Annotated in this window: 114 protein-coding genes (1 of these 114 cut by a window edge); 37 read left to right on the forward strand and 77 right to left on the reverse strand. The window is 63.7% G+C overall.

Translation table 11 applies throughout. From position 1 onward, the window contains the following. From CFR78_RS04205 to CFR78_RS04430, 46 genes are all read right to left on the reverse strand, one after another. The coding region (locus CFR78_RS04205; protein ID WP_456305881.1) for a glycine-rich domain-containing protein at positions 1–903 on the reverse strand (903 nt) is incomplete at its 3' end. Continuing rightward, positions 903–1,448, reverse strand: a complete 546-nt coding sequence (locus tag CFR78_RS04210) for a putative phage tail protein (RefSeq protein ID WP_051672117.1) — start codon at positions 1,446–1,448, stop codon at positions 903–905. The genes CFR78_RS04205 and CFR78_RS04210, both read right to left, overlap by 1 nt. Continuing rightward, positions 1,445–2,527 carry a baseplate J/gp47 family protein gene (locus CFR78_RS04215; RefSeq protein WP_034932049.1) on the reverse strand — a complete coding sequence of 361 codons (1,083 nt, stop codon included), beginning with the start codon at positions 2,525–2,527 and terminating at the stop codon, positions 1,445–1,447. The genes CFR78_RS04210 and CFR78_RS04215 overlap by 4 nt, the downstream gene beginning before the upstream one ends. Then, complete coding sequence (locus CFR78_RS04220; RefSeq protein ID WP_084149739.1) at positions 2,527–3,012, reverse strand: phage GP46 family protein; 486 nt, start codon at positions 3,010–3,012, stop codon at positions 2,527–2,529. Before CFR78_RS04220 ends, CFR78_RS04215 begins: the two co-directional genes overlap by 1 nt. A gap of 63 nt (positions 3,013–3,075) precedes the next feature. Beyond that, a complete protein-coding gene (locus CFR78_RS04225; RefSeq protein ID WP_051672119.1) occupies positions 3,076–3,639 on the reverse strand; it encodes a phage baseplate assembly protein domain-containing protein in 564 nt (187 codons plus the stop codon). Then, a complete protein-coding gene (locus CFR78_RS04230) occupies positions 3,636–5,000 on the reverse strand; it encodes a phage baseplate assembly protein (RefSeq protein WP_034932051.1) in 1,365 nt (454 codons plus the stop codon). Before CFR78_RS04230 ends, CFR78_RS04225 begins: the two co-directional genes overlap by 4 nt. Then, positions 4,997–6,376, reverse strand: a complete 1,380-nt coding sequence (locus CFR78_RS04235; protein WP_051672120.1) for a DNA circularization N-terminal domain-containing protein — start codon at positions 6,374–6,376, stop codon at positions 4,997–4,999. The genes CFR78_RS04230 and CFR78_RS04235 overlap by 4 nt, the downstream gene beginning before the upstream one ends. Continuing rightward, positions 6,373–8,634 (reverse strand): phage tail tape measure protein, encoded by a 2,262-nt coding sequence (locus CFR78_RS04240; protein WP_034932053.1) that lies wholly within the window; start codon positions 8,632–8,634, stop codon positions 6,373–6,375. Before CFR78_RS04240 ends, CFR78_RS04235 begins: the two co-directional genes overlap by 4 nt. Positions 8,635–8,793: 159 nt before the next feature. Then, positions 8,794–9,213 carry a hypothetical protein gene (locus CFR78_RS04245; protein ID WP_034932055.1) on the reverse strand — a complete coding sequence of 140 codons (420 nt, stop codon included), beginning with the start codon at positions 9,211–9,213 and terminating at the stop codon, positions 8,794–8,796. Further along, complete coding sequence (locus tag CFR78_RS04250; RefSeq protein ID WP_034932057.1) at positions 9,210–9,572, reverse strand: phage tail tube protein; 363 nt, start codon at positions 9,570–9,572, stop codon at positions 9,210–9,212. The genes CFR78_RS04245 and CFR78_RS04250 overlap by 4 nt, the downstream gene beginning before the upstream one ends. Before the next feature lie 6 nt (positions 9,573–9,578). After that, positions 9,579–11,063: a phage tail sheath subtilisin-like domain-containing protein gene (locus CFR78_RS04255; protein WP_051672122.1), complete on the reverse strand. Its 1,485-nt coding sequence runs from the start codon at positions 11,061–11,063 to the stop codon at positions 9,579–9,581. Further along, positions 11,060–11,317: a hypothetical protein gene (locus CFR78_RS04260; RefSeq protein WP_034932059.1), complete on the reverse strand. Its 258-nt coding sequence runs from the start codon at positions 11,315–11,317 to the stop codon at positions 11,060–11,062. The genes CFR78_RS04255 and CFR78_RS04260 overlap by 4 nt, the downstream gene beginning before the upstream one ends. Beyond that, positions 11,314–11,931, reverse strand: coding sequence for a hypothetical protein (locus tag CFR78_RS04265; RefSeq protein ID WP_034932061.1), 618 nt, complete (start codon positions 11,929–11,931; stop codon positions 11,314–11,316). The genes CFR78_RS04260 and CFR78_RS04265 overlap by 4 nt, the downstream gene beginning before the upstream one ends. Then, on the reverse strand, positions 11,931–12,353 hold the full coding sequence (locus CFR78_RS04270) for a DUF1320 domain-containing protein (protein WP_051672123.1): 423 nt from the start codon (positions 12,351–12,353) through the stop codon (positions 11,931–11,933). The genes CFR78_RS04265 and CFR78_RS04270 overlap by 1 nt, the downstream gene beginning before the upstream one ends. Then, complete coding sequence (locus tag CFR78_RS04275; protein WP_034932063.1) at positions 12,353–12,652, reverse strand: hypothetical protein; 300 nt, start codon at positions 12,650–12,652, stop codon at positions 12,353–12,355. Before CFR78_RS04275 ends, CFR78_RS04270 begins: the two co-directional genes overlap by 1 nt. A 3-nt stretch (positions 12,653–12,655) precedes the next feature. After that, the gene (locus tag CFR78_RS04280) at positions 12,656–13,606 is read right to left on the reverse strand and encodes a Mu-like prophage major head subunit gpT family protein (protein ID WP_034932066.1); all 951 of its coding nucleotides are present in this window, start codon (positions 13,604–13,606) and stop codon (positions 12,656–12,658) included. 9 nt (positions 13,607–13,615) lie between these two features. Further along, complete coding sequence (locus CFR78_RS04285; protein ID WP_034932068.1) at positions 13,616–14,071, reverse strand: hypothetical protein; 456 nt, start codon at positions 14,069–14,071, stop codon at positions 13,616–13,618. Next, positions 14,058–15,062, reverse strand: a complete 1,005-nt coding sequence (locus CFR78_RS04290; RefSeq protein WP_051672124.1) for a phage protease — start codon at positions 15,060–15,062, stop codon at positions 14,058–14,060. The genes CFR78_RS04285 and CFR78_RS04290 overlap by 14 nt, the downstream gene beginning before the upstream one ends. A gap of 206 nt (positions 15,063–15,268) precedes the next feature. Further along, on the reverse strand, positions 15,269–15,778 hold the full coding sequence (locus CFR78_RS04295; protein WP_034932070.1) for a phage virion morphogenesis protein: 510 nt from the start codon (positions 15,776–15,778) through the stop codon (positions 15,269–15,271). A 96-nt stretch (positions 15,779–15,874) separates the two neighbouring features. After that, positions 15,875–17,197, reverse strand: coding sequence for a phage head morphogenesis protein (locus CFR78_RS04300; RefSeq protein WP_034932071.1), 1,323 nt, complete (start codon positions 17,195–17,197; stop codon positions 15,875–15,877). Next, positions 17,190–18,890: a DUF935 domain-containing protein gene (locus CFR78_RS04305; RefSeq protein WP_034932072.1), complete on the reverse strand. Its 1,701-nt coding sequence runs from the start codon at positions 18,888–18,890 to the stop codon at positions 17,190–17,192. The genes CFR78_RS04300 and CFR78_RS04305 overlap by 8 nt, the downstream gene beginning before the upstream one ends. Beyond that, positions 18,874–19,131: an acyl carrier protein gene (locus tag CFR78_RS04310; RefSeq protein WP_034932073.1), complete on the reverse strand. Its 258-nt coding sequence runs from the start codon at positions 19,129–19,131 to the stop codon at positions 18,874–18,876. Before CFR78_RS04310 ends, CFR78_RS04305 begins: the two co-directional genes overlap by 17 nt. Continuing rightward, positions 19,128–19,481 carry a hypothetical protein gene (locus tag CFR78_RS15990; protein ID WP_146221265.1) on the reverse strand — a complete coding sequence of 118 codons (354 nt, stop codon included), beginning with the start codon at positions 19,479–19,481 and terminating at the stop codon, positions 19,128–19,130. Before CFR78_RS15990 ends, CFR78_RS04310 begins: the two co-directional genes overlap by 4 nt. Continuing rightward, positions 19,478–19,708: a hypothetical protein gene (locus CFR78_RS04320; RefSeq protein ID WP_034932075.1), complete on the reverse strand. Its 231-nt coding sequence runs from the start codon at positions 19,706–19,708 to the stop codon at positions 19,478–19,480. The genes CFR78_RS15990 and CFR78_RS04320 overlap by 4 nt, the downstream gene beginning before the upstream one ends. After that, positions 19,705–21,279, reverse strand: a complete 1,575-nt coding sequence (locus tag CFR78_RS04325; protein ID WP_034932077.1) for a hypothetical protein — start codon at positions 21,277–21,279, stop codon at positions 19,705–19,707. The genes CFR78_RS04320 and CFR78_RS04325 overlap by 4 nt, the downstream gene beginning before the upstream one ends. Next, positions 21,276–21,839 carry a DUF3486 family protein gene (locus tag CFR78_RS04330; RefSeq protein ID WP_034932079.1) on the reverse strand — a complete coding sequence of 188 codons (564 nt, stop codon included), beginning with the start codon at positions 21,837–21,839 and terminating at the stop codon, positions 21,276–21,278. Before CFR78_RS04330 ends, CFR78_RS04325 begins: the two co-directional genes overlap by 4 nt. Before the next feature lie 3 nt (positions 21,840–21,842). Then, positions 21,843–22,148, reverse strand: coding sequence for a VpaChn25_0724 family phage protein (locus tag CFR78_RS04335; protein WP_034932084.1), 306 nt, complete (start codon positions 22,146–22,148; stop codon positions 21,843–21,845). After that, a complete protein-coding gene (locus tag CFR78_RS04340; protein ID WP_146221266.1) occupies positions 22,145–22,426 on the reverse strand; it encodes a hypothetical protein in 282 nt (93 codons plus the stop codon). The genes CFR78_RS04335 and CFR78_RS04340 overlap by 4 nt, the downstream gene beginning before the upstream one ends. A gap of 9 nt (positions 22,427–22,435) precedes the next feature. Beyond that, complete coding sequence (locus CFR78_RS04345; protein ID WP_034932088.1) at positions 22,436–22,816, reverse strand: hypothetical protein; 381 nt, start codon at positions 22,814–22,816, stop codon at positions 22,436–22,438. A 74-nt stretch (positions 22,817–22,890) separates the two neighbouring features. After that, entirely contained in the window at positions 22,891–23,493 is a 603-nt protein-coding gene (locus tag CFR78_RS04350) for a glycosyl hydrolase 108 family protein (protein WP_051672125.1), read from the reverse strand. 63 nt (positions 23,494–23,556) lie between these two features. Continuing rightward, positions 23,557–23,940: a hypothetical protein gene (locus CFR78_RS04355; RefSeq protein ID WP_034932090.1), complete on the reverse strand. Its 384-nt coding sequence runs from the start codon at positions 23,938–23,940 to the stop codon at positions 23,557–23,559. Further along, complete coding sequence (locus tag CFR78_RS04360) at positions 23,937–24,137, reverse strand: hypothetical protein (RefSeq protein ID WP_034932092.1); 201 nt, start codon at positions 24,135–24,137, stop codon at positions 23,937–23,939. Before CFR78_RS04360 ends, CFR78_RS04355 begins: the two co-directional genes overlap by 4 nt. 258 nt (positions 24,138–24,395) lie before the next feature. Beyond that, a complete protein-coding gene (locus CFR78_RS04365; protein ID WP_051672126.1) occupies positions 24,396–24,839 on the reverse strand; it encodes a regulatory protein GemA in 444 nt (147 codons plus the stop codon). Continuing rightward, the gene (locus CFR78_RS04370; RefSeq protein WP_146221267.1) at positions 24,840–25,055 is read right to left on the reverse strand and encodes a hypothetical protein; all 216 of its coding nucleotides are present in this window, start codon (positions 25,053–25,055) and stop codon (positions 24,840–24,842) included. It abuts the gene before it with no gap. 19 nt (positions 25,056–25,074) lie between these two features. Further along, positions 25,075–25,719 carry a DUF3164 family protein gene (locus tag CFR78_RS04375; RefSeq protein WP_034932096.1) on the reverse strand — a complete coding sequence of 215 codons (645 nt, stop codon included), beginning with the start codon at positions 25,717–25,719 and terminating at the stop codon, positions 25,075–25,077. Further along, positions 25,716–26,015: a hypothetical protein gene (locus tag CFR78_RS04380; RefSeq protein WP_034932098.1), complete on the reverse strand. Its 300-nt coding sequence runs from the start codon at positions 26,013–26,015 to the stop codon at positions 25,716–25,718. Before CFR78_RS04380 ends, CFR78_RS04375 begins: the two co-directional genes overlap by 4 nt. A 1-nt stretch (position 26,016) precedes the next feature. Then, entirely contained in the window at positions 26,017–26,277 is a 261-nt protein-coding gene (locus CFR78_RS04385; RefSeq protein WP_034932100.1) for a hypothetical protein, read from the reverse strand. A gap of 14 nt (positions 26,278–26,291) precedes the next feature. Continuing rightward, on the reverse strand, positions 26,292–26,540 hold the full coding sequence (locus CFR78_RS04390; protein WP_034932102.1) for a hypothetical protein: 249 nt from the start codon (positions 26,538–26,540) through the stop codon (positions 26,292–26,294). Further along, positions 26,541–26,864: a hypothetical protein gene (locus tag CFR78_RS04395; protein WP_034932104.1), complete on the reverse strand. Its 324-nt coding sequence runs from the start codon at positions 26,862–26,864 to the stop codon at positions 26,541–26,543. Beyond that, on the reverse strand, positions 26,861–27,079 hold the full coding sequence (locus CFR78_RS04400) for a hypothetical protein (protein ID WP_034932106.1): 219 nt from the start codon (positions 27,077–27,079) through the stop codon (positions 26,861–26,863). The genes CFR78_RS04395 and CFR78_RS04400 overlap by 4 nt, the downstream gene beginning before the upstream one ends. Then, positions 27,079–27,573 carry a hypothetical protein gene (locus tag CFR78_RS04405; RefSeq protein ID WP_034932108.1) on the reverse strand — a complete coding sequence of 165 codons (495 nt, stop codon included), beginning with the start codon at positions 27,571–27,573 and terminating at the stop codon, positions 27,079–27,081. The genes CFR78_RS04400 and CFR78_RS04405 overlap by 1 nt, the downstream gene beginning before the upstream one ends. A gap of 2 nt (positions 27,574–27,575) precedes the next feature. Further along, complete coding sequence (locus CFR78_RS04410; RefSeq protein ID WP_034932110.1) at positions 27,576–28,526, reverse strand: AAA family ATPase; 951 nt, start codon at positions 28,524–28,526, stop codon at positions 27,576–27,578. Positions 28,527–28,605: 79 nt separating this feature from the next. Then, positions 28,606–30,588 carry a transposase domain-containing protein gene (locus CFR78_RS04415; protein ID WP_084149743.1) on the reverse strand — a complete coding sequence of 661 codons (1,983 nt, stop codon included), beginning with the start codon at positions 30,586–30,588 and terminating at the stop codon, positions 28,606–28,608. Continuing rightward, positions 30,588–31,046, reverse strand: a complete 459-nt coding sequence (locus CFR78_RS04420) for a hypothetical protein (protein WP_034932112.1) — start codon at positions 31,044–31,046, stop codon at positions 30,588–30,590. The genes CFR78_RS04415 and CFR78_RS04420 overlap by 1 nt, the downstream gene beginning before the upstream one ends. After that, on the reverse strand, positions 31,043–31,849 hold the full coding sequence (locus CFR78_RS04425) for a ParB N-terminal domain-containing protein (protein WP_051672128.1): 807 nt from the start codon (positions 31,847–31,849) through the stop codon (positions 31,043–31,045). The genes CFR78_RS04420 and CFR78_RS04425 overlap by 4 nt, the downstream gene beginning before the upstream one ends. After that, positions 31,846–32,151 (reverse strand): helix-turn-helix domain-containing protein, encoded by a 306-nt coding sequence (locus tag CFR78_RS04430; protein ID WP_034932114.1) that lies wholly within the window; start codon positions 32,149–32,151, stop codon positions 31,846–31,848. The genes CFR78_RS04425 and CFR78_RS04430 overlap by 4 nt, the downstream gene beginning before the upstream one ends. 196 nt (positions 32,152–32,347) lie before the next feature. On the opposite strand from CFR78_RS04430, the gene CFR78_RS04435 reads away from it, so the two are divergent. Together CFR78_RS04435 and CFR78_RS15995 are read left to right on the forward strand one after the other, a co-directional pair. After that, positions 32,348–33,112 carry a S24 family peptidase gene (locus CFR78_RS04435; RefSeq protein ID WP_084149745.1) on the forward strand — a complete coding sequence of 255 codons (765 nt, stop codon included), beginning with the start codon at positions 32,348–32,350 and terminating at the stop codon, positions 33,110–33,112. Between the two features lie 28 nt (positions 33,113–33,140). Then, entirely contained in the window at positions 33,141–33,725 is a 585-nt protein-coding gene (locus CFR78_RS15995) for a hypothetical protein (RefSeq protein ID WP_146221268.1), read from the forward strand. 254 nt (positions 33,726–33,979) lie between these two features. Here CFR78_RS15995 and CFR78_RS04440 read toward each other — a convergent pair whose 3' ends face one another. Further along, a complete protein-coding gene (locus CFR78_RS04440; RefSeq protein WP_110581000.1) occupies positions 33,980–35,146 on the reverse strand; it encodes a DUF3500 domain-containing protein in 1,167 nt (388 codons plus the stop codon). A 172-nt stretch (positions 35,147–35,318) separates the two neighbouring features. Between CFR78_RS04440 and CFR78_RS04445 the strand changes: the two genes are divergently transcribed. Further along, positions 35,319–36,956, forward strand: a complete 1,638-nt coding sequence (locus CFR78_RS04445) for a tannase/feruloyl esterase family alpha/beta hydrolase (protein WP_110581001.1) — start codon at positions 35,319–35,321, stop codon at positions 36,954–36,956. Positions 36,957–37,127: 171 nt separating this feature from the next. Here the strand turns inward: CFR78_RS04445 and CFR78_RS04450 are convergent, their stop codons facing one another. The 12 genes from CFR78_RS04450 to CFR78_RS04505 all read right to left on the reverse strand — a co-directional run bounded on the left by CFR78_RS04450 (position 37,128) and on the right by CFR78_RS04505 (position 50,733). Then, positions 37,128–38,138: a glycosyltransferase family 32 protein gene (locus CFR78_RS04450; RefSeq protein WP_258365925.1), complete on the reverse strand. Its 1,011-nt coding sequence runs from the start codon at positions 38,136–38,138 to the stop codon at positions 37,128–37,130. An 85-nt stretch (positions 38,139–38,223) separates the two neighbouring features. Beyond that, a complete protein-coding gene (locus tag CFR78_RS04455) occupies positions 38,224–39,702 on the reverse strand; it encodes an MDR family MFS transporter (protein ID WP_181417496.1) in 1,479 nt (492 codons plus the stop codon). A 205-nt stretch (positions 39,703–39,907) separates the two neighbouring features. Continuing rightward, a complete protein-coding gene (locus tag CFR78_RS04460) occupies positions 39,908–40,684 on the reverse strand; it encodes a siderophore-interacting protein (RefSeq protein WP_007398349.1) in 777 nt (258 codons plus the stop codon). Between the two features lie 31 nt (positions 40,685–40,715). After that, the gene (locus tag CFR78_RS04465) at positions 40,716–41,330 is read right to left on the reverse strand and encodes an O-methyltransferase (protein ID WP_034927709.1); all 615 of its coding nucleotides are present in this window, start codon (positions 41,328–41,330) and stop codon (positions 40,716–40,718) included. A 28-nt stretch (positions 41,331–41,358) separates the two neighbouring features. Beyond that, the gene (locus CFR78_RS04470) at positions 41,359–41,943 is read right to left on the reverse strand and encodes a PadR family transcriptional regulator (RefSeq protein WP_034927872.1); all 585 of its coding nucleotides are present in this window, start codon (positions 41,941–41,943) and stop codon (positions 41,359–41,361) included. A gap of 204 nt (positions 41,944–42,147) precedes the next feature. Further along, on the reverse strand, positions 42,148–42,876 hold the full coding sequence (locus CFR78_RS04475) for a pirin family protein (RefSeq protein WP_034927712.1): 729 nt from the start codon (positions 42,874–42,876) through the stop codon (positions 42,148–42,150). Positions 42,877–42,885: 9 nt separating this feature from the next. Continuing rightward, complete coding sequence (locus CFR78_RS04480) at positions 42,886–44,424, reverse strand: efflux transporter outer membrane subunit (RefSeq protein ID WP_371440404.1); 1,539 nt, start codon at positions 44,422–44,424, stop codon at positions 42,886–42,888. Then, on the reverse strand, positions 44,411–45,487 hold the full coding sequence (locus CFR78_RS04485) for an HlyD family secretion protein (protein ID WP_034927715.1): 1,077 nt from the start codon (positions 45,485–45,487) through the stop codon (positions 44,411–44,413). Before CFR78_RS04485 ends, CFR78_RS04480 begins: the two co-directional genes overlap by 14 nt. Positions 45,488–45,503: 16 nt before the next feature. Further along, positions 45,504–47,141, reverse strand: a complete 1,638-nt coding sequence (locus CFR78_RS04490; RefSeq protein WP_034927717.1) for an MFS transporter — start codon at positions 47,139–47,141, stop codon at positions 45,504–45,506. 138 nt (positions 47,142–47,279) lie between these two features. Beyond that, positions 47,280–49,373, reverse strand: a complete 2,094-nt coding sequence (gene shc / locus CFR78_RS04495; RefSeq protein ID WP_051671995.1) for a squalene--hopene cyclase — start codon at positions 49,371–49,373, stop codon at positions 47,280–47,282. 74 nt (positions 49,374–49,447) lie between these two features. After that, positions 49,448–49,984 (reverse strand): TetR/AcrR family transcriptional regulator, encoded by a 537-nt coding sequence (locus CFR78_RS04500; protein ID WP_034927878.1) that lies wholly within the window; start codon positions 49,982–49,984, stop codon positions 49,448–49,450. 131 nt (positions 49,985–50,115) lie between these two features. After that, positions 50,116–50,733 (reverse strand): GrpB family protein, encoded by a 618-nt coding sequence (locus CFR78_RS04505; protein WP_034927722.1) that lies wholly within the window; start codon positions 50,731–50,733, stop codon positions 50,116–50,118. 191 nt (positions 50,734–50,924) lie between these two features. On the opposite strand from CFR78_RS04505, the gene CFR78_RS04510 reads away from it, so the two are divergent. Beyond that, positions 50,925–52,160 carry a NupC/NupG family nucleoside CNT transporter gene (locus CFR78_RS04510; protein ID WP_034927725.1) on the forward strand — a complete coding sequence of 412 codons (1,236 nt, stop codon included), beginning with the start codon at positions 50,925–50,927 and terminating at the stop codon, positions 52,158–52,160. 17 nt (positions 52,161–52,177) lie between these two features. On the opposite strand, the gene CFR78_RS04515 is transcribed toward CFR78_RS04510, so the two are convergent. The 6 genes from CFR78_RS04515 to CFR78_RS04540 form a co-directional block, all read right to left on the reverse strand. Continuing rightward, on the reverse strand, positions 52,178–52,924 hold the full coding sequence (locus CFR78_RS04515; RefSeq protein ID WP_034927727.1) for a DUF72 domain-containing protein: 747 nt from the start codon (positions 52,922–52,924) through the stop codon (positions 52,178–52,180). Positions 52,925–53,161: 237 nt separating this feature from the next. Beyond that, positions 53,162–54,433: a M20 family metallo-hydrolase gene (locus CFR78_RS04520; RefSeq protein WP_034927882.1), complete on the reverse strand. Its 1,272-nt coding sequence runs from the start codon at positions 54,431–54,433 to the stop codon at positions 53,162–53,164. A 41-nt stretch (positions 54,434–54,474) separates the two neighbouring features. Further along, the gene (gene preA / locus CFR78_RS04525) at positions 54,475–55,749 is read right to left on the reverse strand and encodes an NAD-dependent dihydropyrimidine dehydrogenase subunit PreA (protein ID WP_007398335.1); all 1,275 of its coding nucleotides are present in this window, start codon (positions 55,747–55,749) and stop codon (positions 54,475–54,477) included. Positions 55,750–55,760: 11 nt separating this feature from the next. Next, positions 55,761–57,113, reverse strand: coding sequence for an NAD(P)-dependent oxidoreductase (locus tag CFR78_RS04530; RefSeq protein ID WP_039998771.1), 1,353 nt, complete (start codon positions 57,111–57,113; stop codon positions 55,761–55,763). 216 nt (positions 57,114–57,329) lie between these two features. Beyond that, a complete protein-coding gene (locus tag CFR78_RS04535; RefSeq protein ID WP_034927734.1) occupies positions 57,330–57,743 on the reverse strand; it encodes a tautomerase family protein in 414 nt (137 codons plus the stop codon). A gap of 46 nt (positions 57,744–57,789) precedes the next feature. After that, positions 57,790–59,139 (reverse strand): aspartate aminotransferase family protein, encoded by a 1,350-nt coding sequence (locus tag CFR78_RS04540; RefSeq protein WP_034927885.1) that lies wholly within the window; start codon positions 59,137–59,139, stop codon positions 57,790–57,792. 141 nt (positions 59,140–59,280) lie between these two features. Here CFR78_RS04540 and CFR78_RS04545 point away from each other — a divergent pair, with 141 nt between their 5' ends. From CFR78_RS04545 to CFR78_RS04565, 5 genes are all read left to right on the forward strand, one after another. Next, positions 59,281–60,681, forward strand: coding sequence for an aminotransferase-like domain-containing protein (locus CFR78_RS04545; RefSeq protein WP_034927736.1), 1,401 nt, complete (start codon positions 59,281–59,283; stop codon positions 60,679–60,681). 79 nt (positions 60,682–60,760) lie between these two features. After that, entirely contained in the window at positions 60,761–61,444 is a 684-nt protein-coding gene (locus CFR78_RS04550) for a TetR/AcrR family transcriptional regulator (protein ID WP_034927739.1), read from the forward strand. Positions 61,445–61,577: 133 nt separating this feature from the next. Next, positions 61,578–62,717 carry a carbohydrate kinase gene (locus tag CFR78_RS04555; RefSeq protein ID WP_007398328.1) on the forward strand — a complete coding sequence of 380 codons (1,140 nt, stop codon included), beginning with the start codon at positions 61,578–61,580 and terminating at the stop codon, positions 62,715–62,717. A 2-nt stretch (positions 62,718–62,719) separates the two neighbouring features. Then, entirely contained in the window at positions 62,720–63,637 is a 918-nt protein-coding gene (locus CFR78_RS04560; RefSeq protein ID WP_034927888.1) for a pseudouridine-5'-phosphate glycosidase, read from the forward strand. Positions 63,638–63,671: 34 nt separating this feature from the next. Continuing rightward, the gene (locus CFR78_RS04565) at positions 63,672–64,919 is read left to right on the forward strand and encodes a NupC/NupG family nucleoside CNT transporter (protein WP_007398326.1); all 1,248 of its coding nucleotides are present in this window, start codon (positions 63,672–63,674) and stop codon (positions 64,917–64,919) included. 544 nt (positions 64,920–65,463) lie between these two features. On the opposite strand, the gene CFR78_RS04570 is transcribed toward CFR78_RS04565, so the two are convergent. Next, a complete protein-coding gene (locus CFR78_RS04570) occupies positions 65,464–67,815 on the reverse strand; it encodes a TonB-dependent receptor (RefSeq protein ID WP_034927742.1) in 2,352 nt (783 codons plus the stop codon). A gap of 552 nt (positions 67,816–68,367) precedes the next feature. Between CFR78_RS04570 and CFR78_RS04575 the strand changes: the two genes are divergently transcribed. Continuing rightward, the gene (locus CFR78_RS04575; RefSeq protein ID WP_166498189.1) at positions 68,368–69,345 is read left to right on the forward strand and encodes a nucleoside hydrolase; all 978 of its coding nucleotides are present in this window, start codon (positions 68,368–68,370) and stop codon (positions 69,343–69,345) included. Between the two features lie 102 nt (positions 69,346–69,447). After that, complete coding sequence (locus tag CFR78_RS04580; RefSeq protein ID WP_007398319.1) at positions 69,448–70,671, forward strand: MFS transporter; 1,224 nt, start codon at positions 69,448–69,450, stop codon at positions 70,669–70,671. A 31-nt stretch (positions 70,672–70,702) separates the two neighbouring features. Here CFR78_RS04580 and CFR78_RS04585 read toward each other — a convergent pair whose 3' ends face one another. Next, complete coding sequence (locus CFR78_RS04585) at positions 70,703–72,205, reverse strand: NCS1 family nucleobase:cation symporter-1 (protein ID WP_050800660.1); 1,503 nt, start codon at positions 72,203–72,205, stop codon at positions 70,703–70,705. A 133-nt stretch (positions 72,206–72,338) separates the two neighbouring features. Here CFR78_RS04585 and hydA point away from each other — a divergent pair, with 133 nt between their 5' ends. After that, on the forward strand, positions 72,339–73,736 hold the full coding sequence (hydA, locus tag CFR78_RS04590) for a dihydropyrimidinase (RefSeq protein WP_034927745.1): 1,398 nt from the start codon (positions 72,339–72,341) through the stop codon (positions 73,734–73,736). Positions 73,737–73,779: 43 nt separating this feature from the next. Here the strand turns inward: hydA and CFR78_RS04595 are convergent, their stop codons facing one another. Next, a complete protein-coding gene (locus tag CFR78_RS04595) occupies positions 73,780–74,709 on the reverse strand; it encodes a nucleoside hydrolase (protein WP_034927748.1) in 930 nt (309 codons plus the stop codon). Positions 74,710–74,851: 142 nt separating this feature from the next. On the opposite strand from CFR78_RS04595, the gene CFR78_RS04600 reads away from it, so the two are divergent. The 3 genes from CFR78_RS04600 (at position 74,852) to CFR78_RS04610 (ending at position 78,452) form a co-directional block, all read left to right on the forward strand. Then, complete coding sequence (locus tag CFR78_RS04600; protein ID WP_051671996.1) at positions 74,852–75,466, forward strand: nucleoside 2-deoxyribosyltransferase; 615 nt, start codon at positions 74,852–74,854, stop codon at positions 75,464–75,466. Between the two features lie 30 nt (positions 75,467–75,496). Then, entirely contained in the window at positions 75,497–77,254 is a 1,758-nt protein-coding gene (locus tag CFR78_RS04605; protein WP_034927750.1) for an alpha-glucosidase, read from the forward strand. A 64-nt stretch (positions 77,255–77,318) separates the two neighbouring features. Then, positions 77,319–78,452: a glycosyltransferase gene (locus CFR78_RS04610; protein ID WP_034927753.1), complete on the forward strand. Its 1,134-nt coding sequence runs from the start codon at positions 77,319–77,321 to the stop codon at positions 78,450–78,452. A 148-nt stretch (positions 78,453–78,600) separates the two neighbouring features. On the opposite strand, the gene CFR78_RS04615 is transcribed toward CFR78_RS04610, so the two are convergent. From CFR78_RS04615 to CFR78_RS04630, 4 genes are read right to left on the reverse strand one after another with little or no spacing between them, the layout of a single operon-like run. Continuing rightward, positions 78,601–79,221, reverse strand: a complete 621-nt coding sequence (locus CFR78_RS04615) for an SAM-dependent methyltransferase (RefSeq protein ID WP_034927755.1) — start codon at positions 79,219–79,221, stop codon at positions 78,601–78,603. Continuing rightward, complete coding sequence (locus CFR78_RS04620) at positions 79,218–79,946, reverse strand: PIG-L deacetylase family protein (RefSeq protein WP_034927900.1); 729 nt, start codon at positions 79,944–79,946, stop codon at positions 79,218–79,220. Before CFR78_RS04620 ends, CFR78_RS04615 begins: the two co-directional genes overlap by 4 nt. Then, a complete protein-coding gene (locus CFR78_RS04625; protein ID WP_110581026.1) occupies positions 79,946–81,052 on the reverse strand; it encodes an acyl-CoA dehydrogenase family protein in 1,107 nt (368 codons plus the stop codon). The genes CFR78_RS04620 and CFR78_RS04625 overlap by 1 nt, the downstream gene beginning before the upstream one ends. 34 nt (positions 81,053–81,086) lie before the next feature. Then, the gene (locus tag CFR78_RS04630) at positions 81,087–82,208 is read right to left on the reverse strand and encodes a Gfo/Idh/MocA family protein (RefSeq protein WP_034927758.1); all 1,122 of its coding nucleotides are present in this window, start codon (positions 82,206–82,208) and stop codon (positions 81,087–81,089) included. Positions 82,209–82,511: 303 nt separating this feature from the next. Between CFR78_RS04630 and CFR78_RS04635 the strand changes: the two genes are divergently transcribed. Beyond that, entirely contained in the window at positions 82,512–85,754 is a 3,243-nt protein-coding gene (locus CFR78_RS04635) for an alpha-1,4-glucan--maltose-1-phosphate maltosyltransferase (protein ID WP_034927760.1), read from the forward strand. Then, positions 85,751–89,053, forward strand: a complete 3,303-nt coding sequence (treS, locus tag CFR78_RS04640) for a maltose alpha-D-glucosyltransferase (RefSeq protein ID WP_034927767.1) — start codon at positions 85,751–85,753, stop codon at positions 89,051–89,053. The genes CFR78_RS04635 and treS overlap by 4 nt, the downstream gene beginning before the upstream one ends. 53 nt (positions 89,054–89,106) lie before the next feature. Here the strand turns inward: treS and glgX are convergent, their stop codons facing one another. Continuing rightward, complete coding sequence (glgX, locus tag CFR78_RS04645) at positions 89,107–91,260, reverse strand: glycogen debranching protein GlgX (protein WP_034927772.1); 2,154 nt, start codon at positions 91,258–91,260, stop codon at positions 89,107–89,109. 169 nt (positions 91,261–91,429) lie between these two features. Here glgX and CFR78_RS16210 point away from each other — a divergent pair, with 169 nt between their 5' ends. Beyond that, on the forward strand, positions 91,430–91,642 hold the full coding sequence (locus CFR78_RS16210) for a hypothetical protein (RefSeq protein WP_034927775.1): 213 nt from the start codon (positions 91,430–91,432) through the stop codon (positions 91,640–91,642). A gap of 149 nt (positions 91,643–91,791) precedes the next feature. On the opposite strand, the gene CFR78_RS04655 is transcribed toward CFR78_RS16210, so the two are convergent. Continuing rightward, on the reverse strand, positions 91,792–93,207 hold the full coding sequence (locus tag CFR78_RS04655; protein WP_034927904.1) for a DUF2252 domain-containing protein: 1,416 nt from the start codon (positions 93,205–93,207) through the stop codon (positions 91,792–91,794). Positions 93,208–93,377: 170 nt separating this feature from the next. Here CFR78_RS04655 and CFR78_RS04660 point away from each other — a divergent pair, with 170 nt between their 5' ends. Together CFR78_RS04660 and CFR78_RS04665 are read left to right on the forward strand one after the other, a co-directional pair. Then, a complete protein-coding gene (locus tag CFR78_RS04660) occupies positions 93,378–93,572 on the forward strand; it encodes a hypothetical protein (RefSeq protein ID WP_034927778.1) in 195 nt (64 codons plus the stop codon). Between the two features lie 319 nt (positions 93,573–93,891). After that, the gene (locus CFR78_RS04665) at positions 93,892–94,587 is read left to right on the forward strand and encodes a TetR/AcrR family transcriptional regulator (protein ID WP_051671997.1); all 696 of its coding nucleotides are present in this window, start codon (positions 93,892–93,894) and stop codon (positions 94,585–94,587) included. Here CFR78_RS04665 and CFR78_RS04670 read toward each other — a convergent pair. Further along, entirely contained in the window at positions 94,584–95,297 is a 714-nt protein-coding gene (locus CFR78_RS04670) for an aspartyl/asparaginyl beta-hydroxylase domain-containing protein (RefSeq protein WP_007398299.1), read from the reverse strand. The genes CFR78_RS04665 and CFR78_RS04670 overlap by 4 nt on opposite strands. Before the next feature lie 247 nt (positions 95,298–95,544). Continuing rightward, on the reverse strand, positions 95,545–96,450 hold the full coding sequence (locus CFR78_RS04675; protein ID WP_240471322.1) for an AraC family transcriptional regulator: 906 nt from the start codon (positions 96,448–96,450) through the stop codon (positions 95,545–95,547). Between the two features lie 188 nt (positions 96,451–96,638). Here CFR78_RS04675 and CFR78_RS04680 point away from each other — a divergent pair, with 188 nt between their 5' ends. The 10 genes from CFR78_RS04680 to wrbA all read left to right on the forward strand — a co-directional run bounded on the left by CFR78_RS04680 (position 96,639) and on the right by wrbA (position 107,767). Further along, positions 96,639–97,694, forward strand: a complete 1,056-nt coding sequence (locus CFR78_RS04680) for an aldo/keto reductase (RefSeq protein WP_034927781.1) — start codon at positions 96,639–96,641, stop codon at positions 97,692–97,694. A gap of 25 nt (positions 97,695–97,719) precedes the next feature. Next, positions 97,720–98,775 (forward strand): NAD(P)-dependent alcohol dehydrogenase, encoded by a 1,056-nt coding sequence (locus CFR78_RS04685; RefSeq protein ID WP_034927784.1) that lies wholly within the window; start codon positions 97,720–97,722, stop codon positions 98,773–98,775. A 96-nt stretch (positions 98,776–98,871) separates the two neighbouring features. Then, a complete protein-coding gene (locus CFR78_RS04690; protein WP_034927787.1) occupies positions 98,872–99,786 on the forward strand; it encodes an NAD(P)-dependent oxidoreductase in 915 nt (304 codons plus the stop codon). Between the two features lie 427 nt (positions 99,787–100,213). After that, positions 100,214–101,671: a phosphomannomutase gene (locus CFR78_RS04695; RefSeq protein ID WP_181417497.1), complete on the forward strand. Its 1,458-nt coding sequence runs from the start codon at positions 100,214–100,216 to the stop codon at positions 101,669–101,671. Positions 101,672–101,760: 89 nt separating this feature from the next. Beyond that, on the forward strand, positions 101,761–102,246 hold the full coding sequence (locus CFR78_RS04700) for a DUF523 domain-containing protein (protein ID WP_034927792.1): 486 nt from the start codon (positions 101,761–101,763) through the stop codon (positions 102,244–102,246). 576 nt (positions 102,247–102,822) lie between these two features. Then, a complete protein-coding gene (locus CFR78_RS04705) occupies positions 102,823–105,135 on the forward strand; it encodes a TonB-dependent receptor (protein WP_034927795.1) in 2,313 nt (770 codons plus the stop codon). Then, positions 105,116–105,826: a tetratricopeptide repeat protein gene (locus tag CFR78_RS04710; RefSeq protein WP_034927798.1), complete on the forward strand. Its 711-nt coding sequence runs from the start codon at positions 105,116–105,118 to the stop codon at positions 105,824–105,826. The genes CFR78_RS04705 and CFR78_RS04710 overlap by 20 nt, the downstream gene beginning before the upstream one ends. Before the next feature lie 16 nt (positions 105,827–105,842). Beyond that, positions 105,843–106,349 carry a hypothetical protein gene (locus tag CFR78_RS04715; RefSeq protein WP_007398285.1) on the forward strand — a complete coding sequence of 169 codons (507 nt, stop codon included), beginning with the start codon at positions 105,843–105,845 and terminating at the stop codon, positions 106,347–106,349. A 5-nt stretch (positions 106,350–106,354) separates the two neighbouring features. After that, complete coding sequence (locus CFR78_RS04720; protein WP_007398284.1) at positions 106,355–107,038, forward strand: Fe2+-dependent dioxygenase; 684 nt, start codon at positions 106,355–106,357, stop codon at positions 107,036–107,038. Positions 107,039–107,170: 132 nt separating this feature from the next. Beyond that, positions 107,171–107,767, forward strand: a complete 597-nt coding sequence (gene wrbA, locus CFR78_RS04725) for an NAD(P)H:quinone oxidoreductase (RefSeq protein WP_034927802.1) — start codon at positions 107,171–107,173, stop codon at positions 107,765–107,767. Between the two features lie 57 nt (positions 107,768–107,824). On the opposite strand, the gene CFR78_RS04730 is transcribed toward wrbA, so the two are convergent. Then, positions 107,825–108,766, reverse strand: coding sequence for a LysR family transcriptional regulator (locus tag CFR78_RS04730; RefSeq protein ID WP_034927912.1), 942 nt, complete (start codon positions 108,764–108,766; stop codon positions 107,825–107,827). A gap of 321 nt (positions 108,767–109,087) precedes the next feature. Between CFR78_RS04730 and CFR78_RS04735 the strand changes: the two genes are divergently transcribed. The 7 genes from CFR78_RS04735 to CFR78_RS04765 all read left to right on the forward strand — a co-directional run. Continuing rightward, the gene (locus CFR78_RS04735) at positions 109,088–109,789 is read left to right on the forward strand and encodes a pirin family protein (protein WP_034927805.1); all 702 of its coding nucleotides are present in this window, start codon (positions 109,088–109,090) and stop codon (positions 109,787–109,789) included. Positions 109,790–109,871: 82 nt separating this feature from the next. Beyond that, positions 109,872–110,054: a hypothetical protein gene (locus CFR78_RS04740; protein WP_034927807.1), complete on the forward strand. Its 183-nt coding sequence runs from the start codon at positions 109,872–109,874 to the stop codon at positions 110,052–110,054. Between the two features lie 105 nt (positions 110,055–110,159). Next, a complete protein-coding gene (locus CFR78_RS04745; protein WP_034927810.1) occupies positions 110,160–110,492 on the forward strand; it encodes a hypothetical protein in 333 nt (110 codons plus the stop codon). 269 nt (positions 110,493–110,761) lie between these two features. Beyond that, complete coding sequence (locus tag CFR78_RS04750; RefSeq protein WP_007398277.1) at positions 110,762–111,142, forward strand: hypothetical protein; 381 nt, start codon at positions 110,762–110,764, stop codon at positions 111,140–111,142. Positions 111,143–111,282: 140 nt separating this feature from the next. Next, positions 111,283–112,305, forward strand: a complete 1,023-nt coding sequence (locus CFR78_RS04755) for an MYG1 family protein (protein WP_034927813.1) — start codon at positions 111,283–111,285, stop codon at positions 112,303–112,305. A 509-nt stretch (positions 112,306–112,814) separates the two neighbouring features. After that, entirely contained in the window at positions 112,815–113,675 is an 861-nt protein-coding gene (locus CFR78_RS04760) for a glucose 1-dehydrogenase (RefSeq protein WP_034927816.1), read from the forward strand. Next, positions 113,668–113,737: the 5' end (the start) of an AGE family epimerase/isomerase gene (locus tag CFR78_RS04765; protein WP_034927819.1), read on the forward strand. The gene runs 1,199 nt beyond the window's last position; only the first 70 of its 1,269 coding nucleotides appear in the window; its start codon is at positions 113,668–113,670; its stop codon lies off the right edge, out of view. Before CFR78_RS04760 ends, CFR78_RS04765 begins: the two co-directional genes overlap by 8 nt.

A 113,737-nucleotide genomic window follows, 5' to 3' on the forward strand; every position in this document is an offset into this window, starting at 1 on the left:
ATTGCCTGGTAACGCCCCTTCTCCCCCGCCGCCTCCGGCACCGATGGTGATGCCCAGCGTGTCGCCACCCGCCACCGGATAGATCGCCTTTATGTAGCCACCAGATGCCCCGCCTCCGCCGGATACGGTTTCCGCCGTGCTGGAACCCTGGCAACCACCACCACCCCCTCCCGCCCCCACGGCTTCGATTTCCACGCTGGTTGCCCATGCGGGAACGGCAATATTGTCGGAGGCAAGGACATAGCCCCATGCGGTGGTCAACTCGCCTATCGTGGCCTGCACCGCCTCAACATCGGAATAGTTGGCTATTACCTTCCACACCGCCTCCACCGGGTCATAGGCGCGGACCCGATAGTCCGATGTATTCACCCCCAGCCGTGTGACCGGGTTTGTCGCACTGTCGGACTGCTGGAGGACGCAGCCGTCTATCCGGGCGGAAAGAGTCGTGTCCGCATTGGCGCGCGCGGCCTGTTCAGTCGCAAGGTCAGACTGGACAGCCGTGACATCCGAATAGTTGGCAATCGGTCCAATGTCGGTCGCGTCAATCTGGTAGCGCAGGCGGCCTGTGGAAGTGCCGTTTACGATCTCCCACCCAATATTGACCTTGTTGCTTCCCTGATCCGCTCCGCCACCCTGCTGGACCGGGGTAAAATCCAGCGATCCACCAACCCCGATCAGCGCAGCCTTGATCATTGCCTCAATCGCCGCCCAGACCTGACTGTCATCGCTCGGATTGGGGATGATCTGGACCATCTGGATCAGATACATCAGCGAATTCATGATGGCGTTGCGATCTGCCTTGACCAGGGACGTCCCTTTGACGCCGTTCAGCAGATCGCGGTCCTGATACTGCCTGCGGCCCTGCGCATCAGTGACGTAACCGGGGGCGCTTGTGTAATCCATCAGGCAGCATCCTTGTAATTGAAGACCAGCGCCGTATCCGGCGGACAGAACCGCTGGATCGGGCATTCAAGGCCGGTGTTCTTGTTGGGCAGGTTGATGATCCAGATCAGGCGGTCGGTGTCCTGGCTGCACACATCCACACCGCACACCGCTTCACCGCAGATCGCGGGTTCGGGGTAGTCGATGGTGATGGTCACCCCGGCCGCCTGGGCAAGGTCGATGAAAAACTGCTCGGACTGACCACCGCCGCCAACCCAGCGCGAATTCAGCAGTGCCTGCATCTCGGCCGTGGTCAGGTCCGCAAGGTCACGCCCGCATGGGTCAGGCCCCAGCACTTGTGCGTAATCCGCCAGAAGCAGAGTCGATTTCGCCGGGCTGATCTCGTTGCGCAGAGCGTCGATATCGGCCTCGAACCGCGCGCCCATAATGGCGAAGGGGGTCAGCAAGGCTGCCAGATTGCTCTGTGTGCTTTTTGGCCACGCCCAGCCGGACGGCATCAGTTGCCCCAGCAGTTCGTCGCGTATCTCGGCGGCCGTGCGGCTCATGACGACGCCTGCCATGTGATGGTGCCCAGCGTCGCAATCTGGTTATCAGCCAACTGCACATCCGCTGTGGGCACCGACAGGATATAGCTGGTCACGGACGTGACCGACGCGATGGCGGCGTCAATCCGCGCTACCAGCAGCTTCGCCGCAATGTCCGTGGTCGCATAATAGGCCGCAATCGCGGTCTGCACCTGATTACGGTTCTGCTGGGTGTCTGGCGTGATCGAAAGCGTCAGGTTCTGTGGCGCAAGCTGTGCGGGCACCACATAGGCATTCGCCCGCACGGGCCTGCGGGTCGGATCGTCAATATAGGACTGGATGGCCGCGACCTCGGCCGATGTCGGCACCGTGGGGCCAGCCATGGCCACGATGATGCCCACGGTGCCAAGACCGACCCATCGCGGCACGACGTTGACGTAAGCGGCCCCCGCGTCTTCGGCCCATCCTTCGTAGTCGGTCACGCTGCCGCCTGCGGGCGGATTGCGGATTTTCTCAATGATACGCGCGCGCCAGCTTTCCTGCCCCTCAATGGCAGCGCCACCGGCCAGCCCGTCGCTGTCGGTCACAACGGATGTGACGCCTGCAATGGGCGATACCAGCGTCAGCGTGATGCCACCGCCCACATTGCCCGTGGTACCGGTCGCGGTCGCCTGCACGGGAATGGAGCCGGACGCACCGGCGGCGATACTACCCTCGGCCGTGGTTGCCCACTGGATGGACCCGTCCACCGTCAGCAGCGTGCCAATGGGAATGACCTCGGCCTGCGAACAGGTCACCACCACATTGCCGATAGCGGACGTAGCCGGGTTGCGCGGCACACCCCATTGCACACCATGGTTGGGCAGCAGGCCGTCCACCGTGGCCGTATCGACCATTATTTCCAGTAGCCAGTCGCGCATGTAGCGATACTGTTCGGCACCCATTATCCCCACCACGACGGACAGAACCTGTTCCAGGCTGCCCGGCGCATTGGCGTCCAGCACCACCTGCGTCCCATCGCTGGCGGTAAAGCTGACTGTCGCCAGACCGGACGCGAAACGCTGGGCAAGCTGTTCCGGTGTTGGAATTGCCGCTGGCATCAGTTCCCCACCACGGTGGCGACTGATGTGGCGCTTTCCTGCGCGGTGATCTGGATGGTGTCACCCGTCAGCCACGCCGCCCCGGTGGCAATGTCCGTGCCGTGGTAATCGGCAATCGGCTCCACGCTTTCCGCCGTGTATCCAGCCAGACGGGCGCGGGTTTCTTCCGTGGCCTTGCCGCGCGATTCCAGCCACGCCCGCGTGCCCAGCCGCTGGCCTTCAGGCAGGCAGATGTCACCCACCCAGCCACGCATCGCCAGCAGCCCGGCCGACTGTGCGGGCAGGCCCGTCACATCATCGGGCAGCGTGTCATCAGCTTCCGCGCGCCGGTCGGTGCCCAGTGCGATCAGCAGCGCCGTGGCGGCCGTTGCATCAATGGCAATGCGGCCGCGCCCGTTGCCGGTGGGCTGGATTACCAGATCGCAGGCCATGGCGCGGGGTGACCAGGCCATGGCCATCTGGAAAAAAGGAACGGATGCCGTCATGCGCGCAGTATCCGCGCGCAGGCGACATCCATTCAGGGGGAGGTTCTTCCCCTGTTATCAGATTTACTGGGGCCTGCCGGTCGTGCCCGGCGCATCCGTCACCGGGTGGGTGTGGTTGGTCAGGCTGATACCGCCCGCCTTCACATCGCCCTGGGCTGCGATGTCTTCTGTGGCGGTAATGCCGCCCTTGACCGCCAGCGGCACATTCAGCGTGGCCTGCTTTGCCGTCAGGTCAAGGATCGGGCTGCCGCCTATTGTCACCAGCATTTCCGATGTGCAGTCAAGCCGCACGATCTTCCCGTTCTGGATATAGATGCGCTGGCCACAGGCGTCATACAGCACGCTGTCGCCTTCACCCAGCTTACCAAACCGCGCCTTGGACGGATTGGCGGGCGGCAGCGCCATCAGGTCAGCATGGTCGCCGCCCACGGCCACAATGGGAGCCACGGCCCCGTCCAATGGCGCATGGGATGCAAAGCCGAAGGGCTGATGGACCGGCACGCGCGAGCGCACGCGCCCGTAATGCGGCTGGACGGTCAGCATCTGCTCGGCCCCGGTATCGTCAATCGCGCGCACCACGGCGCGGACAAACAGGCCGCGCACGGCCATGAACAGCCGGTCGATCATCGCGCCATCCCGTCACGCGCCACGATATGGCCTGCGCGCCGCGCGCCGTTATGGCCGTGGTCCATGTCGCCCGTCAGGTCATAGGCATCGCGTTCCACCACGGATATGCGGGTCACCTCACCATCTGGCGCATCCACATAGGTCACGGCCCCGATCAGCATATCGCGGTCAATGCCTGCATACAGGTCATTCACATAGACCAGGGCATTGGGCAGCCACATATCCCCCGTTTCACCCCGGTATCCCACCACGGTATAGACCCTTGCCGTGGCTTGCGCCTTTGTCGAGCGCATGCGCCAGTCGGCCTGGTCCTGCAACGTCCATGGGCTGCCATCCGTGCGCGGCTTCGTGCGCTGGCGTTTTGGCCGCCGGTTGCTTGCATGGTAGGCGGCCGGCGCGGGTCCGGGGTCTGCCGTCAGCCCGCTGGCCGCGCTGTCCAGCGGCGGGTTTGGCGTGCCTTGCGCGGAAACTGACCCACCGCTCTGGGTGGCGGACAGCCAGACACGGGGCCTGTAGCGCCCGACGCCTGGGTCAACGCTGTGCCCATAGCGCACGATGGCGGCGGCTTCCGTATCGGTGGCGCTGTGTGCGCTTGGGGCATCTTCGGGCGTTTCCGAAAGCGGCTCCGCATCCATGCTCAGGGTGGCATTAGCGGGCCGTAAGAGGCTTCTGAACTGCCCCTTGACCCACACGTCCGAATACCGGCCGCGTGCCGATACCCGTGATTCCATGCGGTACACGTTGCCTGGCAATTCCAGTTTCCCCGGCGCGCGCGTGCTGCCCGCCTGTGTGAGGACAATCCCGCCCACGCCATCAGACGTGACCAGAACCCCGCGCTGGCGTGACAGCTTTTCGATGGTGGACATGGCAGGTTCGGCCGGATCGACCGCGACCAGGGTAAATGGATCCCCCGTATCCACGTCGGCCGACACCGCCAGCCCGAACGGGCCGGTAAGGTTCCCGATGACATCCACAAGATGAACTGCACGGTATTCCCCCGGTCCTGTAGGGTTGGCGGAACAGTCCACCAGATCGCCGGTCCTGTCCCGGCCGGAAATGGTGGCGCGGATTTCTCCATCCGCCATTTCAAGCTGGATGTCATCCACATGCCCCAGCAGGCAGGTTGCGCCATGGATGCGGATTTCCACGGGGTCGTTCTCCCGGATCATGGCCCATTCCGGCAGGGTTCCCCCCAGCGCCTGATTGGCCCGCACCTCATCCAGGTATTCGACATGGAACGCCCCGCAGATGTCCGCCAGATCGCGCCCGCATTCCGCCATGGTGTAGGTCTTGAGCGTGCGGCCATTCACGATCACGGTCATGCCGCGCGCGGTGACCGTGGTGCTGGTTGTGCCGCTCATGACGATGTTTCCAGCACGTCCACGCTGCCGGGGCCCGCCAGTGCGGGATGGGTCAGGCCGTTGCGGCTGACCAGATCGTCCCACACGGCCGCCACGTTCGCGGGTGTATCGCCTGCCACGGCATAGGCGATGAGCCACGCGCTCATCTGGCGCGGCACCGGCACCGCGACCACCTTCGGCAACCGCCCCAGGCGAGACGAAATATCCGCGACCACAGCCGCGCGGGCATCGCGGATCGCGCCCGACATGGCCGCCAGCGGAACTTCCGCCCCGGCAAGGATCACATTGGTCAGGTCACTGGCCAGCGCATCCAGCGCCGCCGTCATGGTATCGCGCGATGCAATGGCGTCCGACTGGCTGGCGTAGGTCATGGCCGACTGGGCCGCCATGGCCTGCGCCACGGTCCCGGCACGCGCCACCAGACCGATCACCAGCACATCGGCCGGGGCCAGTGACCTGACAGACAGGGCCTGCGCCTGCGCGCCGATCTGCGTGGCACCATCCAGCAGCAGCGCTGTCGCCTGCACCGGGTCCACGCTGGTCTGGCTCCCGTCCGCCACCTGTGTTGCCGGCGCAATGGCCGCCGTCTGGCCGGTCGATACCGCGCCCGCGATGGTAGCAGGCACATTGACCAGCAGGTCCGTCACCCCGTCGGCATAGGTGGTATCCGTATTGCTCACCGGGGCGACGATGCCGGTCTGCAATGCCGCCAGTGATGTCTGCGTGGCTGACTGGACAGGTTCCGGGGCCGATGTCGTGGCTGCATTCCACACATTGGCCGCTACCGTGATCGTGCTGCTGACAGCACTCGCCAGCGCCAGCGGGAGGACAACGGGCGACAGTAGCCCGCGCAGGGCCAGAACGCCCTGATCGACCAGGGCATCAGCAGCTTCCAGCACATTGGTCAGGGTGTCGGTGATGGTCGAGAACAGGCCGGTGGAAATGGACGCGGGCGGCTTGCGGACAAATGTGGCCTCGAACCGGGCCATGCGGATTTCCCGGTCCGAAAACTCGATCTGCCCGGCCTGCAACAGGTAGCACCGCAGCGCGCCCCACCACGGATGCACCAGCGTTGCCGCCCCTTTGGCCAGCAGCGCCTTGCGCATCCGGTCGGCACGCAGGACGTAATCATCGCCCACCAGAATGCCGCGCACCTGTATCGGGCCATCGAACTGCCCGAAATCCTGCATGCGGAAATCGTCGCGGCCGGGGAAATACATCTGCGCGACCCGACGCCCCGCTGCTTCGCGGGAATTGGGCATGTAGAAGTTCACGCCGCGCCAGCTCGCCAGCGACAGGATGGAGGACAGCGGCGATGCCGCAAGCCCGCCCGTCAGGCCAAGCTGGCTGCCAAGGATACCCGTTCCAATGCTCATGGCTGGGCCACCATCCTTCCGCGATCAGGGGTAATGCGCACGGCCCCTTGCGCTCCCGCCGTCTGGCGGATTTTCAGGCCGGGGTCATGCGAGACATGCAGGCCGAACTGGCCACCCGATGCGGCGGCACGCGCGGGTGCCGCCGCCGGGATGGCGGGGGCTGGCTGCACGCCACGGCCCATCAGCGATTCAACATGCCGCCCCACCCACGAATTACTGAATGCCTGGTCCAGGGCTGCGAACTGCGCCTTGATATACTGGAACATGGCGACAAGCGGGACGCTGAAGACTTTTGCCAGCCCCGTGACGATGTTGTGCAGTTTGGTGCCAATCCCGCCGCCCCAGCTATCCAGCCATGCGGTGAAATCGTTGAACACCATCTTGGCCACGTTCCAGGTGCCTTTCAGTGCTCCGGTGATCCCGCTGCCGCCTGCGTCGAACGCGTGGGAAATCCGCGTCAGGTTGCGCGAGACATATAGTGCGGCCGCCACGACACCGACCGTCAGCGCCGCAAGCCCGGCCACCACGCCCACGGTGGCCAGACTGACACCGCCCAGCAGCCCGCCAATAGGGAGCAGCACTGCGCGGAACAGTGTAAACCCGGCCCGCAGCGGCCCGGCCACAGCACCCACGGCACCCGCCGCCGTGGCCAGCGCCAGCAGGCTGCCTGCCGTGCCGATGATGGCGGTGGATGCGCCCGGCACATGATCGTCCAGCCACTCGAACATGCCGGTCAGGCCGTGCAGGACCGAGGTCGAAACCTTCAGGATCGGCACGAACCCATGCCCGATACGCCGCTCAAGCTGGGACAGGGCTTCCTCAAACGAATGCAGTTCCGTCAGAGTGGACCCCATGCCGGTGCGGAAATCTTCGTCCACCATGGCAGGGTCCGCGCTGCCAACCCTTTTCCTGATGGCGAAATAACCCTGTTCCCCGCCCAGATGGTGCAGCAGGGCATTCACGAACCCACGGTCCTGCTCGTTGTTGAACAGTTCACCCACGGCCCGCAGGTCATTGCCGCCATGCGTGATCCGGTTGACCTGCTGAAGAACCGCCATCATCGGGTCCACACCATTGGCGCGGGCATTGTTCAGGACACCGAACAGATCGACTCCATATTTCTGGAACCGTTTGGCCGTATGACTGGATGTGATGGTTTGCAGGAAGGCGCGCATGTCGGTCACGGCTTCGCCTTCCGTGCCGGTATTCTTGCGCATGACCGCCAGCGCGGCCGCCATATCATTCAGGCCGTCGCGCCCGCGCACGCCCAGCGCGCCCGCCTGGGCTGCAACCTGCGGGAACAGCGGGGCCAGCCTCTCGAATGGCAGGTCGGCCGACTTCCCGGCCAGCGCCATGGCCGACAGCGCGCCGGGCATCTCGGCAGCGGAAATGCCAAGGTTCTCCTGCATGGCGAATGTGGTCTTCGCCACGCCATCCGGCGCTGCGTTGTAGGCCGTGCCAATGCGCGCCACGGTCGGAAGGACCGCCTTTATCTGGTCAAGCGTGTAGCCTTCGCGTGAGAAATACCCGGCCGCAGCGACAAGGTCGGTACCGCGCTGTCCGGTATCACGCGCCAGCCGGTCGATGTCGCGGCCAAATGTCTCGGTAAAACGGGTATTCTCCGCGCCGTGCAGGTTCAGTCCGATGCCGATATGGGTCAGGTCGTTATCGTATTCCGCCGCTGCCCTGACGGGCATCACGATCCCGAAGCCGGTGGCAGCGGCCCCGAAGGCACTGCCCACGCCTTCCTGAATGGACTGACCGAACCCGCGCACGGCACCACCCACGCCGCGCGCATAGCCCATCCCGCCGCTACCCAGCGCCGATGCGGCGGAGCGGATACGCCCCAGCGCGGACACGCTGCGGTCGGCGGCTTCCTCGGCTTCGGTGCCGATGCGGTTCATGCCGCTGCCTGCCTCGGCTGCAGCGGCCGTGGTGCGGGTCAGGGTTTCATCCAGACCGGTCACGGCGGCGGTCGCGGCCTCGATGCCACCAGCGGTTTCGCCAATGGTGCCGACGGCTGCCGCTGCTTCCGCACCCGCCGCGCCGGTTTCGGACAGGACTTTGTTCAGCCCGGCAACGCCCTCGGTCGCGCGGGCGACGGGCTGCTGCATTTCATCGAATGGATTGGCCGCGCGGGCCAGTTCCGCCAGCGATCCGTTGATTTCTACCAGAACCGAACGGATCTGCTGCAATGGCTCGATGGAGCCAACGGCAAAGTCCAGACGGAAGGCCGCCGTCATGTTGTTACCGGACAACGGGGCCTCCCTATCTGTCCATCATGGCCATCTGCTGCTGGATCGCCTCATTCCGCCGCTCGGCCAGTTGCCCGAGGGCTGCGGACCAGAACCGGATGCGGTGCAGCGGCATGTCCAGCAGTTCAGCTTCGGAAAAGCTGGTCTCGTGGGCGAGTGCGGCTAGGAGGACCGGCCAGTCTTCGCCCCACGCTTCAAAAAAGTGTTGGCGACCTGTGTCAGGGTCAGAAAGTCCTCGCCGTCCATTTCACCCAGCAGGGCATCGGCCTTCGGGCCGGTCATGCCTGCGGATGCTTCCAGCATGGCGCGGAGGCGGTTGCCTTCGCCCTCGGCATTCAGCATTTCGGTAATGCCGCGTCCTTTCAGACGGTTCAGCACAATGCTGCTGACCTGTTCAGTCTGCGGCGTGCCGTTGACGATGGCCTTCTGTTCCACCGGATACTGCAACGTCACCTTGACCGACCCATTGGCCTGATATTCCGCGCCTTCGGGCAGCTTGGGCCGGTCGGGGCGCGCAACCGGCGCGGTGGCGGCCGGGGTCGTTGCAGGGATAGCGGCACCGTTCACGACGGGAGCATTCATGAGAGCAGTTCCTTGTAGGTGTTCATGTTGAAGGTCAGCGGCATGTTGCCGCCGCTGTCGGCCAGATCGGGCGCGTCAAGGATGTAGGCATCGGGGAAAACCCACTGCTGGCCGGTATCGGCCAGCACCTGCAATTCGCCCTCATCACCCGGCTGGAAAGCGGCAAGGCTGCTCCCCTTGACCAGCACGGGCGTGCATTTGAACTGCCCCACCTGATACTGCTGGTAACGGAAGCCCGTGCCCCCCGCGATCTCGGTCTTGTTCTGCGTGCCGGGCAGGCGCACGGTTGCGCCCGGCTTTATTTCAATCTGCTGGCCGTTCCACCAGGCCCTGAATACGCCAACTGTCTGTCCTGCCATGTGCCCTTACGCCTGTAGCTGGATGGAATTGGCCATGACGATCAGCGATCCCATCACACGGATGGGCAGGGCTGCGTCACAGCGGTTACGGTCGGTCGGGTTGATGGTGAACACCGCCTGCTGCGCCAGCGTATCGGTGTCCTGCAACCATCCCTCCACGGTCTCGTACAGTTCCGACTGCGCGGCCCAGCTTCCCTTCAGTGCCTTGGGGGTCACGACATAGGCAGCAATGCCCACCATGGCTGATGTATCGTCCGCCAGCTTGGCGCGCGGATAGGTCGCATCAATGTAGGTGTTCCACTCATACCGCACGCGGGTCACGGTCTTGGGCACCATGATGTCGCGCCATGCCTTTTCCGTGTCGCCCGTGGCATCCTTCTGGTTATTGGTCACCATGCGCTCGATGCGCACGGTCCCGTCCTGGTCAACCGTGAAGGTGGACATGCCCGATTGCAGCAGCACGTTACGCATCGCGTCCGTGAACAGGTCGGCATCATCCGGTGCCATCCCGGTCAGGCCGGTCAGTTCCAGCGTGCGCAACGGCCGCGAAGGGTCATTGTTCAGCGCCTGAGCGGCGATGGAACCGGCCACGCCTGCCATGATCCATGGTGCCCAGCGCGGGTTCTGTGCCGGAATGCAGGTCATGAACCGGCTATTGACTGTTTCCGCCAAGGCCAGCACCTCTCCATAGGTGCCCCGGTATCCGTAATAGACGTGGGCGTCCTTCTTGACCATTGCGCCAAACCGGCGTTCGGCCTCGGTCTCCAACGCGTTCCGGTTGGACGCGTCATTCAGGCAGGACACGATATCGGTGAACCAGACATTGGACACCAGCGCGAGTGCTGCCGATAGGTCGACCGTGCCCGCACCGCCGGTCATGGCCGTGACCGCCACGCTCATACCCGGCACAAGGTCGGCCGTAAGCGAACTCATGCGCACGTCGATATCGTTTACGAAGGTGCCGGTTTCCGCGCTGGTCAGTGTCAGCACGCCCAGGGCGACCGTGGCGTTCAGGCCGGTCTGGACCGACACGTCGCTGGTGAACGCGGCAGCGGCGGCGGCGGCCATGTCGGCTGCGGCCATGCCACTGGTCACCACGAACGGGACGCGCACGCCATTGGCTTCAATCGCCGCCGTGCCGTTGGCCGTGGCAGGGCCGGTGAATGTCAGGGTAGCGGACCCGGCGGTGCCCCCGGTCGGGGCATCCACCATCACCATGTCCACCGCCACGTATGGGGCGGCGGCAACCATGGCGGCCACGGTGGCCGCCAGCGCAGATGCCGAACCCGCCAGTACAGCAGCCTGTGATGGCGAGATATTCTGGTAGCGCACCAGCGACGCACCCTTACCGTCGCCCTTCTGCCCCAGCACAAGCCGTCGCAGCGGCATGTCGGTCACATCGTTGCCGCTGGGGATGGTGGTGACTTCCCCGTAGCTGCCCGGAACGGCCCAGCCTGCGGGGATTTCACTGAAGGAAATGGCCTCGCTCATTTCGTGGCACTCCCGCTGGCAGCCGGCGTCGTGGCCGTGGTCGCGGCGGCAGCGGTCGCCTTCGCCGAGGTGGTGGTTGAGGCGGCAGCCTGCGCAGGCACGTCACCCGCGGTCAGGTCGCCATTGCGCAGCAGCGCTGCCCAGAACGGATCGCGCTCGTTCACGTTAAAGCCCGTATCGGGCAGCGTCCGTGTCCTGTTTCCAGCCGGGATTTTCACCACCCGGCCGGGCGTCACATGCACCAGCGTGGTCATGCGGTTTCTCCTGTCTGGGGTGGGGGGGCGACCAGCGTGTCGCCATCGGCGTCCTGCCACGTCTCACGCAGACCCTTGAAGTCATCAAGCTGCTGCGCCAGCGCCGGGCCATCGAACGACACGTTGGGAACAGTCACTTCCAGCGAGACCAGGCCAACATCATCTGCAAGCCAGTCTGCTGTGGGTGGCAGTGCAACCATGCGAACCATGGGGGTGCCCAGTTCACCGGAAAGCGGGCGTGCATGCAGGAAAGCGGTAGCGGCTCCCGCCGCGCCCATTGCGCCCATGCCGCGCAGACTGCCGGGGACGCCGACATACAGCCGACCGGAGTCCGCGTGCTGGACGGCGATGAACACGGCAAAAACCAGATCGCCCCGGAATGTCGCGCCACAATCGCCATGCGGCTTCCATGCATTCCATGCCAGCCCGATGACGGGCTTTGTGGTCAGAAGCCTTTCCCACGTTGCACGCTTGGCATTGGGCGGCACGATGATGTGCCGGAAAATGTCAGGCGGGAACGCTTCACGCAGGCGCTGGCGCAGCGCCATGAATGCCTCCACGATCGGTCCGCCATACAGCAACAGACGCGGATACTGGTTTTCAGGCAGTTCCATCAGTACAGCCTTCCGGGCTGGAAGCCCGCTGGCCGCGTCTGGATGCGGGCGAATTCCTCGGTCGTATTGGCCGGGATCGCGCCATCCAGCGTGGCGTGTTCGTTATTGATGTCCTTCAGCCACGCGATGGCGTCCTTGTAATCGGCGCGCATCTGGTCGCTGGGATTGCTGTTGCCGCCCGAATGCAGCAGGTAGCGCGCGACAGCACAGCAATACTGCACCAGCACCGGCGGCGGACTGGCCACCGGCACCACGTAGCGGCGGCGCAGGTAGCTATCCATCCGGCTCGACGCCTGATCCAGCGCCGCCTGCACCTTGCCCTGGTCAATCGTATCCAGTGGCGTGTCCAGGTCGGTGGTGGCTGCGATCAGTTCGGCATTGCCATACTTCGCCAGCATGTCCGCAAGGGCGGCATAAGCCATCAGCCGACCCCGATGACTTCAAGTGCAGGCTCACTGGCCATCGCACGAAGCTGCCCGCGTGTCAGTTCCTCGCGCGGATAGACATGCACCGCAGGATGCACGATCCCGCCACGACGCAGGCCGGGATCACGGCAGACCACAATGACATGGCCCGGCGGGACCATGCGTTCGGCGTCACCTCCAAGGATATACACCCCTGCGCCGAAGGCCGCGCGCGCGTCTTCTTCGCTCTTCAGCGCGCGCGCCGCATCGGCTCCCGGCAGGTCAGCCGCATCCGGCTTTTCAGGCTTGCGGGTCATTCATCAGCCTCCAATGCTCTGGGACAGGCGCGGGCAGACCAGCAGCTTCGCGTCGCCCTTGTAGGGGTTGGATGTGGATGCCGCCGCCGTAGAGCCGGAAATCAGCGTCGGCACGAAATCCGCGTTCAGCAGGTATTTCCCCTGCGTTTCCAGGTTGGACGGCACCAGCAGGTGCGTGGGCACCAGTCCATACGGCGCACCATCCTTGCGGCGCAGGCTGGCGAACGCCGCCTTGACTGCCGCCCACGTATCCACGTTCAGCGGGCGCGTGGATTTCATGGCAAGCTGCCACAGGCCAAGGCCCGCGTTGCAACGCCCGTCCACACCCCACATGAAACGGTTCTTGCTGAACACCACCCCGTCCTGAAGGCTGGTTTTCGCGGTAATCACGAACGGCCTGCGGGTCTGGTAGATCATCGGCTTCAGCGGGCGGTCGCACACCAGGGCGTACCATGCCGCGCCTGCGGTTTCGGTGCCCTGCGGGGTCTGGAGATTGGAATAGGCCACGACCTTTCCGCTCTCGTCGTAGGTCTGGTGTTCCTGGTCGAAGTAATACTGACCATCCCATCCCTTTTTCGTGGCTCCCGCCTGGAAGGTGTCGAACACCAGTTCGTCGGGCAGCACGGAAGCATTGTAACCAAGCTGCTGGATCGCAGGTGTCAGCACGTGGAACTGGTCGTCTTCCAGGTCCTCGCGCCGGACGGAAATGGTCTCCTCGAAGGTCCGGTTGCGGATTTCGAAGCCGTTGGCTTCCAGTTCATGCACCACACGCTCGCCAACCCACTCGCGCAGGCCGGGAATTTCCGCCATGCGGGGATAGATGTTCGAGCCAGCCGAGGACGGCACGATGATGGAGAATTCCTGATACAGCGGCGGAGCCACGGTCAGGAATTTGTTGAAGGCGGTATTCACGCGCGCGGTCAGCGCGTTCATGTTGCCGATATTGATTTCCATGGGTCTGCCTTACGGGATCAGGACATAGGGGGTGCCGTCGGCCTCAAGGCCCGCCAGCGTGCCGACCTGAAGCCGGTTGACGGGGGCCGCTTCGGTCCCGGCGTTTTCGGTCAGGGTCACGGTCTCATCATCGACCGCGTAAACAGGTGCACCGACATTGCTCCACGTGGGAGCCACGTCGAACGGCAGCGCCCAGCAGCCTTTCCTGATCCAGGCAGCACCGCCCGTATCAATGTCGGGAACCGCGCTGGAATTGCCGGTATTGTCATACTGCGCGCTGGATACGCCCACGATGGCGACCAGGGCGGACGGCGTGCCTGTGCTTCCCGCAGGCACTGCCGTTCCATCCGCACAGACGGCTGTGATGGAATTGCGGTACAGCCGGAAGCCCGCCGCCACGTTGTGCGGGAACTCCGGTCCAGGTGGAACCTTCTTTTCGGCAAGGATGCGATCAGCGGCGAGCATTGGACGCCTCCCACTTCTTCACTTCATCTTCCGTGGTGCCGAAGGCGTCATCCATGGCCGCCAGTTCAGCAGAACCGCTGCCTGCGGTGGGCACCTTGCGCGTGTTCAGGTTCAGCCCGCTGGACGGCACGTCCTGAAGGCCGCTGATGATGCGTTCCGCCGCCTGCGGGTTGGTGGTGTGCAGCGCGATCAGGTCGGCTTTCGTCTCGTCCGAAATGACCTTGGTGCGCGCGACCTGCTCAACGGCATGGGTGGACGCCGTCAGCGCACCGGCCTTCTTCAGTTCCGCGATCTGGCCGGTCAGCGCCTCGATCTGCTGCTGCGAATGGGTGCTGACATCCGTAAGCTTCGCCCGCAGCCCCGTCACCAGGGCTTCGGGCGTTGCGTCGGCATCCAGTCCGGCCAGCGGAGCAAGCTGGGAATGCATGGTCATGCAGCCCTTCATCTCCTTCAGCCGGGCGATTACCTGTTCCTTCGTCGTCGTGGCCGGAAGGCCAAGCGCCTTCAGGACATCTTCAAGCGGCAGCATGGCCGGTTCCTTCTGCGTGGTATGGAGGGTGTTGATTTTCAGGTTGGGCGCATTGGTCAGGGAGGCGCGCGCAATCCGGGTCACGACGCCATCAGGGGCCGCGAACGCGGGGGAAATCCCCCGATAGGCATGATCGGCAACCATGGTGCGCCCGGACTTCGTCCAGTCCACGCGCCCCCAGATGCCATCCGCGCGGGCCTGAAGCTCCACGATCCACCCCACGGCCGGAGCCGGGCCGCCCGATACCAGGGCATGATCGGTGGCGTGGTTTTCGTCGATGGGCAGCTTGCCACCCTCGGCCTGCATGGAATGGGTAATCAGCGCCCGTGCGTCCGACACCCGGTACGGGCCGCGCCCGTCAGCGCCGGAAAACTCACCGGCAGGCAGCAGGTGGACCCAGTCGGGCACCTTGCCGTTATCCAGGCCGGGCAGTGCGGTGTGGTAATGGAGCGTCGTGTTCATTGCCCGCAAGCATGGCGGGTATCGGAGACGGTATTCAGGGGGAACAAGACCCCCTGTTGCCTGAAAAATGACGCTGCCGGATTTTTTGCCCTACAGGCGCGTGTGACGATTATGGACGCGCAATCGGACGCGGAACACGTAAAAACGCATCCTGCCCCCTCTTAAACCCTCTTACGGGTCTCTTAAAACCCGAATGCCGATCCGGGTCAGCGTCCGCGCATGGCGATGGACAGGAATTCGTCCAGTCGGTCGATGATTACGGCCTCGTCGCCCACGCCCAGGCCAAGGTAGGGACGTGCGGGGATATGCACGCTGGAAACATGAAACAGTTCGCCGCCCATGACGAAAGAAAGCTGCAAGGCGCTCTTTGGCTGGATGAGGCCACCAAACTGGTGAATGGCACCGTAATGCACATTCGTTCCGACCAGAAGGGAACTGCCTTCGACTTCCGGATGGATGCTGTTCCGAAGGTATCCGCTCTCGATCAGGATGCTCGTGGTCTTCTTGTCTTCCTCATATAGCGGGTTGAGTGCTGCGTAGCTTTCCCACCGGATGCCGTCCGGATCGACGCCCTGATCCATGCGCCGCATGGTCCTGTCACTCAGTTCGCCCCCGATGCTTTCCAGCACGGCCTGCGGGCGCGTGCCGATGGCGGCAATGGCGTCCAGCGCGGACTGGATGGGATCGGTGTTCCCGGAGATGGAAATGAACGCCATGGTGGCAATCTTCCTGCACAATGGTTATGTTGATGGAGACGCGCCGAGACACGGTGTTATTCTCCCAGCCGTAGGACCGCCCTTGTGGCGGGATCGCTATGGGGGGTTTCCGGGAGGCCCCCCCGGCGCGTCATTTTCCAGATCATCCATGCTGCCGCTGATAAGGAGCAGCTTCGCAATCGCACGTCGCCCTTCCACGGCATTGGTGCGATGGAATGATTGCAGCCAGTTTTCCTTCCCGTCCCCCGTGACCTTGACGATGGCGCGGTAAAGCCTGCCTGCATGCGACAGCAGCATGACGTGCCGCGCCCGGCTGGCTGCAACCACGGCCGGATTGGCCAGAACCTGCGGCACCATGCGGTAGTCGTCATCCGTCAGGTCGGGATGGCGCTCAAGCTGTTTTTCCATTGTCTGTCCGGACATATGAACGGTCCGGCTGCCACCCCCAAGCGCGTTCTGGACATGCGCCGGGATTTCGCCTGCCTCTACGGTGCCAACCGGCCTATGCCGCAACCGGACAATGGCGTCCTGTTGCGCCTGCTCGCGCTTCGGAACATCGGGCACGGGTTCGGGTGCAACGGGTGCGGGCAATGGCGCAACGCCCGGCGGTTCGGGCACCATGGCGGCCGCAGCGGGGCGTGCCGGGACAGGCCGCGCCGGTCCCGCATCCTGCGCAGGCGGCAGCATGGGACGCAGCTTCGGCGTGGGTTCGGTCACCACCCGCGCGCCTTCGTTCATCAGCCACGCCTTGCCGGGGTTGTAGGCAAAACCTGGGTCGATGCCGATGGGAACATGCACGATCTCGCCCGTATGCGGATTGCGCCATGGCCGTGTCTCGATCACGGGACTGCTGGATACCTGCCACCCGTTGCGGTCCAGCATGCGCTGGGAAACCACTTCCACCGTGCAGTGGCAGCGCCAGCCGTTGGGCGGGTAATGGGTGTTCCAGAACGGATCATCGGCGCGCAGGATCATGCCATCCCACGCCAGATGCTGCGGGCGCGGATGCTGGCACGTGTGGTGCCGGTATCGCCAGTATGGATACAGCGCCAGTGATTCGGGCGTGGTCATACGCCGATAGCGCCCGGCGGAATAGGCGGTGGTGATGTTGGTGTCGTAGATGATGGACGCGCGCCAGCCCGGCGTGCCGGTATGCTCCCACCCGTACCGCTTCACGATGGCGTCGAATTCCTTCTGGAACTCGCGCCGTGTGCCGCCCGCTTCCATCGTGCGGATCACCGCATCCTGAAAATCCTTCGCGATAGCCTTTGACGTAGCGCCTGCCACGGCGAACGACACGTCATGGGCCTCATGCCACAGATCGGTCCATGTCGCGGCGGACACGGGCACTTTCTGGCGCAGGAAGGCCAGCGCATCACGGGGCGGCAGCTTCGCGGCACTGACGGCCGTGTCAGCCATTGCGCGCCATTTCGTCCAGAACCATGGCTTCGCCCGCCAGTTCCGACACCATCAGCGCCACCTGCATGGCCTGCTGGAACTGGTCATGGGGCAGGTCCATCTTCCCCAGCGTGGATTTCAGGGAAACAAGCGACGGAGCCTTTTCAATTTCCGCCCGGACGGCGTCTGTCATCTGGTCAAGACCCGCTTCCGCGTCGCGCGCGAGACGCTGCCTCATCAGATTGATGATATGCGCGCCGTCCGCACGGGTATGCCTGCTCAGCAGCCTGCCCAGCCGGGTATGCAGGGTGATCTGCTGCTGGTCGTCCGCCTGTGGGCTGGCAATCGTGGGATTGGGGTCACGCGGGGGCATGTCCTGCGCCGGTCTGTCCTGGGCAGGCAGGACGTGCGCAGGCTGGATGGGCTGCGCCTGGGCTGGCAGGCCAAAGACGGCATCCCCCTCCTGCGGCGCTTCCATGCCCATGCGGTCATAAAATGGCTGCCTCGGGAACGGAAGCCCCTGCGGCCCGGCAAACTGCACCACCTTCATCAGCGTATCCAGTGGCACTTCATCGGGCCGTCCGATGCGCAGTCGGGGATAGGCTGCCTGCGGGCCAAACGTGAAGGCGACCATGCGGTCGACAAGCTGCTGGCCAATGGTGGTGGACAGCAGCCCTGCATCCGCGCGCTCGATGTCTTCCTGCACCTCGCGATGGATCGCGCCTGATGCGTGCGCACCCTGCTTGCTGTCCGTGGTGCCGGTCTGCCCCAGAACCGCCTTGCTGATTTCGCTGTTCAGGAACTCCGCGCGGATCATGTGCAGGTCATGACTGCCCGACATCTTCGGTTCCACCAGTTCGAAGTCCATGCCCTTGGGCATGAGTGCGGCCAGCGCGCCGCCGAAATCCGTCACGGCCTGGAACAGGACGTTGCGGTCTTCCTCGGATGCATCCGGCCCGTAACGCCCGATCCTGGCAGGCAGGCCATAATTCTGCACGAATACACCCCAGTCGCGCATGGTGAACATCTTCGCCAGGACAGCCCACGCCACGGCACGGGTCAGGCCCGCGCGCAGGGTCAGCCCCGACCAGGAGGGATGGCGGTGAATGACAAAGGCCGCCGGATCAAGGTCCGCAAAGCCTTCCTGCCCGATGCCACCGGGCGCTGCGGGAGCTGCCACGCTGTTCGGCTCATCGCGCAGCATGATCTTTTCACCGTCCTGGTAGGACACCTCAAAGAACCGCTGCGGACGAAAGACCAGGTCTTCGGGGTAGTAGTTGCCCGCTTCGGCATGCCAGATGATTTCATGGACGGACCAGCCCTTGCCGACCGCGTCCATCATGTCGAACAGCGCCTTTTCCAGCACGCCACGGTCCAGCCAGTCACTGACGAATTCGGCATGCTTTTTATGTGCCGGGTCATTACTGGCGGGGGAGACGGTAATGGGAAGCTGGGATACGGTGCGCTTGCGGGTGTTCAGCACCCCAAGGTAGTGCAGGTCACGCCGTTCCAGTTCTTCCGCGCACTCCATCCACGCGAGGCTGTCGCCCATATCGGCGGCGTTCAGCAGCGCCCCCAGCGTGGCAGGCGTAAGTCCCCCGATTGGCGTGGTGGTGATGGCGGGACGCTGCCCCAGCAGCGTTGGTCCCGCAACTGCCCGCGTCAGGGCCTGCGCCTTTACCGGGCGGCCATACTGGTCAAGTAGCTGCGCCATGCTGGCAGTCCCCATAGATCACGGCAGCACGGCAGGCGGCGATCACGTCGCCCACCGTCTCCCAGTCGTTTTCGCCCTGCACGAAGCCACCCGTGGCGCGTTCCGCCGCAACCACGATTTCCATGCGGTCCAGCATGTCCAGCCCAAGACCGTCCAGCCTTGTATCGGGCCGGATGCACCGGCGCGGAACCATGGCGACAGCCGCCACGATGCGGCGCGCTTTTCGTGATGTCCGGCTCATTGTCCGGTCTTCAGGCTACCCGAATGAGACAGGCAGGCCCGGTCCTCGTCGCGCATGCGCAGCCAGTCACGGGCCACATCATGCGTGAGCGGCATGTCGGCATGCGCCTTCAGTTCTGCTTCAAGAGCCTTCTCATCCGTCGCTGAGTAGGCTTTCAGAGGAATGCAGACCGAACGCATCGCAGGATGCGCACAACCCGCCAGGGCCAGAGCAACCATGGCAGAAACCGCAAGGGCCAGTATCGCTCCGCCAAGGCGCTGGCCACGGGGCGGGCGAGGGCCTTGAGGGCATGCCAGGGCATTGGGCAACAGGTCCGACAGTCTGGGATAATGACGCTCGTGATCGGTCATGCCGTCCCCGCATCCAGCCGGGCATCGAGCGCGCTGTCCGTGGTGGGGGCATCCACCCCGGCCTGCGCCATGGCGACCTCGACCGTGGTGGTATCCTGCGCGACCGCCGTGGCCGTCGCCTCATCCTTCGCCTTCTGCGCCTTTTTGGCGTCACTGCGGATCAGCAGGAAGCCGATGAAGGCAATGATGACAATCACGCCTGCCGCAATCCATGGGGCATAGGTCATAGCTGGACACTTCCTCTCAATCCTAAATTCGCCATGCGGATGCCCATGCGTTCAGCCGCGATCTCATCCTCAACCGGCCAGCGATCCGGGCTGGACGCGCCCGCGCCGGAAGACAGGGGCGAACGCACGGGCTGGTAGCCGTATGCCTCGGGGTCCGCACGGCTGGCGGCGTAGGCCAGCGCACCGGCCACAGCAGCGTCGCCATGGCGCTTGCTGCCATCCTTGCTGGTCGCGCGCTGGTCGGGCACGCGGATCACGCCGCGCACCATCTTCAGGGCGCGGATGTCATCATGGATTTCCCGGTCGGCCGGAACCGTGATCCGGGCATCCTCGAACGCCGCCCTGAAGGCGGGCATGTTGTCGCGATACCAGCCCTCGGACATCTTCACGGCCTCGACCCGGCTGCCGTATCGCTGCACGGTCACTTCACCCAGCCACTGTCCGTTTCCGGTCGCATCCATCTTGCCCGCGCGCAGGCGCGGCAGGCGGTCGATGATGAACCACAGGACCTGTTTCTGCTGTTCGAACGGCACGTTGCGCAGTTCCACGATGAAGGGCGTGCGCCGCAGCAGGGAGCGTTCCACCGCCATGGGCCAGATCACCGTCAGGTCACCGGAGCGGGCAAAATCCTCGCCAAAGACATGCGGCGTCTTCGGGTCCAGCGCATCCAGCAGGGGCAGCAGATCGGTTTCACAGAACCGCAGGGTCTCACTGGCGCGCACCGCTTCGGGGGCGAGGGCAAATTCCGCCTTGCATGACCAGCGGACCACGGGAATGTTGTCCACGGTCCGCGCCTCGATCAGTGCCAGCGGGATCGCGCTGCCCGTGCTGGGGGACGGAATGCAGAACAGTTCTTCTTCGGCGTCATCACCGTAATACTGGACAATCTCCTGCCGCCACGCCGCCTCTTTCTCCGCGCTCCATTCCTCCCCGGATTTCTGGCATATCTTGCGATACAGGCCATCGCGCAGGGCGTCATCGAACGTAATGCGCAGCAGGCGGTAAGGATTGCGGCCAGCACGGATGTCCTGGACCAGCGTGTTGAACGGGTTGGTATCGCCGTCATGCGTACTGATGATCAGCACCTTGCCGCCCCACATCAGCAGTGCCAGCGCGGCCTTCAGCAGTTCGTCCAGATCATCATGAAAGGCTGCTTCATCAATGATGACCAGCCCCTGCATGCCGCGCAGGGCGCGCGGCACGGATGGCAGGGCCAGTATCTTGCTGCCCGATCCCATGTCCATGCGGAAAACCTTGATGTCCTTTTCAGGGTTTCCCGGATCGCGGAAGAACGATTCATTGACCGAACCCACGACCACCTGAAGCATCGTCGCGTGTTCCGCGCAGTAATCAATGAACTCGCGGGCCATTTCCAGATTATAGCCCATGTAGAACACATCCATGCCGCCAGCGGCAGGGTCCATGCCCGCCACAAGGTCGGCAATGAACGACGCCGCCCATGACAGGCCGGTGCGGCGGGACTTCTCCACCACCACAACACGGTTGTTCATGACCGCTTCCATGGTGGCGGACTGGTATTGCAGAAAGATCGGGCTGGTGGCGGCGGTCATTTCTTTACTCCGAATGCACCGTCCAGCATCGCGGCCACGCTTTCGGCGGACAGGCCCTGGCGTTTGGCGTTGGCAGTGACGGTCTGTTCCACCTGCCTGCGCAGGCGCGCTTCAACCTGTTCGGCCAGCTTCTGTCTGTAATCGGCATCGGTCTTGGCACTGCGCGACAGGTGATCAAGCGCCTTGGAAAGCTGCTCGATGGCTTTCGGATCGGACTTCAGCTTTTCAATGGCAGCGTCACTGCCATCTTCCAGCGCCGTGAACAGGTCAAAAATGACCGTATGCATCAGTTCCAGATTGAGCTGGGCAGTGCGCGACGGTGGCGCGTCACCCTGTTCGCGCACCAATACCTCGGAAAGCATGCGCGAGCGCCGGAGCCGTTCCCCCAGTTCCCGATGTCCCTTCGCATATCGTCCCACTGTCGAACGGCTGATATGCGTGACATCCAGTTCACGCAGCTTGGCCACGATCTGGTCAAAGGTGCAGTGATTGTCCAGCAGCCTGTTAATGACCTCGCGGATTTCAGGCGGCAGCCGCTCTATGGATGAAGGACGCGCCATGGATCAGAACATCAGGTTCCGGGCCACGCCGTGCAGGCGCTGCACGCCGGATGCCACGCGCGCACCGATATCGGTCATGTTCACGACCCACAGGTCGCCATGCATGCGGGGCAGTTTCTCGATGGAAACGCAGCCCTGATGCTGAAGGAATGTCAGGTCGGCGCGCAGGGTGTCGATATCGGTAAACCGGCCACTGGCGGCAATCATGCGCACCAGAACTTCTTCGTTCAGGCGGCGGTCCTGCATTTCCTCCAGGGATTTCAGGATGCGCAGGCGGCGGTCTTCGATCAGGGCACTTTCGGCACTCATGATTGTTTCCCGTTGGCGGACTCAAAGGTTCCGCGAATGATGGTGTAAAGAAGCTCGGTATTGTATTTTCCGTCCTTGCTGATGTCGGTCAGCCGGGCGGAAATCGTGCTCATGGTCGCCTTGAGCGTGCCGACATCCTGCGTCAGCGCCTCGTGGCGGATAACCAGATTGCGGTGCCGCGATACGACCACGACGAAGCCAAGGGCGATGATGGCCCCGGCCAGCACCAGGACAATCAGCAGCGTGGGCGTCACGCCTGGCGCGGCCGGGGTCATCATCTGCATGGATCAGGCCGTCGCGGCAGGGGTTGCTGCCGTGGTGGTGGCCTGCGCCGTCGTATCCTGCGGCACCAGAATGCCGGACAGGTCAGCTACGGCCGCCTTCACATGCGTGGTCACGACGTCGAGGTCGGGCACCGTAACGCCAAGACCGCGCAGCAGCGTGACAGTGCCGGAAATGGCTTCCTGCGCCACCTCGTTACTGTCTTCCCACTTGGTGAAAGCTGCCTGAAGCTTGTCGATACCGCCATCCACCTTGGTCACGGCAGCCTTTACGGCGGTCTGTGCGGCGGTGTTGTAGGCGGAAATCTTGTTACCGGCAGCAGCACTGCCGATATTGCCGAGGACCGCAAAGATATCCGGCAGGATCGCACTCCATTTGATGGACATGGATTTTCCCGAAATTGGCGCTGCGTCCTCGCCGGAATAAAAACGGCCATGCGCGCCCGCATGACCGTATGAGGTCAGGCGACGGCGGGTTTTGCGGCTTTCTGCGCCAGCGTGTTCGCCAGCCCTTCACGACTTATGGTGCGGTCAATCCAGCCTTCACCACAGGACGGAAACAGGCGGCAGTTCCGGTAATAGGCAGCCTGCATGTCCGCCAGCAACCCGATCAGGCGCGATCCCGTCGGGGCCGCCACAGCGTCCAGCACGGCGGAAATCGTGGCAGGCCCGATATCGCCATCAAGGGCAGCGCCCTTCATGCCGACAGCAGCCTGCAACTGGCGCGCCGCAATGCGGATGCCTGCGTTGAACCCGAAATCGAACACCATGGCGTCAATACCTGCGGGCAGCAGGTCACAGTTCAGCGGACGCCAGTAAAAGGCGCGGGCAATGGCACGGAATGTCGGCACGTCAATGGACTGCATGGTTTTTGCCGTAACGGCAGCGGGACTTCCGCCCGTCCAGCGCACCATGGTGGGCGCTGAAATGCCGCGCATGGTGCCGACAAGAAACCCATGCCCCTGCGCGCCGCCGGTCCAGTTACCGCCGTCGCTCCTGCAACATTGGTACAGACCCTCTTCGCCAAGGGTAAAATCTGTGATTGTGAGGAAGTTGGTCTGCATGTCGGCAGGTTACGCGCGACATGCGTGGGCTTTCAGGGGGGTGTTGTTCCCCTGTCAGGCTGGTCAGAACAGGTTCAACTGACCCGGATCGGTGCGCCAGCTTTCCCGGCGCGTGCGCGGAAGCCAGGGGCCGTTTTCCAGAACCTTCTTGACCCAGCGTCTGGTGGCCCCGGCGCGCACGGCGATCTGGTCAATGGTCAGGTTCATCTGGCGATACATCTGGATGCGCCAGTGGCGACAGATGGGCACTTCTATCTGTTCGCCGCCATAATGGTTTGACAGGCTGCGGGCAATGTCCTCGCCGTAAGTATTACACAGATCGGAACCCGCCCATTTACGCGGCACCCATATCCGGCTGCCGCCCGCGCTTTCGATAAAGCAGAGTGCCGCATCTTCACCGACATCGGCAACAAGCCAGTCAATCTGTGCAGGCGGCTGAATGTTCATGTCACTTCTTTACCATCATATCTTGCCAGCAAGGCGACAATATCCAGCATGATCGCGCGTTCACCTGCCGCCACCATCTGGTCCTGAATGCGCGCCGCATCCTCGCCGCTGGTGGCATGCCGTCCGGCAATTACGGACTGGCGGACAAGGGAGCGGATTTTGCCACGCAGGGCGTTCAGATCATCATCAGTAATCATTAAGCGAAATCGTCCCTTTTATAAACAGGCATCCAGTATTGTCTGTAAACGAAAAAACCGCCCCGGATAGGGGCGGTTTCTGTAATCGCTGCATGTGAGGTTATTAATAGGACCGCAAGCCGAATATGAGAACTATCGCAATGATGCTGACCAACGCCGCGCATAGCATCATCGTGAAATTGCGACTGTTGGCCGCGCATACTGTGAAAGCAACCGCAATGACCATTATCGCTGCGGCCAGCCATGGATAGATATTCGTCATTTCAAGCCCCTCTCAAGCCGCGTTTTCCACCGTTTCAGACCCTCAATTACCTTCCGTCCCTGCACGCCATCAAGGAATTCGGGCGCGGTGATGCCACCGGGATGGTCCGGCGTCATGGTCTGCCGCTGGACGTAGGCACGCAGGGCTGCACGCGAGCCCCCGCTGGCCAGCATCGGGGCCATGTCCCGCCACACGGCGTAGATCATGCGCACATGCGGCTTGTCGCTGCTGGACAGGCTGCCTTTCTTCGGCTTCCAGCCCAGCGTGCGGAAATGGGCCAGCACCTTTTCCAGCGCAGGCGTCGTGGCCTCTTTCGCGCTGGAATGGCCGGTCATGCGGTGCAGGATGTCGCGGTAGGCTTCATCCGGCAGCGCCAGTTCCTTGCGGGCGATGTGCAGCTTGGCATAGATCGCGCCGCGCTTCGGGTCAGTTCCGGGCATTTACTTGCTCCCCGTGTGGGACAGAGCCTCGCGCCGCGCCAGTTCGCGGGCGGTCTGGGCATGGATAAGGCGCATCTGGCAGGCGTACAGGTCACGCTTCTCCCGCATGCAGGTGATGTAGATGGGATCGTCAAACATGGGGTCGCGCATCGTGCAGAAATGCAGCACGCCCCAGGTCAGGAACAGCAGGGCTGCAAACATCCCGATTATGGGCATGGCCGGGTTCATCCTGCCCTCAGAGCGACGAGAAATTCAGGTTGATCTGTTCCCACCGCGCGTTCCCATCCTTGCGGACATGAAAGCGGATGTAACGGCGCGATCCGGCCCATTCCAGGGAATCAGCAATGGCGGCCTGCACGTCCGGCCATTTGGGATGGGACAGCTTGACGCGCCGGGTTTCCTGAAGGCGCTGGATATTGAGGCGGCCGGTTTTTTCGTCGCGCACGAAGGCATTGGCCAGCAGGGTGCGCACGTCATCGTTCGCACCTTCGCCCACATCGTCCAGCACCTCGTTCATCAGCGCCTGGGCGGCGACAATGGCTTCGTTCACCCGCAGGTAATCGGCGGTGCTCACTTCCACCTTCACGGTCTCGCCAAAGTTGGCGATCACCAGACCGCCGCGCTTGCCGCCCAGACGGGCGTTGTAGCGTTCCAGCGTGAGGTCAATGAACGCATCCACATCCGCGAAAAACTGCTCTTTGCGTGCCCGCAATTCGTCATGCAGGGCCTGTGCGGCTTCGACCAGCGCGGTCGCTGTCTGGTGGCGGAAAAGGATGTCATCGCGGATGCGCGACGTGGGAACGGCAAACCCGTTGGGGCTGGTCAGAACGTCCGGCAGGGGCGTGGTTTCGGCGGCGGCGATGCGTGTGGTGGCGTTCATGAGCGGGTTCCCTTGTGATTGATGGTGATGGGCCAGCGGCGCAGGCTGGCGTTGCGGGTCAGGATGGTGGCGGCGAAGGTCTGGACGGCGGTGTAGGCCACATGGTCGCGTTCACGGCCGGTAACACCAGGCACGCGCCAGGCGCGGCCCTTGCGGGTCCGTTCGGCCAGTTCCTCGATCTGGAAGGACAGGTGCCCGCGCGATCCGGTGGCGATGGGCAGGCAGGCATCGGGGAAGTGGAGGCCATCGGCAATGCCGATGACCCCATCCCTGCTGCAATATGCAGTGCAGGTCATGTCAGTGACGCTTTCCTGCTGCGGGCACATTGCTGGCCATGCGGTAGATCGCTGCGGCGATCAGCAGTGTATGGGCTGCCGAGCGGCGCGCGGATCGGTCGGCCCGCCAGTAATCCCCCGCTTCCATACGGCCGATTGCGTCCTCCAGATCGTCCTGCATGGCGGCAAGCAGGTCATTCAGGTCTTTCGGCCCGGCGGCCATGATTTCCGATGCAGTATCGGTGACCGATTTCAGGACTTCCCCGAAGTCGTTCGGCTGCATTCTGACCTGTTCCTTCATGCCCCGATCTCCCGGCATTCGCCCTCGACCACGATGCTGCCCAGGTGCGGCAGGTGCCCGGCAAGGGCGGCGGTGCCGATGGCCCCATCAATCTCGATGCACTGGCGCATGAGCCAGTCGCCCAGGTCGTGCAGTTCGGCTGCGGTCAGGGTGCGGTCGTCTTTAATTTCGCGCATGCGGATTGCGGTCTCGCGCATGCTGCGGGTGTTGTGGCGCAGCTGCGCCAGCGGGGTGGTATGCGGCATTTACTGGCCCTCCAGGCCGGACAGGATCAGGCGCGCGGTCATGCGCGGCGGCAGGGAACGGAAGAATGTGACGATGACGTTCTGGCGCTCGTGGCTGGGGTGGGCAGCAGGAACATCCAGCCCCTGGGCAATCAGGGCCGCGCACAGGGGTGGCGTGACGCGGCGCATATCGCGCAGATAAAGGATGAGGTCTTCCAGCAGCGGGTCGAAAGCGTCCGCATCGTTGAAGCGGGTGTATTTCGTGATCCGGCGCAGGGTTTCCATCACGATGGCTGGGCCGACACGCGGGGGGCGTGCCGGGATGATGTGGAGGCTGGCGCTCATGCCGTTTCCCCCACGTCCAGGGCTGCGCCGGTTGCCGCATCCAGCAGCGTGCACAGCACAATGGGCGTGCCAACGGCGCGGATCATCGCGTTTGCGCCCTCGGGAACCTGATTGCCGCCCCAGTCAATGTCGTATGCGAGTGCGTCAAAAAAATCCGTGGTCTGCTCGGGCGTCAGACGCGCGGGGACAAGGTAGTGGGTAGGAAACGCGGGCATTATGCAGCCTCCCCTTCACGCAGGGCCGCACGCGCAATCGCACGGAAATTGCGGGCGTCATAAATTGACGGTGGGGCAGTGCTGATGTGCAGCAGCGCATCGGTCAGGCGGGTGATGGTCCGGTGCAGGGCCGCGTTCTTGTGGTCCATATCCCGGAGTGCCGCCATGTCACCGGCGCGGGCGATATCCATATCGCTGCGACGGACCACATCGGTATATTCATCGTCCGGGACGACAGACGGATTAAAGGCGATGCATTCCAGTTCGTTGGCACCGCTGATGACCCGGATTTTCGCGGCTGTTTCCACGCGCACACCCCGGAATACAGGATGCCCCAATGCTTCGATGATATGCATGAGCATGCCAGTCGGGTTTTCATCGCGCGCCACGAACATCATGCTGTAGCCATTGGCCATGCAGGCGTTCTTGATCTGCTGCGCGGTGATAGAGGCCGGAATCACGTATCCGGCCACGGTTTTACTGTTGTCTGACATAATCAGCCTCCCACGCGCCTGAACTTCGGCAGTTCGCCGGTCATGTGTTCCGCCCAGGCGCGTTTCATGTCGTCTGTGGTGATGTTGTCGTTCCCGGCGATGCGGGCCATGCGCATGGCGTTGCGCAGCACCTTGCTCATGGAGCGCAGGCCGCCGGGTTTCTGTGCGATGCCCTTGGCCGCGACCTTCACGTCATCATCCTGAATGTTCCATTCCGCGATGATCGCGCACATGTCGCGTTCCAGCGGGCGCTGGATGTAGCGGCGCAGGCCGATGCGGCTGAATAGCTGCGCATGTTCCTTGCTGCGGCCCAGCCCGTCGATCTTGTCGTTCAGCGGGGCATTGCCCGCGATCACGACACCGATTTCCGCCAGATCGTGCAGGGACCGGATTTCTTCCAGCGCCTGAATGCTCAAATGATGGGCTTCATCCACGATCAGCAGGCCGCCGGTATCCGTCAGGCGCTCGATGATGGCTTCGTCCAGGCCGTTCCCGCGTTCACGCAGCCCCAGTTCCTTGGCAATGCGCGTCAGGATCGCGGTGGGGGAACGCATGGCCGGCCGGGCCGTGACCATCCACACATTGTTGTTCCGGCGCTGGTAGGCGTTCAGGGCCACGGTCTTGCCCACGCCAGCATCCCCCGCGATCATGGCCATGTCCGGCCCGAACCGCGCGCCATCCAGCATGGCGAAGATGCGCGATGCCGTTGCGGTCATGATGAACCCCGGAATGATGGGGGTCAGTTCGCGTTCCTGCCGCTTTGCATCCAGAGATTTCAGCCATTTCTCCACGGCTTCATCAATGCGGTCGTTATTGCCTGCGTAGCTGTTGTTCAGCCACGCGCTGTAGGTCGTATAGGCAACGCCCATGGCGTCCGATGCCTGCCGGTTGGACAGGCCCTGCTGTTCCTGTGCCAGGCGCGCGCGGTTGCGCAGGCTGCCTGCATCAGGCATGGCTGGGGCGTTCGTGGTTTCTTTAACCATCGTTCCGTTTTCTTTTCTGTTGTATTAGGCGGTTAGTTCTTGTGGACGGTCAGTATTCGTCCGGGTCAACAAGGCGCAGGCCGGGCCGTTCGGATCGTTCCATTTCCATGGCCCGCACCAGATAGTCGTCTTCTTCATCCGGCTGGATGGCGATGGCAGCATTGCCGGATATGGCGGCAGCAGGGCGAAACGGCCGCACCACCTTGGCCTCCATGGGCGTTTCTTCCGCCGCATCGGGATCGGGGGCGTAAATGTCCTGCAATTCCGCGATGGACATGCGGTTCTGCGCCTTTTCCATGTCCTTCTGCGCCTTGATCCACGCCTTACGCGCCCGGTTGTGGGACTGGGCAGCGCCCTTGTCGGCAAAGCCTGCCGCTGCAAGACACGGTGCTTCACACACGAAGGTACCGTCCAGGCGGTAAACGAACACCGATCCCTGCAACGCCTGCGGGTCAAACCGCACCACAAGCTGCTGCCCGCGCAACGCGGTCAGTTCTTCAGCCCAGAAGCGGTTGCCTTCCAGCTTGAATTCACCCGTGGTCCGGTCCGCGCGGATGGCTTCCGCCGCCAGCAGCCACAGCCGACGCTGTTCCGGCGTGGCCTTGGTGATGGGGGCGGTGGCATAAGACGCTTCGAAAGCCTGTTTGAAGCTAAGTTTTCCACCGCACACTTTGCTGCGCCGCCCTATGCGCTCGTTGTGCTCCTGAATGCCTTCCGCCACTACCTTGATGAACAACTCCAGGGGCACGGACTGGCTGCCGTAGTTCTCTGGCTTGTTCATCGGGTTATTCCCGGCATACGCCCCCTCGAACAGCGGATGCTTGGCCAGCCCCTGCGCCAGATCGCGCCAGGCGCGCTCAATCGGCTTTGACTGCCCGCTATAGGGATTAACAAACCGCACATCCACGCCAAGCTGGGGCATGATTCCCTGTGGTTCATCATCCTTCAACTTGAAGCGGTAGCGGTTTTCAACACCGCCGGTCAGCCACTTGCTGGCGAAGGCGCGCCCGTTATCCAGATAGCATTTCTGCGGGATGCCATAGCGTTCCACCATGTCACCAAACGCCAGACGGACCATCTCCTTATTTTCGGAAATATCCAGACGCCATGACAGGATCATGCCGGTAAACAGATCCTGAAAGGCCACTAAAACGGGTCTTATAGGCTTCTGAATGCCCGGATAATCGACGAACACGTCAAAGACATGACCATCGACATTCACCGCCTCCATAGCATGGAAGATGGACCGGTCACGCTCCTGCGCAGGGAACATGCGGCGCAGGGCGTCGTTACCCTCCCGGCACAGGGTCAGCAGCGCCGGTCCCAGCGCGTCCATACGCCGCTTGAGCGTCTTTGCTGATGGCAACTTCCATCCCTCCTTTTTGGCTTGTCCCTGCAAGCGTCGGTAGCAGTCATTGAAGGTCGGGCCAGACAGGCGCAGGTAATCGGCTTTCAGGATTTCCCACGCCTCACGCGGACATTCCGCGCGCGACTTGGCCGTGGCGTAATGCGGTGCCAGGGCGGCCAGCCAGTCGCACCGGTTCAGCCCGCGCACGTCCCGATACCAGTTATATATCGTGGTCGTGCCCACGCCGCGCAGCGCTGCAATCTGTATGATCGCGTAATTCTTGCGCACGCCATGCTGGATCAGTGTCTCCACCGCATCCAGTATCTGGTATGCCCGGCGGGCTTCCGCCTTCCTGTTCTCCGGCATGGCGTCGAAACGCCACCACAGGTCTTCACGTTCGCGCCGGGTGCGGTCTTCATCCGGCTTCTGCACCGCCGGATTGGCGGCCTGCATCCGCATGACCAGGGCAGCCTGTGCCGGGAGCGGCAGGGAATACATGGTGAATTCATATCCACCACCCCGGCCGCTGCGTTCTCGCCACGTCTGCCCCTTAAGTTCAGGGTTTAGCCATCCTTCCGCATTGCATCTTTCGCGCATGTTTCGTTCGGTAGCAGGAAGAGTGGGAAGTGCCATTGCCGCCAGTTCGGTTAGCGAAAACCAGTGCTGCTGTGCAGTAACCGCCATCACCAGCTCCCCCCACGCATGGCCTGCCGCCGCAGGGCATTTTCCCGCCGCGTAAGCTCCTTTTTGTGTTCAGAAACTGCCGCCAGTTCGATGGCAGGCAGGTAGCGCCGTTCAATCACGGCCCAGCCGAACGGCTCCGCCATAAATTCCAGCAACCGCCGGTCCTGCGTGGCGGAAATCAACGCATCAAACCGGGGCACGCTGATCTGGTGGCCCTCACGCTGCACGCTGGCATAGGCATTCAGCATGTTGATGCTGACGGGCTTTTCCAGCATCGCGGACATTTCCGCCGCAATCTGCTCCCGCGACCGTCCACATGTTTCCAGCGACACGGAAATGGCGCGTGACAGGCGTGATGTGAACTGGTTGGCGCGGATCAGGCGCGGGTCGAACCGCACCACCGGATTGGGCGGAACCCAGTCCAGCAAGGAAAGCTGTTCGGGTGCATTCCGGGTCATGCTGCTGCCCTTTCTTCTGGCTGATAACCGGGAAGGTGCGGCGCGAAGAACTCAATGATCTGCTTGCGCTCCGCGGGGGATGCCTTGCGCCAGATGCCTGCAACCTTCTCAATCACGCCCGGCGGTGTAGGCTTGGGGCGACCAGCAAGCTGCCGCACGATCTCGGACACCTTCCGCACGCCGGGCCACTGGATCACGAAACCCGCGATCTGGCGCTGCATGTCCGGCTCCTGCTTGGCCAGTTCATCAAGCTGTGACCCGCTATCTGCCAACCATGTGCCCACGATCTTCTGGCGCACGTCCGGCATGATGTTCTTGTAGCGGGCAACAGACCGCGCAATGGTCTGCTTGGAAATACCAAGCCGTTCGGCAGTGGATTCCGCAAAGGATGCGATCAAGTTCTCAAGGTTGAGAACTTGATCCGTCTTGCGGTCGCCGCCGTGTTTTGTTTCCGGATGAAGCGCCTCATAAACCTCCTTGCGCTTGGCCAGAAAGGTGGAGCGGTCCAGCGGTGACAGTTCACGCCGGAACAGGTTCTCGTCGATTTCAAGAAGCTGCGCTTCCAGTTCGTTGGCCTTGAGGACAACGGCGGGAATATCCGCCCATTCCAGCTTCTTTGCCGCTGCCAGACGGTGCCCCCCGGCGATCAGCTTGTAACGCTTGCCGGACTTCCTGACCTCGATAGGCTGGCGCAAGCCATATTCTGCCATAGACGCAGCGATGAAGTCTGCCGCCTCCAGGTCTATTTCCCGCAGCCGCTCATCCGCGTCGATATCGGCAATGGCAATCTGTTCGATGTTCATGCCGCCACTCCGTTTTGACGGTGCGCATCATGCGGCAGGGCGGTAGGTGTCCTGATAACGGTCATGGAAACAGGAGACCCGTCATGATGATAGCGACCCGGCCAGATATTCTGCGGCTCACGCCCCAGCACCCTGGCAATCTCGCGCTCAATCGGAACCGAATATCCCACAGTTCCGATGGTCTTGCTCACGGCACGGCTATCGCGGCCAATCATGGTGGAAAACTTCGCAAGCGAGCCGTATCGCTTCCGAAGTTCCGCCTTGATGTCCTCGGCGTGCATTCCTCTAGGCTTCTGTGCCATATATATAGCTCCTGAGATTCGGGGCGGTGCCAGCCGCCCTTTTCTTCAACCCCGCTTCAGCGACTTTACGCCGCTGTTGTTCGTCGCGAGGTGTGCCGTGATATTACCGTTTCCGAGTTTGCCTTCAAGCTCCAAAAAGGCACATCCGAGTTGTTTTGTGTGGAAAACCTGTGCGTAAGCACCGGAAGCGATTGAAATGACTACAAAAAACAGATCCGATGCGATTGATGACCGCAACATCCGAGTTTCGAATGTAAACTCGGATGTGGCTTCCTCTGATCCGGTGGTTGAAAGACTGCGTGAGGCGATCAGAAACGCAGGAGGCAATAAGCGGGTATCAGCTCTCTCAGGAGTGCCGCTTGGATCTCTCACAAACTATCTTGGTGGTCGCCAGATGCCTTTCGGTGCTGCCTTAAAGATTGCTCGCGCTTGCACCGTATCGCTGGAATGGATGGCTGGTCGTGAGGATGCGCCAAAGCAGGAAGCTCACGTTCTGTCTACGCCGATGCAGAACGACGACGATCTAACCTACATTGACTATTACAATATCGCCGCGTCAGCAGGCTTCGGTCTGTGCGCTGATGAGGCAGAAAAGCCCGAGAAAGTCGCCATCTCTAAGCGCTTCCTGCGGCAAGACCTTGGTCTGGAACCAAATCGCGCCCTTATGCTGGAAACCCGTGGTGACAGCATGGAACCAGCCCTGCGGGCCGGAGACCGTCTCGTCGTCGATACCCGCCAGCAGCACATCCTTGATGGCGTTCACGTCCTGGTCGTAAACGGCGGCCTTCTGGTCAAACGCGTGTCAACTGAACCAGACGGCAAGGTCCGCATTGCCTCGGATAACCCGCTTTATCCGCCATTTTTCACGGATATATCCCGCGTGCGATGGGGAAAACCCGATGGCGATAACACAATCACCGTAATCGGTCGCGTCGCCTTCAGACTACAGGCAATGTCATAAGTAAATACATAGTTTATATGGGCCGGAAATGACAGAACACAGTATTTTTCCTGATGCATATGAAATGCTATCTGAATTTGAAACTTCTATGTCTGATTATAGATGTCAGTTTCATTGCCCTGAAAAATACAAATCCATTCTTATGGAAATTTTCTGGCATGATTTTTCAGAACGATTCTATCCAGAGAAATGGCTACTTAGTTTTAGAGATGAATTGCAGAAAGATTTTCATTGGCCGTGGTTGGAAGAGTGCAGAAAATATTTCCGAAAAGAAGGTGCAATTCCTGATTTGTGGGAAAGGAATAAAATATCATTAGATGGAGAAGTACCTGTTCATGTCCAATTATCGGCATTGAGTCGAACAATAACCGCCGTCTATTACGCTAGAAAGAAATATAGAAACCTTGTAAGCATTTTGACAGGTTTAGAATGGCAGGATGTATTGATTCCCTCTGGTCCCGCAGCATCTACAGTTGATGCAAAAATAGCCGAGGAAAGAAATCCAACACTTAGGTATGACCTGCTGAATAAAGGATATCTATCTGCGCCGCCTTACTATCCTTATGATCACTGCCACATACGACTGAAGAAAATTAAGAAAACTCCTTCATAACGATCTGAAGGTGGTTTCATGGCTTATCTTCTTGGCTCTTTAAGAGGCCGCTAAGATTGTTCAGAGCGTGCTGCCGTCTGAACATGCCACGGTTCCAGAGGGTGTGTCCCATATCCTGGAAACGCCATTTGCTTCCAGACATTTCCAAATGGCGATTTCGTCTTGTGGATAACTCCCCACCAGACTAGCCTGCGCTTAGAGCAACCGGCATTTCTCGATCCCACGGCATCCCCGCAAATCCCACGAAATCCCGGTCATCCTCTACTTCCATCCTCACTGTCCCCTTTCATCGGGTCATCGCCCACGCCCTGGGGCGAGAACTCGATCAGCAGGCGCGGCCCCTGAATGCGGTAATAGGATGATCCGTTATGCCCCGGCGCATGGGTGGTGGGGCCGCTCCAGGCAAACCATGTGCTGTCCAGCCCGTCGCGGATTTCCTTCAGGCGCGGGGCGGCATAGGCATCGTTCACAATCCCGGCCCACTGCGTGATCACGCCCATCAGCATTTCCTTCTGGGCGGCGGTCAGGGCGGAACCCTTTATGCCTTCGGGGACCAGGGTCTCACCATCATGGCCCGGCCCCTGCACCAGATCCTTCACCCCGTAGGGCAGGATGGCCTGCCTGCGCTGGCTGGCATCCAGTGCATCCAGCAGGGCGAAGGCCGTATCGTTTTCCCCTGACAGGACACGCACCGTCCTGCCCCCCGTCCGGTACAGCGCGGGCTGCGCGCCGGTCAGGGTGGGCGTCATGGTGCCGTGCACGCCATCAATGACGATATTCAGCCCCAGATGGTGGCCGCCGAACTGGATCATCCACGGTTTTTCCGCATCGGGCTGGCCCAGTATGGCAATGGTATAGACCGCGCGGCCGGCGGCAAACGGCTCACCATCGTCAGCCAGAACCTGATCCGCGCCCATGATGTCCTGTACCTTCTGGTAGCCTGCCGGACTCAGCACCACTTCAAGCAGATGCAGCGCCGCCGCGCGCTGGGCCGCGGTCAGCTGGCCCATCCGCACCCCCGGCCGGGGCACGTCGCTTACGGGGAAGTTCGACCAGACCGCCGTGCCGTACTGTTCCCCTACAAAGCCACCGGGCGGCCCCATGCCGGGGCCACGCGCGGTGGGCGCGCTGGCCTGCGCGTCCGTGACCGGCTGTACGGGCTGGCCCGGCCCGGCCCGGCGGAAACGGGCCAGCGTGCCGGATTTTCGTGTAACAAATGGAAACTGCACCTGACTGCGGCCCGCGTCATCGAAGGTGGCCAGAAAGGCACGCGCCGCCGCCGTGACCGCGCGGGTCTGGCGGATTGCGGCCCCGTCCTCCACATTGGCCGCGGCCGGGGCCGCACGGGCCGTTACGGGGCCTGTCACGCCGGGCGCCATGGCCAGCAGCAGGCCGCCAGCCATAAAGGAAATCTTTCGCATCCAGTCCCCTGCTTCATTCCATCGGGCGGGTCCATCTCGCCCCGGCGGGACTGTGCATGGCCACGGGCGCCGGATCAAGGGCTTTCCCGATGCCGCTTTTTGCGCTCACAATGCCGCCTTCCTTTACAACAGGGGCCAGCCATCCGGCGCACAAGGCTCCCCAAGACCTGCCATGCCCGATCAGGAACCCGCCATGTCACAGTCCGCGCCCCTCTGTCGTCCATTCCGGCCTGCTTCCGCGCGCCGTCTTGCCCCTGTGGTGGCGGGCATGGCCGTGGCCGCGCCCCTTCTTGCCCTGACGGCCGTGGCACAGGCCCGCGCGCCGGACTGCGCCGCACTGGCCCGGCAGGCCCTGCCGGATACCACCTTCACCACCGTCGAGACCGTGGCCGCCGGTAGCTGGCAACCCCCGCAGGACCAGCTTTCCCGCATCATGTCCGCCCCCGGCATGAACCTGGCCGGGCATGCGCGGCAGGCCGCCAATCCTGCCTTCTGCCGCGTGGCAGCGACCCTGCGCCCGTCGCCTGATTCGCAGATCCGCACCGAGATCTGGCTACCCCTTTCGGGCTGGAACGGCAAACTGCTGGGGGTCGGCAATTTCGGCTGGGCCGGATCGCTCATGTATTACGGCATGGCGACAGGTATTGCCGAAGGCTATGCCGTGGCCAGCACCGATACCGGGCATGACAGTGCCACGCCCGAGGGACAGGGCGGCCGCTTCACGCTGGGCCACCCCGAGAAGATGATTGATTACGCCTACCGCGCCGACCACCTGATGACGGTGACGGCCAGGAAACTGGTCCGCGCGTTCTATGGTAAAAAACCCGCGCATGCCTACTGGATCGGCTGTTCGCTGGGTGGGCTGGAAGGGCTGATCGAGGCCAAGCGCTACCCTGAGGATTATGACGGCATTGTTGCGGGGGCACCGCCCAACCCGATCGTGAATTTCAATGCCGAGCAGCTCTGGGCGGGATGGATGAGCTACCACGACCCCGCGCTGCGCGTATCGCGCGACAAATTCCACCTGCTGAACGCGGCGGTGATGAATGCCTGCGCCTCCCCCGTGGGGAAAAAGCAGGGCTTCCTGGATGAGCCGGACAGGTGCGCCTTCACCCCCGAACAGCTTGAGTGCAAAGGCGGAGACACCACAAAATGCCTGACCGCCAACGAAGTGCGCGCCGCCCGCAACATCTATCAGGGCCCGGTTGACCCCCAGACGCACCAGGTCATCTTTCCCGGCCCGGCCAAGGGCAGCGAGGATGGATTTTCCGCCGATGGCAGGGCCTTCCCCGTAGCGCTCGACCTGTTCAGATACGCCGCCTTCCAGAACCCGGACTGGGACTGGACCACCCTGAACTGGGGTACCGACATACAGGAAGCCACGCGCAGGGTCGGCCCGCTCCTGCATGTGGATGACAACCTGACCCCCTTCCTGCGCCGTGGCGGCAGGCTGCTCCTGTATATCGGCTGGAATGACGGCCATAACCCCGAACAGCTGGCCAGCTACTATCAGGCCGTGCAGCGCAACGCAGGCCCCGTGGGCGCGGATGCGGTGCGGCTGATCACCATTCCCGGCATGGGCCACTGCCAGGGCGGCGCGGGCTGCGATACGTTCAGCAAGCTGGGCGTGATTGATGACTGGGTCAGCCATGGCCATGCGCCCGAACAGGTCCTTGCCGCGCGGGTGGAAAACGGGCAGGTCGTGCGCACCCGGCCGCTCTGCGCCTGGCCCAAGGTTGCCCGCCATGATGGCCATGGCAGCATGGATGACGCCGCAAGCTTTGCCTGTGTGGACCCCGCGGGTCAGTAAGTGTCCGGTTTAAACAATAACAGCTCGCCGGTGCCGCTTTTTTCAGGAAGGCGGCATCTCCTGAATATTTTTGGAAAAAGCTTCACCAATACCTTTCCCATGTTTTACAGATATTGCGTGGAACAGTTTTTTATGGCGAAACGGCAAAATGGAAGATGAACAGGAATTCGTTTATATTGTAAGTGAGAATCTGTTCATGTCATAACGGCTGGTTTTTTCATAATTTGTTATGTTGTTATAGATGATTCCTTCCATTTCGGAATCTATTATTCTATAATGCGTGTTGTTCAGGTTCGTCAGTATGGCCCGTGTAAAGGCATAGGGGCCTGTTGTCTGGAACACAGCCTGCCTTCCCACGCCATGTATGGATTCCTCATAGAGGGCAATGTTCGCCAGGACCTGGTTGATGACTTTTTCAAGCAGCCTGTTTCCGGGCCTGCTTATAATAAACCATTGCTGGAATTCGCCGTTTTTCGCATGGGATATTTCCGCTCCCCTGCCCCATCCGTGAAACCTGTCAGATTTTTTGGAATCCCAGCACGATAATAGGATTTCATCCCTGTCCCTTATTATATTCGAAAATGGTTTTTCGGTCCCGGACTTCATATCCAAGTAAATCCCGCCACATTTATAAATGCACAGATACCTGAATAGATCCGCGCGGGCCGCGCCATAGGCGGGATGGATTTTCATATAGAAATTCAGGATTTCCCAGCCGAAATGATTATATATGAAATCATGCCTGTCTTTTTCAGAATAGAAAATATAGTCGCAATCGGTATTGACCGCCCTTATTGCGTTACTGTTTTTCTTAAACTGTTCCCGGACAAAGGAACAGGAATCCGTCTGGTGTATGATCCGTGGAATTTCACCGGATGCGCGCAGGGACGGCACCTGAAAAGGACGATACCGGTCAAAAACACGAAACCGTTCCCATCCCAGTAAATGGGGCACATGCGTGACCGAACCGTCTGGCAGTGCCGACATGAACAGGGTGCCCTTTGTAAAGGCAATCCCCGTCTGGCCAGCCAGGGGCGTGATCGCATACCCGCAATGGACGATATCCGTTACGGACGCTATTCTTGCCTGATTTTCCTTGAAGTCGCATATGTTTGCCTGATAGATCCGACCATTATCAATGCACAGAAATGTAAAAAAGTGCGAAACTATCATAATATCCATCGTCAACTGACAATATTGACAATGTCTATATTAAACTGATTAAAAAAATTTGAACACGGCCCTGCGGGCAGGCCCGCGCCTGCCGTCAGTCCGCGGGCGTGGCCCGGCGCATCCTGCCCTTGCGCAGCATCAGTCCCACGATCATGAAAAAAGCCAGGCACATGAAGCTGCCGCTCACGCTCAGGCTGGCGCTGATGGCCCCCTTGTAGGCCGCGCTGACCTGCCCGTGCAGGGCGGGCGAAAGGGCATCAAGTGCCACCATGCCCTTTTGCAGGATGGTGGCGGCATCAATCCTGCCGGGCAGCGCGTCCAGCCGGTTCTGCAGCGTCAGCGCCATCACCCCGCCCGAAAGGGCAACACCAAGCGCACCGCCCAGCGAGCGGATGAACCCCATCATGGCGGTTGCAATGCCCAGCCGTGCGGCGGGCACGGCATTCTGGATGATGACCGTGGCATTGGGCATGCCAATCCCCATACCAACCCCCAGGCAGCCCAGGCCGAGCAGGAAGAAGGGCGGCGCCGCACCATGGCGGGCGCACAGCGCGATCAGGGCAAGGGAGAGGAATTCAATGCCCACGCCAGTCACCAGCAGCAGTTCGTAACGCTGCGTGCGCGACGAGACATAGCCCCCCAGCACGGAACTGACCATCATCGTACCCACCTGTGGCAGCATCATCAGTCCCGATGCGGCGGGGGTCAGGCCCAGTACGAGCTGGTAGTACAGCGGCAGGAAAACCATCGACCCCATCATCGCGAACGACATGATCCCCGTCGCCGCCACACACACGGAAAAATCGGCAATACGCAGCAGGTCAAGACTGACCAGCGGTTCCGGCGCGCGCCGCTCCTGCATGATGAACAGCGTAAAAAGCGCGATGCTTGCCCCCAGCAGCACGAATGTCAGCGGCGCGGTCCATGCCAGCGACGTGCCGACGGAATTGAACAGAAGCAGGAACCCCGCCGTGCCCCCGGCCAGCAGGGCTGCGCCCATGTAGTCGATGCGCGGCCGGTTTTCCGCCCGGCCCGCGGGCAGACCCAGCATGACCAGCGCAAAGGCCACAAGCCCGATGGGCAGGTTGACCAGAAACACCCACCGCCATGACAGGGCACTGGTCAGCACACCGCCCATGAACGGCCCGGCCACGCTGCTGACCCCGAACGCCCCCGTAAACAGCCCCTGGTAGCGACCGCGCTGCTGCGGGCTGACCATATCGCCAATAACGGTCTGGGACAGGGTCATGAGTCCCCCCGCCCCGACGCCCTGCAACCCGCGGAACACGATAAGCTGCCACATGTCCCGCGCCATGCCGCACAGCAGGGAGGACAGCAGGAAAGCCCCGATGCTGAACGCCAGCAGCGGACGCCTGCCGAACATGTCCGACAGTTTGCCATAAAGCGGTGTGGCGATGGTGGAGGTCAGCATGAACGCCGTCACCACCCACGACATACGCGCCAGCCCCCCCAGATCGCTTACGATGGTGGGCAGCGCGGTCGAGACGATGCTCTGGTCAAGCGCGCCCATGATCATGGTCAGAATCAGGCCGGTGAAAACAAGCGGGCGCATTGCGGGTGCTGGATGGGAATGGAGCGTGGAGGAAGGCTGCACGAAGTTGTCCTGTACCGTCAGAAACTGTTTCAAAAAACCGGGCTTTGAAACAGGCTGCAAATCATAAGGAAGTTTTTGGTGAATTTTCTTGAAAAGCTTCCATCATCTTTTATCGACGGGTCAGTGTGAAACCCTTACCCAAAAACATAGCCACATGGCCAGGCTACGGGCTGCCGACATCCCTGACCGATGCATCCGCCCGCCCCTTTACCCAGTAGCCCGCGGCCCTGATCCAGCGGGGATCAAGCCCGCGCCGGTCCAGCAGGTACTGACGCACCGCCTTGGCCACGCCGGCTTCCGCCCCCACCCATACGAAGGTACGCCGCGTCATCTCCAGCCCATCAAGGGCGGCAAGGATGGCCCGCGCCTGATCCGCGTGCGCCATGGGGCGATGGACCCAGTGGGCCGTATGGCGGGCTGCGGTCTGGAATACCTGCTCATCCGCCGCGCCGGGCACGGCCACGACCGTGGTGGCGCGGGCATGGGCGGGCAGTTCCTCCACCCTGCGGCCAATGGCGGGCAGCGCGGTCTCATCCCCCACAAGCAGCCAGTCCGTGGCCACGATCACCTGCGACCCCTTGGGGCCGCCTATGTCCAGCCGGTCCCCCACCCTTGCCGCCCGCGCCCACGCGGCGGCGGGGCCGCCATGATGGTTGACGAAATCAAGGACCAGCGTGCCCGCCCCCGGGTCATACCGGCGCGGCGTGTAATCGCGCCGCACGGGCGCACCGTCCAGGCCGGGAATGAATATCTTGATATGGTCATCGGGCGACGCGCTGGTGAAACCGGCCAGATCCGCGCCCGCAAGGGTTATGCGGATCATGTGCGGGCTCAGCCGCTCCACCGCCACCACGTCAAGGCTGCGGCGGTGCAGTTCATGGCGGACGCGGTGGATGACGGGGGCATCTGGCTGCGTGGCAGGGGTTATGGGGACATGCATATGCGATTTCCTTGGCGCGGGGCCGCGCGTATCAGGGCAGGAAGCGACTGACCTCGATTCCGGTGCCGACGGGCAGCATGATGCTGGACATGCCCGGCAGCGCGCGGATGGCGCGGGCATAGCGCTTCACGTCGTCTGTCCCCGGGCGGATCATGTTGTCGGCCACGATGATCGCACCGGGGCTGAGGCGGGGATAAAATGCCTCCAGACAGGGCAGGTACAGGTCTTTCCACAGGTCCACGAAGACGAAATCGACCTTTTCGCCCAGTTCACCGATCATCCGCACGGCGTCCCCCACACGGAAGTCGGTCCATGCATCCAGCCCGGCGCGTGCCGCCATCTGTCGGGCGTGAGCGGATTTGTAACCATGCAGTTCCATGGTGGTCAGCCGCCCGCCCGTGGCCCGCGCGGCATCGGCCAGCCACAGGGTGGAATAGCCGAACGACGTGCCCAGTTCGAGCATGCGCGGGCGTTCAAGGCTGCGGGCAAGGATATTGAGCAACTGCCCGGTTTCCGGCCCGATGGCACGCATGCGCTGGTCGTGGCCGCCATCACGCCCGCCCGGCGGTTCCACCCGGGGCTGGCTGCGTTCGGCGCGCATGCGCTCGTGATAAAGGTCAAGAACCGCCATCATCCTGTCATCCATGCGCGTGCTCCCGGCTGGTTGGTGTGTGTTATATCTGCCCGACCGCGCGGGCGGCTTCATCCAGCACGGCGGCAACCTTTTCCTCCGCCTGCGGGTCCAGTCCGCCGTTGCGCAGGCGCAGGCGCAGCGCGGTCTTGAGGTTCTCCATCGCGCGCATGACCGGCAGCGGGACATTACGCCGCCCGCCGCGGCCTTCCGGTTCCGCTGTTGCGGCGCGGGCAAGGATTTCCGTCACCAGTGCCCCGTTTGCAGCAAGGAAGGCCGTGCCTTCGGGCGTGATGTGGTAGGTCTTGCGGCCTTCGTGTGTATCGGGGCCGATATGGCCCGCTTCCTCCAGCCAGGTCAGCGTGGGATAGATCACGCCGGGACTGGGGGTATAGCTGCCACCGGATGTTTCCTCGATGGTCTTGATCAGTTCATAGCCGTAGGTCGGTTTTTCCGCGATCAGGCTGAGAACGAGGAGACGCATCTCCCCATAATCAAACAGCCTGTGGCGCCCGCCGCGTCCACCGCCCCGGCCATGATGACGGCCATGACCGCCATGGCCCGCAGGCCCCTCGGGGGAGAAAGTCTGGCGGTTACGACCGCCTGCGTGTCTGTTTTCGTGTTTCATGAATCCGATATACATCCAGATATATCGAAATTCAAGATATATCTGAATATATTTTTTAGACCCGCCGCCTGAAATGCCCGGCAAAACATGAAAAGGTTTCCGGTGGCGCTTTTTTCAAAAAGCTTCGGACAGCGCCGCCTTTTTGAAAAAAGGCGGCACCCAAAATATTTTGTTATTTTTCAAAGCATTACTTCAAAACACTGTTCAGGCTGCAACATCCACCAGAAGCACGACCGCGTCGCGCCGCGCGATCACGGTCAGGTCCGTGGCCCCCGTCAGTGCCGCCGCATCACCCTGATCAAGAATATCCTCCCCAATGCTGATGGTGCCGGACACCACCACAACATAAAGGTCACGCCCCATGCAGGTGCCATAGGCCGCGCCCTCCCCCGCCGGAATCGCGGCATGGGCCAGCCGTGCCCGCGCGCTAAGGGCTACCGGCGCGCCATCGGCCACGACGCCGCTTTCCTCCGGGTCATCCTCGGGGAAGCCCGAGGCCAGCAGCACAAAACCGCCATCGCCCCCCGGCAGGGCCGTACGGGTTTCCTGCGCGGGCGTGGTACCCTTGATATCGGCCAGCAGCCAGAACTGGATGAAGCTGGCCCCATCGGCCCCCGCGCACCAGTCCACACCCGCGCATCCGCCGCCCGTACTGGCCAGATGCACGCCACCGGCCTCCACCGGTTGGGGGTCACACCCGTCCATCCGCCCGCGCAGGCTGCCTGCCCGCACCCATGTCACGATATCGACACTGGCTTCCGGCCCCAGATGATAGGTCGCCCCCGCCCCGATCTGCCCCAGATTGAGCACACGCAGGCGGCCATCATGGATGTGCGCGGGGTCCTGATAATCGGCAAAGGCAAAGTGGCAGCGCAGGGCCAGGCCATCCGAATGCGCGGTGCCCAGCGTATCCGCGCGCCTTATGTCCATCATATGCCTGCCTCAGCCATGTTTTTTTGCCTTCTTCTCCGGGTAGAGATCCTGCCAGCCACCGCCAACCGCACGGTAAAGCCGCGTGACCGCGTCCGCCACATGCGCTTCGGCATCCGCCTGCGCGCTCTGGGAGGACAGGAGCGCGTTCTGCAATGTCAGCACGTTCAGGAAGTCGGACGATCCCTGCACATACTGCGCCTTGGCCGTTTCCACCGCAATTTCGTTTTCATGCACGGCTTCGGTCAGCTCGTCACGCCGCTTCTGGGCCGCCGTGAAGTCGGCCATGGCATCATCGATTTCCTGCCACGCCTTGAGCACCGTGCGCTGGAACATCGTCGCCGCTTCCTTCTGCTGCGCGCGCCGCAGGTGCAGCTGCCCGGTCAGGCGCCCGCCCTCAAAAATGGGCAGTGTTGCCGTGGGGCCAAAACCGTACTGGCGCGACGCCCATGACCCCAGCCCGCTGAACTGCAGCGCCTGCACGTCCAGGCTGCCCGACAGCGTGATGCGGGGGAAGAAATCGGCAATCGCGACACCAATACTGGCGGTGGCGGCATGCAGCCGGTCCGCCGCCATGCGGATATCGGGGCGGCGTTCGGCCAGTTCCGATGGCAGGCCGACGGGAATGGTGGCGGGCACCACCGGGATGGGCGCAACCGGCCCAAGCCCGGCATCCAGCGCGCCGGGTTCGCGCGCCACAAGGAAGCTCAGCGCATTGAGCAGATGCGTGGCCTGTGCCTTCAGCGGCGCAAGGCGGGCGGTAAAGGTGTGAAGCTGGCCCGTTGCCTCCGCCACATCCAGCCGTGTGGCCGCCCCCTGCTGCAGGCGCAGGGTGGTCAGGCGGACGCTGTTGGTGGCAATGGCGATATTATGTTCAAGAATGCCGATCTGGGTCTGGGTGGCCCGCAGGTCGATATAATCCTGCGCGGTTTCCGCCATGAGCGAGACCAGGATGTCACGCCGCATTTCCTCGGTCGCATGCATCGCCGCCGTCGCCGCTTCCACCTGCCGGCGGACATGGCCCCACAGGTCCACTTCCCATGAGGCATTCATCCCGTATTGCGGCAGGTTGAACGACGGGTTGCCCACGCTGCCGGGCAGCGCGGTGGGGCCAAAGCCCTGCGTGCCCGATGCGATGGAGCCGGTGCCTTCGCGTTCCATCGTGCCCAGCAGCCCCAGCACGCCGTTGGTGCTGGCACGTTCACGCCCGTAGGATGCATTGGCCTCCGCATGCGGGAACTGGGCCGCGCTGGCGATCCGCCGTTCCGCCTGGCTCTGCATAAGCCGCAGGCTGGCGGCCTTCAGGTCCAGGTTGGACGCCGCCACCTCGTTTTCCAGCCGGGTCAGCAGCGGGTCGTTGAACAGTTTCCACCATTGCGGGTCGGCCGAGGCCGTACCGGGCGTGCTTTCCGCCGGGGGCTGGGTTTCACGCCATGCGGCGGGTGCCTTGACCTGTGGCTTGTGATAGGTGGGGCCGACCGTGCAGCCTGCCAGCGCCAGTGCCGACAGCCCCCCCGCGAACAGGCGCCGCACCGCGTTACTGCCAGACATAACGGGCATCATTGGCATGCGGACCCTCGGGTTTTGATGCGGTATCAATGTTCACTTCCACCGACATGCCAACACGCACGCGGTCGGCCAGTGGCTGGCCGGGGTCGAATGTCAGCTTGACCGGGATGCGCTGCACCACCTTGGTAAAGTTGCCGGTGGCGTTGTCGGGTTGGATGGGGGCGAACGCAACACCGGTGGCGGGCGCCAGTGAGTCCACATGCGCCTTGAGCGGATGGCCGGGAAAGGTATCGACCCATATGGTGGCGGCCTGCCCGGTCTGCACCTTTGTCAGCTGGGTTTCCTGAAAATTGGCCAGCACATAGGCTTCATACGTGGGCACGACCGCCAGGATGCCGGTGCCCGCATGCACGTAGTTGCCCACGCGCACGCCACGCTCGCCCACCACGCCATCCATGGGGGCGGGAATGGTGCAGTAGGACAGGTTCAGTCCCGCCTGCCTCTCATCCCCCTGCGCACGCAGCAGCAGGCCACGGGCACGTTCAAGCTGGCCCCTGATCACGTCCACCTGCCTTATGGCGGCCTCCACGCCCGCGCTGTCGCGTGCGATGGCGGCCTGGGCTTCCTTTTCCTGTGCCTCGGAATGCTGCTTCTGCTCGATCGTGCCCGCCCCGCCCGATGACAGGTTGCGGTACCGCGCGGCATTGAGGCGGGCAAAGGCCAGGTCGGCCTCATCGGACTGCACGGCGGCGCGGGCACCCGCAATCACCGCATCCTGCCGGGCCAGTTCGGCCTCAAGGTTGCTCACGTCACCCTGCGCCGCCTGCCGGTTGCCGCGCGCCACGTCCAGGGCGGCACGGTAGTCGTCATCCTCGATATGGGCCAGTTCCTCACCCGCGTGGACCTGTTCGTTATCCTGCGCGATCACGCGGTCTATGCGGCCCGAGACCTTGGGGGCGACGGTGGGGAAGTCGGCCGTGACATAGGCATCGTTGGTGTACTGGTTGATGCCATCGCCATTGACCGCACGCGCGCCCCCCCAGGCGACAAGGGCCAGCACGGCAGCGGCGCAGCCTGCGTAAAGCAGCGGTTTCCTGTAAATCATGATCGGTAATTCCGGGTTAACGGGCTGGAGCAGCGGGTGAAGGCGCCTGTGGCGGATAGACACGGCGCGGCAGGACAAGGTTCATGACGGCATAGAACAGGCACACCCAGATCAGGATGTAGTAGATGTCATCCAGCGCCAGTACCAGCGCCTGTTCATGCACATAGGTGTGGAATACCTGCAGCGCGTTGCGGGCCACATGCGCGCTGTCGGGTGATGTGGGGGCAAGCTGCCGGCCAATCGGGTCGCCCATGCCCTGGAGCGCAAGCTGGTGGGTGCCATGATGGTCCAGCAGCATGGTGGAGTGATACTGCTCGCGCCGCCGCGTCAGTGCGCCGAACAGGGCAAACGCCACCGCATTGGCCAGCCCCTTGAGCATGTTCACCATACCCGAGATGAACGGCCCGTCGGCCGGTCCCATGGCCATGGTGGCCAGCATGAGCGTGGGGATGACGGTCATCGGCTGGCCAAAGACCTGCAATATCTGGATCAGGTAGAAATTATCGCGCACCCAGTCCACCGTCAGCCACGTGCCCAGCCACGCGGCGGCGGCAAGGCACAGCATGCCGCCTGCCAGCACGAAGCGGCAGTCCACCCGGCGGCTGTTGCAGATGGCGGCAATGAGCGGCAGCATGATCAGCTGCGGCAGTGCCACCACCAGCGAGACCGGGGCCGTCTGTATCGGCCGGTAACCCCGCACGCCCGCAAGATAGGTGGCCGGGATGTCCCCCATCATCGCGCAGATGGCAAGTATCCCCACCAGCGAAAGCAGGGACGCCTGGATATTGCGCGAGCGCCAGTACTGGATGCGGAAATACGGGCTGGGGTGATACGCCTCGTTAATGACGAACACGATGAACGCCGCCCCGCCCCAGAAGGCAAGGTCGGTAATGACCGGGGAGCGGAACCAGTCCAGCCGGTCCCCCTGGTACAGCACGATGACGAGCGAGCAGATGGCGGGCAGGCCCACAAGGATGCCCAGCCAGTTGAACTTCTCGAAGCGCTCAAGATGTATCGGGTCGCGCGGCAGGCCATAGGCCATCATGGCAATGGCGGCGGCGGCCGTGGGAATGATCTCCCAGTACAGCCAGTGCCAGCCGACATGCTCGAACCAGAAGGCTTCCAGCGGCAGGCCAAGGTTGGGGCCGAAGGTGGCGCTCATGGCATAGCCGCCAATGCCGAACACGCGGATCTGGGGCGGCAGGTATTTGAGCATGACGGTCATGAGCACCGGCGGCAGGCAGCCCCCCGCCAGCCCCTGGAAGGCGCGCAGGATGCACAGCGATGTCACATCGGGCATGAACGGCGCGGGGATGGACAGGAGCGCCAGCATCGCCGTCATGAAGATGGAGAAGCGGTAGATCGAGAACGTCATGTAGAACCACGGCGTGAACGCCATGGCGGCAATGTTGAACGCCTCGTATATCGCAATGACCCACGTGCCTTCATCGTGGCCGATATGCATCGCGCCACGAATGTCGGACAGGCCGATTTCGGTTACGTGTTCGTTGAATCCCGCCACATGGACGGCCAGAAGCATGCCAAGGCAGCCGATGACCGTCCGTATGCCAAAAGGCGGGATGTAGGACGGCCGTGGCGGCGCGGCATGGATGACAGGCCCGCCGGAAGCCGGGGCAGGAGCGAGGGTGTTCATGCCCGCACTTGATCCCGATGCGGCCAGACCCGACAACCCCCATTTGTGACAGGCGACGATTTCGATTTTCGGAATGAAAACCTTATGGGGCCTCGTGCCCTGCGCCCCGGCGGAAAGCCCCGGGGCGCAGGGGCCGGATCAGCCCGCGGCCTTCAGCACGCGCGCGGCACGGCTGAGCGCCATGATGGGGAAGAACTGGCGGTACAGGTCATAACGCAGCATGAACGCGCGTGACAGCTCCGCCCCCTGCTGCAACCGCTGTGACAGGGCCGGGTCATCCAGCCGGATGGTCTGGCCCACGCCATAACCGGGGAAGCCGGTGCCGGTGAACTCCTTTTCATCCCACCGCCCGTCAGGCTGCTGCAGGTCGATCAGGTAACGGCAGCCGCGCGCGATGGCCGCATGGTCCTGCGGGCGGTGGGCGGCAATCAGCCCCATAAGGGCCCAGGCGGTCTGTGAGGGCGTGGTCGGCCCATGGCCGATGGCGGCAATTTCCATGTAGGACGCACAGCTTTCACCCCAGCCGCCATCCGCCTGCTGGCAGCCCACCAGCCAGTCACAGGCCCTGGTGATGTAGGGCTGGGTCATGTCCTCGCCTATGGCGGCAAGGGCAGGCAGCACGGCACCCGTGCCATACAGGTAATTGACCCCCCAGCGGCCGAACCATGGGCCATCCGCCGCCTGTTCGGCACGGATATAGGCCAGGCCACGCCGGATTGCGGGCATGTCACGCGGCAGACCCAGCACGCCGAAGGCTTCCAGCACATGCGCCGTTACGTCAACGGAAGGCGGGTCAAGGGCCTCACCAAAGTCACAGAACGGAATCTTGGCCAGCAGCGAGCGGTTGTTGTCCTTGTCAAACGCGCCCCAGCCGCCGCTTTCGCTCTGCATGGCGACAAGCCAGTTCACCCCGCGCTTAATGGCGGGCTCCACCCCGCGCGCCTGCCATTCGGGACGGTTGCGGCATGATGAGAGGGCGATCAGCGCCACCGCCGTGTCATCCGTGTCGGGATAGCGGTCATTGGCGTATTCAAAGGCCCAGCCGCCCGGCTCCACATCCGGCAGCTTGATGGACCAGTCGCCCTTCACCCGCACCTGCCGGTCCAGCAGCCAGCCCAGCGCCCTGTCCATCTCGGGGGTGAAACGTGTCTCCCCATCCGCGTCATGCAGCGCCATAATGGCAAGCATGGTGTCCCATACCGGGCTGTTGGTGGCCTGAATCCAGCTGGCCTGCCCCCGGTCATGCCGCCAGCCGGGATCATCCAGCGCCGCAAGCCCCTTGGCCATGACCGGGTGGTGGAACTGGTAATCCTCGCCATGCAGCGCCATCAGGCCATACACCCATGGTGGCTGGATGCCGCCCCAGCCACCATCGGCATCCTGATGGCGGATGATCCATTCCAGCATGTGCCGGATCGCGGCCTCGCGCAGGCTGCTTTTCTTCATGACGCGCGACTGGAGCCAGTGCAGGCCACGGTCGGTAGTGCGGAAGAAGCTGGCCCACAGGTCACGCCCCTCCTTGCGGGGCAGTTCATAGTCAAAATTCGCGCGCCCGCCGGGAAACAGCGCGTCCAGCCGGTCCTGCGGGCGCAGGGGGCGGGCCGGCCTGCGGGCGGACAGGATGGCCAGCGGCACCAGCGTCGCCCGCGCCCACTGCGCGAAATTATAGATGGAAAAGACGAATTTGTTGGGAAACCAGATGACTTCCGGCGGCAGGTTGGGCGTCTTCTCCCATGGCCATTCCCCGATCAGCGCCAGCCAGTAGCGGGTGAACACGCGGATGTTGCGCAGCCCCCCCTTGCTGGCAATCCATGTAGCGGCTTTGGCCAGTGCCGGTTCATCCGCGGCATATCCCAGCGAGCGCAGGGCGGCATAGGATTCGACCGTGGCGTTGATGTCGCCATTGCCCGCACCGTAATAGATGCCCCACGACCCGTCCTCGCGCTGCATTTCCAGCAGCGCATGACCCAGGCGCGGACGCAGCGGATGGTCATCAAGGCCAAGGAACCACAGGGCAAGGCACCATTCGGCCTCCATCGAGGCATTGGACGCAACCGGCCCCACCCAGTGGCCATCGGGTTTCTGCTGGCCGATCAGCCAGTCACAGGCGGCGGAAAGCGCATGGCTGAGACTGTTGTCAAGCGCGCGGAAGGACCCGTCCGTGGCCTGTGGCGCCTTGCCGGAAACGGGGCCTGTGGTGCCGGGAGGGAAAGGACGACTTTCCTTGTTCATTTTTTCCGTACCTGTGAGAAATGTCATGATGGGTCTGAAAGAACGTGTCTGCGGTGGTCAGGGCATCCGGTTTTTCACGAAGCCAGCTTCAGGAAATTGGCGAAGACGTTTTGCCATTGCGCCCCGTCCATTTCAACAAAGCCGAGGCAGCGCAGGAAAAACGCCCCTTCGGCCGCGAAAATCGCGGTGCCGGCCCGGCGTCCCGCTTCCGAATCAGGCATGCAGTCATGAAACCAGCCTGCATACCAGTCCCGCACCCGTTGCAGGTGCCGGGGCGACTGGAGCAGCGTGACCAACATGCCGACCATCCGCGCGTGGGTCGTGGCATCGGACTGGCTGCATGCCATGACATAGGCCGCCGCCCGCGCCCCCGGCGTGGGGTTGGGCCCGGCATGGCGGGCCACCTGCGCGTCGAATCCCGCAATCCAGCGGTCGATCAGGGCGGTGATCAGGTCATCCTTGCTGCCAAAGCAGTATTGCAGCCCGCCCTTGGTAATGCCCGCCGCCCGTGCCACGGCATCCAGCGTAAGGGCGGCCGCCCCCTGGCGCTGCACAAGCTGTTCGGCGCTGTCCAGCACGCTTTCACGGTCTATGGTTCTGGGACGCGCCATGTGTTCCCCCGGCAGTTTCATTCCGTCCGGATGGAATTAAACCATCGCCACGGGCGGACGCAACCCGTATTTTACCCGATACACCCCGCGCCCCGGGGTACCGCGCGGGCCATGCACCGCAAGGCCACGGCTCAGGCCGCGCCGGTCCAGCCCCGGTCAGCGAATATCCGCTGGTAGATGGCATGGATCACATCCTGCTTGTTGCGGTTGTACTCCTGTACCGTGGCCACACCCTGCCGCGCATGCTCCTTGACGCGCGCATAGCGTTCCCGGTCATCGGGGTGGGTGCGCAGCCAGTCGCGGAACAGGATGTGCCGGGCATGCTCGGGGCATGCGGGGCCAAAGACATGCAGGTTGAGGCGCGGCATGTCATGACGCAGCATCCGGTGGCCGTACCATCCGCGCTCGCGCACGCTCAGCCAGTAACCCAGCGCGGCAAGCTGCGGAATATAGGTGTCTTCGCGCTCCGGGTCGGCCATGATGCAGTCAATATCAATGACGGGCTTGGCCGCCAGCATCGGCACCGCCGTGGACCCCACATGCGCAACCGCCAGCGCCCTGTCCCCCAGTGCTGTCCGGATCGCGTCACGGGCCGTGGCAAACTGCTCCGCCCATTGTGGGGACCATGGCTGTATCGTGATGGCTTCCTGTGGTGGCCTGCCCCTGACCCACGGATTCTCCCCCGGGTCACCTGATGCGAAGGTCATGATCTGGCATGGATCGGTGCAGAGTTGCGGGTCATGGTTCATCGGGGGGCCTCGGGGGTATTTCTGGGGTCTGGATGACGCGCGCCAGCCCTGTCGCGCCGGTGGACAGACGGGATACCGCCTGCGCCACGGGCTGGCGGGCTGCTGCTTGACGGCGCAGGCGATGCTGTTACGATAACCTAACCATCTGGTCAGAAAACATCATTTCCCGCCCGCAGCCTGAAGGGTTCCACATGCATATCCGTGGCTATTTTGGCGTATTGTTGCTGATCTGTATCGGTATCATCTTTTCCACGGATCGCAAGCGTATCAATGCGCGCATCATCGTATCGTGCCTGCTGCTGCAGGCCGCCATCGGGGTCCTGGTGCTGCGCGTGCCCGCGGGTCAGGCGCTGCTCAAGGCGATTGCGGGCGTGGTGACCGGCGTGCTGTCCTATGGTGGCGAGGGCGCGCGCTTTTTGTTCGGGGCGCTGGTCGGGCCGCGCATGCACGAAATCTTTCCCGATGGGTCCTACATCTTCGCCTTTCAGGTCCTGCCCTCGCTGGTCTATGTCAGCGCCCTGATCGCCATTCTCTACCATTTCGGAATCATGCAGACCTTTGCCCGTGTGCTGGGGCGGGGGGTACAGTGGCTGCTGGGCACGTCGCCCGTTGAATCCTTTGGCGCGATCATCACCATCTTTGTTGGCCAGAGCGAACTGCCGGTAGCCCTTGGCCCCTATCTTGCCACCATGAGCACGACGGAACTGTTCAGCACCCTGTGCAGCGGCACGGCGTCCATATCCGGGGCTACGCTCATCGGGTATTTCGGGCTGGGGGTTCCGGCGGAATATCTTGTCGCGGCATCGTTCATGGCCATTCCCGGCGGGCTGCTGTTTGGCAAGCTGCTGGAACCCCGGCCGCCGGGGGCGCCGGTCAGCCCGGTCGGCGCGGCGGGCCGCGCCTATCACCGCGCCTTTTTTGAAGCCGTGATGGAAGGCGCGCTGAAGGGCGCCCACACCGCCATGGCGGTGGCCGCCATGCTGGTGGCCTGTATCGGGCTGATCGCGCTGGTCAATGGCATGCTGCAGGCCATGGGGGGGTATGTCGGGCTGCCGGGACTGTCGCTGGAATATCTGATGGGATTCATCTTCTCCCCCGTGGCGTGGCTGCTGGGGGTACCCGGCGCGGAATGCAGCACGGTGGGCTCGGTGCTGGGACTGAAGGTGGTGCTGAACGAATTTGTCGCCTACCTGCATCTGGGACCCGACATTCAGGCCGGGCGCCTGTCGCAGCGGGCGGCGGCAATCGCCTCGCTGGCGCTGTGTGGCTTCGCCAATCTCAGTTCGCTCGGGCTGCTGGTTGCCGCCTTTGGCAGCCAGTGCCCCGAACGGCGGGAAGAAGTCGCCCGCAAAAGCGCGCGCGCCGTGCTGGGGGGCATGCTGTCCAACCTGATGAGTGCGGCGATCGCGGGGATCATCCTGCCATAGCCCTGCCCAGAACCGGCTCAGGCTGGTGGCGGGGTTTTGCCTTCGGCCAGAATGCCCATAAGGTCCAGGGCGTTCTGCGTGGCGGCGCCATAGGTGGTGTTGTCGTAGATTGTCCAGACATCGCTACCGCGCCGGGCCAGAGCCGTAACGACGGCCGCCTGGGTTGCAATGGCCTCTTTTCCATAAGGTGACTGGTAGATGCGCGGGCTGCCGTGCAGGCGGAAATAGGCCAGCCCTTCCCAGCCACCGGGCCGTGCGGCGGGCGAGGCCCGGGGCGGGTCCGCCGCCACGCGTGAGACCTGCTGCCGTTTCAGCATGAGATCAACCTGGGGCAGGAACCAGCTTGCATGCCTTGGCTCCAGCACGACAGCACCCGCAACCATGGCTTTCAGGTCACTGAGAAAACGTTCGGCGCACTCACCGGGATAGGCGAAACCGGGGGGAAGCTGGACAAGGATGGGACCACGCCGTGCGCCCAGCCCATCCGTTTCTTCCACAAAACGTTCCATAAGGGCATGGCAGTTGACCAGGCGATGCTCATGCGTGATGGTTCTGGGCAGCTTGACGGCAAAGCGGAATGCAGGGGGCACGCTTGCGGCCCAGCGTTCGTAGGTCGTGCGCCGGTGCGGGCGATAGAAACTGCTGTTGATCTCGACCGCCGCAAAACGGGCGCCATAGCGTTCAAGATGCGTGCCAGAAGCAGGGAACAGCCCGGACAGTGCCGATGGGATCGACCAGCCTGCAACACCGACGCGAATGGACATGGGCACTTCCTCCCCTGCCCCGGTAACGTGCAGCCTTATGGACTGCCTGCCAACAGATGTTTGATAAAAAAGTAAAAATCTCCGGGTGTCACCTTTTTTTCAAAAAGGCGACACCCGCCGAAGCGTCCTGAACAGAGCTTCACCCGGCACGTCCCTGGACAGGCTGCGTGCCGGCCTGCCATTCATCTTACGCACGCCGGCGCCGCCATTACGGGCGGCCCGCTGGCCTGCGTGCCGTCAGCCCGCGTTGAACGCGGCGTCCGCCTTGAGAATGGCCTTGAGCAGCACACCCGCGCCAGCCGCCGCATCCTGTTCGGTAATGCTTTCGGCCTCGTTATGGCTCAGGCCATCCGCGCAGGGCACGAAGATCATGGTCGTGGGGGTCACGCGCGCCATGTAGGCGGCATCATGCCCCGGCCCGGATACGATGCGCCGGGCGCCGTAACCGCTTTCCGTTGCCGCAGCCTCGACCATGCCGATGCATTTGGGATCGAAATGCACGGCAGGGGCATCCCAGATCCGTACGATTTCCATCTCTACATTGCTGCGCCGGGCTATCTCGGGCAGCTGGCTGTACAGTTCCTCCTCCATCTGGCGCACGACCGCGTCATCGGGGTCACGCATGTCGATGGTGAAGAACACTTCCCCCGGCACCACGTTGTTGCTGTTGGGGCGGTTCTCGATCAGGCCCACGGTGCCAACCGCAGTGGGTGCGTGCGCACAGGCCACCTGGCTCACGGCCTCAATCATCCGCGCGGAAGCCAACAGCGCGTCATGGCGCATGGGCATGGGGGTGGAGCCGGCATGGGCATCCTTGCCCTTTACCGTAACCTCATACCACCGGGCACCCTGCACGCCGGTCACGATGCCGATGGTCTTGCCTTCGGCCTCCAGGATCGGCCCCTGCTCAATATGCAGTTCAAAATAGGCGGTGACCGGATGCTGGCCGCACGGCTCGCTGCCGCGATAGCCGATGGCCTCCAGTTCATCACCAAAACGCTTGCCCGCGCGGTCGCGCTTGTCCAGCACTTCCTGTTCGGTAAATACGCCGGTGAACACGCCCGAACACATCATGGGGGGTGTAAAGCGGGAACCCTCCTCGTTCGTCCAGTTGATCACCTCGATCGGGTGACGGGTCACATAACCCGACCGCTCCAGCGCGCGCAGCACCGACAGGCCGCCCAGAACCCCAAGGATACCGTCATACTTGCCGCCCGTGGGCTGCGTATCCAGGTGGCTGCCGATGGTGATGGGCGGCAGGCTGTTGTCCAGCCCCGGGCGGCGGGCAAACTGGTTGCCCATGGAATCGAACGTGACCGTGCAGCCAAGCGCTTCACAGGTGCGCGCGAACCAGTCACGCACCTGCCTGTCTTCCGCCGTAAGCGTCAGGCGGCGCACGCCGCCCTTGGGCGTGCCCCCGAATCTGGCGGTTTCCATCAGGTCCGCCCACAGGGCCTGGCCATCGATGCCGATATTGCTGCCATGTGGGGCGGTGTTTTGCTGTGTCATAAGCTTCCTTCCATGCTGGGCCACCATCCTTGCGGGGTCCGTTACGACTCCACTGCCACGCGGGCGGGGTTGTTCGGGTGCTCGGGCCATGTCAGCACACCATCAACCGGCTGGGGCTGCATGGTTATGCAGTCACTGACAGGGCAGACATGCGCGCACAGGTTACAGCCCACGCATTCCGCATCAATCACCTCGTAATGCCGCTCACCGTCCACCCGGGTCTTTGCAATCGCCTGGTGGGAGGTATCTTCGCATGCAATGTGACACAGGCCGCATTTGATACAGGCATCCTGATCAATCTTGGCGATGGTGTTGAACTTCATGTTCAACTGGTTCCACGGCACGAAACGTTCGATCGCGCGCCCGGTCACGTCATCAATGGTGGCGTAGCCCTTCTGGTCCATCCATGCGGACAGGCCATCGGCCATGTCCTCGACGATGCGGAAGCCGTAATGCATCGCCGCCGTGCAGACCTGCAGCGTGCTCGCACCCATGGCCAGGAATTCCGCCGCGTCCCGCCACGAACCGATGCCGCCGATACCGGAAATGGGCAGGCGTGCCAGTTCGGGGTCACGGGCAATGTCGCCAATCATGCGCAGCGCGATGGGCTTGACCGCCGGGCCGCAATAGCCACCATGCGTGCCCTTGCCGTCCACCGTGGGCATCGGGGCCATCAGGTCCAGGTCCACCCCGATGACCGACTGGATGGTATTGATGAGCGAGACCGCATCCGCCCCGCCCCGCAGCGCCGCGCGCGCGGGCATCAGGATGTTGGTGATGTTGGGCGTCAGCTTGACGATGACGGGCATGCGGGTGTTCTGCTTGCACCAGCGCGTGACCATTTCCACATATTCGGGCACCTGGCCCACGGCGGCGCCCATGTTGCGCTCGGACATGCCATGCGGGCAGCCGAAGTTCAGCTCGATGCCATCGGCACCCGTTTCCTCCACGATGGGCAGGATCGCCTTCCAGCTTTCCTCCACGCAGGGCACCATCAGGCTGACCACGACCGCGCGGTCGGGATAGTCACGCTTGACGGACTTGATTTCGGCAATGTTCGTGGCCAGCGGGCGGTCGGAAATCAGCTCGATGTTGTTCAGCCCGATCATGCGGGTGCCGTTATAGTCCAGCGAACCGTAGCGGGAGCTGACATTGACCACCGGCGGGTCTTCACCCAGCGTTTTCCAGACCACGCCACCCCAGCCCGCCTCGAACGCGCGGCGGATGTTGTATTCCTTGTCCGTGGGCGGTGCCGAAGCGAGCCAGAACGGGTTGGGCGAGCGGATACCAACAAAATTCGTGCGTAGATCAGCCATGTCCGGTTTCCTTACTTCGCCACCGCGGCCGTGAAGGCCGCGTGAATTGCTTCCGCCGCGTTGCGCCCGTCCCGCACGGCCGCCACGGTCAGATCCTCGCCCGGGGTACAGTCACCCCCGGCATAAACGCCCGGCATTGTGGTCTCACCGTTTTCGTCCACCACGATCCGGCCACCGGCAATGGCAATGCTCTCGCCATTGAGCGGATCGGGCAGGAAGGTCTGGCCCACGGCCTTGAGCACCATGTCCGCCTCCTGGATGAAGGTGTCCTGCGCATCATACGTGGCGCGGCCATCGGCCCCCTTGGCGCCACGGGCGAACTCGATGCCCGCCAGCGCGCCGTCACGCGCCACCAGCCGCACGGGCGATGCCCACAGCCTGACCGTAACGCCGTTGGTCTGTGCCCATTCGCGCTCCACTGGCGTGGCGGACATGTTTTCCGCCCCGCGACGGTAGACGAGTGTCACCTCGTCCGCCCCCAGCCTGCGGGCCTGGACCGCGGCATCCACCGCCGTGTTGCCGCCACCGATCACCACCACGCGGCGACCGACCGGCACGGTCTGCTTGCTGGTCGAGCGCAGCCCCTCGATGAAGTCGACGGCGTCCATCACGCCATCAAGGTCCTCGCCCTCGATCCCCAGCGAACGCACGCCCGCCAGACCCACGGCCAGGAACACGGCATCATATTCGCGCCGCAGGCCGGCGACCGTCATGTCGCGGCCCAGCACTTCGCTCCCGGCAAAGGAAATACCGCCGATGGCCAGCAGGAAATCAACCTCGCGCTGGGCAAAGTCGTCCGCCAGCTTGTAGGCGGCAACACCGTATTCGTTCAGGCCGCCGGCAAGGGCATGGCGGTCGAAGATCATCACGTCATGGCCGTGCATGGCCAGACGGTGCGCGCAGGCAAGGCCGGCCGGCCCCGCACCCACGATGGCGACGCGCTTGCCGGTGGACGGCGCGCGCGTGAAGGGCTGGCCACCATGCTCCATCTGCCAGTCGGTGGCATGGCGCTGGAGCATGCCGATACGGATGGGCTGGCCTTCCTCACGCGTATTGTGCACGCATTTCTGCTCACACAGGATCTCGGTGGGGCAGACACGGGCGCAGGAACCGCCCAGGATGTTGGATTCAAGGATGACCCTGGCCGAACCCGCCATGTTGTCCGTCGCTATGGCGCGGATGAAACGCGGGATGTCGATGCCCGTGGGGCAGGCCTCGATGCATGGCGCATCGTAGCAGTAGAAACAGCGATCAGCTTCAACCACGGCCTGGGCATGTGTGAGCGGCGGGTGAGCATCGGAAAAATTAAGCGCAAGCTCGGCATCGGTAAGACGACCGGGCGCTATATCGGGACCCTGCGGCATGACAGCTCCAACAACTTTCTGATGGAGTGATCATAGGGGGCATCGGTAACCGATCGCAATATTTTTCTGACCATATGATCAGGTTTCTTGATCGGGATGCCATCCTGCCACGCGATATAATCATATTTCGAATAAGAAACGACAAACCCGTCGCAATTTATTCATCAATCAGGGAAGTTCCGGATTCCTGCAACAGGAATCCGGAAAACGGCCGGATCAGGCCTTGGCACCCGGCAGGGGCAGTTCACCCGTCAGGAACTGCGCGCGGCCGTGGCCGAAGCTCCAGTGCTCGTCATTGTTCTCGACAACGGACACCATGAGGTCGGACGGCGCAAGCCCGGTGCGGGCGTGCAGGGTCTCGGCCAGCAGCTTGTAGAACGCGGCGATCTGTTCCTTGCCACGCGGGCGGGAGAAGACCTGCAGCAGCACGACCTTGGAGGTACGCGGAATATCCAGCCCCGTGTCTTCCACGATCATGTGGCTGGGCTCACGCTCCGACACAAGCTGGTAGCGGTCGCGCACGGGTACCTTGAACGCCTCGACCATCGCGTCGTGGGCGGCGTCAAGGAAGCTGCGCAGTTCTTCGGGAGTACGGGCGCCCTTGACCACATGGAAATGCATTAACGGCATGATTTCAGTCCTGTTCTGTTATGGTGTCCTGCCCGGTGGCACCGGTTCAGCATACTTCGGTAATCAGCTTGCGCAACGTGGCCGCCATGTCGCGCAGTTCCTGTTCGGTGGAAATGAACGGAGGCCCGAAGGACACCGTATCACCCGTGCAGCGCAGCAGCAGGCCGTGGCGCAGCCCCGCCTCGAACAGCGCCAGGCCGCGCGCGCCGGGCTTGCCTTCGGCGGGTTTCATGTCAAAGGCGGCCGTCAGCCCGATGTTGCGGATGTCGGCAATCACGTCCAGGTCCTTCAGGCCGTGCATCGCCTCTTCCAGCACCGGCTCGAGTGCCCGCACGCGGGCGACCAGCCCTTCCTCCCGCATCACGTCCAGCACCACATGGCCCACCGCCGCCGCCATGGGGTGGCCGGAATAGGTGTAGCCGTGACAGAACTCGATCGCGCTTTCCGGCCCGGTCATGAAGGTGTTGTAGATCTCGTCGGTCACGATCACGCCACCCATGGGCACGATGCCGTTGGTCACCGCCTTGGCGAAGGTGATGATGTCCGGTGTCACGCCAAAGCGCTGCGCGCCGAAGTTCTCGCCCATGCGGCCAAAGCCGGTAATGACCTCATCAAAGATCAGCAGGATGCCGTTGGCGGTGCAGATCTCGCGCAGGCGCTGCAGGTAGCCCACGGGCGGCACGATCACACCGGTCGAACCCTGAACCGGCTCCACGATCACGGCGGCGATGGTGGAGGCATCATGCAGCGTGACCAGCCGCACCAGGTCTTCCGCGCGGTGGGTGCCCCATGTGGGCTGGCCACGGGTGAAAGCCATGTGGGCCGGCTCGTACGTGTGGCGCAGGTGGTCCACGCCGTTCATCATGCCCGATGCGAACATCTTGCGGTTGGACACGATGCCACCCACCGACATGCCGCCAAAGCCCACGCCATGGTAACCACGCTCGCGCCCGATCATGCGGAAGCGGTTTCCCTCCCCCTTGATGCGATGATAGCCCAGCGCCACCTTGAGCGCGGTATCCACCGCTTCCGAACCGGAATTGGCGAAGAACACGTGGTTCATCCCCGCGGGCGCAAGGTCGGCAATCCGCTCGGCCAGCGAGATGGCGCCGGGATGCGTCAGCTGGAACGACGGCGCGAAGTCCAGCGTTTCCGCCTGTTTGCGCACGGCTTCGACAATGCGCGGATGGGCGTGGCCCAGCGGCGTGCACCACAGACCCGACAGGGTATCGAACAGCTTCACGCCTTCGCTGCTGGTGTAATACGCCCCCTTGGCGCTGACCATGGTGCGCGGTTCCATGTTGGCGCGCAGCATGCGGTTGGCGGTGAACGGCTGCCAGTAAACCCCTTCCCGCTCGTTGCGGAGGAGGGCGGACTTTTCTGAATCCTGAACCATCATGCAATCCTGTGCTGGATGAAATACGCCCCCGGCGCCCATGCCGGGACGATTCATTTGTGCATCGTATTTCGCACCGGGTTCCCTGTATATGTACAAGCACACCGCTTTGCCCGAAACTGTACTGATCGGACCCCCACTATGACAGCCCAGGCCCTGCCCCGCCCGGACCGTGACAGTTCCACCCCGCTGGTTGGCCAGATCGGCGCGGACCTGGCACACCGCATCCGCAGCGGCGTACTGCGCCGGGGCGAGCGGCTGCCCTCCATCCGCCGCATGGCGCGCGACTGCGGGGTCAGCACCCTGACCATTGCCAACACCTATCTGCGGCTTGCGGCGGCGGGGCTGGTGGAAAGCCGGGGCACGCGCGGCTATTTTGTCTGCACGCCACCGCGCGCGGCCCCGCTGATCCAGCGTTCCATCGATTCGATGTGGCTGCTGCAGTACGCCTATGAGGACGAGGCCCCCGTGATCAAGGCCGGCTGTGGCTGGCTGCCCACGGACCTGCTGTTCACATCCGCCGCCCGTAGCGCACTGGGGGGCCTGACGGCGGCCCGGCTGGCCTGCGCGCTGGAATACGGCAATCCCTACGGCCACGCCGGACTGCGCCACAACATACGCCAGATGCTGGCCCGCCGCGACGTGTACTGCGAGGACGGCGGCATCATCATGACCCACGGCGCAAGCCAGGCGCTGGAACTGGCGGTACGCTGCCTGTCCACGCGCGGCGATACGGTGCTGGTGGAAGATCCGGGCTACTGCAACCTCTATCCCGCGCTCCAGTCACTGGGGCTGCGTACCGCCAGCATCCCGCGCCTGCCCGATGGCCCCTGCCCCGACGCCCTGGCGCGCATGATCCGCCAGCACCAGCCGCGCCTGTTCATCACCACCTCCATCCTGCACAACCCGACGGGCAGTTGCAGCACCACGCGGAACATGCGCGCGGTACTGGATCTTGCCGCGCGCCATGACCTGACGATCATCGAGGATGACATCTTCCTCGACCTGGCACCCGAAGGGCAGCAGACCCTGTCACAGCTGGGCGGGCTGGAGCGGGTTGTCCATATCGGCAGTTTTTCGAAAACGATCGGCCCCGGCCTGCGCGTGGGCTACGTGGCGTGCGCGGCGGATACCGCCCAGCGCATCCTGCGCCAGAAAATGGCCAGCAACCTGACCACCGCGCCGCTGAACGAGGAAATCGTCCACACCATTGTCAGCAGCGGGCTGTACCGCCCCCATCTGGCCCATCTGCGCGAACACCTGACCCGTGTGCAGGCGCGCGTCTGCGCCCGGCTGGAACAGGCGGGCATGACGGTCCATTTCCAGCCTTCGGGCGGCATGTTCGCCTGGGCGCGGTTCGGGCAGGACAGGGATGTCCGCGCCCTGGCGGAACGGGCCTGCCAGCACGACATCATGCTGGCACCGGGGCACCTGTTCCGCCCCGGCGGCCAACCCTCGCAATGGTTCCGCTTCAATGTCGCGCACTGCGAGGACGAGCGCCTGTTCACATTCGTGAAAAGCATTGCCCACGGCAGGGAATAGATTGACCTCCACCCCCCAAAGGGGGAAGTTCTTCACATAATGTATCATTCCCGTCCCGAAAGGTGATCCCGTCTCTCCCATGCCCCCACTTCCCCCGTCAGCACCTACCCGCAGGAAACGTACCAGCGCCCCCAGACAGAACAATACACGGCAGATCCTTGATGCCGCGGAAAAGGTCTTTGCCGCCCACGGGCTGTCGGGCACGCGCATGAATGACATTGCCGAGGCCAGCAACCTGCCCAAGGCCAATATCCACTACTACTTCCGCACCAAGGAAGACCTGTACCGCGCAACACTCCGGCAGTTGCTGGATGACTGGCTGGGCGATGCCAGCAAATGGCTTTCCGCCGACCGCCCCCCGCGCGAAGGGCTGCGGGGCTTCATAGAATCCAAGATGGAATTCTCCCGCAAGCGCCCCGAAGCCTCGCGCCTGTTCGCCCATGAACTGCTTTCAGGCGGCCACTACGTCCATGGCTTTCTGGTCGATACGCTGCGCAAGCATGTCGAGCAGCGTATCGAGGTATTCAGGGCCTGGCATGAAGCCGGGCTGATCACGCAGGTCGATCCGGTGCATTTCCTGTTCTGCCTGTGGGCCATGACTCAGGCCTATGCCGATGTACAGGTGCAGATGGCCGCCGTGCTGGGCAAACCCCACCTGACGGGCCGGGACTACGCCACGGGTACCCAGACCATCATGCAGCTGGCTTCCGTGCTTCTGGCCACGCCGCCCACGGCCGCCCAGCCCGGCAGGGACACGAAATAGCCCCGCCACCGGCAGGTCAGGACGCGTGGCCTGGCGGGACAGGCCCCGGATATTTCGTTGCGAGGGTGGCACGTAAACTATTGTGGGTCGTTTCAACATTTGTTACGGTCCAGCTTCAATCATGGAGCATGCAATGCCACCTCGCCACACCCTGACAGAGCAGGAGCGGACCGTCCTTGACATCATCATGGAAAATCCGTTCGCATCACAGAAGGATCTGGCCGAACGGTGCGGTATGACACGCCCCACGCTGGCCACCTATATCGGCCAGCTGACACGTAAGGGTTACCTGCTGGGACGTGCCTATGTTGCCGCGACGCGGGCCTCCATCGTCTGTATCGGGGGGGCTGCGATCGACCGGAAATTCTGCCTTTCCTCCCCCCTTGTTACCGGCACGTCCAACCCCGCAACCGGCTACACCGGCTTTGGCGGCGTGGCGCGCAACGTGTGCGAGAACCTGGCGCGCCTGGGACAGGAAACCACGCTGATCACCATTGTCGGGGATGACCTGCCCGGCCATGCCCTGGCCGATCACATGAAGAACTGCGGCGTGAACACCTCACGCATCCAGTTCGCGGGCAATGCCAGCACGGCGGAATACATTGCCATACTGGATGACAGCCACGACCTGGGCATCGCGGTGTTTGATGCCGCCGTGTTCGACCGGCTGGACATCGACACCATCCAGCGCAGCTGGCCGCTGATTGCCGCGGCGGGATGGCTGTTCGTGGACTGCAACGTATCCGCCGAAGTCCTGGCGTGGCTGGCGCAGAAAACACGCGAGGCCGGGTTCAGCCTTGCGGTCGATACGGTTTCCGTCCCGAAGGCGGAACGGCTGCGCGGCCAGCTTGGCGGCGTGCGCGTACTGTTCACCAACCGCGATGAGGCCCTGACCCTGCTGGAGGGAAGCACCGCCACCACCAGTGCGGCCATCGCCATGGCGCTGGTGGCGCAGGGGGTGGAAACCGTGATCATGACCGAAGGCGCGCGGGGCCTGACGGTGGCGGATGCCAGCGGCGTGCGCGCCCTGCCCGCCTACCGGACCAATGTGGTGGACGTGACCGGCGCGGGAGATGCCCTTGTGGCCGCCACCCTGTCCGCACTGAGTGAAAACACGGACACCGTGCGCGCCTGCCGCCAGGGACTGGCCGCCGCCGCCCTGACAGTTGGATGCCGCGAAAGCGTATGCCCCGGCATCAGCCACGAGCAGATCAGTACCTTCATGAAAACCCATGCCGGCACAGACAGCCAGGCCAAGGAAACAGCCCTATGAACATGAATGCCCTTCCCCTCGTCCTGTCCGCTGAAGTGCGCGATGCCCTGGCCAGCGGCAAAGCCGTGGTGGCCCTTGAATCCACCATCATCACCCACGGCATGCCCTGGCCACAGAACGTCAGCACCGCGCGGGAAGTGGAAAACCTGGTCCGCGCCGAAGGCGGGGTGCCGGCCACCATCGCCATCATTTCGGGCAAGATTCACATAGGCTTGGATGACAGCACGCTGGAATGGCTGGGCACGGCAAAGGACGTGATGAAGGTCAGCCGGGCCGATCTGGCCTATGCGCTTTCGGCGGGGCGGCATGGGTCGACCACCGTTGCCGCCACCATGATCTGCGCGCACCTGGCCGGTATCGGGGTTTTTGCCACCGGCGGCATCGGCGGCGTGCATCGGGGCGTGGAGGAGACGATGGACATCTCCGCCGACCTGACCGAGTTCGCCCGCACCCCGGTTGCCGTGGTGTGCGCGGGTGCCAAGGCCCTGCTGGACCTGCCGCGCACGCTGGAATTCCTGGAAACGCAGGGCGTGCCGGTGGTGGGCTACGAAACCAGTGATTTCCCCGCTTTCTGGAGCCGCTCCAGCGGCCTGCCGGTACCGCTGCGCGCCGACAGCGCGAAAGAGATCGCCAGCATGATCTCCATGCGCGCGACACTGGGGCTGGACGGCGGCGTGGTGGTGGCGAACCCCGTGCCCGCGGGCAGCGAAATTCCGCGTGCCGAAATGGAAGCCTTCATCACGCAGGCCGTCGAAGAAGCCCGACGGGACGGCATTACCGGCAAGGCCGTTACGCCCTACCTGCTGTCACGCATGCTGGAACTGACCGCGGGCCGCAGCCTGGAGACCAACATCGCGCTCGTGCTCAACAACGCCCGCCTGGCCACGCATATCGCCCTTGCGCTTGGGGCAAAGGCATAAGCCGGGTCTTTTTTCCTGTCGGGCAGAGGGCAGCATGACATTTCATTTACGGCCCTTCGCGGGCATACTGGTCCTGTTACTTGTTGCCCTTGCCTGCTCGACGGACAGACGGGCAATCCGCCCCCGCGTCATTGCATCCGCCCTGGCCTGCCAGATCGCGGCGGGACTGGTCATGCTGGGCATTCCGGCGGGCCGCAGGGCGCTGGAATCCATCGCGCAGGGCATTGCCTGGGTCATCGACTTCGGCCATGCCGGGATTGCCTTTGTCTTTGGCGGGCTGGCCAATCCCGACCTGGCCAGAAGCATACCGGGCTGGAGCTTCATATTCGCCATCAACGTCCTGCCACAGATCATCTATCTGAGCGCGCTCATCGCCGTGCTCTACCACTACAATATCATGCAGGTCCTGGCCCGTGGCATTGGCATGGTGCTGGCGCGGCTTACGGGTGTGAGCACCATCGAGGCCTTTTCCGCCGCGACCGCCATGTTCCTGGGGCAGACCGAAGTACCGATTGCCATCCACCCCTATCTTGCGCGCCTGAGCCGCAGCGAACTGCTGTCGGTCATGTCCAGCGGCACGGCCTCCATTTCCATGTCGATGCTGGCGGCCTATTCCGGGCTGGGCGTGCCAATGGAATACCTGCTTGCCGCCTCCTTCATGGCCATGCCCGGCGGGCTGCTGTTTGCAAAGATACTGGTGCCGGCCCGCCCCGGCCCGGCCGATGACACCCCGCATCCCACCAGCACCGCCGAAATGCGGTCGGCCAACGTGTTTGACGCACTGGCGGTGGGGGCCACCAACGGCATGCGGGTGGCGGTGGCCGTCTGTACCATGCTGATCGCCTTCATCAGCACGATTGCCCTGCTCAATGCACTGCTGGGCCTGGCGGGGGCCGGCCTGGGTTATCCCGGCCTGTCCATCAGTGGCTTTCTGGGTTTCCTGCTCCGGCCGCTCATATGGCTGCTGGGGGTCCCGTGGGACCAGTGCCGTGTCGTGGCGGGCATCATCGGTACCAAGATCGCAATAAACGAATTTGTCGCCTATGGGGACCTTACACCCTACCTGACCCAGGCCACCCTTCCGCGCCAGACGCTTGCCGTTGCCTCCTTCGCGCTGTGCGGTTTTGCCAACCTGTCCTCCATCGGGGTGCTGATCGGCTCCTTTGGCAGCCAGTGTCCCGAGCGGCGCAAGGACGTGGCCGCCCTGGGCTGGCAGGCCGTGCTGGCAGGCAGCCTGTCCAACATGACCAGCGCCGCGATCGCGGGCATCTTCATATCCTGACAGGCAGCCTGAACAAGGGCTTCCGGCAAAGGCCACCACGCCTCTGGCCCGGCGCGTTCGGAATGCGCCCGGCCCTGCCCCCCTTCCAGCAATAAAGGCGGCACCCGGAAGCTTCCGTCCATGTCTGGACGCCGTTTTCAGACTATAGGCTGGCCAGCGCGCTGGCGCCGATACGGCCAGGCATGTGCCCGGCGCGGCCATGGGCCGCCGTTGCGGCCTGCGCCCCGATGGGCTGCTTGCTGAACAGGGAAGGTCTTGGACCGGATGTTCCTGACAGCCGCCAGAAACAGGCCCCGGGACTCCCGCGCACCGCCCTTGGGCACACACCGGCCCCCGCACGGGTTCATACAGTGTCACGACCCGCGCGACAGGGCGGGCGGATGCATGGGCAGGCATCCCTGCTGCCGGGCAGCAGGCCCGGATCGATCCCGCGCCGGTCCATGCCGCATCCCGGCGCGTATCCATCCTGACCTGTACAAACAGAAAGTGCTGCACGGCCATTGCCGTGCAGCACCAGTACCGTCCCGATGGGGAATACCCGTTATCAGAAGTCGGTGGAAATCGTGCCCGTCATGGAGAAGCGGGGCAGGACGTAGAAGGAAGCACCCGCGCCACCCGCAACGGTCTGACCATTCAGCAGTGTGACCGCGTTCATGTTGTTGGCAACACCCGTCGTGCCGACACGCACGATGGAGCCGGTCAGGTTGGAGAAGTTCAGGCGGATGGTCGGCGTCTTGGCAAAGGACAGCGGCCGGAAGTGATAGCCAACCGCCAGCGTGTCGGTCACGAAGCCCGGCATGCGTTCGTCACCCACCATGGTAACGGATTGCGGGCCGGTATAATGCAGGCTGAAGTTGCCGAAAAAGCCCTGGTTGGCATAGGTCAGGCCAAAGTTCGCCATGACACGCGGCGTGTTGATGGCCTGCTTGCCCTTGGTCGGCAGGTAGGAGTCCCCATACGCGATGTTGGAATCCATCCGGCCATACAGGTATTCAACCGATGCATAGGGGCTGAAATGATGGAACGAACGGCCCGCGATCATGGCATCAAAGCCACGGATCGTCTCGTTACCGGCGTTGATGGTCTCATACTGCGTGGACGGCATGTACACCGACAGCAGGCGGTTGGTGATGCTGGAATTGAACAGCGAGATATCGGCAATCAGCCACTTGTTGTTGAAGCGGTAGCCAAGCTGTTCGGTAATGGAATACTGGTTCTTGGGCAGCGTGGTCACGCCAACCGGCAGGGCGGAGGGCGAAGGCTGGCGGAAATCGCCTTCCGCATTCACATAGATCTGGTGATGCGAGTTGAAGCGGTAGGCAATGGCCAGGTGCGGCAGGGGTGCTGTCGTGTTCTCACCCAGACGCGAGCCGGAGCCGGCCAGCAGGCCACTGGCCCGGTCCCAGTAGTTGGACATGACGAACTTGAAGCCCGCGTTGACCGTCAGCTTGTCGTTCAGGTACTTGGCGCTGTCCTGCAGGAAGAAGGAGTTCAGTTCGTAGCCGGAATGTACGGTGCTGACCAGCTTCTGCCCGTCCACGTTGTACAGCATGGCAGCCGAATTATCGGTCTTGGGGTTACGGCCCGAAGCCATGGTCGCCATGGTGGGAGAGAACTCGGACACGGAGTTGTTTTCATACCAGTAACCGAAGGTGAAGCGGTTATGGCGGTCGATCTTGTAGTTGACCTTGGCCACAACACCCACATCGGGCGACCAGCCCTGTGCGTAATAGGTGCTCAGCAGCTGGTTGCTGGCTGCCTGCGTGCCGTTGTTATAGTAACAGCCGCTGCTGCACGCCGATGTCGCGCCCACGGTACCGGCGGAGGAGCCATCCCAGCCGAAGCCCGTGCTCAGATATGGTGTCAGGTCGAAATCAAGCTTCTTGTTGACCACCACATGGACGGGCGCGCTGACGAAGAACTGGTTCCAGGAATCCAGGTTCCCCTTCCAGTAATTGGCGCCGGCGGCCTGGCTGTTGGACCGGTCGAAGCCTTCGCCCGTATGCTTGTAGTTGTAGAATTCAGCGGCCGTTGCATAGTTGTCGATGGTGAACATCGAGTTATGCCACGACGTGAACAGCTTGATGAAGGAGCCGTTGTCGAAATCCTTCTGCAGGCCGAAATCGACGTGCTTGCGCTCGTTGATGCCGCCACCCATCCACTGCCGTGAATGCGCGTTGGAGAACGACACATAGGCCCGCACGCCCGAATGACCGATATAACCGGACTGCAGGCGAATGAACTCACGCGAGAAGTTGTTGGTGCCGTAGGAAAAGTCGACGCTGCCGCCACGCTTTTCGCTGGGTGTGATCGTGCGTTCGTCAAGCGTGCCCGCGGCGGCGTTCGCGGTTGGCATGTCAACCTGCGAGCTGCCGGGCATGACGTTGACGCTCTCGATATTCTCGGAATCAACGTTCTGCTGAAGGTAGGAAGCAAGCGAGGCCGGCGCGCCGTCCAGCATCAGCCCCATATCCGCATCCGTCAGCCCACGGATGAAGATGGACCCGCCCTTGAAGCCGCCCGGATCGGGCAGGGCGATGCTGACGCTGGGCAGGTTCTGGATCAGGTCCAGCCCGGTGGAGGCAGGGCTGCGCATTTCGATATACTGCTTGCCCACGCTCTGCACCGCATGGGGTTCGGTTTCAACGCGCATCATGCCGCCGCCGCCATCACGGGCATGGCGAGACACATGTACCGCAAGCGTTTCGGGCTGGCTGGACGCCATCTGGTGGGTGGGGGCCGCATGGGCGCGCGGTGTGGATGCCGTGCCCGCGTGCCGGACAGGCGCCTTGCGCCCCGTCGTGTTCTGGACGGTCTGGGCACTGGAAGCGTAACTCGAGAAAACTGTTGAAATTGCGATGGCACTGACCAGAGATCGCAAATAGATTTGAGCCATTTATTTTCACCTTCCGCCACGGACATAAAAATAAAAACCACATACTTTTATTCAAAGTATGCATAAGGCCTTTATTGTCTTTATTCTATTCCGTCCCGCTTCGTGCTTCGCTGCACGTATTCAATAAGATTATGGTAGTATAAATCTTTTCTGGCTCGCAACAAGATTCTAACCATCTGATCAGGTTTTAAAAAACGTTGCATAAATGACACATTGCACCCGGCCAGCAGGCGTCAGGCTGCGCATGATACAGTCATGACACGGGAAATGACGCCTGAATTTCAATATTATTCCATTTATATCAATTATTTATACATATCCCATGCTTGCAGGCGCCACCGCCTGCGCCCCGACATGCCCCTTGCGGTACCGGCGGACGCCCCGCGCCATACCCGCCGCAGGGCCGGCATCCCCACCCGCACGGGGGGTGAATTCATTGCCGATCGTGGCAAAATTATCCCATATGTAACGTCATGCCCTGAACGGGGCATTGCCATAATATTGCATGTTCGAACAAGATGCGGGCCATACGGCATGCCCCGTAACCAACCGATGGCCAACAGGCCGGAACCAGGAAAGCTGTCATTCTTGAAACGCAGGATCATCATAGATACAGACCCCGGACAGGACGATGCCGTCGCGATCTTCCTGGCCCTTGCCTCCCCCGAAATCACGGTACAGGCCATTGTCGCCGTGGCAGGCAACGTCCCGCGTGAACGCACGCTGGAAAATGCGTGCCGCGTGCTGGAAATGGCGGGACGCACCGACATACCCGTCTTTGCCGGCGCCGCGCGGCCACTGCGCCCCGTCCAGACCACGGCCGAGCATGTGCACGGGCCAACCGGGCTTGACGGAATCGACCTGTCCGTCCCCCCCGCCATGGCGGTGCAGGAACACGATGGCGTAACCTATCTGGTCGATGCCATACGGCGCGCGCAGCCGCAGGAACTGACGCTGGTCATGCTGGGTCCGCTTACGGACCTTGCCATGGCGCTGACGCTTGCCCCCGATATTGCCGGGCGCATCCGCGAGGTCGTGCTGATGGGCGGCGCGTGGTCGGAACTGGGCAACATCACCCCGGCGGCGGAATTCAACATCTATGCCGACCCGCAGGCGGCCGACATCGTGTTCAGCGCCGGTATTCCGCTTGTGGTCCTGCCGCTTGATGTCACCCATAAATGCCTTGGCACGCCGGAACGGCTGGCGGCATTGCGGGCGAATGCGAACCGCTGCTCCGTCGCGGCGGCCGACATGCTGTCCTATTCCGAGCGGTTCGACCTGCACAAATATGGCTGGAAAGGCGCCCCCCTGCACGATCCCTGCACGATTGCCTGGCTGGTGGCGCCGGAACTCTTTGGCGGGCGGCATGTGAATGTCGGCATCGAGACCGAAGGCAGGCTTTCGGTCGGCATGACGGTGGTTGACTGGTGGAAGGTCACGGACAGGAAGCCGAACGCCCTTTTCGTGCGTGAAGTCGATTCCGATGCCTTCTACAGCCTTCTGGCCACCCGGCTTGCCACATTGCCCTGACCGGGGCGGGCAGGCAGGCCGGGCCATGCCCGCCTGCCATGCTGCCCCCCGACAGGCATATGAACTTCATTCAAGGATGACGACCATGATGGCCCGCACGCCATGAACACCCCCACAGGTGACGCGGCCCCCCATCCCCCACAGTCCGGCACGGTCATCGGGCATGGCCTGATCATGGTCTTTGCCGCCGCATGCGGACTGATCGTGGCAAATCTCTATTACGCCCAGCCACTGACCGGGCCGATCGGGGCCTCACTGGGCCTTGCGCCGCGATGGGCGGGGATTATCGTAACCGTTACCCAGACGGGCTACTGCCTGGGCCTGCTGCTGATCGTGCCGCTGGGCGACCTGCTGGAAAACCGCGGCCTTGTGGTCTGGATGACACGACTGGTGGCCGTGGCCCTGCTGGGTGTCGCCCTTTCAACCCGCCCGGCCCCTTTCCTGGCCGGGATGTGGCTTGTGGGGCTGCTGTCCGTTGCGGTGCAGGTACTGGTGACATTCGTGACCCACCTGACACCGCCGGCCATACGCGGGCGCGTTGTCGGCACCGTCATGAGTGGCCTCATGCTGGGAATCATGCTGGCGCGCCCGGTGGCCAGCCTTGTTGCGCAGGTCGCCTCGTGGCGGGCGATCTTTGCGCTGTCCGCCCTGAGCATGCTGGTGCTGGCCCGCGTGCTCAACCAGGTGCTGCCCCGGCACCAGGGCACCGGCACGCAGGGCTATGGCCAGCTTCTGGCCTCCATGGCGCACCTGTTCGCCACCACGCGCCCCCTGCAGCGCCGCGCCTTCTACCATGCCTGCATGTTTGCGACATTCAGCCTGTTCTGGACGGTAACCCCGCTGCTGCTGTCCGGCCCGCGGTTCGGTCTGTCGCAGGGGGAGATCGCCGTGTTCGCGCTGGTGGGCGTGGCCGGCGCGGTAGCCGCCCCCCTGGCGGGGCGCGTGGCCGACCGGGGATGGATCTGGAGTGCCACACTGGCCGCGATGGCGCTTACCGCGCTGGCCTTTACGCTGACATGGTTCGTGGCACCCCGGTTTTTCGTCATCGCGCTGGGTCTGGAGGGCATCGTGATCGATTTTGGCGTGACAACCAACCTGGTGCTGGGGCAGCGGGTCATCTTTTCCCTGTCCGCCGCGTACCGGGCACGGCTCAATGCGCTTTATATGGCAATCTTCTTTCTGGGTGGGGCCATCGGTTCGGCCATGGGGGGCTGGGCCTATGCCGCCGGGGGCTGGAACCGGGCCTGCGCACTGGGCATCTTCCTGCCCACCCTGGCGCTGGTGGCCTGCCTGACCGAAAGATTGGGAAAAAGGCAGGCCCCATAAAGGTCATGCCCGGCGATACCGCGCCGCGTGTTCAGTCATCGCTGCCCGGAGAGCGGGGCGCGGCGGGAAAGGCCGAATGGCCCCGGCTTCCGGATGCCGCCACCTGCCCGCCCCCGGCCGCCAGCCGCGCCATCACGACGTAGCTGCCGATGGCACAGGAAAAACCGACAAACCACGAAAGGTTGCGTACGGGTGCGAAAAGCGGCGCGAAAACCAGCGCCAGCCCGCACAGCACGGAAAACAGCAGCGCCCCCATGGCCACGACATTGATCCCGCCACGATACCAGTAAGGGGCCTGCGGGTCCGCCGTGTACAGCGCGCCCATGTCCATCCGCCCCTTGCGCATGATGTAGTAATCCGCCAGCAGCACGCCGGTCAGCGGGCCGATGAACGTGCCCAGTATGTCCAGTGTCAGGTGAATCACATCGGGCCGGGCATACAGGTTCCATGGTGTGACCACAATAGCACCCACGGCCGCGATCAGTCCCCCCCTGCGCCAGTTTATGGCATGCGGTGCCATGTTGGAGAAATCAAACGCCGCCGAAACGAAATTGGCCACGATATTGACACCCGCCGTGGCCGTGACAAACGTCAGCACCCCCAGCGCCACCGCCGTCGGGCTGTCAATCTGGCTGACCACTTCCACCGGGTCCACCATCAGGCGGCCAAAGACGGGACGGGTCAGCACGATTGTCAGCAGGGTCAGCACCGAAAACCCGATGAAGTTGACCGGTAGCCCCCAGAAATTGCCGCGCCGGATATCGGCCATGCTGATGCCGTAACGCGAAAAATCACCAAAATTCAGGGCAATGGGTGAAAAATAGGCCACGATCAGCGCGGTTGCGTTGATGATGCCCAGCATGCGCGCGCCCATGCCCTGTGGCACGACACCCAGCACGTCCAGCGAGACATGCCCCCCTGCCCGCCACAGCAGCCAGCCATCCAGCCCGATCATGACCACATAGATCACGGGACCGGCCCAGTCGATGAACCGCCGGATCGTCTCCATCCCGCGCCAGAACACCGCACCCTGCAACCCCCACAGGAACAGGAAGCACCCCCACCCCAGCGTGGACAGCCCCAGCAGGCCATGCAGGCGCACATCCGCCCAGGGGCCCAGGTCCGGCCACTGCCGCAAAAGCAGGACCAGCACCGCGTTGGAGGCAAGCCACGTCTGGATACCGTACCAGCCCACAGCAATGATGCCACGCACAAGGCCCGGAATGACCGCGCCACGTACGCCAAAGGCCATGCGCGCCATGACCGGATAGGGCGCGCCGGAATGGAAGCTGGGCTGCGCCACCAGGTTGCAGATCACCTGTATGACGACAATCCCCGCCACCAGCGCAATGAACACATCCCCCGCCGGCAGCCCCATGGCGAACAGGCTGCCCGCCGTAATATAGCCCCCGATGCTGTGCACGTTGGACATCCACAGGGAGACATAGTCAAACCACTTCCAGCTCCGCGCGCGTACGGGGGCCAGATCCTCGTTCACCAGATGGCTGTCCATGTGGTCCGTACGGCCTTGCATGGCGTTTCCCTTTTTAATCCGTTCCAGCGAAGATATAATCTTGACCATCAAGTCAGAATAACAATACGGTCCCGATATGGAATGACAAGCCCGTTCTGAACGCGCGCCACCCAACAGGAGATAAGGTACGGTCATGCTTCATGTAAAAGGCGGCACGATTGTTACGGCCGATCGTACATTCAAGGCCGATATCCTGTGCGATGACAAGGGGCAGATTGCCACCATCGCCCCCGATATCGCCACGCCCACCGGCTGTGACGTCGTGGAGGCTGATGGCCTGCTGGTCATGCCCGGCGGCATCGACCCGCACACCCATCTGGAAATGCCCTTCATGGGCTCGGTCGCCAGCGATGATTTCTTTACCGGAACGGCGGCCGGCCTTGCCGGCGGCACCACCTCGGTCATCGATTTCGTCATCCCCGAAGTGGGCGGCTCCCTGCTGGAAGCGTGGAAGGAATGGCGCGGCAAGGCGGAAAAGGCAGCGGCCGACTACGCCTTCCACGTAGCCGTCACCCACTGGGATGACCAGGTGCCCAGGGACATGGAAACACTGGTCAATGAATGCGGGGTCAATTCCTTCAAGCACTTCATGGCCTACAAGAACGCCCTGATGGTGGATGACGATGTGCTGCTGCACTCCATCCGCCGGGCGGGCGAACTGGGCGCGCTGTGCACCGTCCATGCGGAAAATGGTGACGCGGTGGCCTACCTGCAGGCAAAGCTGCTGGCGGAAGGGCAGACCGGGCCGGATGCCCACCCGCGCTCGCGTCCGCCCACGGTGGAGGGCGAAGCCGCCCAGCGCGTGATTGCCCTGGCCGGGCTGCTGGATGCGCCGGTCTATATCGTCCATGTCTCGACACAGGAAGCCGCCCACGCCATTGCCGAGGCCCGCATGCGCGGCCAGCGCGTGTATGGCGAGGTACTGCCCCAGCACCTGGTCTTTGACGAAAGTGTGTACACCAACCCCGACTGGCTGACGGCCGCGCGCTTTGTCATGAGCCCGCCCTTCCGCCCCAAGCACCACCAGCATGCACTGTGGGCGGGCCTGACTTCGGGCCAGTTGCAGACCACGGCCACCGACCACTGCTGCTTCTGCGCGGGACAGAAGGAAAATGGCCGCACCAATTTCACCCACATCCCCAACGGCACGCCGGGGATCGAGGACCGGATGAGCATCCTGTGGCACCATGGCGTGGTGTCCGGCCGCCTGTCGCCGCAGGAATTCGTGGCCATCACGTCCACCAACACCGCGCGCATCTTCAACATGCACCCCCGTAAGGGCTGCATAGCCGAAGGGGCGGATGCCGACCTGGTACTGTGGGATGCCACCGGCACCCGCACCATTTCCGCCGCCACCCATCACCAGAACGTGGATTACAACATCTACGAGGGCATGACCGTGACCGGTGTTGCCCGCCGCACGATCAGCGCGGGCCGCGTGGTGTGGGATGATGGTGACCTGCGGGTAACACGCGGCGCGGGCCAGTATATCGCACGCGCGCCCCTGCCCCGTGGCCACAAGGCCGTGTAACACGACATGCCGGGGGCACGTCCCTGTGCCCCCGGACCAATGGTTACAGGCGGGACAGGCGCTCGACCACCAGGTCGTACACACCCTCCACGTCCACTTCGCGCATGAAAAGCGCGTTCTTTTCCTTCCCGCTGATCCCCCACCAGTCAACCACGCTCATGCCCATGGTCAGCGGGCTTGCGGTCTCGATTTCCACATTGACCTCACGCCCGCGGTACAGGTCGGGCCGGAGCAGCCAGATCACGGTGTTGGGGTCATGCAGCGGACCACCGTCGGTGCCGTATTTCGTGGCCTCGAAGCGTTTTTCAAACCGCAGCCACGCCGCGACAATCGGGCCGATCCGGTTTGGAATACGCTCGATCCGCGCAAGGCGCGCGGCGCTGGTATGCAGCTGATGGGTCACGTCAAGCGGGAACACGACCAGCTTTATGCCGGAACGGAACACCATTTCAGCCGCATGGGGGTCAACATAGATATTGAACTCACCCGTGGGTGTTATGTTGCCCACTTCGGAAAACGCGCAGCCCATCATCACGATCTGGCCGATGCGCGTGCGCAGCGCCGGTTCACGCGCCAGGGCCAGGGCGATGTTGGTCAGCGGCCCGATGGTGCACAGCGTGATGGCACCGGGCGGGTTTTCCATGACCGTACGGATAATGAAGTCAACCGCATGCCCCGGTGTGGCGGCACGGCTGGGTGGCGGCAGGTCGACCCCTTCAAACCCCGTGCGGCCGTGCACATGGGTCGCGTTCACACCCGGACGCAGCAGCGGGCGGTCGGCGCCGGCATGGACGGGTATGTCCGTGCGCCCCACAAGGTCGAGTGTCTTGAGCGCGTTTTCGGTGGTCTGCTCCACCGATACATTGCCCGCGACCGTGGTCACGCCCAGCAGTTCGATCTCCGGGCTGGCCAGCGCCAGCAGGATGGTCAGGGCATCGTCCTGCCCGGGATCGGTGTCGATAATGATCTTCATGCATGCTCCACTGGAGAAAAATCGCAGGCCGCCTTCCGGTCGGCCGGCGCGGCGCCGGATTAGACCACCCGCACGCCCAAAAGGCGATACAGCCGGGGCGGAATTGATTACCGTTGTTTCAGAACGAAAAGAAAGGAACCCCATGAGCATCCAGCCCCCCCCATCCCTCCCGCGCGCGCCACGCATCTACCTTGCGGGCGATACGGTGTTCCGCCCCGGCGCGGCGGACCTGTTCCGCGCCATGAAGGCCATCTGCGCCCGGGCCGGTCTGGAAGGTGTCTGCCCGTTTGACGGGCAGGCCGAGGTCGATGACCTGGCCCCCGGCGCGCAGACCAGCCTGCTGATCGCCCGCCTTGACCGTGACCTGATGGATGGATGCGATGCGGGGGTCTTCTGCCTCGACCCCTTCCGCCGCGCGGCCGACATGGACCCCGGCACCGCGGTGGAGATCGGCTACATGGCGGCCCAGGGCAAGAAGCTGGCGGGCTATACGGTCGATGGCCGCCCCTATCCGCAGAAAGTGGCGCAATACCGCCGCGCGGCATGGGGGGATTCATTGCGTGAAAGAAAAGGCAATGGCGGCAGCGGCACGACGGAAGATGCCGATGGCCTGATCGTCCATTCCGAAGGCATGGTGCAGAACGCCATGACCGAGGGCTTCATCCGGCTTTCCGGTGGCGAGATTGCCGTGGATGCGGACCTGCTGACCGCCTTTGGCCTTGCCATCACCAACCTGGCCTCACGCCTGCGGGCATGATGCCGGGGCTGCATCAAGGAACGGACTGACATGGATCTTTCCCGACGGGACCTGACCAGACTGCTTGGCACCGGGCTTTTCCTTGCCCCCACCGGCCTGGCCCGCGCGCGCGCGGCCGGGGTGGCGTGGTGGAAGGATGTGGTGGCGTACGAGATCTATCCCCGCTCCTTTCAGGATGGCAATGGCGACGGGATCGGGGATTTCGTGGGCATGGCCGAACGGGTGGACTACCTGGCCGATCTGGGCATTGGCGCGGTATGGATTGCCGCGTGCTTTGACTCCCCCAATGCCGATAACGGGTATGACGTGCGCGACTACCGCAAGATCATGCCCGATTTTGGCACCATGGCGGATTTCGAGCGGTTCATGGCGCGGGCCAAGGCACGCGGCATCCACGTCATTCTGGACATGGTGTTCAACCATACCAGTGACGAGCATGAATGGTTTGTCCACAGCCGCAGTTCCCGCACCAACCCCTATCGTGACTACTACATATGGCGCGACGGCCATGACGGCGGGCCGCCCACCAACTGGAAGGCCGCGTTCGGTGCCGGGTCGGCATGGCAGCTGGATGCCACGACGGGCCAGTATTACCTGCACACCTTTGTCAGCAAACAGCCTGACCTGAACTGGGAAAACCCCAAGGTCCGCGCGGCACTGTACGACATCCTGCGCTTCTGGGCGCAGAAGGGGGTCAGCGGCTTCCGCTTCGATGCGATCACAAGCCTTGCCAAGCCCAGCGTCATGAAGGACTTCATACCCGGCCAGCATCCGGGCCAGGCGTCCTTTGCCGAGGTCGGGCCAGGGCTCGATGCCTATCTGCACGAAATGCACACCCATGTCTTTGCCGGAACCGACCTCTACACCGTGGGGGAAGCATGGGGGGCCACGCATGACGCCATCATCAGGATGACCGATGACCGGCGGGGCGAGATCACATCCGCCTTCCGCTTCGACCTGCAGCTGAAGGATGCCGATGACTGGCGCAAGCTGCCATGCAGGCTGGAGGACATGCGTGCCTTCAATGCCGACAATGCCTTCAATGACAACCCGCATGTCTGGCCGCTGGTCTATCTGGAGGACCATGACTTCCCCCGCGCCGCCTCGCGTTACGGCTCCGCCCGGCCGGAATATGGCGCGCGCTCGGCCAAGCTGCTGGGCATGATGATGCTTTCGCTCAGGGGCACGCCCTATATCTATCAGGGCCAGGAAATCGGCATGACCAATTTCCCCTTTGAACGGATCGAGCAGTACGACGACGTGCAGGCCCATAACGGCTGGCGTAACGAGGTGCTGTCGGGCCGTGTTCCTGCGGCACAATACCTGAGCAACCTGGCCCAGGTCAGCCGCGACAACGCCCGCACCCCCATGCAGTGGGATGATACGCCGCATGCGGGCTTTACCACCGCGCGCAGGCCATGGTTCGCGGTCAACCCGAACTACCGGCAGGTCAATGTCCGCGCGGAAAGCGCAGACCCGGATTCCGTCCTGTCCTTCTACCGGGCCATGATCCGCCTGCGCCGGGCATGGCCCTGCCTGTCCGGCGGGCAGTATGAGGACATTTCCGTAACGGGCAGCCAGGTCTACGCCTATACCCGCCGCGAAGGCGGGAAGGCCGTTGTGGTCATCCTGAATTTTTCCGATATCGCGGCCCCGTTCACCCTGCCCGGCCACCTGCGCGCGGGTCCGTGCCTGATGGGCAACATGACGCCCCCTGCCGCACTGGCGGGCGGCAGCCTGGCGCTGCGACCGTGGGAGAGTGTGATCTACCAGCTTGTCCCGTCCTGACCCGGTGGCATGCAACCCGGCGGTGGGGCGGGCGTTGAGCGTGCTCCACTCCAGCAGGTGACGCATGCCGCCGGTCAGGTTCACCGCCCCTACCCCTGTCGTGGCCATTCCCGTGCGCAACGAGGCCGAACGGATCGCAGCCTGCCTGCATGCGCTGGCGGGGCAGCAGGGCGCGCGGCTGGCCCACGCCGTGCTGCTGCTCAACAACTGTACCGACGCCACGCGCGATATGCTGCCCGCACTGGCGCCGCACCTGCCCTTTGTCGTGCATGGGGTGGAGCGCACCTATCCCGCCCCCCTTGCCCATGCGGGTACCGCGCGCTGCGAAGCCATGGAAATTGCCGCGTCCCTGGCAGGGCCGGACGGCGTGATCCTGACAACCGATGCCGATGGCACCGTGGCCCCCGACTGGCTGGCCAATACCCTGGCCGCCTTCGAGGAAGGGGCGGATGCCGTATGTGGCCGTGCCCTGATCAACCCGGCGGACGCTGCCCTCATTCCCATGCACCTGCATGAGGATGACCGGATGGAAACCGGCTACGGAATGCTGCTGGACCGCATCCATGACCTGGTGGACCCCGACCCGCACGACCCGTGGCCCCGCCATGCCGAGCATTCCGGTGCCAGCATTGCCGTATCCGTGGTCATGTGGCGGCGCGCGGGCGGCCTGCCACCGCTGCCATTGGGCGAGGACCGGGCCTTCCTGAAGGCGGTGCGACGGGTGGACGGCGTGATCCGCCATGCGCCCGACGTGCTGGTTACGGTATCGGGCCGCACGCTGGGCCGCGCGCGCGGCGGCATGGCCGACACCATGGCCCGCCGCCTGCTCAGGCAGGATGACCTGCTGGACGAAAGCCTTGAACCCGCCCTGACCTGCCTGCGCCGCGCCCGCGCCCGCGCGGCCCTGCGGCGGCTGCGCGCCCTGCCCCGCATGTCCGGGCAATGGGGGGTGGAGATGTGCGGGCTTGCGTACCAGCTGGACCTGCCCCCGGCCGAAGTGGAGCGGATGGCGCGCGCGCATTTCCTCGGCGTGGCGTGGGACGGTCTGGAACAAGCAAGCCCCGCGCTGGTGCGCGTTCCCGTCCGGCGCGCGGAACTGGCCACGCATCACCGGCAGGCACGGCGCGTGGTGCGGCAGTTGCTGGCCCGCCGCTCGGCCACGCGGACGGCGCACAGGCACCGGCAGCCAGTAAATTGAGAAGAGACCCTAAAAAACCTGCCCGGCCCATTTCTCCTGCCCATGGGGCCGGGGGCACCGCCGCCTGCGCGCTGCCACGCACGGTGTCCCGGCTTGATGCGGGACGGTAGCCGGAAATCCCTGTCAGCGTGCCATTTCTGACCGGTTTTCAGTCCGTCATGGCTGTATCCGCCCCATCCCCGCCATCCGCAAGCATGTCAAGGCGGTAGCCGACATGACGGCGGGCATGGACCACCCGCAGCCCCGCCCGCAGGCAGCAGGCCACGAAGTGACGGGCCGCCTCATCGCCGGTGCAGGGCGTATCGGTCGGGCCGGTCCAGTTCACCAGCATGATCGGGGCACCGGACCTGCGCACCCGCAGGCACTGGCCGGCAAGGCGCGTGATATCGGCGGGGGAGAGGAAATACAGCAGCTCCGAAATCACGATCAGGTCACACCCCCGCGCCGGCAGGGCGGGAAAGCCGCCGGGCAGGTGCCCACGGTAGAACGACACCCCTTCCCGCCCGGTACAGCGCAGCCGGGCACGCCGGAGTGCGATACGGGACACATCCACCGCCAGCAGCCGGTCACACTGCCGCGCCAGCCGTGCGGTCATCACCCCGATCGAGCAGCCCAGTTCCAGCGCGTTCATGAAATGCCGGCCCGCCAGCAGGGCAAGGGTCTGGCGGTATTTGCGCCGCTCGTAGGCACTTGTGCCCACGCCCCACGGGTTGGCATGACGGATGTGCAGGCGCTCGAACACCGCGCGCGGCCAGCTATGTGTGTTCATGGCCTGACAAAGACCTCAAAATCCGTGATCAGCGCATCCAACAGGGTTTCGGGCAGGGTAAAGCCGGTCGGGTCATCGGTAATCAGGCCGCCGTACTGGCTTTCATGCATCCGCACCGCCTGTGCCTTCGCCGCGCGACAGGCGGTGATGTCCAGCCTTACGCCATGCGGTGCCCCCTCATCCATTTCCCTGTCCGGCGCAAGAAGCCAGCCCCATACGGGATAGGCCCACAGCGCGAAACCACCCTGCTGGCACAGGGCAACGCCGGTTTTCCATGTTGCTTCATGATCGCAATGCGGATCGGCCCACCATGGGGCAAGCACCGTGGCGCAGCCATGGCGGCGGGCCAGCCCGGCCAGCGTGGTCACGACCCGCGTGAACAGGCGGCCTTCATGCGGAACTGCGGTATCGGGCAGGTTAAGGAACACGACACGCTGGGCCGCAAGCCCAAGGCAGGCCACCGCGCGCAGGGTTTCCCCCTGCCGCTGCATGCGCAGCCGGGTGGCGGGCCAGCCGGATGAATGCGGATGGGACGCCACGCCATCGGTCATGACCACCACAAGCGGCGGCCGCCCCGCCGCGCAGCACGCGGCGATCAGCCCGCCACAACCAAGGCTTTCATCATCAGGATGCGGCGCCAGGATCATGGCCGTGCCCGGCACGATGTCAGCCAGCGGCACCACCGGCAGCGCATGCAGGGCGGCGTGCAGGGCGGCGGCCTTCATCATGTTGCCTCCATGCGGGGCAGGTCACGGTGGGTGAACCATCCGGCGGCCTCGCACAGGGTCTCGTCCGGGGCGGGCTGGCGCAGGTAGGTGGCCAGGTCACGCAGCAGGCGCTCGGCCGGATTGGTACGCACAAAGGCCGCAAGCCCCAGCCCGCGCTGGACCAGTCCGATCACCTCCAGCCCCGCCCGTTCCACCGCAAGGCGGGCAAGGTTGACGGTGGCGGCAATATCACCCGTGGCATGCCGGTCGGGGGCGGCGGCCAGCATGGCGGCCCTGTGCGTCCATAAGAACGCGGTTTCCGCCGCGATCAGCGCATCACCGATCCGCGCCTGCTGGGCCGGGGCCTGTGCGCGCCCGCGCGCGGCAAGCTGTTCACGCAGTACAGTGGCCAGCCGTTCAATCCCGCCCAGCGCCACGGCCATGGCCCGCCATGCCCCGGCCGAAAACTCGGGCTGGCGCAGGTAATCCCCCGCCTGTCCCACCATGCATTCCGCCTGCACCACCATATCGGTAAAATCATACCGCCCCGTGCCCGCGCCCCGCATGCCCGCAAGCCCGTCGGGGCCATGATGGACGCGCGATGTATCCGCCACCCCCACCAGCAGCATGTGCACATTGCCCCCCTGCGTTGCCGCCGTGACAAGGGCATGCGTCACATGCCCCACACCGGAGGCAAAGGCCTTGCCGCCATGCAATGTCACGGTACCGTCACCCGCTTCCATGGCCAGCGGCTGCGCGCCATCGGTCACCCACACGCCAAACAGGGCGCCGTCATGCACCGCCGCTGTCGCCTGCGCCATCCGGGCCTGCGTTCCATAGCAGGCGATCAGGCGCAGCGCGTTCACATGCCCCTCCACAATGCGGCCCAGCGCCAGGCTGCCGTGGCCTACCAGACGCAGCATATGCAGCAGCCCCGACGCGCCATGGGCTTCGGTGCCAAACCCGTGCCCCCCGCATGCCTGTGGCAGGGCGGCCGACAGCACGCCCAGCGCCCGCAGGCGGTCCAGCCCGTGATGGGGGAAGGCGGCCGGGCCATCATTGATGGTGGCTTCCGCCTCCAGTTCCGCGCGGCAGGCCGACAGGGCTTCAAAGGGAAAGGTCATGAACCGGCCGATCATGTCTGGCGGGAATACCAAATCAGGCGGACTGGGGCACGATGCCGATCAGTTCGTCCGCGCGGGGTTCACGCACCGGTGGCAGGGCCATGACCTGATCGGGCAGTGCTACGCGGGCGGGCGGCATGGGGGCCAGCGCCTGTGGCTGGCCGGTCAGCAGCGCGCGCTCGATCGCGGCAAGGACACGCACGTCACGCAGCCCCTCGTCCCCATCGGGTTCAGGGTCATGGCCGTGAAGGATGCAGTCGGAAAAATAGGCGATCTCTCCCCCGAACTGCTCCACCGGGTCATGACGGCGGGTTTCCTTGCGCCCGTCGAGGGTGGTGGTATAGGTAATGCCGACATCGGGACCAAACATGTAGCATGGCGTGGCCAGGACACTCCCCCTGTTGCCTGTCAGGGTAAAATTCTCGACCGGCGCGCAGGCATAGCTGACCAGGAACTGCGCCATCTGCCCTTCGGCAAAGCGGAGCGTAACCGAGACCGTATCGTCAAAATTGAACCCGCGCCCCGGTGTCCTGCTACCCACGGCATGGACTTCGGCCGGTTCGCGCGCAAACAGGTTGCGCACCGCATTGAGCGGATAGGTGCCCATGTCCGGCACCGGGCCGGACCAGTAGCCGGAATGGCCGCGATGGTTGGCTTCGGAAAAATTCTGCCCGAAGATGGACGTGAACGCCATAAGGTGCCCGAAGTCACCATTGCGGCAGCGTGAGATCAGTTCCAGCGTGCCCGGCTCGCAATGCAGGCGGTAGGCGACCATCAGCCTGCCACCGCCGCGCCTTTGCGCCTCCAGCATGGCTTCGCAGTCCTCCACGCTGGTGGCCATGGGTTTTTCCACCATCAGGTGCAGCCCCGCTTCCAGCACCGGTACGGCATAACGCCGGTGCAGCGCGTTGGGGGTGGCCAGATAGACCGCGTCAATATCGCCCGAATGGATCAGTTCAGGCAGGTCATCATAATGATACGCCGGAATATCGTATCGCGTGGCCAGCCTGCCTGCCTTTTGCGGGTCGCCCGTCACCAGTGCGACCAGCGTGGAATTGCTGGCGCGCGCCATGCCGGGCATGAAGGCCTGCTGCGCGATCTGGCCACCGCCAATCACGGCATAGCGGACCCGGGGCTTTTCGGTATTGCGGGACATGGCGCTCTTCCACGTTATTGCCAGATACCCTGATGAACGTGACGTGCCGCCGGGGGTTGCGCCCTGAACCGCCCTGCCTTTTTCTGTGCCACAATCCAGTAATGACGGTCATGGGGCGGCAGGTTACGGTGTAACGGGCCATTTATATTTGCCCGATACGGAACCTGTACGATGCGGCCCACGTTCACCGGCCGGCACCCCGGTTACGGGCACGGGCCATGGCATCTGCGTCCCACGTCCAGTGCCGACCCGCATCCGTGCTGATGGACAACAGGCCAACAGGCAAGGCAGGAGCATACGGGCATGGAGGAGCAAACCGTCACCACCCGCTCCCCGCCGCGCACGCCCGCCCCGGCATGGACCCCGTTCATCCAGTCTGTCCATCCTGCCACCCTGGCCCGGCCGCAGCGGTGGGAGGCGGTGCTGTCCCGCTGCGCCGATGCGGGCTTTACCGAAATACTGGTCGCCCCGCTTTTTGCCAGTGGGGCTGATCCCTTCCTTGTCTCGTCGCATCATGAGACCGGGTCCATGCCGGCATGGACCGCGCCGCTGCCCGACAGCCTGGGCGCGCTGGCCCGGCTGGGGCGCCGCCATGGGCTGGCCATCCTGCTGGACCTGCCGCTGGACCGTATTGCCCGTGATGGCGCACTGGCGCGCCACAGGCCGCAATGGTGCCTGCCCGACGGGGCGGATGCCCGTGCCGCCCGGCTGGACTACGGCGCCCATGAAGCCGAAATCGTGGCCTACTGGCAGGAAATCACCGCCATGCTGCTGCATGCGGGCATTGCGGGCTTCCGCTGTGATGCCCCACAGCGCCTGCCGGTGGCCACGCTGGCGCGCATCATTGCCGCAACCCGGCAGGTCCGGCCCGGCTGCCGGTGGATTGGCTGGACGGTGGGGCTGGACCATGCCGGCACGCTGGCCATTGCCGCAACCGGGGTGGACATGGTCGCGTCCTCCGTTGCGTGGTGGGACCGGACTGCCCCCTGGCTGGGCGCGGAACGCCACGGCCTGCCGCCCCATACCGGCCTGCTGGCCTGCCCCGTGCCACTGGCGGCCAGCGCGGCGGTGGGGAATGAAACCCCGCCCGGCATGGCGCTGCGGCTGGCTGCGGCAATAGGGGACGGAGTGCTGGTGCCTGCGGGCTTTGGCGACCCGCCTGATGCGCCGGGGCAGGCCGATGGGCCGTTGCCCCCGTATCGCCCAGCCCTGCACGCCGCCCTGCGCCATGCCGGGCGGATGGTCCACGCCAACGCTCTGCCCGTTCCCACCAACCGGGACATGCCGGTCATGACCGTGGACGGGCTGACGGTCATGACCCGACAGGGCGACACCCGCCGGGGGGAACCCGCGCCGCTGCGCCTTGTGCTGGTCAATCCCTCCACCATCCGGCCCGCGCAGGCCCGGCTTGCGCCGCTGCTGGCGGAACGGAACAGCAGTTTTGCCTTTTGTCACGCCATTGACGGTGAACCCGACTTTGCGCCATCCCCCACGGGGGAGGTCACGCTGGCGCCGGGCGCGATACGCGTGCTGCAGGTCCGCCCGCAACCCGCCCTGCGCCGCCCCGTAGCCCCCGCCACCCCGGACCTGCGTACCCTGCCGCGCATTGTCATTGAAGCCGTGGCCCCCAGCGTTGACGCCGGGCGTTTCCCCGCCAGGGCGGTGACTGGCGACAGCGTGGCGGTGGAGGCCGATATCTTCATGGACGGGCACGACCTGCTGCGTGCCCGCGTGCTGTGGCGGCCCGAAGGGGACGCCACATGGCGCCATGCCGCCATGCAGCCCATCGGCAACAGCCGCTGGCGGGGTTACATCGCGCCGGACCGGGTCGGGCCATGGGTATTCACGATCGAGGCATGGCGGGACGATTTTGGCACCTATGTACGCGACCTCGCCCGCAGGCGCGCGGCGGGCGTGATGGACACCGCCGACATTGCCGATGGCCGCGCGCTGCTGGAACACACCATGCACGCGGCACCCGCGCCCGTGGCGCGGGAACTGGCCCCCATGATGGACCATCTGGCCACGCTGGACCATGACAGGGCGGCCGAACTGCTGCTTGCCCCCACCACCGCAACCATGGTGGAGCAGGCGGACCGGCGGCCATTCCATGCCACGCTGGCCGCCCCGCTGCGCATATGGGTGGACCGCGGGGCGGCGCGCTTTGGCAACTGGTATGAACTCTTTCCCCGTTCGCTTGGCACAACACCCGGCGCGCATGGCACGCTGCGCGACGTGATCGGGCGCCTGCCCGCCATCCGGGCCATGGGGTTCGGGGTGCTGTACCTGCCCCCCATCCACCCCATCGGCCATGTCAACCGCAAGGGGGCGAACAACGCGCGGCAGGCGCGCGCGGGTGATCCGGGCAGCCCCTATGCCATAGGCAGCAGCGCGGGCGGCCATGACGCCATTCATCCCGAACTGGGCACGATGGCGGATTTCGATGCGCTGGTTGCCGCCGTGCGGGGACATGGCATGGAACTGGCGCTGGATTTTGCCATCCAGTGCGCGCCCGACCACCCGTGGCTGGCGGCCCACCCCGAATGGTTTGCCCACCGGGCCGATGGCACGCTCCATTACGCGGAAAACCCGCCCAAGAAATACGAGGACATTGTCAATGTGGATTTCTATGCCCCCACCGCCATCCCGCCATTGTGGCAGGCGCTGCTGGACATCGTGCTGTTCTGGGTGGACCGGGGCGTGCGGATTTTCCGCGTCGACAACCCGCATACCAAGCCGCTTCCGTTCTGGGAATGGCTGATCGGGCAGGTACAGGCCCCCCATCCCGACGTGCTGTTCCTGGCCGAGGCCTTTACCGCGCCCAAAATGATGTACCGGCTGGCCAAGGCCGGTTTTACGCAATCCTACACCTATTTTACATGGCGCACGACCAAGGCCGAACTGATCGCCTACATGACCGAACTGACCACGCCGCCGGTCAGTGATTTCTTCCGCCCGCATTTCTTTGTCAACACGCCCGACATCAACCCCCTTTTCGTGCAGGAATCCGGTCGCGCCGGTCACCTGATCCGCGCGGCACTTGCCTGCACGCTGTCGGGACTGTGGGGGCTGTACGCGGGGTTCGAACTGTGTGACGCCACCGCCCTGCCGGGGCGCGAGGAGTATCTTGATTCGGAAAAATACCAGATCCGCCAGCGTGACTGGGCGGCGCCGGGCAACATCATCGCCGAGATCACGGCGCTGAACGCACTGCGCCTGCGCCACCGCGCGCTCCAGAGCCATATGGGCCTGCGGTTCTACACCATCTTCAATGACCGGATCGTGTATTTCGGCAAGATGGCGCCTGACCAGTCCGACATGATCCTGGTCGCCATAAGCCTGGACCCGGAGGCCGCACAGGAAGCGGATTTTGAAATTCCCCTGTGGGAATGGAAACTTTCCGATAATGCCTCCCTTCTCTCCCATGATCTGCTGGACGGGCGGCATGCCGTGTGGACCGGCAGGATACAGCATGTGCGCCTTGACCCCCGCGACAGGCCCCATGCGATCTGGCAGGTCAGCCCGGCAGGAGGGACAGCCCCATGAAACGCGCCGCCAGCCAGCTGTCCGATGACCCGCTGTGGTACAAGGACGCGGTGATCTACCAGGTCCATATCAAGTCCTTTTTTGATTCGGATAATGATGGCATCGGCGATTTCCGTGGCCTGACATCCCGGCTGGACTATATTGCCGAACTGGGGGTCAACACGGTGTGGCTGCTGCCCTTCTATCCTTCCCCCCGGCGCGATGACGGCTATGACATATCGGCCTACCGCGCGGTCCACCCCGATTACGGCACACTGGCCGATGTACGCCACTTCGTGCAGGCGGCGCATGCGCGCAACATCCGCGTCATTACCGAACTGGTCATCAACCATACATCGGACCAGCATCCGTGGTTCCAGCGCGCCCGGCAGGCCAGGCCGGGATCGGTCGCGCGCAATTTCTATGTCTGGTCGGATACACCGGACCGCTACGCGGACACGCGGGTGATCTTCTGCGATACCGAGACCGCGAACTGGACCTACGACCCCGTGGCGGGCGCGTTTTTCTGGCACCGCTTCTATGCCCACCAGCCCGACCTGAACTTTGACAGCCCGCATGTGCTGACCGCCATACTGGGGGTCATGTCGTTCTGGCTGGAACTGGGCATTGACGGCCTGCGGCTGGATGCCATTCCCTATCTGGTGGAACGCGAGGGCACGTCGAACGAAAACCTGCCCGAGACACACGCCATCCTGCGCCGCCTGCGCACGGCGCTTGATGCGCGCTTCAGGAACCGCATGCTGCTGGCCGAAGCCAACCAGTGGCCGGAGGATACCAGCGAGTATTTCGGCAATGGCGATGAATGCCACATGGCCTTCCACTTCCCGCTCATGCCGCGCATGTACCTGGCCATGGCGCGCGAGGACCGCTTCCCCATAACCGACATCATGCGCCAGACACCGGACATACCGCCCGGCTGCCAGTGGGCCGTCTTCCTGCGCAACCATGATGAACTGACGCTGGAGATGGTAACCGACAGCGAGCGCGACGACATGTGGAACACCTATGCCGCCGACCGGCGCGCGCGCCTCAACCTTGGCATCCGGCGCAGGCTTTCCCCCCTGCTGGAGCGTGACCGCAGGCGGATCGAACTGCTCAACAGCCTGCTTTTGTCCATGCCCGGCACGCCGGTGCTGTATTATGGCGATGAAATCGGGATGGGGGACAACATCCAGCTGGGCGACCGCGATGGCGTGCGCACGCCCATGCAGTGGTCGCCTGACCGCAATGGCGGGTTTTCCCGCGCCGACCCCGAACGCCTGGTGCTGCCGGTTATCATGGACCCGCTTTATGGTTACGCGGCGGTCAATGCCGAAACCCAGCGCCGCGATCCATATTCGCTGCTGAACTGGATGCGGCGCATGCTGGCGGTGCGTGCGCGCACGCAGGCCTTCGGACGGGGCGTGCTGACCTTCCTGTCACCGGGCAACCGCAAGATCCTGGCCTATCTGCGCGCATACGCGGACGAGACGATCCTGTGTGTCGCAAACCTTGCGCGTTCGGCGCAGGCGGTGGAACTGGACCTGTCGCCCTTCGCGGGCCGGGTGCCGGTGGAAATGATTGCCCAGAGCGTGTTTCCCCCCATCGGCCAGCTACCCTACCTGCTGACCCTGCCGCCCTACGGCTTCATATGGTTCCGCCTGTGCGCGCTGACCGACAGCCCCACATGGCATGTGCCTGCCCCCGAACCCCTGCCCGAACTGCGCACACTGGTGCTGCGCCACGGCATGGGCGATGTGTTCACGCCTGCCGCCCGCCAGGTGCTGGAAAAGGAGATCCTGCCCGCCTACCTGCCCGTGCGGCGATGGGCCGCCGCGCGCGGGCAGCCGGTCTCGGCCGTGCATGTCGGCATGGTCGTGCCGCTGGGCGCGCAACTGGTCCTGACCCGGATCAGCGCGATGGTGGGCACGCAGGAAGCCAGCTATTTCCTGCCGCTGGACATTGCGTGGGAAAGCGGGAGCCTGCCCGCCCTGCCCCAGCAGCTGGCGCTGTGCCGCGTGCGCCGGGGCCGCAGGGTGGGCTACCTGACCGACGGGTTTACCCTGCCCGCGCTTGCCACCGAATTCATGGCGGCGTTCGCCCGCACGGCCCGCCTGCAGGCGGAGGATGGTGAAATCGTCTTTGACGCCACCCCCGCCCTCCATGACCTGTCCCTCCCGCCCGATGCCCCCATTCACTGGCTCAGTGCCGAGCAGAGCAACAGTTCACTGGTCATAGCCGACAGGGTGGTACTCAAGCTGCTGCGCCACCTGCACCCCGGCATCCACCCCGAGGCGGAGATGACCGCCTTCCTGACCCGCCATGGCGCAACAGGCATCGCGCCCTATCTGGGTGACGTCACCCATATCGACGCCACGGGCACGCCACATGTGCTGGCCATTGCGGAAGGGTTCATGCCCAATCAGGGCGATGGCTGGAGCTGGAGCGTGAACTACCTGCGCGCCACCGCCACCGATCTGGCGCTGAGCGGTGATGAAGCGGCGGAGGACCGGGCCGATCACATCGCCTTCTTCCACCGCCTTGGCCTCCGGCTGGGCGGGATGCATGCGCTGCTGGCCCGGCCGGTGGCGGATGCGGCCTTTGCCCCGCAGGCCGCGACACCCGCCATCGTGCAGGGCTGGGTTGCGGATATCCGCGCGGGCATCACGGCGGCGCTGGACAGTCTTGAACACCGGCCCGACCCGCCCCAGCCGGACATGCGGGCGCTGGCAACACGGCTGTGCGCCGAACGCGCCCGGCTGCTTGAGCGGGTGGAGGAACTGGCGCGCGGCGCGGTGGGCACGCTCATGACCCGTATCCATGGGGATTTCCATCTGGGCCAGGTCCTGGTGGTGGAAAATGACGTGGTCATCATAGATTTCGAGGGCCAGCCCATGGTGCCGTTGGCCGAACGCCGCGCCCGACACAGCCCGCTGCGCGATGTGGCGGGGCTGCTGCGCTCGATCGCCTATGCGGTCGAGACCGCACGGCTGGACGGGGGCGAGACCGGCAGCCACCCCGGCGCGGAACAGTCGGCCGCGCGTTCCAGCGCCTATGTCACCGCCTTTGGCGAGGAAGCGGGCCGGATATTCCTTGAAGGGTGGAAAAGCGGCATGGGGGATGCCATGGCCGCGATCGGCACCACGCCGGTACTGGCCGACCTCCTTCAGCTTTTCCTGCTGGAAAAGGCGGCCTACGAAATCCGCTACGAAGCCGCGAACCGCCCCGGCTGGCTGGCCACCCCCATGGCGGGCCTGGCGGCGCTTGCGGGGCTCCCCCCCCTTTCACCAGAGGAGACGAAGGGGCAGGCCCCGGCCTGACCCGCCCGGCCACCATGCGCGCGGGCGTCAGGCCGGTCCGGCGCGACGCTCCGTCAGGCGGGAAGCGGTTCGCCAACCGATGCCGTATCGGGCAGCAGGTCAAACAGCAGGAAGGAACGGTCCACCATGGAATAGGTGGCGCCGGGCCTGAAATGCCGGGTGCCGGCCGGGATGCTCGTATCCTCCTCCATGCTGGTATCGACCAGCAGCCGCCAGTGCTGGTCGGATACCGAAGGCAGGGTCAGGGCAACCGTCTCGGGCCGCGCATTGAACACCATAAGCAGCGTGGCATCCGCCCCCCGGCGGCGGATGCCGGTGGGCTGCGCACGCCCGTCCAGCACCAGCCCCACGCATTGCGCGCCTTCCCAGTCCGGTGGGGTCATTTCCGCGCCATCGGGGCGGGTCCAGGTCAGTTCCTTTATATCCAGTTCCGCATTATACGCTTCGGTCAGGAAGCGCGCGCGCCGCAGGATCGGCAGGCGCCGGCGCAGTTCGGTCAGGCGCGTGACAAACCGGACGAGGGCCTGCCCGCGCGCGCCGAAATCCCAGTTGACCCACGAGATTTCGTTATCCTGGCAGTAGGCGTTGTTGTTACCGCCCTGCGTGCGGCCGAACTCGTCACCCGCCAGCAGCATGGGCGTGCCCTGCGCCACAAGCAGGGTGGCCAGCATGTTGCGCATCTGCCGCCCGCGCAGCGCCGTGCGCGCGGGGTCGTCGTCCGGTCCCTCCACGCCATAATTGCAGCTGTTGTTCAGTTCGGCGCCATCACGCCCTTCCTCACCATTGGCGTCGTTGTGCTTGGTCCCGTAGGTGACGCAGTCATTGAGGGTGAAACCGTCATGCGCGGTCAGGAAATTGACACACGCCCACGGCTTGCGCCCCTGGTGGTCGAACTGGTCGGGGCTGGCCAGCAGCCGGGGGGCCAGGGCATCGGCCCCTTCGTGCCCGCGCCAGTAATTGCGCACCACATCACGGAAGCGGTCATTCCATTCCGCCCAGCCGGGCGGGAAGCCGCCAACCTGATACCCCCCCGGCCCACAGTCCCACGGTTCGGCAATCAGCTTCACGGTTTCCAGCGTCGGGTCCTGCGAACAGGCCTTGAGGAAGCCGGACTGGTTGTCAAACCCGTTGGGTTCACGCGCAAGAATGGTGCCAAGGTCGAAGCGGAACCCGTCGACATGCATCTCATCCGCCCAGTAGCGCAGGCTGTCGGTCACCATCTGTATGACACGCGGGTGGGACAGGTTGACCGTGTTGCCGGTGCCCGTATCATTCACGTAATAGCGCGGCTGGTCCTTTATCAGGCGGTAATAGGAAACGTTGTCTATGCCCCGGAACGACAGCGTCGGCCCGCATTCATTGCCTTCGGCCGTATGGTTGTAGACAACATCCAGAATCACCTCCAGCCCCGCCGCATGGATGGCGGAGACCATCTCCTTGAACTCCCGCAGGGATTCCGCGCGGTCGGCCGCATAGCGCGGGTCGGGTGCGAAAAAGCCGATGGTATTGTAGCCCCAGTAGTTGCGCAGCCCCTTTTCCAGCAGGTGCTGGTCATCGACAAAGCTGTGCACGGGCAGCAGTTCAAGCGACGTGACGCCAAGGGCGTGGATGTAATCCAGGACCCCCCGCGTGGACAGCCCGGCATAGGTACCGCGCACGCCCTCCGGCACGCGGGGGTGCAGCCGGGTCAGACCCTTGACATGGGCTTCGTACAGCACCGTCTGGTCCCATGGCACCGGACTGCGGCCCGACTGGCCATGCCAGTCAAAACCGGGATCGATCACCACGTATTTGGGCATGAAACGCGCGCTGTCACGGGTGTCAAAGCTCAGATCCGCATCCCTGTGCCCGATCGTGTAGCCAAACAGCGCGGGGTTCCAGTGCAGGTCCCCCAGATGGGCGCGGGCATAGGGGTCCAGCAGCAGCTTGTTGGGATTGAAGCGGTGACCGGCATCGGGTTCATACGGCCCGTGCACACGGTAGCCGTAAAACTGGCCGGGGCCGATATCGGGCACCCAGCCATGAAAGATCTGGTCGGTATATTCCGGCAGGGTGATGCGCTCGATTTCCGTCATGCCGTCACGGTCGAACAGGCAGACTTCCACCTTGTGCGCATGGGCTGAAAAAAGGGAGAAATTGACCCCTTCCCCATCCCATGTCGCCCCGCGCGGATAGGGATGTCCTTCTCGAAGGCGGTCTTTGAGCATACGGGCCAAGGCATCATATCCCTTGTGTGATGGGTGCAGCCTTCATCCAACGCAACCGCATGGAGCGGGTTTGATGGTACGCCTGCCGCACCCAGGTTACGGTTCCCGGCCCCATGCAACCCATGCCCCGGCCGCCCGTTGCACGCGAACCCGGTAATGGAGAAAGACCATGCTCAGGATTGAGGGAAAAGATGCGCCCGGCGCCGCCATTCCCCCCACAACACCCGGCCCCGGCGCGCCCATGTACCAACCGCCCCCCTACGATCCCGATGCGGACGATCCCGATGCGGATGACCCGCTGGACCTGCCACCCGAACCCGTTCCGGGTCCGGACGAACCGCTGGAACCCGATGAGGAAGACGAAGGCCCGGTGGCCGACTGACCGCGCCATGACGGATGATCCGTCTGAACCGGCCCGTTTCGTGCACGCAGGACCCTGTAACGGACAGTCCGCGGATGGCCCGTCATGAACCCGGCCCGGTGCCGTTCCCGGCCCCTTTTGGCAGGCGCCGCGTGCCGGAAGCGGATTGCCTACCCCGCCGCCACGATCCGGCCCGCCTTCACCGCCTTGCGAAAGGTGATCCAGTCGGCCTTTGTCTGATCGGCATACAGCACGGAGAAACTGCCTATGGCATCGGAAAAGCCGTTTCCCTTTCCCACATAACCGCTGATCAGCGCACTGTCTCCCGAACGGGCATGCGCGCGGGCCAGGGTGCGGCCATACAGATGCGCGTAATCAGGCAGTCCTTCCGCCGTGATGTCGGAGCCTATGGCGGCCAGACGTGCATCCTTCAGGCGGCGCACGTAAAACTGACGGCCCGCACCGGACAGGTCCGCCATGTCCCGCGCCATGTCGGGCGAACCGGCGCTATGGGTCCAGCCCAGGAATATGTCGCTCTGCGCCTGCATGATGCGTTGCCCCGTCACCACGCGCTGCCCCTGGTTGTGGAAGGGCGACGGCCCGGCAAATGGTGCAAGGACGGACTGCTGCGCTTCCTTGATCTGCAGGAGCAGCATGTCCCCATCCGCCGTGGCAAACAGGCCGATGGCGCAGAACGTGCCAACACTCCCGATGCCCACCACCTTGAATATGACATCACGCAGGGCATAGCGATCCAGCAGCACGGCCAGTTCAGCGGGCTGCGTGGCGAGGTAGCGGGCAAATGCCTTCCTGATCACCCCGTCATGCGCGGGCAGGCGCATGACCAGCGGCCGGTGCTCACGCAGCGCGGGCCTGCCTGATCCCGTATCGACAAGGCCGTAATGGCGCCGGGCGCTTTCCATGCGCTGCGCCAGCAGGGTACGGGCCAGGGTGCGGGCACGCCTGTCCGCAAACCCCGCAATGGCGGCGGAAAGGTCGATCGGGTCCGCCCATACCGCCAGAGGCGACAGACGTGAAAGGCGCTTCATCTCCACGGCGTAGGCCCGCGCCATGGAAACCGCAAGTGCCCGGCTTCGCCCGTCGGACAGGCCATACTGCCGCCCGGCCAGGACCAGCGAGGTACCAAGGCGTTTTATATCCCACTCAAACGGGGCGGACAGTGTCTCGTCAAAGTCGTTGATATCGAAAACCGGCGTCCCCTCGGGCGAGGCATAGCTGCCGAAATTGGCCAGATGGCAGTCGCCACAACTCTGAACGCGCGGGCCGGCGGCCGGTGTATGGGCCAGGTCCGCCGCCATGACCGCCGCCGCCCCGCGCAGGAACGCAAAGGGAGAGGCCAGCATGCGTGCGTAGCGGACCGGCAGCAGGTCCTGTATGCGCTGCTGGCCCTGCGCAACAAGCACGCCCACGGGGTCCGCCCGCCCGGGCGGCGCCTGCCATGCACCATGGCACGCGCGCGCCGTGTGCCCGCGCAGGGCCATGCCCTGCGCGTGACGCGCCCTGCGGCCCTGGCCCGCTGCCTGCGGCCTAAGGAACGGAAGCGGGTTGGTCTGTGCGGGTTCCATGCGCCATGATAGCATTTTTGACATAATATGTCACCGCCATCCCCCATCCGGCTTCGACAGCCCTCTGGCATGCCCCCAGGCCGGGTGGGCCAGATTGCCACATCGTGAAGCAACGGCCATGCCCCCGACGCGCTATGGCCGGATACGCCGCCATGCCAAGGACCGCTTCCATGCCCCATACCAGCGCCGATGTGGAAAAGACCGCCCGCGAACTTTTTGAAGAAGAACTGGGCCGCCCATGGCGGATCGGTTCCCCGGTGCGGGGTCCGTCATCTGATTCCCCGCTGCCGGCCGCCACGGAAGCCGAACAGGAAGCCTACCGCCAGAAAGCCCGGGAAAAACTGTCGGGACAGGCCGGACCATAACGCCGCCGCATCACATCGGGGCCTGCAGGCCCCAGCGGGTAATGACGGCATGACGACCGCCATCGGGGCCGCCATCGTGCATGGCGGCCCATAACCGCATGGTTACCCTATCCCCGTCCGTTCATGTATCCGCCACGGATGCCCTGCCCGGTGGGCTGCGCAGCCGTCACAGCCAGGCATCATGGGGCCGCCTGTTGCGGATACAGGCTTGCCATGCACTGAATCCATGTTGCCGCCCGGTGATGGATTTCTGTACCATGCCGCCCCATACCGTGTTTTCCAGTCCATGAAGCACGACCAGCAGCGCAGGAGCCGGGCCATGACGCCATCAACCCACACAGGACGGCCTGCCCCCCAACCCCGCAATGCGGAGGCCACACGCCAGCGCATACTGAATGCTGCCCGGACGGAGTTTGCCGCCAACGGGCTGGACGGCGCGCGGGTGGATACCATCGCGCTGGCCGCGCGCGCCAACAAGCGCATGATCTACCATTACTTTGAAAACAAGGAGAACCTGTTCAGGGTCGTGCTGGAGCGGGCCTATCTGGATATCCGTACAAAGGCGGCGCGGCTGGATCTGGAGGCACGGCCACCACTGGATGCAATCAGGGAACTGGTGCGCTTTACCTGGAATTATTACATCAGCAACCCGGAGTTCATCACCCTCGTCAACACGGAAAACCTGTGCAATGCCCGGCATATCCGCACATCCCGCCTGCTCCGGCCCATAAGCCACCGCTTCATGCGCCGCGTCCAGGCCCTGCTGGACCGCGGCGCGCATGACGGCATGCTGCGCCCCGGGCTTGATGCGGTCCAGCTTGTCATGACCATTACCGCGATCTGTCATTATTATTTTACCAGCCGCCATACGGCGTCGGTCCTGTTCAGCCGCGACTTCTCCGCACCCGAAGCCCTGCGCGAACGGCTTGACTTCAATATGGAAACCATCATGTGCCTGGTCCGCCGCGACCGGGCGGGCACCGCCGGCGATGGTCCGGCCCTGTCGGGCGGCTAGCTGCCGCAGTCAAGATTCCGGCGGATATCCTGCACGAAGCGTGAATACCGGACGCCCGTAAAAAACAGGTTCATGAGCAGCCGCGCGGGCCACCGGCAGGGGCGGCGGACCTGGATCAGCAGGACATAGCGGTCCTGGCCGGTATTGTTCCAGACTTCATGGTTGTAGGTGTCATCAAACAGCAGGGAATGGCCATCGGTCCACGGGCAGACATGCATGTGCGTGCCTTCCTCGATCTGGATCCAGCAGTTCTTCCGGTCATCGGGAACACGCAGGGCCAGATGGTAGGTCAGCATGCCCTTGGTCATGCCGCGATGGCGCGGAATGTGGCATCCGGCCTCCAGCACCGAGAAACTGGCGGTGCACAGATCGGGGATACGGTCGATCAGCGCGGCCGTAAGTGGCACGCGGGCGCGGTTTTCCTGCCGTTTGTAGCCGTAGCCTTCCAGAAAGAAGGAACGCCAACGCCTGTCGGCCGCAATCCGCCCGTGATCGGGCGATATATCCCCCAGTGACGGAATGTCGTTCACGCCCACCCGCAGGGCTTCATCGCGGATTTCCCCCCAGTGCCGCTCCAGCATGCCGACCCAGGGCATGATGGCGGGATCGAATACGGCCTGATCGGGCAGAAGGGACTGGCGCATGATGAAGGCGTCCACCCTGTCGCGCAGCCCCTTTGTAAGGTGGTAAATGGTCTTTTTTTTCGCCATCTCATATTCCCTGATCTCGCAGCATCCCTAGAATATGTTACACATGGAAACAATAAGCCCGGCGGGCAATATTGGAAATTTCTTCCCTGCCAAGCCCGGAAGTAAAACCAGACATGCATGGAAAGCAACGCGACAGAAGCGCAGGCGCTGCGTGATTCTATTCACGTATTTTCGAGATATCTATTACACGGCACTGCATGACGCAGGGCCGGGGCGGCTGGACGGGCGCGTGGTTACATGCCCCGGGTCACACGGCCCGGGGTTCCGCCAGCAGGGCCGCGCGCATCATGGCCGCGTCACGCGCTGGGGGAATGCCGAAAAAGCGGCGGTAATCACGGCTGAACTGCGAAGGACTGTCATACCCCACGGCAAAACCCGCCCCGGCGGCGTCCTCGCCCCCGCTCATCATGCGCTTGCGGGCTTCGTGCAGGCGGATACGGGTTCGGTACTGGAGCGGACTCATCATCGTGACCGCACGGAAATGACGGTAGAAAGACGGTGTGCTCATGCCCGCCCGCCGCGCAAGGCTGTCCACATCAAAGGGCTGCGCGTAATGCTGGCGGATCCATGCCATGACCCGGCTGACCTGTGACAGATGGCTGCCGGACAGCGCGATCTGCCGCAGTTGTCCCCCCTGCTCGCCCTGCAGCAGGCGATAGAGGATCTCGCGCTTGACCAGCGGTGCCAGAACGGGAATGTCCTCCGGCCGGTCCAGCAGGTTGACCAGCCGCGACATGGGGCACAGCAGGTCATCCGTCAGCGCGCTGACCGCAAGCCCCGGCGGTGTGCGGGCATCGGCCACGACCGGCGGCGCGCCCAGCAGCAGGGCCGCGATCTCGGCGGGGTCCAGGTCAAGGCTGAGCGACAGGTAGGGCCTGTCCGTGCTGGCCTGCGTCACACAGCTGGTCACGGGCAGGTCAACGGTGGCGATCAGGTATTTGCGGGTGTTGTAGGTAAAGACCCGTTCGCCCAGCGTGACCTGCTTGCTGCCCTGCACGATCATGCACAGACGGGGCTGGTACAGGCATTCCATCGGCAGGGTCTGCCCCACGGAATGGAACAGGACCAGGCCCGGTACCGGCGTGTAAGTCTGTACGTCCAGCGCATGGCGCAGCATGGTCTGGCGCAGGTTGGTGATTGGCAGGGACATCATGCATTCTCCATCATCATGCTGGCAGGTCCGGCGCGCGCCGGACAGGGGCATGCGGTCACTATGATAGGATCGTGCAAGGATCAGATTGTATCCCTGTATGCAAGCCCCGCCCGGCGCGGCATGATGCGCCGGTCCTGACTGGCCCGTCCGCGCACGGGCCAGGCACGCATGAAACGCGAGGAATGCCGATGAGATACAATCCGTTGGGCCAGACCGGCCTGCTGGTATCCGAACTGTGCCTTGGCACGATGACCTTTGGCGGCGGTGACGGCATGTGGAAGGAAATCGGCAACCTGCGGCAGGAGCAGGCGGACGTGCTTGTCCGCACGGCACTTGATGCGGGGGTCAACTTCATCGATACGGCCAATGTCTATGCAGATGGCCTGTCGGAACAGATGACCGGCCAGGCACTGCGCAACCTTGGCATCGCGCGCGATGATGTGGTGATCGCGACCAAGGTGCTTGGCCCCATGGGCAAGGGCCCCAATGCGTGCGGGGCCTCGCGCGCCCATATCCTGGCACAGGCACGCGCCAGCCTGAAGCGCCTGCAGCTTGACCATATCGACCTGTACCAGATCCATGGCGTGGACCCCCTCACCCCGATCGAGGAAACCATGGAAGCGCTGGATACGCTCGTGCGCTGTGGTGATGTGCGCTATGTTGGCGTCTCAAACTGGGCGGCATGGCAGATTGCCAAGGCGCTGGGCATAGCCGAGCGTAAAAACCTGGCCCCGCTGCGCTCGCTGCAGGCGTACTACACCCTTGCCGGGCGCGACCTGGAGCGTGAACTGGCCCCCATGCTGCTGTCGGAACAGGTCGGGCTTATGGTCTGGAGCCCGCTGGCCGGTGGCCTGCTGTCGGGCAAGTACCACCGTGACGGCACATCCATTTCGGGTGACGGGCGGCGGGCCGATTTCGATTTCCCGCCCGTCAACCGCGACCGGGCGTTTGACGTGATCGATGCCATGCGGCCCATTGCCACGGCGCATGGGTGCAGCGTGGCGCAGATCGCACTGGCATGGCTTTTGCACCAGAAGGTGGTCACAAGCGTGATTGTCGGCGCCCGCCGGCCCGAACAGCTGGTTGATAACCTGGGCGCGCGCACGATCACGTTATCAGCAGCCGAACTGGACCGGCTTGACCGGGTCAGCGCCCTGCCCCCCGAATACCCGGGCTGGATGATTGAACGCCAGGGCGCCTACCGCCTGGGCGCCATGGCGGGCGAAAAACCTCAATCCGCCTGAACCGCAACCAATAAGGATCCGAAGAATGTTCTCATGTGTTGGCTATGCCGCGACCGCGGCGGATGCATCGCTCCGGCCTTTCGCCTTTGACCGGCGCGATACCGGTCCGGATGACGTGCGCATCGACATCCTGTACTGCGGCGTCTGCCATTCCGACCTGCATCAGGCCCGCAATGAATGGCACAATACGATCTACCCCTGCGTTCCGGGCCATGAAATCGTGGGCCGGGTGGCAGAAACGGGGACATCCGTCACCCGGTTCAAGGTGGGTGACATGGTGGGCGTAGGCTGCATGGTTGATTCATGCCGCGAATGCGCCAGCTGCCGCGACGGGCTGGAGCAGTATTGCGAAGTCGGTTTTGTCGGCACCTATAATGGTGAGGACCGGCAGGGCCGCGGCATCACCTTTGGCGGGTATTCGCGCGCCGTGGTGGTTGACCAGTCCTTCGTGCTGCGCGTGCCCGACACGCTGGACCCGGCGGCGGCCAGCCCGCTGCTGTGCGCGGGCATTACCACATGGTCGCCGCTGCGCCACTGGAAGGTCGGCCCCGGCCAGCGCGTCGGCATCGTGGGCCTTGGCGGGCTGGGCCATATGGGGGTGAAGTTCGCGCGTGCGCTGGGTGCTGAAGTCGTGCTGTTCACCACATCGCCCGGCAAGGTGGCCGATGGCCTGCGGCTGGGCGCGCATGAGGTCGTGCTGTCAAAGGACGCCGATGCCATGGCCAAGGAACGGGGGCGCTTTGACTTCATTCTCGATGCCGTGGCGGCGGACCACGACATCAACGCCTATCTGGAACTGCTCAAGCGCGATGGCACGATGGTACAGGTCGGCGCGCCGGAGCAGCCGCTGCCGGTTTCCGTGTTCAGCCTGCTCATGAAGCGCCGCCGCTTTGCCGGGTCGCTGATCGGTGGCATCCCCGAAACCCAGGAAATGCTGGATTTCTGTGGCAAGCACAACATCACGGCCGATATCGAGATGATCCGCATGGACGAGATCGAAACCGCCTATACGCGCATGCTGCGTTCGGATGTGAAATACCGCTTCGTGATCGACATGGCCACCATGCCCCAAACCGCATGAGGCCGCAGGCAGGAAAATAAAACGCCAGACACCTGTTCCCGCCGCCTGTCCCGCACGTTCAGGCCATGGCAGGCGGAAACAGGCGGGAGACGTGCCATGAAGATCGGGTTTGTGGGGCTGGGTGCCATGGGGCACCCCATGGCACGGCGCCTGCTGGAAGCCGGGCATGCGCTGTGCGTCTACAACCGCACGGCCGGCAGGGCGGATGACCTGCTGGCCATGGGCGCAGTGCTGGCCCCCACCCCGGCGGCGGCGGCACGGGATGCCGCAATCGTTTTTTCCATGCTGTCCGATGATGCCGCGACGCAGGCCCTGACCTTTGGCCCCGATGGCATTGCCAGCACGCTGGGGGCCGATGGCATGCATGCCTGCTGCGCCACCGTGTCGCTGGAACAGGCCCGCAGGCTGCGCGACGGCCATGCGGCCCGTGGCCAGTCCTATGTCAGCGCCAATGTCCTGGGGCGCCCACCGGCTGCGGCCAGCGGGGCGCTATCCGTCATAATGGGCGGGGAAGCGGGGCTTGTCGACCGGCTGGAGCCGGTGGTGACCGCCTTTGCCTGCCGGATGTTCCGCGTGGGGCACGATCCGGTGCAGGCCAATCTGGTCAAGCTCTCGCTCAATTTCATGATCATGTCCACGATCGAGCAGATGGCCGAGGTCTTTGCCCTGAACGAAAAGGCGGGCAATGACCCCCATGCCCTGTTCGATATCATGACCGGCAGCTTCTTCAATGCACCGGTGCACCGCAATTATGGCCAGCTGATGGTTGACGGGGCCTATGACCCGCCGGGCGCCCCCGTAACCCTTGGGCTGAAGGATACCGAGATGTTCCTGGCGGCGGGGCATGACTACCATGTTCCCCTGCCCTATGCCGGTATTGCGCGGGACCGTTTCCTGTCAGCCATGGCGGCGGGAGATGGCGAACGCGACTTTGTCATTCTGCAGGAATGCGTGCGGCGCGATGCCGGACTGGGTCCGCGCCGCGACCAGACGGACGGCGGGGACGGATAGATACGGGGGGCGTGCGCGCCACACGGCATGCGGCCTTCTGCTCCTGCATGTCGAAATACTGCTTCAGCGCCACATATTGCAGAAAATGAACCAGGTTCGCCATCCATCCCTCCCTCAATCATGAATTACCAGCAAAGCAATAACCAGCAAAACAATAAACGGCATGAGCGGGTATCCGGTTTCATTTTTTCCTGACATTACCCCATTCCTGCCATTCCGGTTCATATGGCGACTTCCCCCTCCCCGACCAGTTCATGCGCATGACATGGCCTTCGTGGTGCCATATTTCCCACCGCCAATATGGCCCCGGTTCCAGCCCGGTTGCATAAAGACCCGGACATGCGCATACGCTATATGTTCCCAACCCCGATACCCATGCCACTCCGATGACAGGTGCGAGAAAGACCCGATGAAAATAGCCCAGTGGATGCAGCAGTCCGGCGTTGCGTTTGGAACCAGTGGCGCACGCGGCCTTGTTACCGCCATGACGGATGCCGTCTGTTTTGCCTATACGGTGGGATACCTGAAGCATCTGGCCCGGCTGGGTGAGTTTTCGCCCGGCACCGACGTGGCCATGGCGGGCGACCTGCGTCCCAGCACGCCGCATGTCCTGCGCGCCTGTGCCGCGGCCATTACCCATATGGGCGGCCACCCGGTCTTTTGCGGTTTTGTGCCCACGCCCGCGCTGTGCCTGTATGCTTTCGGACGGGGCATCCCCTCGCTCATGGTAACGGGCAGCCATATCCCAGCCGACCGCAACGGCATCAAGTTCAATCGCGCGCATGGGGAATTCCTCAAGCCCGATGAATCCGCCATGCGCGAGGAGGATGTCGACCTGCCCGAAGGCATGTTTGATGCCAGCGGCGCGCTGGTTACCCCCCCGGCCCTGCCCGCCGTGACCGATGTCGTGCCCGGCTTCGTTGCCCGGTACCGTGATTTTTTCGGCCCCCATGCCCTGTCCGGCCTGAAACTGGGCATCTACCAGCATTCCGCCGTGGGGCGCGACGTGCTGGTGCGCATTGTCGCGGCACTGGGCGCGCAGGCCGTGCCACTTGGCCGGATGGAGACTTTCATCCCCGTCGATACCGAAGCCGTCCGCCCCGAGGACGCGGCACTGGCCCGTGAATGGGCGGCGGATGGCGGACTGGATGCGATCCTGACGACCGATGGCGATTCGGACCGCCCGCTTCTGGCCGACCGCGCGGGCGACTGGCTGCGTGGTGATGTGCTGGGCATCCTGGCCGCCCGCTTTCTGGGGGCCGCCGCCGTAACCACGCCGGTCAGCAGCAATACGGCGCTGGAACTGGCGGGCTTTGCCAGGGACGTGCGCCGCACCCGCATCGGCTCCCCCTTCGTGGTCGCCGCCATGACCGAGGCGGCGCAGGCAGGCAGCCTGCCCTCGGTCGGGTACGAAGCGAATGGCGGCTTCCTGCTGGCCAGTGACGTCACACTGGATGGCCGCACCCTGTCCGCCCTGCCCACCCGTGATTCCGTTCTGCCCATGCTCTGCGCACTGGTGGCCGCGCGCAAGGCGGGCATGGACCTGGCGGAGCTGGTGCGCACCCTGCCGCCGCGCTTTACGCTAAGCGACCGGCTGGTAGAAATGCCAACCGCGCGGAGCAGGGCAAGGATTGCCCGCATGAGCGAAAACCCGGCACAGGGTGCGGCGGAACTGGGGCTGACACGGGCCTGCGGCGCGCTTGCCGGCGTGGACGAGACCGATGGCCTGCGCATGACGTTCGACGGGGGGGAGGTCATCCACCTGCGCCCCTCGGGCAATGCGCCGGAACTGCGCGTCTATGTCGAGGCGGACAGCCCCGAACGGGCCGATGCGTTGCTCAGGGCCGGGATCAGCGCGGTCGGCGCCTGGCGCGGGCAGGCATAGGCCCCAGCGGGGGCGTGCTGGAAGCGGCATGGGCAATTTTCCGCCTTTTGGCCGTTTTCTCCGGCCGCCGGTTGTGGAATGCTCAGGCCATGGAAACCAGACTTCTGATCAGCGGCTGCCTGTTCGGCCAGAAGGTGCGTTATGATGGCACCGCAAAGACCCTGATGCACGACAGCCTGCAACGCTGGCAGGCGCAGGGCCGCGTGGTACCGTTCTGCCCCGAGACGGCCAGCGGCCTGCCCACCCCCCGCGCGCCTGCGGAAATCATGGACGGCGCGGATGGCGCGGACGTACTGGACGGGCATGCCCGTGTGCGTCAGGCCGATGGGCAGGACCTGTCGGCCCCGTTCCTGACGGGCGCGCGCATGGCGCTGGACATGGCCCGCCTGCATGGCTGCACGCTGGCCCTGCTGATGGATGGCAGCCCGTCCTGTGGCAGCGGCTTCATCTATGATGGCGGCTTTACCGGCACCCGCCACGCAGGTACCGGCGTTACCGCCGCCCTGCTGCGCCGCAATGGCATTACGGTCTACGCGCCCGACCGGTTTGCCCAGCTGGAAGCCGCCATGGGCTGAAGGCCCGCCACCCCGTTCATGTCGGGCGGGGCTGTTGCCGCGTGCCTTTTCCCGCCGGGACCCCTGCCCCGGTTTTTCATACAAAACAGCACGGGCATTCCCATGGCCGTCCCATGCATGGCGGATGACTGAATTCCCGTGCCCTGTTCCACCATGGCGTGACTGCCACGGCTATTTCCCCTGTGCGTGGCCGGCACCACGATACCGCCGCCTGGCCTGCGCGGCAGAGGGCACGCGGACAGAAAATCCCCTCAATTAACGCAACTGAAAATTATTATCATACTTCAGGGGCATGCCGGACCGCCCTTTTTCCAGGGCATGGCCCGTGATGCCCGATCCTTTTGTATTATGAATATATTATGGTTTCTGATACAAGCCCATGAAAAATTACATAATATTTCATTTTTTACATGCATGTTCTTACATAAAATCTGTGGCTGCGGTACAACACTTGCCGCTTTCCTGACAGAAATGAATGAGAATCATTTGCGATTGAGTTTGATAATTATTATCAACACTCCATTCCTTCACATCGGCAGGCGGCGCGCGGTTGAACGACGCGCCAGGAGTGGTGAATTGAACAAGGCAGAATTACCCCCCACCGGGCCACAGGGCCGCGGGCTGCGGGTGGCCGTGGCGCTGGGCATGTCGGTCGGTTTTGGCGTGAACGCGGGCGAAGCAAGCGCGGACGACACGACCCAGCCCGCCCCCCGCCCCCAGGCCACGGACAGCACCATCAAACTTTCGGCCGTGCGCGTGGGTGGCCATGTGGATACGGATGACGCTGGCTACGCCGCCGGCAACACCAATAGCGAAACGCTGCACATCGCGCGCATGCCCGCCACCGTGCGCGACACACCGCAGACCATTACGGTCGTGCCGCAGGAACTGATCCGGCAGCAGCGCGCCTTCACGCTGGACCAGGCGCTGGCCAACGTGCCGGGCATCACCCTTTCCACCGGCGAGGGCGCGGGCGGCCTGAACGGTGACCAGTTCCGCATCCGTGGCCTGCAGGCCCGCCAGGACATCTACACCGACGGACTGCGCGATTTTGGCACCTACACCCGCGATACGTTCAATACCGAGAGCGTGGAGGTGATAAAGGGACCATCGGGCGAATATTTTGGCGCGGGCAACGTGGGCGGCGTGATCAACCAGAGCCAGAAGCACGCCCATGCCGGCAACAGCTACAGTTATGACCAGACCTTTGGCAGCGGCCCGCTATATCGGGGCGCGGGGGACATCAACTACCAGATCAATGATGACATGGCCATCCGCATCAACGGCATGTACAACAGGCAGGATGTGGTCGACCGCAACAACGTGACATCGAACCGCTATGGCGCCGCCGTCGATTTTGGCGTGGGGCTGCGCAGCAGGACATCATGGCACCTGACATGGCAGTGGCTGAGCAGCAACAGCAAGCCCGATTACGGCGTCAGCATGATCCAGGTAAATGGCATCTACCGTCCCATTACCGAATATGGCGTGGCACGCAATACCAGCTATACCCGCAGTTTCGACTTTGACCGCTCCAACATACACACCCTTACCTCCGCGCTGAAATCCGACATCACGCGGTGGTTCACGCTGACCAACGATACACGGCTGAGCCTGTACCAGCGTGATTACACCGCCACCACCCCCGCGGCGTGCTCGGGTGCGTGCGCGGCCGCCATCCTGAGCGGCGGCGATTACGCCCTGCCCTATGGCGCGGGCGGTGGCGCGGCCTACCGGCAGCAGGGCTGGGGGGTGCAGAACGTGATCATGGGGCGCGCACGCTTCGATACCGGCTTCATCCATCATGACCTGAAGGCCGGGGTGGACATCAACTACGCCAGTGATTCCCGCTGGCCGGGCAGCTTTACCAACCGTACCAACAACCAGACCATCCGCAACCCGCAATATTCCTATCCGTCTACCTCCGTCACCTTCCCTGACAGCGGTTATGGCAACGCCAATGCGCGTGACCTGGGGCTGTTCCTGGCCGACCGCATCCAGCTGACAAAACAGCTTGCCCTGTTCGGCACCGCGCGGTGGGATTCCTTCAGCAGCACATATTACACCCGCGCCACCGCCAGCCAGGGCCGGGCGGAACAGAAATCCGACCGCTGGAGCCCGTCGGGCAGCATCATGTACACGCCGCTGAAGGATACATCCTTCTACTTCACCTTCGCGCGGTCGTACAAGCCCGTCGGCACCGATGTCTCGTCGCTGGTTACCGTCAAGCCAACGGCGGGCGACGTGGCGCAGAAGGGCGTCAACCTTTCCCCCCAGCGCAGCGACCTGTTTGAAGTGGGCAACAAGTCCGACTTCTTCCACAAGCGCCTGGGCACCACGGTGGCCTTCTTCCAGATCAGCGAAAACAATTCCCAGTATTATGACGTCAATGGCGACCTGGAGACCGGCTTTGCCGACTCAGGCAGCGGGCGGCGCATCCGTGGCGTGGAACTGAGTGCGAATGGCAAGATCACGCGCGACTGGCAGGTCTTTGCCTCCTATTCCTACATGGATGGGCGCGTGACCCACAGCAACACCGGCGACAATGGCAAGGTCGCCCCCCAGGTGCCGCACAACAACATGTCGGTCTGGAGTTCGTATGACCTGTCGCACCTGCTGCTGCGGCCCGAATGGGGCAGCCTGAAGGTGGGCGGAGGCGCACAGTATTCCTCGGGCTACTGGGCCGGGCCGGACACGACCAACAGCGCGCGCATGCCCTATACCTTCAACCTTAACGGCATGGTGTCGTGGGATTACAGGCATTACCGGGTCTCGTTCAATGCCAACAACATCACCAACCGGCTGAACTATGCCTCCTCGTTCTCCGGCTCACGCGCCGTGCCTTCGTCGGGGCGCTACTTCATGGGCAATGTCGGTGTCACGTTCTGATCCCGCCCTGAATGCCCGGAACCATGTTCCGGGCGCCACGGCGGCGCAGGTTGTGGAAACGCAGCTCATGCTGGGGCAGATCCACCTTGACCGGGGCATGATGGAAGAAGCCTTCCTTATGTTCGAAGCGGCGGCGCGCAGCCATGACCCGCGTGCGCTCAACATGCTGGGCCGCGCTTACGAGCGTGGCTGGGGCACCGCCCGCAATGCCGCGCGCGCGGCGCTGTATTTTGCCGAGGCCGCACGGCAGGACTATGGCTGGGCCGCCTTCAACCTGGCTGACCTGTATCTGGCGGGCCGGGGTGTCGCGGCGGACCCGGACCGGGCGGGCAGACTTTATGTCCGTGCCGCGCGTGGCGGCGTGGCCAAGGCGCTGACCATGCTTGGCCTGCTGGTGGAAGACGGGGTGATCCACACATCCCATGCCAGCCCGGCCGCCAGTCTTTTCCATGCCGCCGCCATGGGCGGGGACTGCTGGGGCGCGCTCAACCTGGGCCGCCTGCATCTGTCCCGCCACGATGCGCCCGCCGCACGGCCCTGGCTGGAGCGGGCGCTGGCCCATGGTTTTGACGATGTGTTCCGTGCCCTTGCGCAGCTTGTGGCGGGGCAGGCCGACCCGGCGCTGCGCCGCATCGGCCACATCGCGGCCAGCCGGTTACAGGCCACGACAGAATACGAAACCAAACCCTAGCAAGATCGTATTACGGATGAATGTATTCATAAAAAAATATTCCACCCCGTTCATCACGGGGCTTTTTGTAGTTTCGGCCATATCGGGCACGGCGCTGTTCTTCCACTGGATGCCCGGCATGTTCCATTCCATGCATACATGGCTGAGCATGGTGCTACTGCTGCCGTTCGTGCTGCATGTCTGGCGCAACTGGGGGCAGTTCATGCTGTATTTCCGCAACCCCTCCATGCTGGTGGCCTGCGTGGTGTCGCTGGCCGCGGCCGCGGGCTTCATGGTCATGACGGGGCATGCCGGGGGCAACCCGGCCCAGCGCGTGTTCCCGCTGCTGACGCATGCCCCCCTGGGCACGCTTGCCCCGCTGTTCCACGCCACCCCCGATGAACTGGCCACGCGCCTGACCCATGCGGGCTACAGCGTGCGATCCACCGACGAGACGCTGGAGGAACTGGCCACCGCCGCCGGCCAGCGCCCCAATGACGTGCTGATCCGGCTGCTGCCCCAGCATGCGGGCCACAGGCACTGAAGCCGATGCTGGTCCATATCCCCGCCGTACTCAGCCCGCAGGAAGTCGCCCATTGCCGGCGGGTGCTTGAACAGTCGCAATGGGTTGATGGCCGGGTCACGGCGGGCGACCAGTCCGCCAGGGCCAAGTTCAACCTGCAGATCCCCCAGGACAGCACGGAAGGCACCGCGCTGGCGGACCTGGTGCTGCAGGCACTGGGCCGCAACCCGCTGTTCAACAGCGCCGCCCTGCCGCTGCGGGTCTTTCCCCCGCTGTTCAACCGCTATGACGCGGGCATGCGCTTTGACACCCATGTGGACAACGCCATCCGCCCCCTGCCGGGCACGGGGTTCCGTATCCGCACCGATGTGTCCTCCACCCTGTTCCTGAGTGAGCCGGATGAATATGATGGCGGTGAACTGATCATTCAGGATACCTATGGCACCCAGTGCATCCGGGTGCCGGCGGGGGACATGGTGCTCTACCCCGCCACCAGCCTGCACAGCGTGCGCGCCGTGACGCGCGGCAGCCGGTGGGCGGCGTTCTTCTGGTCACAATCCATGATCCGCAATGACGTGCAGCGTACCCTGCTCTACCAGTTCGACCGCTCGATCATCGAAACCCGCCAGGCACTGCCCGATGACCATCCCGGCGTGCTGGGGCTGACGGCCACCTACCACAACCTGCTGCGCCAGTGGGCCGAACTGTAGACGCACGCCCCAAATATCGGAAACGGTAGGTTGCCGTATTTGCGGTATCGGCGGGACCGGAGCGCGATATGGTTGGAACGTTCACGCAGCCAGCGCCGAAAAACCGCTGCTGGCATTACGGGAGACCATGAAATGCCCAAGGTTCTTGTACTGTATTATTCCACCTACGGCCATATCGAGACAATGGCCCACGCAGTTGCCGAAGGCGTGCGCGCGGGCGGGCTGGAGGCCGATGTCAAACGCGTGCCCGAACTGGTGCCGGAAGACGTGGCGAAGGCCCATCACTTCAAGACCGAACAGGCCGCCCCCATCGCCACGGTGGCCGAACTGGCGGATTATGACGCGATCATTGTCGGCGCCCCCACCCGTTTCGGCCGCCTGCCCGCGCAGATGGCCAATTTCTGGGATCAGACAGGCGGCCTGTGGCTGAAGGGCGCGCTGGTGGGCAAGGTGGGGGCGGCGTTTACCTCTACCGCCAGCCAGCATGGCGGGCAGGAGACGACGCTGTTCTCCGTCCTGACCAACCTGATCCACCACGGCATGGTGATTACCGGCCTGCCTTACAGCTTCCAGGGCCAGCTCAAGCTGGATGAAGTGACCGGCGGCGCGCCTTATGGCGCCACCACCATCGCGGCAGGCGACGGCTCCCGCCTGCCCAGCGCCAATGAGCTGGGCGGGGCGAAATTCCTTGGCCAGCATGTGGCGGGTCTTGCGCGCAGACTGGCCTGAACCCCGCACCGCAACGCAGGGATGAACGCCCCCGGCCAAATGGCCCGGGGGCGTTTTTCATGCCGCCCCCGGCATGGGTGCCCCCTCTTCATGCCCCCATGGCGCATGGCCGAAGGCGCGGGTCAGGTAATCAATGAATGTGGTAACCCGGATGGGGCGCAGCGTGCTGGCGGGCGTGACCAGATAAAGGGCGACGGGGGCGGCCTCCCATTGCGGGAGCAGGCGCGTGATGCGGCCGGATTTCAGCCCCTCCCACACCATGAATTCCGGAAACAGCCCGAAACCCAGCCCCGCTTCCAGCGCGGGCAGGAAGGCTTCCGCATTGTCCGAGCGCAGGCGTGCCGTCTGTGAAAGCACGTATTCACGCCCGCTGGCCCGCTCATGCAGGCGGATCATGCCGGGGGCGGTGGTGTTGGTGTAGACAAAGCTCCTGTGCCCCTCCAGCGCACGCGGGTCATCGGGATGACCGGCCTGCGCCACGTAGCCGGGCGATGCGACAAGCACCAGCCGCACATTGCACAGCCGCCGCGCCCGCAGGGCTGAATCCGCCAGGGACGCAATCCGCAGCGCCACGTCGTACCCCCCGGCCACCAGGTCCACCAGCGCATCGCTGTAATCCATGGTAATGTCGATTTCAGGATACTGGCGCAGGAAATCGGGCAGCAGCGGGGAAAGATGGCGCACCCCGAATGTCATGGGGGCTGCCACGCGGATCAGGCCCGACGGCGCAAGCGTGCCGCCACGGGCCTGTGTCTCGGCGGCTTCGGCCTCGGCCAGGATGCGGCTGGCATGGCCCAGCAGGCCGCGCCCCGTCTCGGTCAGGGACATCTGGCGTGAATTGCGGTTGAACAACGCCACCCCCAGCGCCTGCTCAAGCCGGCTTACGGCCTTGGACACCGTGGGTTTGGAAAGCTGGATGTCCTCTGCCGCGCGGGCAAAGGAACCGCGTTCGGCAACCTTTGCAAAAATGGCCCAGGCTTCAAGATCCGGCAGTCTCATCATGCAACCCTACGCAATGCGCTCCATCCATGGTGTTCATAATCCGGAGACCGTTTCAGAAACCCGCCCATGAAACCACCTGTAAATCATAAGGAAGTTTTTGGTGAAACTTTTTGGGAAAAGGCGATATCCGAAAAATTTTATCTTTATTTGTCAAACAGTTTTTTAAAAAACACGCATATGATAACGGGCTGCCCCGGCATTCCCGGATAATCCATAAGGTATAATATATGGAAACGATATATTTCCATCATTTCCATATATGCCATCACAGCCCTGCGTTACCATGCCTGCACGAACACGGAAAATGGAGTAAGGCAGATGATCGAGATCCGTCCCTTTGACAGGCTGGGCCACGCCAACCATGGCTGGCTGGATGCCCGGCATCATTTCTCCTTCGCCAGTTACCATGACCCCGCGCGCATGCACTGGGGTGCGCTGCGGGTCTGGAATGATGACATGATTGCCCCCGGCACGGGCTTTGGCACCCATCCGCACCGTGACATGGAAATCATCACCTATGTGCGCGAGGGCGCGATTACCCATCAGGACAGCCTGGGCAATACCGGCCGCACGGAAGCGGGTGATGTACAGGTCATGTCCGCCGGCACGGGTATCCGCCACAGCGAATACAACCGCGATGACGTGCCGACCCGGCTGTTCCAGATCTGGATCATGCCCGACCGCGCGGGACATGCGCCTTCATGGGGCACGCGTGCCTTCCCCAGGGATGACCGTGCGGGCCGGTTCGTGGTGCTGGCATCGGGCAGCCGGGACGATACCGACGCCCTGCCCATCAATACCGATGCCCGCGTACTGGGCGCCACGCTCCGCAAGGGCCAGGTGGTGGAATACCCGCTGGGTACCGGGCGGCTGGGCTATCTGGTTCCCGCGCGTGGCGCGGTGGAAATAGAGGGCATGCGTGTGGGCGAGCGTGATGGTGCCGCCATTTCCGCCACCGACATACTGCGCGTGCGCGCGTTGGAGGATGCCGAGGTCGTGCTGGTCGATACGGTCCCCTGATCCATCGGGGCGGGCGGCCCCGCGGGCCGCCCGAACTTCCGCCGGGCTGCGGCGTTCCCCCTTCATGTTACAGGAGGTTCCGATGCGCCATACCGTGAAGATCACGACCATCCTTGTCACGGTGCTCTCGCTTGCGGGATGTTACGGCCCCCGCCACCACCATGACCGGGGCTGGCATGACGGGTATTACGGTGACGGATATGACCGCCGTGGCGGCAGGCCGTACCGGGGTGGCCCGGTGGGCGGCGGTGGCGGCCGCTGGTAACGCGGGGACCTGCCGGGGGGCGTATGGCTGCCATGCCCGAACCGGCTCCCGCCCATGGGATGATTGCGCTACCCTGCCCCGCCAATAACCGTGGAGAGGAAGATCATGGACCCGAAAGCCGTGGCGGAAGCCTATTTCAGTCTGGGCACCCAGATCGAGGAAAGCCAGGCCCGCGTAAGCGATGCGGCCGAAGCGCTGATCCCCCTCGCACAGAAAGGCGATGAACACGCCCGCGCCGCGCTGGACAGCCTGCGACAGGCAGCCGCTTCCATGCAGGCGGAACGGACGCGCGCCCAGTACCTGTGGGATCTGGCGGCAGGCCGCAACCCTGCCCCACCTGCCGATACCACCACCAGCCCCGACCAGCAGAACAGGGCCGCACGGCCCCACACCTTTCTTGACAGCCTGCTGGATGATCTGACCGGCACCCCGCTGTAACCCCGGACGGGAAGGCGCGCCCTTTCCCGCCGGTAGAAAAGAGCAGAGTTTCCGGGTGCCGCCTCCTGTCAAAAAGGCGGTGTTCCCCGCAGCCTTCCGGTAAGGGCTTCCTGCTGTCCCGTGTAATGCGGTCCCGATCCGTCGTACCGGAAAAAAGCGTGGCGGGCGCCTGCAACCACTGGTCCCGTCCCGACTTTACCGCTCCAGCGGGATCAGGGGCGTGGCACTGCGCGGCCCTGTTTTACATCCCGCCAGAAGGATGGAAAGCCATGCGCCGCTCCCTTGCCCTGTTTCTGCCCGTCACCATGCTGGTGCTGGAACTGAATGCATCCGCCCATGCCGCCGCCCCTACCGATCCACAACCCCTGATTGAAAATGCACCGGGGGCGCGGGTGGCAGGCTATCTCAATTTCTGCATCGGCAACGGACTTGCACCAGTGGCGGACGCCACCCGCCTGCTGGACCTGCTGATTGCCCGGACCGGCGCGGTACCAGCCGATGAACGGGGCAACATGGATTACGCCCTTGGCACGGCGGGCGTGATCCGGCCCGCCACGCAGGCGGGCGGGCTGCGCCTGACCGATCTGGACATGCCCCGGCGCCATGTGGCCTGCACGCAGGTGCTGACAAAGGCGGCCATGGCCAGCTGAACCCGGACAGCGGGCAACGGGAATGGCAGGCGGCCCGCCGGGGATGTCCCACTGGGGATATTCCACCGGGGATATTGTCTTGCCTGCGCCTTTGCGGCATGAGGGGCAGCAGATTGTCCACCCCAGCCGCAGGTTCCCCCATGTCCCAACACACCCCCATCGGCCTTGACAATGGTCACGGCACCATCACCGCCGTAACCCATTCGGGGAATTTCCATCTGGATGAAACGCTGGGCTATGTCATCCTGCACTACGCCCTGGCCCCGCAGGGTGACCTGGCGGGCCGCGTTGTGGGCAACGTGCCCGATGACCGGCTGCACTTCACCCGCACCCGCGCACCCGAACGCATTGCGGCGGCCGACATCGTCTTTGACGTGGGCGGCCGCCATGACCCCGCCACGGGCCGCTACGACCACCACATGAAGGACAAGCCCCTGCGGGAGGATGGCACGCCCTACAGCGCGGCGGGGCTTTTGTGGAAGGATTACGGCATCGCCGCCATCCGCAACATGCTGGCCACCCCGGTGGATGAGGCGGACCTGCCCGCCATCTGGCAGGCAATTGACAAATCACTGGTCCTGCCGATCGATCAGGATGACAACGGCGTGGCCAAGATGGGCAAGCTGTCGCTGGCCGATATCGTGTCCGCCTGCCGCCCCACATGGGACACGGCCGAACTGTACGGCCCCGAACAGGCACGCCTGCGCGAGGCGGCCGGCTTTGCCGAAGCCGCGACCACGGTTGCGGGCTATCTGGTCAATACGGTGGACCGCGTGCGCGCCAGCCTGAAAGCCGCAGGCCGCGTGCTGGCGGCATTCGAGGCAGCACAGGACAAGCGCATTCTGGTAATGGATACGGGCATGCCGACGGAAAAGGTGATTTTTGAGCATGACCTGCCGGTCGTCTATGTCGTCTCCCCCGCCGGGCAGGACCGCTGGAACGTCAAGGCCGTTCCCCCCACGCGCGGCGATTTTGGCCAGCGCGTCTCCCTGCCCGAAGCCTGGCGCGGACTGGATGGCGAGACACTGGCCCGGGTATCGGGCGTGCCGGATGCGGTGTTTGCCCACCCCGCGCGCTTCATCTGCGGCGCGGCCAGCAAGGCGGGTGCGATCCGCATGGCCACCCTGGCGCTGGAAATCGACGCAGCCCAGGCTTCTGCCTGAACCCCCGTCCCGCCTGCGGAAAACCTGCGGGCGGGTACATCCCCCTGATGCCTGCCGGCAGAAACCTGACCGGAAACCACTCCTGAACAGGGCAAGGCAGGCAAGCACAGGTCTGGCATCACCGCCACGGTCATCATTTCCACGTAAATGAAACAGGCTGTCTGGAAAACAAACGTTTTCGGGCCGCGCCTTTTTTTAAAAAGGCGACATGCCCCGAAGCTTTCTGAAAAAAATCTTAACCAAAAACATCCTTATGATTACGGGATGTTTTCCAATATTGTTGCTTCAGGCAGCCCCCCCGCAGGCTGTACGCCACGGCATGCGCTCCAGATAAGCCGCATGGCATTTTTAAATAATGTGTCACGGAACATCAAATACTTCCATTTTTAATATTAAGACAATTCTGTATTTTTATTATTCTACACGTCATGACGCAATCAGCATGCAACATATTGCGCCCCCCTTGCGTTCAGCGCGCATAGCCTTTCAACAGCCATGCTGGAGAAACCATGACCCCGACCATCCCGCCACAGAGCCAGCCACACCAGCCCGGCATCGAACGCCTGATGGACCCGCAGGCCGAGCATATCCGCGCGGACTACAAAGGCAGCGGCAAGCTGTCGGGCCGCAGGGCGCTGATTACAGGCGGGGACAGTGGCATCGGGCGTGCCGCCGCACTGCATTTTGCACGCGAGGGCGCGGATGTCGCCATTCTTTACCTTGAAGAAGACGAGGACGCGCAGGAAACCATCCGCCAGATTGAAGCCGAGGGCGTGCGCGGCCTGGCCATCCGGGGCGACGTGTCACACAGCGCGGTCTGCAATGATGCGGTCGCGCGCACCGTGGCGGCATTTGGCGGCCTTGATATCGTGGTGAACAATGCCGGGGTGCAGTATGTCAGCAATGACCTGACCGATATTACCGATGAACTCTGGCAGCGCCACATGGATGTGAACATCAACGGTTATTTCTACATCGCGCGCGCTGCCCTGCCCCATCTGGGGCGTGACAGCGTGATCATCAATACATCGTCCATCAATGCTTTTGCGGGCAATACGTCACTGGTGGCCTATACCACCACGAAAGCCGCGGAAATGGGCTTTACCCGCGCCCTGGCCCTGCAGCTTGCGCCCAAAGGCATCCGTGTCAACGCCGTAGCACCCGGCCCCGTCTGGACCCCGCTGCAACCCGCAAGCTGGGGGCCGGTGGACCCGCAGGCCGTGGCCGAACTGGGCCAGAAAACCCCCATGGAGCGCGTGGGCCAGCCAAGCGAACTGGGTCCGGCCTATGTCTATCTGGCCGCGCGGGATTCATCCTATGTCACGGGGCAGACGCTGCATGTGAATGGCGGGATGATCATCAATGGCTGAACCGCTGGCGGGGCTTGTGCTGCCTGTCTCGTCGTGGCTCCGGCTTGCGCCGCATCGCCACT

It is taken from the genome of Komagataeibacter rhaeticus (assembly GCF_003207855.1).
Taxonomy (GTDB): domain Bacteria; phylum Pseudomonadota; class Alphaproteobacteria; order Acetobacterales; family Acetobacteraceae; genus Komagataeibacter; species Komagataeibacter rhaeticus.

Coding starts and splice junctions, on each gene's coding strand:
- CFR78_RS04350 (WP_051672125.1), bottom strand. CDS start 23,493: ATGCAGACCAACTTCCTCACAATCACAGATTTTACCCTTGGCGAAGAG.
- CFR78_RS04270 (WP_051672123.1), bottom strand. CDS start 12,353: ATGGCTTATGCCGCCCTTGCGGACATGCTGGCGAAGTATGGCAATGCC.
- CFR78_RS04595 (WP_034927748.1), bottom strand. CDS start 74,709: ATGAAGATCATTATCGACACCGATCCCGGGCAGGACGATGCCCTGACC.
- CFR78_RS04675 (WP_240471322.1), bottom strand. CDS start 96,450: ATGATGTCCCTGCCAATCACCAACCTGCGCCAGACCATGCTGCGCCAT.
- CFR78_RS04435 (WP_084149745.1), top strand. CDS start 32,348: ATGACTACAAAAAACAGATCCGATGCGATTGATGACCGCAACATCCGA.
- CFR78_RS04330 (WP_034932079.1), bottom strand. CDS start 21,839: ATGGCGCGTCCTTCATCCATAGAGCGGCTGCCGCCTGAAATCCGCGAG.
- CFR78_RS04445 (WP_110581001.1), top strand. CDS start 35,319: ATGCCCGATCAGGAACCCGCCATGTCACAGTCCGCGCCCCTCTGTCGT.
- hydA (WP_034927745.1), top strand. CDS start 72,339: ATGCTTCATGTAAAAGGCGGCACGATTGTTACGGCCGATCGTACATTC.
- CFR78_RS04340 (WP_146221266.1), bottom strand. CDS start 22,426: ATGATGACCCCGGCCGCGCCAGGCGTGACGCCCACGCTGCTGATTGTC.
- CFR78_RS04300 (WP_034932071.1), bottom strand. CDS start 17,197: ATGGCTGACACGGCCGTCAGTGCCGCGAAGCTGCCGCCCCGTGATGCG.
- CFR78_RS04295 (WP_034932070.1), bottom strand. CDS start 15,778: ATGGCGTTCATTTCCATCTCCGGGAACACCGATCCCATCCAGTCCGCG.
- CFR78_RS04250 (WP_034932057.1), bottom strand. CDS start 9,572: ATGGCAGGACAGACAGTTGGCGTATTCAGGGCCTGGTGGAACGGCCAG.
- CFR78_RS04385 (WP_034932100.1), bottom strand. CDS start 26,277: ATGCAGCCGAACGACTTCGGGGAAGTCCTGAAATCGGTCACCGATACT.
- CFR78_RS04485 (WP_034927715.1), bottom strand. CDS start 45,487: ATGATTTACAGGAAACCGCTGCTTTACGCAGGCTGCGCCGCTGCCGTG.
- CFR78_RS04390 (WP_034932102.1), bottom strand. CDS start 26,540: ATGCCGCATACCACCCCGCTGGCGCAGCTGCGCCACAACACCCGCAGC.
- shc (WP_051671995.1), bottom strand. CDS start 49,373: ATGAACAAGGAAAGTCGTCCTTTCCCTCCCGGCACCACAGGCCCCGTT.
- CFR78_RS04370 (WP_146221267.1), bottom strand. CDS start 25,055: ATGCCCATAATCGGGATGTTTGCAGCCCTGCTGTTCCTGACCTGGGGC.
- CFR78_RS04335 (WP_034932084.1), bottom strand. CDS start 22,148: ATGAGTGCCGAAAGTGCCCTGATCGAAGACCGCCGCCTGCGCATCCTG.
- CFR78_RS04700 (WP_034927792.1), top strand. CDS start 101,761: ATGGAAACCAGACTTCTGATCAGCGGCTGCCTGTTCGGCCAGAAGGTG.
- CFR78_RS04475 (WP_034927712.1), bottom strand. CDS start 42,876: ATGATGGACATAAGGCGCGCGGATACGCTGGGCACCGCGCATTCGGAT.
- CFR78_RS04580 (WP_007398319.1), top strand. CDS start 69,448: ATGAACACCCCCACAGGTGACGCGGCCCCCCATCCCCCACAGTCCGGC.
- CFR78_RS04755 (WP_034927813.1), top strand. CDS start 111,283: ATGTCCCAACACACCCCCATCGGCCTTGACAATGGTCACGGCACCATC.
- CFR78_RS04695 (WP_181417497.1), top strand. CDS start 100,214: ATGCAGCAGTCCGGCGTTGCGTTTGGAACCAGTGGCGCACGCGGCCTT.
- CFR78_RS04500 (WP_034927878.1), bottom strand. CDS start 49,984: ATGGCGCGTCCCAGAACCATAGACCGTGAAAGCGTGCTGGACAGCGCC.
- CFR78_RS04210 (WP_051672117.1), bottom strand. CDS start 1,448: ATGAGCCGCACGGCCGCCGAGATACGCGACGAACTGCTGGGGCAACTG.
- CFR78_RS04685 (WP_034927784.1), top strand. CDS start 97,720: ATGTTCTCATGTGTTGGCTATGCCGCGACCGCGGCGGATGCATCGCTC.
- CFR78_RS04380 (WP_034932098.1), bottom strand. CDS start 26,015: ATGACCTGCACTGCATATTGCAGCAGGGATGGGGTCATCGGCATTGCC.
- CFR78_RS04635 (WP_034927760.1), top strand. CDS start 82,512: ATGGAGGAGCAAACCGTCACCACCCGCTCCCCGCCGCGCACGCCCGCC.
- CFR78_RS04520 (WP_034927882.1), bottom strand. CDS start 54,433: ATGACACAGCAAAACACCGCCCCACATGGCAGCAATATCGGCATCGAT.
- CFR78_RS04740 (WP_034927807.1), top strand. CDS start 109,872: ATGCGCCATACCGTGAAGATCACGACCATCCTTGTCACGGTGCTCTCG.
- CFR78_RS04225 (WP_051672119.1), bottom strand. CDS start 3,639: ATGATCGACCGGCTGTTCATGGCCGTGCGCGGCCTGTTTGTCCGCGCC.
- CFR78_RS04535 (WP_034927734.1), bottom strand. CDS start 57,743: ATGCCGTTAATGCATTTCCATGTGGTCAAGGGCGCCCGTACTCCCGAA.
- CFR78_RS04760 (WP_034927816.1), top strand. CDS start 112,815: ATGACCCCGACCATCCCGCCACAGAGCCAGCCACACCAGCCCGGCATC.
- CFR78_RS04260 (WP_034932059.1), bottom strand. CDS start 11,317: ATGACCACGCTGGTGCATGTGACGCCCGGCCGGGTGGTGAAAATCCCG.
- CFR78_RS04255 (WP_051672122.1), bottom strand. CDS start 11,063: ATGAGCGAGGCCATTTCCTTCAGTGAAATCCCCGCAGGCTGGGCCGTT.
- CFR78_RS04575 (WP_166498189.1), top strand. CDS start 68,368: ATGGCCAACAGGCCGGAACCAGGAAAGCTGTCATTCTTGAAACGCAGG.
- CFR78_RS04265 (WP_034932061.1), bottom strand. CDS start 11,931: ATGGAACTGCCTGAAAACCAGTATCCGCGTCTGTTGCTGTATGGCGGA.
- CFR78_RS04625 (WP_110581026.1), bottom strand. CDS start 81,052: ATGACCTTTCCCTTTGAAGCCCTGTCGGCCTGCCGCGCGGAACTGGAG.
- CFR78_RS04715 (WP_007398285.1), top strand. CDS start 105,843: ATGAATGTATTCATAAAAAAATATTCCACCCCGTTCATCACGGGGCTT.
- CFR78_RS04565 (WP_007398326.1), top strand. CDS start 63,672: ATGACATTTCATTTACGGCCCTTCGCGGGCATACTGGTCCTGTTACTT.
- CFR78_RS04735 (WP_034927805.1), top strand. CDS start 109,088: ATGATCGAGATCCGTCCCTTTGACAGGCTGGGCCACGCCAACCATGGC.
- CFR78_RS04320 (WP_034932075.1), bottom strand. CDS start 19,708: ATGACCTATGCCCCATGGATTGCGGCAGGCGTGATTGTCATCATTGCC.
- CFR78_RS04610 (WP_034927753.1), top strand. CDS start 77,319: ATGCCGCCGGTCAGGTTCACCGCCCCTACCCCTGTCGTGGCCATTCCC.
- CFR78_RS04375 (WP_034932096.1), bottom strand. CDS start 25,719: ATGAACGCCACCACACGCATCGCCGCCGCCGAAACCACGCCCCTGCCG.
- CFR78_RS04550 (WP_034927739.1), top strand. CDS start 60,761: ATGCCCCCACTTCCCCCGTCAGCACCTACCCGCAGGAAACGTACCAGC.
- CFR78_RS04660 (WP_034927778.1), top strand. CDS start 93,378: ATGCCCCATACCAGCGCCGATGTGGAAAAGACCGCCCGCGAACTTTTT.
- CFR78_RS04405 (WP_034932108.1), bottom strand. CDS start 27,573: ATGTCAGACAACAGTAAAACCGTGGCCGGATACGTGATTCCGGCCTCT.
- CFR78_RS04360 (WP_034932092.1), bottom strand. CDS start 24,137: ATGATTACTGATGATGATCTGAACGCCCTGCGTGGCAAAATCCGCTCC.
- CFR78_RS04465 (WP_034927709.1), bottom strand. CDS start 41,330: ATGGATGACAGGATGATGGCGGTTCTTGACCTTTATCACGAGCGCATG.
- CFR78_RS04230 (WP_034932051.1), bottom strand. CDS start 5,000: ATGAGCGGCACAACCAGCACCACGGTCACCGCGCGCGGCATGACCGTG.
- CFR78_RS04420 (WP_034932112.1), bottom strand. CDS start 31,046: ATGACCCGGAATGCACCCGAACAGCTTTCCTTGCTGGACTGGGTTCCG.
- CFR78_RS04355 (WP_034932090.1), bottom strand. CDS start 23,940: ATGAACATTCAGCCGCCTGCACAGATTGACTGGCTTGTTGCCGATGTC.
- CFR78_RS04470 (WP_034927872.1), bottom strand. CDS start 41,943: ATGAAACACGAAAACAGACACGCAGGCGGTCGTAACCGCCAGACTTTC.
- CFR78_RS04515 (WP_034927727.1), bottom strand. CDS start 52,924: ATGTCCATTCGCGTCGGTGTTGCAGGCTGGTCGATCCCATCGGCACTG.
- CFR78_RS04215 (WP_034932049.1), bottom strand. CDS start 2,527: ATGCCAGCGGCAATTCCAACACCGGAACAGCTTGCCCAGCGTTTCGCG.
- CFR78_RS04490 (WP_034927717.1), bottom strand. CDS start 47,141: ATGAACACCCTCGCTCCTGCCCCGGCTTCCGGCGGGCCTGTCATCCAT.
- CFR78_RS04720 (WP_007398284.1), top strand. CDS start 106,355: ATGCTGGTCCATATCCCCGCCGTACTCAGCCCGCAGGAAGTCGCCCAT.
- CFR78_RS04560 (WP_034927888.1), top strand. CDS start 62,720: ATGAATGCCCTTCCCCTCGTCCTGTCCGCTGAAGTGCGCGATGCCCTG.
- CFR78_RS04425 (WP_051672128.1), bottom strand. CDS start 31,849: ATGAACATCGAACAGATTGCCATTGCCGATATCGACGCGGATGAGCGG.
- CFR78_RS04680 (WP_034927781.1), top strand. CDS start 96,639: ATGAGATACAATCCGTTGGGCCAGACCGGCCTGCTGGTATCCGAACTG.
- CFR78_RS04620 (WP_034927900.1), bottom strand. CDS start 79,946: ATGAAGGCCGCCGCCCTGCACGCCGCCCTGCATGCGCTGCCGGTGGTG.
- CFR78_RS04540 (WP_034927885.1), bottom strand. CDS start 59,139: ATGGTTCAGGATTCAGAAAAGTCCGCCCTCCTCCGCAACGAGCGGGAA.
- CFR78_RS04440 (WP_110581000.1), bottom strand. CDS start 35,146: ATGCGAAAGATTTCCTTTATGGCTGGCGGCCTGCTGCTGGCCATGGCG.
- CFR78_RS15995 (WP_146221268.1), top strand. CDS start 33,141: ATGACAGAACACAGTATTTTTCCTGATGCATATGAAATGCTATCTGAA.
- CFR78_RS04235 (WP_051672120.1), bottom strand. CDS start 6,376: ATGAGCATTGGAACGGGTATCCTTGGCAGCCAGCTTGGCCTGACGGGC.
- CFR78_RS04400 (WP_034932106.1), bottom strand. CDS start 27,079: ATGCCCGCGTTTCCTACCCACTACCTTGTCCCCGCGCGTCTGACGCCC.
- CFR78_RS04290 (WP_051672124.1), bottom strand. CDS start 15,062: ATGAACACGACGCTCCATTACCACACCGCACTGCCCGGCCTGGATAAC.
- CFR78_RS04670 (WP_007398299.1), bottom strand. CDS start 95,297: ATGGCGAAAAAAAAGACCATTTACCACCTTACAAAGGGGCTGCGCGAC.
- CFR78_RS04665 (WP_051671997.1), top strand. CDS start 93,892: ATGACGCCATCAACCCACACAGGACGGCCTGCCCCCCAACCCCGCAAT.
- CFR78_RS04450 (WP_258365925.1), bottom strand. CDS start 38,138: ATGGATATTATGATAGTTTCGCACTTTTTTACATTTCTGTGCATTGAT.
- CFR78_RS04745 (WP_034927810.1), top strand. CDS start 110,160: ATGGACCCGAAAGCCGTGGCGGAAGCCTATTTCAGTCTGGGCACCCAG.
- CFR78_RS04630 (WP_034927758.1), bottom strand. CDS start 82,208: ATGTCCCGCAATACCGAAAAGCCCCGGGTCCGCTATGCCGTGATTGGC.
- CFR78_RS04415 (WP_084149743.1), bottom strand. CDS start 30,588: ATGGCGGTTACTGCACAGCAGCACTGGTTTTCGCTAACCGAACTGGCG.
- CFR78_RS04710 (WP_034927798.1), top strand. CDS start 105,116: ATGTCGGTGTCACGTTCTGATCCCGCCCTGAATGCCCGGAACCATGTT.
- CFR78_RS04655 (WP_034927904.1), bottom strand. CDS start 93,207: ATGGAACCCGCACAGACCAACCCGCTTCCGTTCCTTAGGCCGCAGGCA.
- CFR78_RS04545 (WP_034927736.1), top strand. CDS start 59,281: ATGACAGCCCAGGCCCTGCCCCGCCCGGACCGTGACAGTTCCACCCCG.
- wrbA (WP_034927802.1), top strand. CDS start 107,171: ATGCCCAAGGTTCTTGTACTGTATTATTCCACCTACGGCCATATCGAG.
- CFR78_RS04325 (WP_034932077.1), bottom strand. CDS start 21,279: ATGACCGCCGCCACCAGCCCGATCTTTCTGCAATACCAGTCCGCCACC.
- CFR78_RS04505 (WP_034927722.1), bottom strand. CDS start 50,733: ATGAACCATGACCCGCAACTCTGCACCGATCCATGCCAGATCATGACC.
- CFR78_RS04285 (WP_034932068.1), bottom strand. CDS start 14,071: ATGCTCGCCGCTGATCGCATCCTTGCCGAAAAGAAGGTTCCACCTGGA.
- CFR78_RS04365 (WP_051672126.1), bottom strand. CDS start 24,839: ATGCCCGGAACTGACCCGAAGCGCGGCGCGATCTATGCCAAGCTGCAC.
- CFR78_RS04570 (WP_034927742.1), bottom strand. CDS start 67,815: ATGGCTCAAATCTATTTGCGATCTCTGGTCAGTGCCATCGCAATTTCA.
- CFR78_RS04510 (WP_034927725.1), top strand. CDS start 50,925: ATGCATATCCGTGGCTATTTTGGCGTATTGTTGCTGATCTGTATCGGT.
- CFR78_RS04600 (WP_051671996.1), top strand. CDS start 74,852: ATGAGCATCCAGCCCCCCCCATCCCTCCCGCGCGCGCCACGCATCTAC.
- glgX (WP_034927772.1), bottom strand. CDS start 91,260: ATGCTCAAAGACCGCCTTCGAGAAGGACATCCCTATCCGCGCGGGGCG.
- CFR78_RS04220 (WP_084149739.1), bottom strand. CDS start 3,012: ATGACGGCATCCGTTCCTTTTTTCCAGATGGCCATGGCCTGGTCACCC.
- CFR78_RS04555 (WP_007398328.1), top strand. CDS start 61,578: ATGCCACCTCGCCACACCCTGACAGAGCAGGAGCGGACCGTCCTTGAC.
- CFR78_RS04275 (WP_034932063.1), bottom strand. CDS start 12,652: ATGACCCGCAAGCCTGAAAAGCCGGATGCGGCTGACCTGCCGGGAGCC.
- CFR78_RS04395 (WP_034932104.1), bottom strand. CDS start 26,864: ATGAGCGCCAGCCTCCACATCATCCCGGCACGCCCCCCGCGTGTCGGC.
- CFR78_RS04585 (WP_050800660.1), bottom strand. CDS start 72,205: ATGCAAGGCCGTACGGACCACATGGACAGCCATCTGGTGAACGAGGAT.
- treS (WP_034927767.1), top strand. CDS start 85,751: ATGAAACGCGCCGCCAGCCAGCTGTCCGATGACCCGCTGTGGTACAAG.
- CFR78_RS04280 (WP_034932066.1), bottom strand. CDS start 13,606: ATGGAAATCAATATCGGCAACATGAACGCGCTGACCGCGCGCGTGAAT.
- CFR78_RS04410 (WP_034932110.1), bottom strand. CDS start 28,526: ATGCCTGATGCAGGCAGCCTGCGCAACCGCGCGCGCCTGGCACAGGAA.
- CFR78_RS16210 (WP_034927775.1), top strand. CDS start 91,430: ATGCTCAGGATTGAGGGAAAAGATGCGCCCGGCGCCGCCATTCCCCCC.
- CFR78_RS04455 (WP_181417496.1), bottom strand. CDS start 39,702: ATGCGCCCGCTTGTTTTCACCGGCCTGATTCTGACCATGATCATGGGC.
- CFR78_RS04605 (WP_034927750.1), top strand. CDS start 75,497: ATGGATCTTTCCCGACGGGACCTGACCAGACTGCTTGGCACCGGGCTT.
- CFR78_RS04305 (WP_034932072.1), bottom strand. CDS start 18,890: ATGGCGCAGCTACTTGACCAGTATGGCCGCCCGGTAAAGGCGCAGGCC.
- CFR78_RS15990 (WP_146221265.1), bottom strand. CDS start 19,481: ATGACCGATCACGAGCGTCATTATCCCAGACTGTCGGACCTGTTGCCC.
- CFR78_RS04530 (WP_039998771.1), bottom strand. CDS start 57,113: ATGCCGCAGGGTCCCGATATAGCGCCCGGTCGTCTTACCGATGCCGAG.
- CFR78_RS04480 (WP_371440404.1), bottom strand. CDS start 44,424: ATGTCTGGCAGTAACGCGGTGCGGCGCCTGTTCGCGGGGGGGCTGTCG.
- CFR78_RS04615 (WP_034927755.1), bottom strand. CDS start 79,221: ATGAACACACATAGCTGGCCGCGCGCGGTGTTCGAGCGCCTGCACATC.
- CFR78_RS04730 (WP_034927912.1), bottom strand. CDS start 108,766: ATGAGACTGCCGGATCTTGAAGCCTGGGCCATTTTTGCAAAGGTTGCC.
- CFR78_RS04750 (WP_007398277.1), top strand. CDS start 110,762: ATGCGCCGCTCCCTTGCCCTGTTTCTGCCCGTCACCATGCTGGTGCTG.
- CFR78_RS04345 (WP_034932088.1), bottom strand. CDS start 22,816: ATGTCCATCAAATGGAGTGCGATCCTGCCGGATATCTTTGCGGTCCTC.
- CFR78_RS04245 (WP_034932055.1), bottom strand. CDS start 9,213: ATGAATGCTCCCGTCGTGAACGGTGCCGCTATCCCTGCAACGACCCCG.
- CFR78_RS04460 (WP_007398349.1), bottom strand. CDS start 40,684: ATGCATGTCCCCATAACCCCTGCCACGCAGCCAGATGCCCCCGTCATC.
- CFR78_RS04430 (WP_034932114.1), bottom strand. CDS start 32,151: ATGGCACAGAAGCCTAGAGGAATGCACGCCGAGGACATCAAGGCGGAA.
- preA (WP_007398335.1), bottom strand. CDS start 55,749: ATGGCTGATCTACGCACGAATTTTGTTGGTATCCGCTCGCCCAACCCG.
- CFR78_RS04310 (WP_034932073.1), bottom strand. CDS start 19,131: ATGAGCCGGACATCACGAAAAGCGCGCCGCATCGTGGCGGCTGTCGCC.
- CFR78_RS04690 (WP_034927787.1), top strand. CDS start 98,872: ATGAAGATCGGGTTTGTGGGGCTGGGTGCCATGGGGCACCCCATGGCA.